The following is a 114606-nucleotide window of genomic DNA, read 5'->3' on the forward strand; positions in this document are numbered from 1 at the left end:
GGGGTCGGTGTCACCGATGTAGGGCGTGGCATTCGGCCCCGCAATATGGCAGTCGGCCGCCTCAGAACCCGTCGCAGTTTTCGGCGATCGCCGCTTGTGAGCTGGCGGTGATGCGGTTGTCGGTGACCGCGAAAGTCTCATGCATCAGCATGTCGTTGCCGGGGAAGTCGTAGCAGGCGATGACCGTGGTGACGCCGGCCTCGCTCTTCTCGATCCGGTGGCGGATCGCAGCACCCGCGACCGCGCCCCTCCATTCGTCGATCGAGGCGATGAATTCCTGCTTGTTCTGGACGATGCCGAGGTCGTCGAGCTTGATGCGAACGTCGTCGGCGAGCAGGTCGGAGAGTTCGGTGCGGTCGGCGACCAGTAGGGCTGAATACCAGCGGCTGATGATGGCGCGGTCATCGGCGCGGGCGGCCATGATGGCGATCAGCAGCGCGACGGCCGTGAAAACGACCGACCGGACGTTTACCACCTGCCGCGCCTTCTCGTTCATTCCAGCACCGGCCGTTCGAAATCGCCGGTGTCCTTGTTCATCAGCCAGAGTTCGCCGGTCGAAATGTCGAACCAGGCGCCATGCAGCGACAGCCGCCCCTTGCCCTCCAGGATCGAGACGCAAGGAAAGGTCCTGAGATTGGCGATGGAATAGCGGATCGAGATTCGCTCGAGTGCGGTCTGGCGCTCCGTTGTCGTCATGAAGGTGCTGGACGAGACGGTCTCGGCGGCGGGCGCGATCAGGCTCATCCATTTGCCGATGAAGTCGCCGGGCGACAGCGGCGCAGAGTTGGGATCGAGCGCGGCACGGATGCCGCCGCAGCGACCGTGACCCATGACGACGATGTTCTTGACCTTGAGGCTTTGCACCGCGAATTCAAGCGCGGCCGAGGTCGAGTGGAACTCGCCATCCGGCTCATAGGGCGGCACGAGATTGCCGACATTGCGCAGCACGAAAAGCTCGCCGGGTCCGGCGTCGAAGATCGCTTCGGGGGCCGAGCGGGAGTCGCAACAGGCGACGATCATGGTCTCGGGAGCCTGCCCTTCCCGGGCGAGCTCGCGGTAACGGCCGCTCTCGGTGAGATAACGGCCGTTCATGAAATTGCGGTAGCCGGCGAGAAGGTGATCGGGAAGATGCGGCATGGGCGGCTAAGGCCTTTCCAGTTGGAGGCGGAAGCTCGTTGCGGTCGAGAAAGGCTCTAACGGTAAAAGCCTGTTGCGAGCAATGCAGAATTGTGAAGGCTAGTCATAAATGCCATGCGTCAAAGCGGGGCGTCAGCTGATACTGTCATGCCCAGATGGCGACCTGTATGCCAAAACCGTCAACGAGCGGCGGGTTGGGAAACGGCCTGGCCTTGCCGTTGGCGATGCGGCCGGCGATCAGCATCATCGCGGCGGCATCGAGAAAATCGTCGGCGGCCGCGCCGCGCGGCGGCACCTGGTCGAGAAAGGCCATGTCATAGCCGTGCCGGCACAGCAGCGCCTTGCGTTCGGCCATGCCGGCGGGATTGATGCTGCCCTTGATCTTCTTCGGCAGCCGCATCGCCTGGTCGTCGTTCAGGCGGCAGAAGGCGACTTCCGGATGCGATTCGAAGACGCGGCCGCGCAGATCGGGCCGCGCGACCAGCAAGGCGTCGATCTCGCGGATCTTCGAGAAGATGCCAAAGGCCTGGATCGAAACGCCGCGCGGCGGATCGGATGTGGTCCTGGCCACCTCGCTTGCCCTGATATGCGCGGCGTACCAGGCTTCGAGCGTGGTGAAATCGTTGGTGTCCGCATAAAGCGCCGATCGGGACGGGATTGAAAAGACGCTGGACTGGCGTGGCCCGAGCAGCGGCCGCACCAGCGCTTCCGGTCCGCGCCCGCCCTTGGCCGAAACCTCTGGCAGGCCGATCGGCATGTCGATGGCGACGACGGCGTTGTCGGGATTGGCCGCGAGCAGCGCCGCGAAGCTGGCGAAGACCTCGAGGGAAGGCGCCGCGCCCGGCGCGCACCGCACGGCGATCCAGCCGGCCTTGCAGCCGTCTACGCCGACCAGAACGGCCTCGGTCGAGATCACGCCAGGCGGTCCCGCCCCGGATGCGTGAGGTGGCGCAGCTGCACCATGGCCATCGGATGCGACAGGCTCTGCGCGTCGGTTTCGAGCTGCAATTCGTCGCCGCCGCGCTTGGCGGTGCGCGCGAGTATCTCGTAGACCGCCGCCGTGGTCGACTGCAGGGCCTTGATCGCCGGTTGGCCGGAGAGGATGCGGGCGAGGTAGACGGCCGCCGTCAGGTCGCCCAGACCGTTCGGCGGCTTGTCGATCAAGCGGTGCTCGGCAAGCAGCGCCTGGGTGCCGTCGAGCAGAAGATTGCCGGTGCTACCGGTCATCATCGACGGCGCCGAGGTGACTAGCATGGTCGACGGCCCGGCATGGAGTGCGGCCGAGATCACCGATTTGAGGTCGGGAAGCGGCGCGCCGGCCATCCATTCCAGCTCGTAGCGGTTGGGGGTGGCGATGTCGGCGATCGGCATCAGCCGGTCGCGCATGGCGGCCGCGGTTGGTTCGGGCACATAGAGGCCGCCCGAATCGCCCATCACCGGATCGCAGATATAGACCGCGTCAGGCGTCCTGGCCTTGACGGCGGCGACCAGCGAGGCGACGGCCTCGGCCTGGCCCGCCTCGCCGAGATAGCCTGACAGCACGGCGCCAACCTCGCCCAGCCATGGCGCCCGCTCGAGGTCGGCCATCAGCGCCTTGAACTGGTCGAGCGGCGGCACGATGCGTGTCGCCCGCCCGTGGCCGGGATGCCAGGGCAGGATGACCGTCGGCACCGCCCAGACCGGAAACCCCAGCGTCTCCAAGGCAAAGACAGCGGCGCGGTTGCCGACCGAACCACGGGCGACATGGCTCGAAATGACGATGACCGCGCGCGGCGCGTCGGGTTTTTCGGCGCTCATTGTTTTTTGATTCCTAGCTGCCCCGGATGAGGAAAAGCACGAGCCAGACCATCAGGCCCAGCGCCAGAAGCAGGCCGAGTATCCTGCCAATGCGCGTACCCCAGACCTCGACCGGGTCCGCGCGGTCGGCGTCGGCGGCGGCGACGTGGTCGCGCACGCCTTTCGCGGTCCGCGCCACCAGCGAGGTGCCGGACGGATCGGTCTCCTGCGCGACGCGCTCGAGGATACGGCGCGATTCGTTGTCGCTGTCCTGTCGTCCGGCCATGATGGTGTCCTGCCTTCCGCCGACCTTATCGTGATCGCCTCGCCAATTACAGCGTCTTGTCAATTACAGGATATTGCCAGTTATTACAGGGTCTTGCTGCCGATGGTAACGTGCCGATAACCCGTTCGCGCCGAGGTCGTTTTCTTGCGCGCTGATTGTGGTAATGCTTCGCATGCAACTTCTGTCGAGGGACCGATCATGCTTGCCCAGCGCCTTGCCTCACCATCCATGTTCCGCACGCTTCCCGCTTTCCTGATGATGGCTTTCGTGCTGCCGCTGCTTGCCGGCTGCGGCTACAACACCATCCCGACGGCGGAGGAAAACGCCAGGGCGGCATGGAGCGAGGTGCTGAACCAGTACCAGCGCCGCGCCGATCTCATCCCCAACCTGGTCGAGACGGTCAAGGGCTACGCCTCGCATGAGAAGGAAACGCTCGACGCGGTGGTCGAGGCGCGCGCCAAGGCGACGCAGATCACGGTGACGCCGGAAACGCTCAAGGATCCCGAAGCGCTCAAGAAGTTCCAGGATGCCCAGGCCGGGCTGACCAGCGCCCTGTCGCGGCTGATCGCGGTGTCGGAAGCCTATCCGGATCTCAAGGCCAACCAGAACTTCCTGGCGCTGCAGGCGCAGCTCGAAGGCACGGAAAACCGCATCGCGGTGTCGCGCCGCGACTATATCCAGGCGGTCAGGGACTACAATCTGACGCTGAGGACCTTCCCGTCGGTGCTGTGGGCGACCTTCTGGTTCCGCGGCAACGAGCCGTTCGCCAATTTCACGGTGGACGAAGACAAGATGCAGGTGCCGAAGGTGGATTTCGGCACGAAACAGGGCGGGTGATAGGCGACTGTCATCGGAATAAATCTCGCGAAATGACGGACTGCTGGCGTGCAAACACCCCCCTCTGTCCTGCCGGACATCTCCCCCTCAAGGGGGGAGATTGGCGGTTTCGAGCGCATCGCTCATCCTTCTGCGTCGGTTATTGGCGAAGACCCATGTGACGTCCAATCTCCGCCCTTGAGGGGGAGATGTCCGGCAGGACAGAGGGGGGCGCCTCGCGCTTACCTCACCCTTCTTTGTCTTCTTGCCAGCTTCTTTCTCCCCATCACCGCCTTCGCCGCCGAACTGCCTGCCCTTACCGGCCGGGTGGTCGACAATGCCGGCATCATCGATGCCGCGACCAAGGCGGCGCTGACGCAGAAGCTCGCCGACTTCGAGACCAAGGGCTCCGACCAGATCGTCGTCGCCACCATCCCCAGCCTCGGCGGCGAGGAGATCGAACCCTACGCCAACCGGCTGTTTCGCTTCTGGAAGCTCGGCCAGGCAAAGGAAAACAACGGCGTGCTTTTGCTGGTCGCGCCGAACGACCGCAAGATGCGCATCGAGGTCGGCTACGGGCTGGAAGGCACGCTAACCGACCTGCACACCAAGCTGATCATCGAAAACGACATGGTGCCGGCCTTCCGCGCCGGAGATNGAAGGCACGCTAACCGACCTGCACACCAAGCTGATCATCGAAAACGACATGGTGCCGGCCTTCCGCGCCGGAGATTTTTCCGGCGGCATAGCCAAGGCCGTCGACGACATGGTCATGGTGCTCGAAGGCAATCCGGAGGAGCTGGAAGCGCGGGGAAAACGCAACCAGCAGGCGCCGTTCAATTCCGACGACCTGTTCTTCGCCATTTTCATCAGCATCTGGGCAATCATCTTCTTCGGCAGCATCGCGGCCTCGATCCTGCCGCCGATCTTCGGCCAGAAGCTCGGACCCGGACGCTATCGCTGGCTCGGCATGACCTTCGAGCCCGGCCGGCGATCCTCGAGCGGCGGCTGGTCCTCGGGTAGTTCCGGCGGTGGCTGGTCTTCGGGTGGCGGTGGCTTTTCCGGCGGCGGCGGTTCGTCCGGCGGCGGCGGCTCATCTGGCAGCTGGTGAGGCCATGCCAAGGCCCGCCCTCGCTCTTTCGATATCCGGTCATTTCGCCGAGGGGTTGCGCCTTGCCCTAATGTCCATGGTGGCGCTGCTGTTTGCCTTGCTCAGCGCCTTCGCCGCCGAACTGCCTGCTCTGACCGGGCGGGTCGTCGACAATGCCGGCATCATCGATGCCGGCACCAAGGCGGCGCTAACGCAGAAGCTTGCCGACTTCGAGACCAAGGGCTCCGACCAGATCGTCGTCGCCACGATCCCCAGCCTCGGCGGCGAGGAGATCGAACCCTATGCCAACCGGCTGTTCCGCTTCTGGAAGCTCGGCCAGGCAAAGGAAAACAATGGCGTGCTTTTGCTGGTCGCGCCGAACGACCGCAAGATGCGCATCGAGGTCGGCTACGGGCTAGAAGGCACGCTAACCGACCTGCACACCAAGCTGATCATCGAAAACGACATGGTGCCGGCCTTCCGCGCCGGAGANAGAAGGCACGCTAACCGACCTGCACACCAAGCTGATCATCGAAAACGACATGGTGCCGGCCTTCCGCGCCGGAGATTTTTCCGGCGGCATCAGCAAGGCCGTCGACGACATGGTCATGGTGCTCGAAGGCAATCCGGAGGAACTGGAAGCGCGGGGAAAACGCAATCCCGCCGACAGCGGCACATCCATCGACCCGATTGCCGCGGTGTTCCTGATCCTATGGGCGACGATGTTCTTCGGTGGCCTGGCGATGGCATTCCTGCCGCCGATGTTCGGCACGAAACTGTCGCCGGGCGTGTATAGATGGCTGGGCATGACGTTTCGTTATGGCCGGGGCCCGAGCGGATCCTCGGGCACCAGCGGCTGGACAACGGGCTCGTCGGGTGGCGGCTGGTCGTCGGGAAGCTCCGGCGGCGGCTGGTCCTCGGGATCGAGCAGCGGCGGCGGCGGATTTTCGGGCGGCGGCGGCTCGTCCGGCGGTGGCGGTTCTTCAGGAAGCTGGTGAGACAATGGCAACACAACCGATCAACCCGCAGGATCATGAGCGCATCGCCGATGCGATCCGCGCCGCGGAAACCAGGACCGACGGCGAGATCTACTGTGTCGTGGCGCATGCCAGCGACGGCTATTTCGCCCCCGCCGCCTTAATGGCGACGCTGTGCATGCTGGTCGTCAGCCTCGCCGTCGCCTATGGGCTGGAAGCCTGGTGGCTCACCATCCGGCTGCCGCATTTCGTCCTCGCCCAGCTTTTGGCGCTGGCCTGCGTGCTGGCCCTGCTGTGGGCGCTGCCCGGCCTGCGCATCCACATGGTGCCACGGCGGCTTTGCTATCAGGCGGCACACGCCAATGCGATCAAGCAGTTCCTCGCCCGCAACGTCCACCGCACCGCGGCGCGCACCGGCGTGCTGGTCTTCGTCTCGATCGCCGAGCGCTATGCCGAGGTGGTCGCGGATTCGGGCATCGACGCCAAGGTCGGCCAGCATGTCTGGGACGGCGTGGTGCGCGACTTGACCGCGCATGCCGGCAACGACCGGCTTGCCGACGGTTTCGTCAAGGCGATCGAGCAGGTGGGCGCGGTGCTGGCCGAGCATTTCCCTGTCACGTCCGGCGACACCAACGAGCTTGACGACCATTTGGTCGAAATCTAAGCGCCTGCCGTCGAGATTGCTTTGCCGGTCCGGCCTGTTTCCGGACCGGTTTTGCGCAATGTCACCTATGCCATGATCGTCTGTGAGAAAGCGGTTGGCGGGCTGCCCGGACTCTTGCAATCGGCCGATGCGGGTTTATGGTTAACAAATCATGAATACGCTGACGATCGACATCCGGAAGGCAGAGCCGCGCGACGCTGGCGCTATCGCCGAGGTGCATCTGGAAGCCTGGCGCGGCGCCTATTCCGGCATCATTCCGCACCGCACGCTGACATCGATGATCAATCGCCGTGGCGCCGACTGGTGGGCGAATGCGATTCGCCGCGCCGCGACCGTCCTGGTGGTCGAGATCGGCGGCACGATCGCCGGCTACGCGACCATCGGCAAGAACCGGGCCCGGGAACTCAAGCAGCAGGGCGAGATCTACGAACTCTATTTGCGCCCGGAATATCAGGGCATCGGCCTCGGGCGGCGGCTGTTTTCAGCCGCCAAGGCGCGGCTTGCCGACCATGGCCTGAAAGGCATGGTGGTGTGGGCGCTGGAAGACAACCAGAACGCGCTCGCCTTCTACGCCGGCGCCGGCGGCCGCGACATCGCCGAGGGCGTCGAAATATTCGAGCAGAAGGCGCTGAAGAAGGTCGCTTTCGTCTGGGAATGACCGCCGAGGGCTGATCGCTGAAAGCAAAGCCGGCTCGCGGGATAATCCAACGCGAAATCACGGCGCTGAAACATCTTGTTCCGATGATTGAACGTGCCGGATGCCATCGCGTCTCGCCCGACGTCGGTCAGCACCATTCGCCGCATTGCGCCATTCTGCGCCGCCCGCTATCTCCTCCCCATCGAGAGAGGGACAAAAGCCATGCGCATTGAAGCCATAGCCAGCGGAAAGAACCCGCCTGAGGACGTCAACGTCATCATCGAGGTGCCGATCGGCGGCGAGCCGATCAAGTACGAGATGGACAAGGAAGCCGGCACCTTGTTCGTCGACCGCTTCCTGCACACCTCGATGCGCTACCCCGGCAATTACGGCTTCGTGCCGCACACGCTGTCGGGCGATGGCGATCCGATCGACGTGCTGGTCTGCAACACGCGCGCGCTGGTGCCGGGCTGCGTCATCAATGTCAGGCCGATCGGCGTGCTGATCATGGAAGACAATGCCGGTCAGGACGAAAAGATCATCGCCGTGCCGTCGCCCAAGCTGACGCTGCGCTACGAGAACGTCACCGAGTATACGCAGTTGCCCGACATCACCCGCCAGCAGGTGCAGCACTTCTTCGAGCACTACAAGGATCTCGAACCCGGCAAATGGGTCAAGATCGAAGGCTGGCACGATTCCAAATACGCCAAGAAGATGATCATGGACGCGATCGAACGGGCGAAGAAGAGCAAGTAGCGCTTCGGATCAGTTGTCGACCCGGCCGAAGGCCGGCACGTTGCCGATGACGGTGTGCCGGTCCTTGCCGCAGGCGAAGGTTCGCGCCTTCTCGTCGGCGAGTTTGCGCGCCTGGTCGTTGGCTTGCGGGTTGCCGGTGGCCAGTACCAGGCCGACGGTGCAGCCGGCGCGGGCATCCATCTGGCCGACCTTGGCGACGAGCAACACTTCGGTCGACTTGTTCTCATCCTCGCCATTGCTGATCGTGCGGCGGTGGATGACCGCGAAGGGTACGGCTTTGTCGCCATTGGTCTCGACGCGCCATTCGACCTTGGCCCCGGACGAATTGAAGGCGGAAAAACTCTCCCAGGCGGATGTCATGTCGCCGCCGGGCGGAAAACCATAAAACAGCGATTCGCGGGCATCGTCATAGGCGATCAGCACGGGATAGCCGCGGTAGCCCGAACAGGCGAGGTCGGCCCAGTCGCCGTCGCCTTGTTCGGCCTGAGCGTAGGTCACGCAGTCCTTCTTCCAGTCGAGATCGGTATAGGCGCTCGATATGTCACCGGCATGGGCTGCCTGAGAGAGGCCGGCGAGGGCAAGCGGGATCAGCAGGCTGCGCATGACGGATATCTCCGTTGGAGCTCGCCACAACGTATCGCCAATCGCTATTTCTTCAAGCTGGCTTCAATCAGCAGGTCGGCATTGCGGGCGACCGACTGCGCCGGCCCACCGAGCCCGAACAACTGGCCGCTGATATAGGCGCCCTCGAGCAGCAGCAGCAGCCCGTCGCCCAGCGTGTCGGCATCGCCAGCGCCCATCGCGGCGGCCATGGCGCGCAGCCGGCGGCGCAGTTCCTGCTTGTTGTCTTCGCTCACCATTCGGGCCGGATGGCCGTGCTCGGGGTATTCGACCGCTGCGTTGGTCATGCCGCAGCCGCGATAATCGGGTTTTTGCGTGCGCTTTCCGACGCGGGTCAGGAAAGCCTTGATCTGCGCGCGCGGATCGCCGGGATGGGCGTCGACAGCCTCGTCGAAGCGCTCCCAGAATTCGAGGTCGTATTGCCGCAGATACGAGGCGGCCAATTCGTCCTTGGAAGGGAAGCTGCGATAGAGGCTGGGCTTGGTGACGCCGGCGCGCTTGACGATCTCGTCGACCCCGATCGCCCGTATGCCGCGCCGGTAGAACAGGTCGTAGGCGACGTCGAGGATTTTTTTGGCGGCCTTCGGCGGTGCCGATGCATGACCATCGTTGATGGTCAGTTCAATATTTTTGTCGGTTGGCATCATGGGACTCGGTTGACAATGTTACCGATCGGTACGTATACATGCTCCCATCCTGCAACGTACCGGTCAGTAACATGATAACTCAATCCCGCCCGTTTGGCCAGCGCTACGCCTTCGTCGTGGTCGGCGTCATCTTCCTCTGCCTGCTGATCGCGGCCGGCCTGCGTTCGGCTCCCGCCGTCATGATGCTGCCGCTCGAAAACAGCTTCGGCTGGCGGCGCGACGTCATCTCGCTGGCCGCCGGTGTCGGCATCCTGCTCTATGGCCTGACCGGTCCGTTCGCCGCCGCGCTGATGGAGCGGATCGGACTGCGCCGCACGCTGATCGCCTCGCTGGTGATCATGTCGGGCTCGACCGCGCTCAGCCTTCTGATGACCGAGCCCTGGCATCTCTTCATCACCTGGGGCGTGTTCTCCGGCATCGGCTCCGGCGCCGTCGCCAGCGTGCTCGGCGCCACCATCGTCAACCGCTGGTTCAAGACCAATCGCGGACTGGTCATGGGCTTGATGTCGGCCTCCAGCGCGACTGGCCTTCTGGTGTTCCTGCCGCTGCTTGCCTCGCTTGCGCAAACGGGCGGCTGGAAGCCGGTCGCCATCGCGGTCGCGGTCGCCACGGCCTGCCTGCTGCCGCTGGTCTGGCTGCTGGTGCCGGAGCGTCCGGCCTCGATCGGCATGGTGCGTTATGGCGCCGAGGCCGGTGACGTGCCGCCGACATCGCCGGCATCGCAAGGCAATTTCCTGGCGCATACGCTCAACACGCTGCGCCGCGCCGCCGGCACGCGGGTGTTCTGGTATCTGTTCGCCACCTTCTTCGTCTGTGGCTTCACCACCAACGGGCTGGTCGGCACGCACCTGATCGCGTTCTGCGGCGACATGGGCATCGGCGAGGTGCAGGCGGCCGGCCTGCTGTCGATGATGGGCATTTTCGACCTGATCGGCACGACGCTGTCCGGCTGGCTCACCGACCGTTTCGACCCGCGCAAGCTGCTTGGCGTCTACTATGCCATCCGTGGTCTGTCGCTGATCTACCTGCCTTATTCCGGCTTCTCGGCGACCAGCCTGATCATCTTCGCGGTGCTCTATGGCCTCGACTGGATCGCCACCGTGCCGCCGACGCTCAGGCTCGCCAACGAGGCCTTCGGCGACCGCAGCGGACCGATCGTGTTCGGCTGGATCGTCGCCGGACACCAGGTGGGGGCCGCCACGGCGGCCGCCTTCGGCGGCACCATGCGCGAGCTGCAGGGCAATTACGAACTGGCCTTCCTAATCGCCGGAATGACGGCTATCGCCGCCGCCTGCATCTCGCTGCTGATCAACACCAGCCGGCCGGCCTTCGACCCGGAACCGCAAGCGGCATAGGCGCGGCCCTCCCTTCTCCCCTTTTGAGCCCGTAGTGTTACTGGGCGCGTGAGAGGAGACAGAAAGGGCCGCCCTGTTCATTGTTATCAAACGTTCATGATTTCGAGATGCGCCTGAAACATTGAGGCTGGAGCTTGGTGGCAACGTTCAACGCCATCCAGGAGACAGCCATGAACAAGCTCTCGATGACTCGCCGCGCTTTTGTCACCTCCGCCAGCGCCGTTGGTCTGGTCGGCGTTTCCAGCCTGGCGCTGCCGTATTTTTCTCGCGCCAACCAACGCCCGGCCTTCACCCATGGCGTCCAGTCGGGGGATGTCGACGCCACCAGCGGCATGGTGTGGACGCGCACGGATCGCCCGTCGCGTGTCATGTTCGAAGTGTCGTCGACCGAGAATTTCGCCAACGCGATCCGGCTGGCGCCGCTCGATACGTCGCCGGCCAGCGATTATACGGTCAGACGCCTGCTCACCGATCTCGCTTCCGATCAGGACATCTTCTACCGCATGACGGCAGCCGACCTCGCTGACATCAACGCCGTCTCCGAGCCGATCGTCGGCCGCTTCCGCACCGCGCCGGCCTCGAAGCGCGACATCAAGTTCGCTTGGTCGGGCGACACCGCCGGCCAGGGCTGGGGCATCGACGAGACCGGCATGAAGACCTACGCCACGATCGGCAAGCACACGCCCGATTTCTTCCTGCATTCGGGCGACACCATCTATGCCGACGGCGCGATGAAGGACGAGGTCGACCTGCCCGGCGGCGGCAAGTGGAAGAACGTCGTGCTAGTCGATGGCAAGCGCAAGGTCGCCGAGACGCTGGACGAATACCGCGACCAGTGGAAATACAACATGATGGACAGACACGTCCTGGGTCTCAGCGCCATCTGCCCGACCTTCTATCAGTGGGACGACCACGAGGTGCTGAACAACTGGTCGGATTCGAAAAATCTGAGCGCCGACAATCGCTACACGGAAAAATCCATCCATGTGCTGGCGGCCCGCGCGGCCCGCGCCTTCCATGAGATGACGACGATCCGTTACGAGCCGTCGGAGCCCGGCCGCGTCTACCGCAAGATAGCCTACGGGCCGCTGCTCGACGTGTTCTTCCTCGACATGCGCTCCTATCGCGGCCCCAACGGTCCGGACATGCAGGATGAGATGACGCCGCAATCGCGCATGCTGGGCGAACAGCAGACGAAATGGCTGAAGCGGGAGCTAGCCAACTCCAAGGCGACATGGAAGATCATCGCCGCAGACATGCCGCTCGGCCTCGTCGTCTGGGACGATGGCGTCAAAAAGGCAGGCGCGGAGGCTGTCAGCAATGGTGACAACGGCCTGCCAAAGGGACGTGAGCTGGAGATCGCCGACCTGCTGCGCTACATCAAGAATGCTGGCATCAGCAACACCGTCTGGCTCACTGCCGACGTGCACTACACAGCCGCGCATTACTACAATCCCGAGAAGGCTCAGTTCCAGGACTTCAGTCCGTTCTGGGAATTCGTTTCCGGCCCCATCCATGCCGGAACGTTCGGCCCGAACGATTTCGACATGACCTTCGGTCCGGAGCTGAAGTTCATCAAGGCGCCGACAGCCGAGCAGGGGCAGAACCTGCCGCCGTCAGCCGGCCTGCAATTCTTTGGCCTTGTCGACATTTCCGGCGCCACCGAGCAGATGACCGTGCGGCTGATGGATCGCGACGACAACGAACTCTACAAGATCACGCTCGACCCGGTACGGTCGGCGTAAAGACCTGAAGGTCGTCAGTCCGGGTAGCAGACCATTGGAATGTTCGGCCAGACGGCGCTGTCGCAGTTGGCTGCGTCCTGGCGCTGCTTGAAGGCGGCGCTGACCGGGCCAGTCACAATCGGATCGACGCCGTCGGGGGCGTCGGCGAAAGCCTGTTGGGCCGAAGGCGCATCGATCGGCAGGGACGACCGTGCTTCCTTCAGCGTCGCGGCCGACTGCGCGGCGTTGGCCGCCAGCAGAACGGCAAAGGCCGCGGAGGCGATTAGTGGCCAAAATCGGTTGAGTTTATCGGTCATGACGTTCGAACTGCCCGGGCCCTGAATGGTTCCCGCCTTGGTTAACAAAATCATTTCACACGCAGATGCTTAAGATTTGATGAGTATTTGGTGTTGCGCTTCCCCTTTCGCAACTGCGAAAAACCCTGTATGAGCCGCGCAACCGAAAGAGGCAGCGCCTTTGGCCTGCTGCCTGCAACGCTTCCGAGATCAGAACATGAAACTCCGTAATATCGCGATCATCGCGCACGTCGACCATGGAAAGACCACCCTGGTCGACCAGCTTTTGAAGCAGTCCGGCTCGTTCCGCGACAACCAGCGCGTAGCCGAACGCGCCATGGATTCCAACGACCTCGAAAAGGAACGCGGCATCACCATCCTGGCCAAGGCGACCTCGGTCGACTGGAAGGATACGCGCATCAACATCGTCGACACGCCCGGACACGCCGATTTCGGCGGTGAGGTCGAGCGCATCCTGTCGATGGTGGATTCGGCCATCGTGCTGGTCGACGCCGCCGAGGGCCCGATGCCGCAGACCAAGTTCGTGGTCGGCAAGGCGCTCAAGGTCGGCTTGAAGCCGATCGTCGTCATCAACAAGATCGACCGGCCGGACGCCCGCCATGTCGAGGTCGTCAACGAGGTGTTCGACCTGTTCGCGGCCCTCGACGCCACCGACGAGCAGCTCGACTTCCCGATCCTCTATGGTTCGGGCCGCGACGGCTGGGTCTCGGAAAATCCGGAAGGCCCCAAGGACCAGCAGCTTGCGCCGCTGTTCGATCTCGTGATCAAGCATGTGCCGGCGCCGACCGTTCATCCCGGCCCGTTCCGCATGATCGGCACCATCCTGGAAGCCAATCCGTTCCTCGGCCGCATCATCACCGGCCGCATCGAGAGCGGCACGCTGAAGTCGAACCAGGCGGTCAAGGTGCTGCACAATGACGGCACGCAGATCGAAACCGGCCGCATCTCCAAGATTCTCGCCTTCCGTGGCCTCGAGCGCCAGCCGATCGAAGAAGCGCAAGCGGGCGACATCGTCGCCATCGCCGGCCTATCCAAGGGCACCGTCGCCGACACGTTCTGCGACCTGGCGGTGACCGAGGCGCTGCATGCGCAGCCGATCGATCCGCCGACCGTGACCATGTCCTTCCTGGTCAACGACAGCCCGCTCGCCGGCACAGAAGGCGACAAGGTGACCAGCCGCGTCATCCGCGACCGCCTGCTGCGCGAGGCCGAAGGCAATGTCGCGCTGAAGATCGAGGAATCGCCCGACAAGGATTCGTTCTTCGTCTCCGGCCGCGGCGAATTGCAGCTCGCCGTGCTGATCGAGACGATGCGCCGCGAAGGCTTTGAAATCGCCGTGTCGCGTCCGCGCGTCGTCATGCAGAAGGGCGAGAACGGCGAATTGCTGGAGCCGGTCGAGGAAGTCGTCATCGACGTCGACGAGGAACATGCCGGCGTCGTGGTGCAGAAGATGTCGGAGCGCAAGGCCGAAATGGTCGAGCTGCGTCCGTCCGGCGGCAACCGCCAGCGCATCGTCTTCCACGCGCCGACGCGCGGCCTGATCGGCTACCAGTCGGAACTGTTGACCGATACGCGCGGCACCGCCGTGATGAACCGCCTGTTCCATGCCTATGAGCCCTACAAGGGCGAACTGCCGGGCCGCACCAACGGCGTGCTGATCTCCAACGAGCAGGGCGAGTCCGTGGCCTACGCCATGTGGAACCTGGAAGACCGCGGCCCGATGGTCATTGATCCGGGCGTCAAGGTCTATCAGGGCATGATCATCGGCATCCACTCCAGGGACAACGACCTCGAAGTCAACGTGCTGAAGGGCAAGAAGCTGACCAACATCCGCGCCGCCGGCAAGGACGAGGCGGTCAAGCTCACCCCGCCGATCCGCATGACGCTGGAACGCGCGCTGGCCTGGATCCAGGACGACGAGCTGGTCGAAGTGACGCCGAAGACCATTCGCCTGCGCAAGCTCTATCTCGACCCGAACGAGCGCAAGCGCTTCGAGAAGTCGGCCAAGGCGGTCGGCGCGGCGTAATCTTCTGATTCCTTGTATAAAAAGGGGCGGAGCACCGCGTGCTCCGCCCCTTTTTCATTCAACCGCCGGCTGCCGAGATGATGGCTTCGCAGTCGGGTTCACTCTCCAGATCGATCAGCACGATCGTCCCCTCGCGAGCCCCTCTGCGCAGAGCTTTGGCCCCGTCCGGTCCTATGGCCAGCAATCGCCTCTCTTGCAAGGCCTGAAGCCGCGACCGCGAGATGCCGAGTTCGTTGGCAAGCAGGCGGTCGAGGCGGAGCGATATCGGCATTTCCAGCCCAAGCCTGAGTTCCAGCGCTGTCGCGCTCTCGCTTGTCTCCCCAACCAGATGCCTTTGCACGGCGACATCGGGAAACTCCTCGACACGTCCTACCTGATTGCGAAGCGCGGAGACGTCGAAGGCATGGCGCCGGGCCAGCCCCGGATCATTGCTTTCGAGCGCCTGGAGCAGCGCCGGTTCGATGTCGCGGCGGTTGCAGCGCTCAAAAATGCCGAAATTCCAGGAATTGTCGCAATCGACGCAGCGATAGATCAGCCACACGTCGATGCGCTTGCCGTTGGCGTTGACGCGGAACTTTTCGCTGCAGCGATACGCCTTCACGCCGCCGCAGCGATTACAGTTGACCAGGGGTCGAGGAGCGATTGCGGGCGCGATCGCCCAGTCGATACGCACAATGCCGGACATGCCGATAAGCCCTTCCCGTCGGGAAGTTCATCAGGTCGGCAATCTCGAGATGCCCATGCGGGCGCGGCGTGGCGATAGGTTGCGGAGATCGTGAAGTCAGGTGTCGCTGGCGGAAAGCGCGACAGCGGTTCAGCAGTGCCAAACCGGTCTCGAACCGCCGCCAGAGGAACACATGAAAATGAAACCAGGCACCACGAATGCGGCGCCATGCAGGTGTGTCGGGGGAGTTGACGAGACCGGCGGTTACGTAGGCAAAGTGAAGCTCAAAAATTGTTTCGCGGCGGTTCTTCTAGCCGCGGGACGCGGAGCCGGCAAGGGATCGCGAGCACGGAGGCCTGGGCTGCCGACCAAAGCGATTACCTTGTCTTTGCCAATGCTGCTGTTGCTGGTTAGTGTGGCAGTCAAACCTCAGTCCAGATCCTTGCTATGCATCTCACCTCGCTGCTCATTTTCGCCGCCGCCCTGTTTGTCGCTGCCGGCTCACCGGGCCCCTCGATCGCGGCTCTGGTCGCGCGGGTCATCTCGAAGGGCTTTCGTGACGTGTTCCCGTTCCTGCTCGCCATGTGGATCGGCGAGGGCATCTGGCTATCGCTGGCGGTGTTCGGGCTGGCCGTCGTGGCGCAGACCTTCCATTTCGCCTTCGTCGTGGTGAAGTGGGTCGGCGTAGCCTATCTCGCGTACCTCGCCTGGAAAATGTGGACCGCACCTGTCGACGCCAAGGAAGGCGAGATGCCGCGCGAGGATTCTCCGGTGAAGCTGTTCTTCGCCGGCATGGCGGTGACGCTCGGCAACCCCAAGATCATGATGTTCTACCTGGCGCTGCTGCCGACCATCATCGACCTGGCCTCGGTCAGCATCGTCGGCTGGGTCGAGCTGACGGCGACCATGGCCGTGGTGCTCATTGCCATCGATCTCGCCTGGGTGCTCGCCGCCTCGCAGGCGCGCAAGCTGCTGAAGAGCAAGCGCGCCATGAAGATCGCCAACCGCATCAGCGCCACGACGATGGCCGGCGCCGCCGCGGCCATCGCGGCGCGGTCCTGAACCGGCGCGTCAACCCATAATATTGAGGATCGGCGCGATCTCGACGTTGCAGTTCGGCTCCATCAGGATCGGACAATCCTTGGCTTTGCTGGTGGCGTCGTCGATGTCTTTCGCCTCGATGATCGAATAGCCGCCGGTCGGGTTGCTGCCGCCATTGTTCTCGACCTTGCCGCCGGGCAGGACGGTTTTCGACATGCCAACCGGATTGCCACGGTCGACCACAGCCGAGCCAAGTTTTCCGAACCAGCCCGTCCAGCTGTCCGTCAACGCCTTTAGATCGGCCTCGGTCGCCGGCATCTTGCCGGAACCGTGATAGACGTAGAGAAATTTCGCCATGTTCTCCTCCCTTCATCAGCGGCATCGAACCGGCATGCGGTCACGCCGCGCGCCGATCATCGGACCAAACGGGCAAACAATCAACGAAGATGAGGGATAGCTGATATAAGGCGGGCAGGATTCCGGCCGCCGCGCCTCACCTTGCCATGGCGTGGTATTCGTCGTTCGGCCGCATGTCGATCGCAGCCGCCACGCGGTTCGACATGTTGAAGAAGGCAGCGGTCGAGGCGATGTCCCATATGTCGCGATCGGTGAAGCCGGCGTCGCGCAGCGCTGCCCGATCAGCCTCGACGATCTTTGCCGGCTGTTCGGTCAGCTTGACGGCGAATTCGAGCATTGCGGTCTGCCTGGGCGAAAGATCGGCGGCGCGGAAATTCATCACCATCATCTCGCCGAGCGCCGGGTCGCCGGACAGCTGGCGCACCGCCGCGCCATGCGCGGTCAGGCAATAATAGCAATGGTTGATGGAGGAGACGGCGACCGCGATCATCTCGCGCTCCAGCTTCGACAGGCCTGACTCACCCAGCATCAGATCGTTGTACATGTCGGTGAAGGCGCGCAGTTTCTTGTCGTCGAAAGCGTAGGCCTTGAGCACGTTGGGAACGAGGCCGAGCTTCTCCTCGCATTTGGCGAAATAGGCTTTTGTCGGCTCGCTCAACTCTTCGGGAGCCAGATCAAGCGCCGAAATTTTGCCGTTCATTGCTCATCTCTCCACCCTGGATGATGGCTTGCCGCCGAATTCCGACAATTGGAATTCCGATAATTCTTGGCAAGCCGTCAAACCTTTGTCGCCAAACAGCGGTCATCTGCTACCATAGTCTCAAAAGCATGCGACGGGAGGCAAGAAGCACCATGGCCAGCGTGAAAACCGCAGCTAAGTTGAAAAAGAAGGCAACAGCGGCGGCGAAAACGGAGGAAAGGCCAGCCAGGCTTGCCGATTACCTGCTTGCCCGCGCGCCGGCCGAAGACATCGCCGCCTATGAAGTGGCCGACCTCGAACGCGCCGCCGACCTCGCCGGTCAGGCGGTCGCCGGCCACAAGAAGGGTGAATGCGTCGTCGCCGTCGAAGCCGATTCGGGTGTGTTCCGCGAAGGCCGGCCGGTCACGGTGATCACCGTCGTCAACGACAACATGCCGTTCCTGTTCGATTCCATCCTCGGCGAGATCACGGAAACCGCCGGCGAGCCGAGCCTGGTCACCCACCCGGTCATCACGGTTCGCCACGGCAAGGGCGGAGTGGAAGAGATCCTCGGCGACGGCAATTTCGCCAAGGACGACGGCAGCCACGATCGGCTGAGCGTCATCCACGTTCATATTCCACGGGTGACGGTCGAAGCTGCGGCCGGCTTGACCGAGCGGCTGCGCAAGATGCTCGGCCAGGTTCACGCCGCCGTCCACGACTGGAAGCCAATGCTGGCCCGGCTCGACCAGGCGATCTCGGAGTTCCGCTATTCGGCGGTGCCGCTCGACAAGAAGAGCGTTGCCGAGGCGATCGCTTTCCTGGAGTGGCTGCGCGACGACAATTTCACCTTCCTCGGCATGCGCGAATTCAAATACACCGGCGGCGAGGAAAGCGGCACGCTGGAGCGCGCCGACAAGGCCGGCCTCGGCATCCTGACGGATCCCGACGTGCTGGTGCTCAGGCGCGGCACCGAAGCGGTGACGACGACACCGGAAATCCGCGCCTTCCTGCACGGGCCGGAGCCGCTGATCGTCACCAAAGCCAATGCCAAGTCGTTGGTGCACCGCCGCATCTATCTCGATTACATCGGCATCAAGACCTACACCGCCCAGGGCGCGTTGGCGGGCGAACTGCGCATCGTCGGCCTGTTCACCTCGACCGCCTACACGCGCTCGGTGATGAAGATTCCCTATCTCAGGTCCAAGGCCGAAACCATCATCGCCAAGTCCGGCTTCGACCGCCACGATCATTCCGGCAAGGCACTCATCAACGTGCTGGAGAGCTATCCGCGCGACGAACTGTTCCAGGTGCCGGTGCCGATCCTGAGAAAGCACGCCGCGGCCATTCTCGGCCTGGTCGAGCGGCCGCGGGTGCGGGCGCTGGTGCGTGCCGACCAGTTCGACCGCTTCGTCTCGATCCTCGTCTTTGTGCCGCGCGACCGCTACGACAGTGTCGTGCGCGAGAAGATCGGCGCCTATCTGAAAACCGTTTTCGAGGGCCGGCTGTCGGCCTATTACCCGGCCTTCCCGGAAGGCGGGCTAGCGCGCGTGCATTTCATCATCGGCCGCTCCGGCGGCAAGACGCCGAAAGTCGAGCAGGCGACGATCGAGGCGGCGATCCGAGACATCGTGCGGACCTGGGAGGATGCCCTTTCCGACGCGGCGGATGCCCATGGCGGGGACCAGGCGCTGAAGACAATCGCCGCGAGGCTGCCGGAGAGCTATCGCGAATCGTTCAGCGCGGCGGAGGCATTGGTCGATGCCGGGCGCATCGCCAAGATCGGCGCCGACAATCCGATCGCCATCGACTACTACCGCCATGCCGAGCAGAAGCCGCATCAGGCGGCGCTGAAGATTTTTCACCATGCCAGCCCGGTGGCGCTGTCGCGGCGGGTTCCGCTGCTGGAAAACATCGGCTTTCGCGTCATCAGCGAGCGCACCTTCGAGGTTGGTGACGAGCAGTCCGGCCGGGTCTTCATCCACGACATGGAGTTGGAGAACAGCTATGGCAAGCCGATCGACCTCGGCAATGGCGGCGCGTTGTTCGAGGACGCGTTCCTGTCGGTGTGGCGCGGCGATGTCGACAATGACGGTTATAACGGCCTTGCCCAGACCGCCGGCCTGTGGTCCGGCGAAATCACGATCCTGCGCGCCTATGGCCGCTATCTGCAGCAGGTCGGCATTCCGCAAAGCCAGGACTTCATCGCCGCGGCACTGAACCGCTATCCCGACATCGCGCGCGGCTTGCATGCGCTGTTCATCGCCCGGCTTGGCCCGACCGCCCAGGGCGAAGGCATGGTGGCGGCCAAGCATCTCAAGGCCAAGATCAAAGATGCGCTCGAAGATGTGCCCAACATCGATGACGACACCATCATTCGCCGCTACCTCAATCTGATCGAGGCCTCGCTGCGCACCAATCATTTCGTTGCCGATACGAAAGAGAAAGGCCGGTCGCTGGCGATCAAGCTCGACTCGCAGGCGGTCGAGGGGCTGCCGGCGCCACGGCCGTGGCGGGAGATCTTCGTCTACGGTTCCGAGGTCGAGGGCCTGCATCTGCGCTTCGGCCCGGTGGCGCGCGGCGGCCTGCGCTGGTCTGACCGCGCCCAGGACTACCGCACCGAGGTGCTCGGCCTGGTCAAGGCGCAGCAGGTCAAGAACGCCGTCATCGTGCCGGTCGGCGCCAAGGGTGGTTTCTATCCCAAAAAACTGCCGATGAGCGCCGGGCGTGACGCGATCTTCGAGGCCGGCACGTCGGCCTACAAGAATTTCGTCTCCAGCCTTTTGTCGATCACCGACAATATCGGGCTGGACGGCGTCATTCCGCCGGCCGGCGTCGTCAGGCGCGATCAGGACGATCCGTACTTCGTCGTCGCCGCCGACAAAGGCACGGCGACCTTCTCCGACACCGCCAACGCGATCTCCGAGAAACACGGCTTCTGGCTCGACGACGCCTTCGCCAGCGGCGGCTCGGCCGGCTATGACCACAAGAAGATGGGCATCACCGCCAAAGGCGCCTGGGAAGCGGTCAAGCGACATTTCCGCGAGATCAACCGCGATATCCAGACGTCGCCCTTCACGGTTGTCGGTGTCGGCGACATGTCGGGCGACGTGTTCGGCAACGGCATGCTGCTATCGCCGAAGACAAGGCTGATCGCCGCCTTCGACCATCGCGACATCTTCATCGATCCGGACCCGGACATGGCGGCCTCGATGGCCGAGCGCGAGCGCATGTTCGCTCTCGCCCGCTCATCCTGGCAGGACTACGACAAGAGCAAGCTTTCGGAAGGCGGCATCATCGTCTCGCGCAACCAGAAGTCGATCACCTTGCCGGCGGCCTCGGCGGCGGCGATCGGCTTGGCCAAGACGACCGCCACGCCGGTCGAGATCATGACCGCCATCCTCAAGGCGCCGGTCGATCTCCTGTGGTTCGGCGGCATCGGCACCTATCTGCGGGCATCGACCGAAACCAACGCCGAGGTCGGCGACCGTGCCAACGATGCCGTCCGCATCACGGCACTTGACGTTCGTGCCAAGGTGATCGGCGAGGGCGCCAATCTCGGCGTCACGCAGCGGGCGCGCATCGAGTTCGGCATGAATGGCGGCCGCTGCAATTCCGACGCCATCGACAATTCGGGCGGCGTCAACTGCTCCGACGTCGAGGTCAACATCAAGATCGCCTTGGCGTCGGCCATGCGCAAGGGATCGCTGACGCGTCCGGCGCGCAACAAGCTGCTGGCCGAGATGACCGGCGAGGTCGGCTCTCTGGTGCTGTCGAACAACTACCAGCAGACCCTGGCGCTTTCGATCGCGCGCAAGCGCGGGCTCGCCGACATCGCGCATCAGGCGCGGTTCATGACCGCGCTCGAGGCGCGCGGCCTGCTCGACCGTGCCGTCGAGACGCTGCCGTCGCCGGCGGCCCTTGCCGAGCGCGAGGCGCGCGGCGAGCCGCTGACCCGGGCGGAACTCGGCGTGCTGCTCGCCTACGCCAAGATCGTGCTGTTTTCCGACATCGTCGCCAGCGACGTGCCTGATGATGCGCATTTCGACCGCGACCTGATGGGCTATTTCCCGGACCGGATGGGCAAGAAATACGCCGCCGAGATCCACGGCCATAGGCTGCGCCGCGAGATCATTGCCCGTGTCGTCGCCAACGACCTGGTCAATCGCGGCGGCCCGTCCTTCGTCAACCGGCTACAGGAAGCGACGGGCCGCGCCGCCGCCGACGTGGTGCGCACCTTCGCGGTGGTGCGCGACGGCTTTGCGCTGCCGGCGCTCTATCGCGAGATCGACGCGCTCGACAGCCAGATCGACGGCCAGGTGCAACTCGATCTCTACCAGATGGTTAGCCGGCTGATCTATGTGACCAGCGGCTGGTATCTGAAGAACGATGCCGGCACGGCGCCGCTCGGTCAGCGCATCGCCGAGCTGCAGGACGCGCGCAAGGCGCTGGAGCCGAAACTCGTTTCGCTGCTGCCGGCCTTTTCACGCGAGCGGATCGAGGAGAAGCGGCACGGGCTGTTCAAGGCCGGCGCGCCGGAACGATTGGCCGGGCAGTTGGCGCTAAGCGAGGTGGCGGAACTCATCCCCGACATCGCCCTGACGGCGCGCACCGCTGGTGCCGACATCGTCGCCGCTGCCAAGGCGTTCTTCGCCGTCAGCGACGCCTTCCGCATCCCGCGCGTCGAGGACGCCGCACGCTCGATCACACCTTCGGACTATTATGACCAACTCGCTCTGTCCCGTGCCACCGACACGATCGGCGCGTCGCGTCGCGGCATCGCGGTGGCGGCGCTCACCGGCCATGCCGATACGGCGGACCCGGTGGTGGCCTGGCTGGAAGCCGGCGGCGAGCGGGTGGCGCGCATCCGCGAGCGGTTGCAGGCGCTCACCGAAGGCGGCGACATCACCGTGTCGCGGCTGTCGGTGGCGTCAGGCCTGATGAGCGATCTGACAGGGATGTGAGGCCGATAGCGTGCATAGCAGATTGGCGCATGCATTGTTATGCCGCGCTGGTCGACCCCCACTCCGTCTCGGCTTCGCCGAGCCACCTCTCCCCCGACCGACGGGCAGAGGAAAGGCGCCAAGCTCTTTGCCGTCAACGCGCGTCCAGCAACGCTCCTTTCCTTTTCCTCCGGAGGGGGGAAAGGTGGCGCTGCGAAGCAGCGACGGATTGGGGGAACCACGTGGCAATCGAGCCTCGGCCGATCAGTCACGCTAATCACACAAGATGTGCGCATAGCGCAGCTTTCGTGGGGGTACGGAACCCAGGAGCAATGAACGGCAGCTGGACGCTTGTCATTTGCGCGGTCATGAAAAACATGCAGACATGGCGCCCGACACGGGCGCGGCCGGGGGAATCATCATGGCGGTAGAAACAGTGCAGCGTGCGTCGGGACGCGGCATCTGGGGATGGATGTTCTTCGACTGGGCGGCGCAGCCGTTCTTCACGGTCGTCACCACCTTCATCTTCGGCCCCTATTTCGTTTCGCGCATGGCTGGTGATCCCAATATCGGCCAGGCCGTCTGGGGCTACGGCATCGCCGCCGCCGGGCTGGTCATCGCGGTGCTGTCGCCGATCCTCGGCTCGATCGCCGACCAGACCGGGCCGCGCAAGCCGTGGATCGCCTTTTTCGCCGCGATCAAGATCACCAGCCTCATCCTGCTGTGGTTCGCGGCGCCCGGCTCGAACCTGTTCCTGGTCGTGGCGCTGTTCTCGCTGGCTTCCGTGGCTGCCGAGTTCTCGACCGTATTCAACGATTCCATGATGCCGCGGCTGGTGCCGAAGAGCGAGATCGGCCGCATCTCCAACATCGCCTGGGGCCTCGGCTATCTCGGCGGCATGATCGCGCTGATCTTCGTCGTCACCTGCCTGGCCGGTTCGCCGGAGACCGGCAAGACGATCATCGGCATCGACCCGCTGTTCGGGCTCGACCCGAAGCTCGGCGAAGACGCCAGGGCCACCGGGCCGCTATCGGCCGGCTGGTATTTCCTGTTCATCCTGCCGATGTTTTTCTTCACGCCGGACGCCATCAAGGGCATTCCGATCGGGCCAGCGGTGCGTGAAGGCCTGTCGGAGCTGAAATCGACCCTGGCCGAGGTGCGCAAGCGCGGCGGCATCTTCCGCTTCCTCGTCGCCCGCATGATCTATCAGGACGGCGTCAACGCCCTGCTGGCGCTCGGCGGCACGTTCGCGGCAGGCATGTTCCACTGGTCGATCACCGAGATCGGCATGTTCGGCATCATCCTCAACGTGGTCGCCATCTTCGGCTGCTGGGTCGCCGCACGGCTGGACACCGCGCTCGGCTCAAAGGCCGTGGTGATGATCGCGTTGGTCATGCTGTCGGTCGCCACCATCGGTGTCGTCTCGACCGGTCCGGGCTTCACGCTGCTCGGCCTGATCCAGCTGCCGACCACCGATTCCGGCGGGCTGTTCGGCACGGCGGCGGAGAAGGCCTACATCCTGTACGGCCTGCTCATCGGACTGGCTTTCGGGCCGGTGCAGGCGTCGTCGCGTTCCTATATGGCGCGCAGCGTCACGGCCGCCGAATCCGGCCGCTATTTCGGCATCTACGCGCTGGCCGGCCGCGCGACCAGTTTCCTGGCGCCGTTCCTGGTGGCGACGATCACCGCGGTGAGCGACTCGGCCCGGCTCGGCATGGCGGTGATCATCCTGTTCCTGGCTATAGGCATGGCGATCCTGCTCAGGACGCCTTATCCGGCGGATCGGCCGGTGGAATAGCGCCTCTTCCTTCTCCCCTTGCGGGAGAAGGTGGCCTCGCGTAGCGAGGTCGGATGAGGGGTGCGCCAGGGAACGCCAACGCCTCACTCCGCTGGAACACCCCTCAACCGTCTCGGCGCTGTCGCGCCGATCCACCGCCCTGGGGCGAGCCACGGGTCTCGCCCCGTCCTTCGGACCCCACAGGGGGAGAAGGAAAAAGGTGCTTCAATGCCTGAAGTGCCTGACGCCCGTGAACACCATGGCGATGCCATGCTTATCGGCGGCGGCGATGACATCTTCGTCGCGCATCGAGCCGCCGGGCTGGATCACCGCGGTGGCGCCGGCTTCGATGGCCGACAGCAAACCGTCGGCGAAGGGGAAGAAGGCGTCGGAGGCGACGACCGAGCCCTTGGTCAGTGGCTCCGCCATGCCGGCCGCTTCGGCCGCGTCGAGCGCCTTGCGGGCGGCGATGCGTGAGGAATCGACGCGACTCATCTGGCCGGCGCCGATGCCGACGGTGGCGCCGTCCTTGGCGTAGACGATAGCGTTCGACTTGACGTGCTTGGCGACGCGGAAGGCGAATTTGAGGTCGGCCATCTCGGCCGGCGTCGGCGCGCGCTTGGTCACCACCTTGAGCTCCAGCTCGTCGACCACGGCATTGTCGCGGCCCTGGACCAGCATGCCGCCGGCGACGGACTTGACCGTCGTGCCGGGCGAGCGCGGGTCGGGCAGGCCGCCGGTGACCAGCAGGCGCAGGTTCTTCTTCGCGGCGACGATCGCCGCCGCCTCGTCGGTCGCGTCGGGCGCAATGATCACCTCGGTGAAGGTTTTCACGATCTCTTCCGCCGCCTCGGCGTCGAGGGTGCGGTTGAGAGCGACGATGCCGCCGAAGGCCGAGACCGGGTCGCAGGCCAGCGCCTTGGCGTAGGCGGCTTTCAGCGAGGCGCCCTCGGCGACGCCGCACGGGTTGGCATGCTTGATGATCGCCACGGCGGCGGAGCGGCCGGGATCGAATTCGCCGGCCAGTTCGAAGGCGGCGTCGGTGTCGTTGATGTTGTTGTAGGACAGCTGCTTGCCCTGCAGCTGGCGCGCCGTGGCGACGCCCGGCCGCTTGTCGCCATTGACGTAGAAGCCGGCGCCCTGGTGCGGGTTTTCGCCATAGCGCATCACCTCGGTCAACCTGCCGCCGAAGGCGCGCCAGGTCGGATGCTCGATGTCGAGCGCTTCGGCGAACCAGCCGGAGATCGCCGCGTCATAGCTGGCGGTGCGGGCAAAGGCCTTGGCGGCCAGCTTCTTGCGGAAGTCCAGCGACAGCGAGCCGATGTTCATCTCCAGCGCGTTCAGCACCGAGGCGTAGTCGCCAGGATCGGTGACGATGGCGACGTAGGCATGGTTCTTGGCCGAGGCGCGAATCATCGCCGGGCCGCCGATGTCGATGTTCTCGACGATCGCTGCATAGTCGGCGCCGGAGCGGCGCACCTCCTCGAACGGATAGAGATTGGAGACGACGAGATCGATCGGCTCGATGCCGTATTTGTGCATCGCCGCCGAATGTTCGGGGTCGTCGCGCACGCCAAGCAGCGCGCCATGCACCGATGGATGCAGCGTCTTGACACGGCCATCCATGATCTCGGGAAAGCCGGTGAGCTCGGAAACGTCGCGCACCGTCATGCCGGCCTCGGCGATCGCCTTGGCGGTGCCGCCGGTCGAAACCAGTTCGACGCCGGCCGAAGCCAATCCCCTGGCGAAGTCGATCAGGCCGGTCTTGTCGAAAACGGAGAGCAGAGCACGGCGGACGGGAACGAGGTCCGGTGCGGGAATGTTCTTGGCGGCGACGGCCATGGGCTGGCGGCCTTTCACGGCTGGAGGGGCAAGCCCGCGCCCTAGCACATGATTTCAGGAAATCAAACCGGCGGTCGGGTTTTGACGCAATTCACAAGGGAAAGCGCTGCGCGCTTTTCCCGGAAAAACCGCTTCACACTTTCCTGGAATTGCTTCAGTTGTTTTCCGGGTAGCCGGCGATGCTGGTGCGCGTCAGCTGCCAATGGACTTCGGCCACATCGGACGCCTTGAACGCAAGCACGATCTGGCGGTTGCGGCGCGGGCCGCCAAGACCGGCGAAATAGATCGATTCCTCGACCTCCGGCACCACTTCGCTCGAGGTGAACACCCAGGTGTCGGCCTGATCGGCGGTCAGCACCAGGCGGTCATGCTCGTCCTGCAAAAGGTTGATGTCTGGATGGATATGGAAGCGCACGGTGACGAAGTCGCGGCCGTTGTTGCGGATCTCGGCATTGCCGGGCCGCTGGAANGATGGATATGGAAGCGCACGGTGACGAAGTCGCGGCCGTTGTTGCGGATCTCGGCATTGCCGGGCCGCTGGAACCGGTCCCTGCCGGCGAGCACATTGCCGTTCGAGGACAGTTTCAGGTCGCGCTCATGCAGGAAGCCGAAGCGCTGGAGATAGCCGTCATGACGGGCGATGAAGCCGTGAACGCCCTTCTGGTCGGTGCGCTTGCACTGGACATGCTGCGGGCCGCCAATCAAGGGCGAACCCAGCTGATCGTTGACCCGCAGCGAGTGGGTGAACCGCGCCGAAGAGGTGTCGTTGATGGTGGCGGTCGAGTGCGCGGCGGTGGCGCGGGCCAGCGGCCGGAACTCGGCGGCGCCATAGGTGTCGATGCCGGCGTTGACGATGTAGTGCTGGCGGCCCGACGACAGTTCGAAGGCGAGACAGCCGGCGTGGGCCGCGTTGGACACGTCGACCGGCGGCGGCAGGCCGGTATCGGCAATGACGGTGGTGCCGCCCATCGACAGCCGCTCATAGCCCGAATGCGGCGCGTGCAGCAGCGGAGCTCCGGCGGTGTCGTCGTGGCGCAGGATGGTGGCGATACGGTCGTGGATCGTGGCGCCCATGCCGTTGAAGCGGGCCAGGCTGCCATCCTGGTGGCGGAAGAAGCGCAGCGCCGGCAGCATGCGGTCGATCGCGCCGATCAGCGCTTGCGGCGGCGCCTCCGCCTGGTTGGCGTAGGTCTGGCGCAGTGGCAAAAGGTCGGCGAGGATTTCCAGCACCGTCATCGGATTGCGCGAGATATGGCCGCCGTCGGCGAGGATCTGGCGGTTGAGTTCCTCGGCCAGGTTGCGGGTGGCGCCGCGCAGCGCCGAAGCCGGCGCCGGCAGGGAAAGCGCCGCGAAGGCCAGCGCGATGCGGGCCCGCAGCCGGTCCTTGCCGTCAGGCATTTCGCGGGCCATCGACCTCAGGTAGCGGATCTGGACGGCCAGCGATTTCAGGAAGGCGCGATAGAACGGAAACTCCGCGCCTTGCAGCACCACGGAAGAATGCTGCAGCCAGGCGATGATGCGCTTGGCCGTGATGCCAGGCTCCCAGGCGATGCCGGAAATATGGCTGCCATGCATGGTGATCCAGTCGGAAACCAGAGCGCGGGCATTGGCGGCGGCAAGCTCGGTGCCGGCTGCGCGCATGTGGCGAAGCCAGCGAAAGCCATGCAGCGTCTTTTGCCAGCCGTGATTTGGAACATTGATCTGGAAGGGTGACTTGCCGCCGGTCTCGACCAGATGCCCCGACAAGGGATAGCGGCCGTAATAGATCTCGAGCGCGATCTGCGGGTCGGCGAGGCGCAAGTCCGGCGGCGCGATAAGCACGCGTTCGGGCGTGCGCCCGGAATAGCGCCAGCGATAGACTGGCCCGGCGCGCAAGCGCCGGCGCGTCTTGCGCCAGAACTCCTTCGCGACAAGCGTCCAAAGACGCGTCGTGTTGCTGGCAACCAGTGCCAAAAGCCCTCCTGGACGTCCTCTACCCCGGTGCAAGTTTATATGATTCAAGAACTTATGCGAAGGCCGATTTCGCCTGATCGAGCCACTTCACGCGGCCGTGGCCGGTCGTCCCTAAAAAAGTCACGTCTTTTCCGGGTCATACACCTGGTTCATGCCGCGACTTAGGTCCTCTTGTGGCGTGGCGATCGGCACAAGGCATAGTGCCGGCTGGTCATGAGCGAAAGAGTCCCGGTCGGTTTTCCACCTATGGGAAGAGTTGAGATACCAAGCTATTGTTCTGCCAAGGTCGAAGCCATCCAGGTGATTGAAATGTCGATATCAGCCGGCGAACAGCCATTGCGGGGCGCCCCGCCGGTTGCCTTGACAGCCAACGGCAAGGTGCTGTCGACGATGCCGAACAGGCTGGGCTACCTTTCGCCGACGGACCCTTCCATTGGCGTCGAGGCCATTCGCCGCCTTTTTGGAACGCAAGGCTATGTCTGGCTGAAAGGGCTCTTGCCGCGCGGTGAGGTGATCGAGTTTCGCGGCTGGGTGCTTTCCCATCTTGCCGATAGCGGACTTTTGAAGCCGGCGACCAACCCTTCGCTCGGTATCGCTTCCGACAGTGCTATCGATCACCAGCTCGCCAATCGTCGCTTGATGTCGGTGGTCCGTTCGACGGCCTATGAGGGCTTTTGCGCGCAGCCGCGCCTATCGCGCCTGATGGACGCTTTCACGGGCGGGTTATCCTACCTGCACAAGCGAAAGATCATGCGCTTCACCTTGCCTGGCACCGCCACCGCGACGCCTGCGCATTACGATCTCGTCTACCTGCGCGGCGGCACAAGCCGCGTGGTGACGGCCTGGATACCGATCGGCGATGCCTCGATCGACATGGGAGGTCTCATCTACCTGGAGGGATCGCATGCCATTGGCACTACCCTGGAGGCACAATTCGCCAGGGACAATGCCGATCTCGGTCCCGAGGAACGCATCAGCGCCTACAACCGCAATATGACAGAGGGTGGCTGGGTGTCGAAGGACCTGCCTCACATGGCGGAACAGTTCGATACTAGGTGGCTGATGGCGGATTTCGAGGCGGGCGACATCGTCCTTCACTCGCCCTACATGATCCATGCCTCCACCACCAACCAGAGTAAAAACGGACTGATCCGACTGTCGACGGATATCCGCTACCAGAATGTCGACGACGAAATCGATGCTCGTTGGGGCAACCACTGGAGCCTGGACGACATGCTCTAACTCTTTGTTTTGACGCAATTCCGGACGGAAAACCGTTCACACTTTTCCTGGAATTGCTCTAAAGAGCTCGGCGCATGCGCGCGGCGAAGAAGCCGTCCAGACCCGAGCGCTCCGGCGCTCCGAGGTCGAGGTCAGCGGGCGTGGTGCGCAGCGTGCCTTGCGCCGTCAGGAACGAATCGATGCCGGCGATCTCGCCCTGATGCAGGGGATCGTCGGTGACCGCCGGCGTTGCCTTGAGGAACGCGCGATGGAGATCCTCGCCTTCGATCGGGTCGAGCGAACAATTGGAAAAGACGATCCGGCCGCCTGGCCTGACCAGGGTGACGGCGCGGGCCAGCAGCCTGTTCTGCAGATCGGCGAGTTTTTCGACATCGGCCGCCGTCTTGGTCCAGGGCACGTCGGGATGCCGGCGCACCGTGCCGGTCGACGAGCAGGGCGCATCGAGGAGCACGGCGTCGAACAGTTCCGCCGGCTCGTATTTGATGAGGTCGGCCTGGACGATGTCCGCTGCAAGGCCGAGGCGGTCGAGATTCTGCGCCAGCCGGGCCAGCCGGTTCTTCGAGCTGTCGACGGCGGTAACCCTGGCTCCGGCCAGGATCAGCTGTGCGGTCTTGCCGCCGGGCGCCGCGCAGAGATCGGCGACGCGCAGTCCCCGGATATCGCCGAACAGCCGGGCGGGAAAGCTGGCCGCCGCATCCTGCACCCACCAGGCGCCCTCCGCGAAACCGGGCAGTTCGATAACGGGGCCGGCAAGATTTTCCACTCGAACCGTCCCGGTCGGCAGCACGATGCCGCCGAGCTTTTCGGCCCAGAGTTCGGGATCGGCCTTGACCGTGAAGTCGACCGGCGCTTCATGCCGGTGGGCCGCGAGAATTTGCTTCGTCTTGTCGGCGCCATAGGCGGCCTTTAGCCGGTCGGAGAACCATTTTGGCGCTTCGTCGGTGGTGGCAAGGGCAGCTGGCAGTTCCGTGTCCTTGGCTCGCGCCAGGGTGCGCAGCACGCCGTTGACCAGGCCGGAGAAGCGCTGCGTGCGCGGGTCGGATTTGGCGTGGGTCACCGCCAGGTCGACAGCGGCGCTGTCGGGAATATCGAGGAACAGGATCTGCGCGGCCGCCACATGCAGGATGTGGGACAAAGCGGTGGCGTTGGGCGGCAGCGGCTTTTCCAGGCGCCGCGCCAGCAACCCCGTAATGGTCATGCGATAGCGCAGCGCAGTGACCAGGATGGCGCGCACCAGGCCACGGTCGCGCGGATCGAGCGCCTTGTATTGCGGATGGCCGTTCTCGTGGTCGGTCAGGCCGTCGAGCGGCGTCCTGGCATCCATGACAGCGGCAAGCAAGCGCGCCGCCGCCTTGCGGGCGGCGAGACCAGCGACGAATTCGCCTCCGTCCTTGTGCTCCTGATCGCCTGAAACCGTGCGTCGAGGTCCTCTGTCCGCCACGCTCACGACCACCGGCCTTTGGGCCCGGTCGGGTTGCGACCCCATGGATTGGAGTTCGGCTTGGCGGGTTCGGCGGACTGTTCCGGTGCGGCCGGCTTGCCCCACGGCCCGGCCGATTGGACCTCGTCGGCCCGCGGCGGCACGGGCGCCCTGCGTTCCGCCGTCCGGGGGGCACTGTCGCCCATCTGCCGCGCCATTTCCTGCAGCGCAGCGATGCGGTTCTCGGTGGCCGGGTGGGTGGAGAACAGACTGTCCATGCGCTCGCCGTGTAGGGGATTGATGATGAAGAGATGCGCCATCGCCGGATTGCGCTCGGCATCGGGGTTGGGAATGCGTTCGGCGCCACGGGCGATCTTGTCAAGCGCCGATGCCAGCCACAGCGGGTGTCCACAGATTTCGGCGCCGCGCCGGTCGGCCTCGTATTCGCGGGTGCGGCTGACCGCCATCTGCACGATCATCGCGGCGAAGGGCGCCACGATCATCGCGGCCAGCACGCCGACAAAGCCGAACGGGTTGTTGTCGCGGTTGCCGCCGAGGAAGAAGGCGAAGTTGCCAAGCATCGAGATGGCGCCGGCAAAGGTAGCGACGATGGTCATGGTCAGCGTGTCGCGATGCTGGACGTGGGCGAGCTCGTGCGCCATGACGGCCGCGACTTCCTCATGGGTCAGCCGCTGCAGCAAGCCGGTGGAGGCGGCAACCGCGGCGTTCTGCGGATTGCGGCCGGTGGCGAAGGCGTTCGGCTGGGGACGTCGATCAGATAGGTCTTGGGCATCGGCAGGCCGGCCTGCTTGGCCAGCGCCTGGACGATGGCGTAATATTCCGGCGCGTTCTTCTCGTCGACCTCGACGGCGCGGTTCATCGACAGCACCATCTTGTCGGCGTTCCAGTAGCTGAACAGATTGGCGCCGGCGGCGATCACCAGCGCGATCATCATGCCGCCCGACCCGCCGATCAGGAAGCCGACGCCCATGAACAGCGCCGTCATCGCGGCAAGAAGCATGGCGGTGCGAATGGTGTTCATCGGCTGCTCCTGTCCAGATCGCGAAAGGGGGTCGATAGTCCTGAGCTCATCGCTATTATGATGGGAAACGCCTGTCCCTGTTTCAATCCGCTGGAAATATCGCATGAACGACGAACCCAGTAAAACGCCGGCCGAAACCGATGACGACACGCCGTCAAAAGCACTGACGCCAGCCGCCCGCCGTGCCCTGGCGGAAGCCGAGGCACGACGCGCTGAGTATCGCGAGAAGGAGGCCGCCCTGCCGAAGGAAATCGGTGGCCGTGGCGGCAAGGAACCCGGCCGCTACGGCGACTGGGAAGTCAAAGGCCTGACCAGCGATTTTTAGGGTGTGTGTTGAAATTCAGGTGAGACTGGCCACCCTTTTCGACTCGGCCTGACCTGAATCCCGACACACCCGATAACGCCACACCTAGGCGGCGCTGCGTTGCGCCTCAAGCGCCAGCCAGCCGCGCTCGTCGACGGTGATGCCGACCGCATCGTAGCCGGCGATCGCGGCATGCTGCGTCGCCATCGGATGCTGGTGCGTGGCGTTGATCACCATGACCGCGGCTTCCGCTGCCTCGGCCGCCGCGATGCCGGCAGGGGCATCCTCGAACACCAGGCAGTCGCTCGCGTCGAAGCCTAGCCGTCTTGCGCCGAGCTGGAAGCAGTCGGGCGCCGGCTTGCCTCGGGATACGTCTTCCGCCGCGACGAGAACGGCGGGAACTGGAATGCCGGCAACCTTCATGCGTGCAAGCGCCAACGAGCGTGGCGCGGAGGTCACGATCGCCCAGCTCTCGGGAGGCAGCGCCTCGAGAAACGCCACGGCGCCGGAGATCGGCATAATGCCATCGAGATCGTCGGCCTCGGCTTTCAGCAACAGGTCGGCCTCATGCGCCGGATCGACGCCTGGGAGGGCAAGGCCGGTGATGGTCTCGATCGCCCGCACACCGTGGATCGTCGGCAGGAAGGCGGCGACGTCGAGGCCGTGACGACGTGCCCAATCGCTCCACACCCGCTCCGCCGAGGCGATGGAATTGATCAGCGTGCCGTCCATATCGAAGAGGAAGGCGGCGAATTTTCTGCCTGCAAACATGATTTTCCTTGAAGTCCGGGGAGCGTGTCGAGGGAGGGAGCAACCGTAACGTCAAGGCACTGACATGGGAAGGCGCGAGGGTGTCTTTTCGGACGCTCCAGGGAACCACGGCTCCCCTCCGGCGTTTCAACGACACTGCTTTCCATGACGATTGAAGGGGGGACGTGTGATGCTGATCCGGCTCGGCTATGAAATCGCCATTGAATGCGCCGAGGCCACTCCGGTGATTTCGCTGCTCGAGATCCACAAGGACAGGCAGGCCGACATCAAACGGCAGACGCGTGTGCTGACATCGCCTTCCGTGCCGACCAGGCTCTACCATGACATGCACGGCAATGCCTGCCGCCGCTTCACCGCGCCTGCCGGGGGCTTTCGCATCCTTTACGACGCGGTGGTCGAGGACAGCGGCGAACCGGATGAGGTCAACACGCTGGCCAGGGAGCTACCGGTGTCCGAACTGCCCGACGAGGTGCTCGGTTATCTCCTCGGCAGCCGCTACTGCGAGACCGATCATCTCAGCAATCTTGCCTGGCAGCTGTTCGGTCATCTTCCATCCGGCTGGGCGCGGGTGCAGGCGATCGTCGACTATGTCCACAACCGCCTGTCGTTCGGCTACGGCTATGCGCGTTCGACCCGCACGGCGGCGCAAGCGCATGAGGAACGGGTGGGCGTCTGCCGCGACTTCGCCCATCTGGCGATCACGCTCTGCCGCTGCATGAATATCCCGGCGCGTTATGTGAACGGCTATCTCGGCGACATCGGCGTGCCGACCGATCCGGCGCCGATGGATTTCTCGGCCTGGATGGAAGTGTTCCTGGACGGCAAATGGTACACGTTCGACCCGCGCCACAACCGGCCCAGGATCGGCCGCGTCGTCATCGCGCGCGGCCGAGACGCCACCGACGTGCCGCTGCTGCACAGCTTCGGCCCGCACCGGCTCAGCCTGTTCAAGGTTTGGACCTATGAACAGGAAGGCAGGCTGTTCAATCCGCCCTACCACGGCATCGACAAGACGGTCAGCGCACGGATGCTGGCCTAGCCTCTCACCATTTCGGTTTGCAGTTGGGGACAACTGGTCCGCTTGGGCACACAAGCGCTGTGCCGCAACAGGACGTCGCCAGACGATCGCCCGCAACATCGAAACCCTGGCGCTGACGAAGTAGGCTCGCCCCAAAAAGGAAAAGGCCGCCGCTTCTTGCGAAGCCGGCGGCCTTCCGTGTTTCCGTCCATGGCGCGGCCTGTGGCGGCGACCCGAGGGTCACCCTCCGCGCATCTCGCGCCTTAACGGGAAGACTGCTTCCCGAAAGTGCAATCCTGCGAGGCCACGTTCTGGAAAACGAAATCACTCGACATCGGATCACCTCCTTTCGATTTGTTGAACACATGGACATGATGGGGTGCGTTGCAGCAAATGACAAGATGCCATGCTGAAAAAGGCACCCTGCCGGAACTGCGGCGGGCATTTCATTGCGCTTGCGATCCGCGCGCCAAATGGACAAGATCGCGTCATCGAGCCGCAGGGAGGGAGCATGGACGCTACCGAGAAAGCCGCGCGCGTCGTTCGAACGGTGATCGAAACGCTGAAGCCCGGTTTTGCCGTCAGGCTGTGGACCGGCGAGCGGATCGGCCCCGCCGGCGGGCCAGTGCTCACCGTCAACGACCAGGACATCGTCTGGCAGGTTGTGAGGCGACCGTCTTTGTCGACGCTGATCGAGATGTGGATTTCCAAGACCATAGACATCGAAGACGGGACGCTGTTCGATTTCTATGCCCTGCCGTCGCAAGGCAAGCTGCGGACCAAGCTCAAGTCGCTGCCGAAGCTGGCGATCCTGCGCGACCTGCCTTCCGTGCTTTTGTCACGCAAGCAGATGAGCGCGCGGACCGATCTGTCCGGGCGCAATCCCTATGTCAGCGGTTCGAGCAAGGAAGCGATCCAGCATCACTACGACATTTCGAATGCCTTCTACCGGCTCTTCCTCGACGAGCGCATGGTCTACAGCTGCGGTTACTTCAAGGATTTCGCCAACGGCATCGACCAGGCGCAGGCCGACAAACTCGACCACATCTGCCGAAAACTCCGGCTGAAACCGGGCGAAAAGCTGCTCGACATCGGCTGTGGCTGGGGCGCCATGCTGATCCATGCCGCGAAGAATTACGGCGTCGTCGGTCACGGCGTCTCGCTGTCGCAGGCCCAGACCGATCTTGCCCGCGAGCGCATCCGCGCCGAGGGGCTGGAGGACCGCATCACCATCGAGATCAAATCCTATGCCGAGCTCACCGGCTCTTTCGACAAGATATCGTCGATCGGCATGTTCGAGCATCTGGGTATCGCCAACCACGCCGCCTACTTTTCCACCGTCCACCGGCTGCTGAAGCCGGGCGGCATCTATCTGCATCACGCCATCACCAGGCGCAGCAAGGGCGACATGAAGAAGACCCTGCGCAAGGGACCGGAATACAAGGCATTGCTCAAATATATCTTCCCCGGCGGTGAACTCGACACGATCGGCATGACAACCGGCAATCTGGAGGCGCACGGTTTTCTCGTCTACGATGTCGAGAATTTGCGCGAGCATTATGCCCGCACCTGCAGGCTGTGGGCCGAGCGGCTGCAGGATCGCTTCGATGAGGCAATCGCCGAGGTCGGCGAGGCCAAGGCGCGGCTGTGGCTGCTTTATCTGACCGGGTGTTCGATCACCTTCGAGCGCGCCTCGGCGCAGATTTTCCAGACCGTCGTCACCAAGCGCGCACGGGGGCCCAGCGGCCTGCCGCCGACGCGGGCGGATCTTTATCCGTAGTTATACGAACCGCATCGTGTCGCCGACAGCGACACGTGCCGGCCTGTCGACCGTGCAATACACCCCGAGGTTATGGGCGTTGTGGCGGACCAGGTTGCGCAGGATGCCGGGATCGTTGTCGAAGCCGTCCTGGGCGATGATGGTGAAGCCGCAGCGGCGGCATGGTTCGGAGATGGTCAGCAGGAGATCGCCGATCGCCAGCTTGCGGCCGATCCATTCCGTCTCCGGAAAAGAGCCTTCGATCGCCGCCATGTCGACTACGATGTTGGGGCGGAAGCGGCGCGGGTCGGCGGCGCCTTCCGGATGCAATGCCTTCAGGCGCGCCAGCGAAGCCGTGGTCAAGAGATGAATGGGCGCCTTGCGGTAGCGTTCCGCCGTCATTGGGCCGGAATAGCCAGGCGCATTCTCCTGGCTGAACGGCCGGAGCGAGGCTTCGAAGCCGAGATAGGCCGACACCGCGCGGTCGCTCTCGACGCCGGGAGCAGACAGCCATTCGCCGTCGGGGACGGCGACCTCAAGCTGGCGAGCGGGGTTCAACCGGGTGCGGATCAACGGCACCTTGTGCCATTTCTCGGCCCGGTCCGGCCGGGCGATCTCGTTGTCGGATGCATCGACCAGGCCGAAGATGCGGTCGCCCTCGATGCTTTCGAGTGCAACGGAGATCGCCTCCAGGCGTTCGCCGGCGAGCGAGCTCGCCGGATAGCGCCAGAGTTCGCTGACAGTGCCGAGCAAGGCCGCGTCCCGCATCACCCCTTCTTGTTCTGCCGGTTTGCGACCAGGTCGTCGACCACGGCTGGATCGGCGAGCGTCGAGGTGTCGCCAAGGGCGGCAAAATCGTCCTCGGCGATCTTGCGCAGGATGCGGCGCATGATCTTGCCGGAACGCGTCTTGGGCAGGCCGGGCGCGAACTGGATCTTGTCGGGCGAGGCGATGGCGCCGATCTCCTTGCGGACATGGGCGACAAGCTCCTTGCGCAGCTCTTCGGTCGGTTCGGCACCCTTCATCAAGGTGACGTAGCTGTAGATGCCCTGACCCTTGATGTCGTGCGGGTAGCCGACGACGGCGGCCTCGGAGACCTTCTCATGGCTGACCAGTGCCGATTCGACTTCGGCCGTGCCCATGCGATGGCCGGAGACGTTGATGACGTCGTCGACACGGCCGGTGATCCAGTAGTAGCCGTCAGCGTCGCGGCGGCAGCCGTCGCCGGTGAAGTACTTGCCCTTGTAGGTGGAAAAATAGGTCTGCACGAAACGGTCGTGATCGCCATAGACGGTGCGCATCTGGCCCGGCCAGGAATCGGTGATGCAGAGGTTGCCGTCGGCCGCCCCTTCCAGCACCTTGCCTTCGCCGTCGACCAATTGCGGCTCGATGCCGAAGAAAGGCCGCGTCGCCGAACCCGCCTTGAGGTCGGTCGCACCTGGCAGCGGCGTGATCAGGATACCGCCGGTCTCGGTCTGCCACCAGGTGTCGACGATCGGCACCTTGCCGTTGCCGACGACGTTGAAATACCACTCCCAGGCTTCCGGGTTGATCGGCTCGCCGACCGAGCCCAGCACGCGCAGCGACTTGCGCGAGGTCTTCTTCACAGGGTCATTGCCCGCGCCCATCAGCGCGCGCAGCGCCGTCGGCGCGGTGTAGAAGATGTTGACCTTGTGCTTGTCGATGACTTCCCAGAAGCGCGACTGCGATGGGTAATTCGGCACGCCCTCGAACATCAGCGTGGTGGCGCCGTTGGCGAGCGGGCCATAGACGATGTAGCTGTGGCCGGTCACCCAGCCGACATCGGCGGTGCACCAGTAGATGTCGCCGTCATGGTAGTCGAAGACATATTGGTGCGTCATCGAGACATAGACGAGGTAGCCGGCGGTGGTGTGCAGCACACCCTTCGGCTTGCCGGTCGAGCCCGAGGTGTAGAGGATGAACAGCGGATCCTCGGCCTTCATCTTCTCCGGCTTGCACTCGGCCTTCACCGTCGCGACCTCGTCGTGGTACCAGACGTCGCGGCCCGGAGCCCAGCCGATCTTGCCGCCGGTGCGGCGCACGATGACGACGTTCTTGACCATCACATGCTGTCTGGCGGCGATGTCGATCGCCTTGTCGGTATTGTCCTTCAGCGGGATCGGCTTGCCGCCGCGCAAGCCCTCATCTGCGGTGATGACGAAGGTCGATTCGCAATCGACAATGCGGCCGGCCAGCGCATCCGGCGAAAAGCCGCCGAAGACGATCGAATGGATGGCGCCGATACGGGTGCAGGCCAGCATCGCATAGGCGGCCTCCGGGATCATCGGCATGTAGATGGTGACGCGGTCGCCCTTCTTGACGCCGTGCTTCTTCATCACATTGGCGAGCCGGCAGACATGCTCGTAAAGCTCGTTGTAGGTGATCTTCTTGTCGTCGTAGGGATTGTCGCCTTCCCAGATGATGGCGGTCTGGTTGCCGCGCTTCTTGAGGTGGCGGTCGATGCAATTGTAGGAAACGTTGGTCAGCCCGTCCTCGAACCACTTGATCGAGACCTTGCCGTCGAAGGAGGTGTTCTTGACCTTGCTGTAGGGCTTGAACCAGTCGACGCGCTTGCCGTGCTTGCCCCAGAATTTGTCCGGGTTCTTGATGCTGTCGGCATACCATTTCAGGTAGGTATCGTTGTCGATCAGCGCATTCTTCTTCCACGCCGGCTGGATGCGATGGACATGAACCTCGGACATTCCTGACTTTCCTCCCGAACCATCGCCGGCTTGAAATGCCGGCGGGATCGCGGCGACACGACCGCGAATTCGGCGGCATTATTACCAGTTCCGCCGTTACGGCAATATTAGACGTTGGATTCGCGCGGCGGGATGCCGCAGGCGGGCTTTGGAGGGCTGTCAGCACTCAGCCCAGCGCGCTGCTAACTGCATGTTTTCGCGTGCTAAAGCCGGTTTCGATGAAGAAAAAATCAATAGACGGTTAATCAACGGCGCGCACAATCGGCCTTGGGAGGAGAGGAGAATCAACAAGGGACCGCCCAGGGGGACCGCAATGCGCGATCATGCCGAAATGGACCTGATGCTCAAAGGCTATGGCCTGACCACGGCCAAGATTCTGTACCACTTTCCCGATCACCCGCATCTGCTGCAGAGCTTTATCTGGCAGGACTACGACATCGCGCCGAAGTTTCCGGTGCTGATCAAATTCATCGAGTTCTGGAAAGCCAAGCTCGACGGGCCGCTGCACTCGATCAGCTACACGCACCAGAAACTGATCGCGCCGAACGAGTGGCGCAAGGTGGATGGCGAGTTCGTGCTGCACTGAGGCGAGTTGGTTTGTTGAGGTTGGGGCTCTACGGCGCCCCCCTCTGTCCTGCCGGACATCTCCCCCTCAAGGGGGGAGATTGGATGTCGTGACGACTTTCGCCAGTATCGAGAGGGGGGGCGCTGTCCCGCGAGTCTCTCGTTAATTGCGGGGGGTTCAGACCGCCGGCGGGTTGAGCCGGGCGAATCCCTCCTGGCGTCGATAGGGGAAGTACGGGTAGGGTGCGGTGACTTCGCTGGCGGCGTCGAGCTTTTTCATCTGCTCCGGTGTCAGCGTCCAGCCGACGGCGCCGAGGTTCTGGCGCAGCTGCTCCTCGTTGCGGGCGCCGATGATGACCGATGACACGGTCGGGCGCTGCAGCAGCCAGTTGATGGCGATCTGCGGCACGGTCTTGCCGGTTTCCTGCGCCACCGCATCAAGCGCATCCATCACCCGATAGAGATGCTCGTCCTCGACCGGCGGACCGAAGCTCGCGGTGTCGTGCAGCCGGCTCGTTTCCGGCAGAGGCTGGCCACGGCGGATCTTGCCGGTCAGGCGGCCCCAGCCAAGCGGGCTCCACACCAGCGCGCCGACGCCCTGGTCGAGGCCGAGCGGCATCAGTTCCCATTCATAGTCGCGACCAACCAGCGAATAGTAGACTTGGTGCGCGACATAACGCGGGTAGCCATGCTTATCCGCTTCCCCCAGCGACTTCATCACTTGCCAGCCGGAGAAGTTGGAGACCCCGACATAGCGCAGCTTGCCGGCGCGCACGAGCGCGTCCAGCGTCGACAAAACCTCGTCGATCGGCGTGCCGGCGTCGAAGGCGTGCAGCTGCAGCAGGTCGATGTAATCGGTGCCGAGACGGTTCAGCGCGGCGTCCACAGCCTTGATCAGCCGCGAACGCGACGAGCCGTAGTCGGCCGGTCCGTCGCCCATCGGCAGCGAGGTCTTGGTCGAGATCAGCACGGCGTCGCGGCGGCCTTTTATGGCTTCGCCGAGCACCTCTTCCGAGGCGCCGTTCGAATAGACGTCGGCGGTGTCGAACAGATTGACGCCGGCCTCGAGGCAAATGTCGACCAGCCGGCGCGCTTCCCTGGCGTCGCTGTTGCCCCAGGCGCCGAACAGCGGGCCAGAGCCGCCAAAGGTTCCCGCGCCGAATGAAAGTGCGGGCACTTTCAGGCCCGATGCGCCGAGAGGTCGATAGTCCATTTTTCTACTCCTGATGATATCGAAAACGGATTGCGGGCGAACCTTACGGGCGAATGCTGACGGGCGTGCCGAGCGAGGCGCTGCGGTCGAGGCGCAGCGCCAGCCCGGCGACGCCGAGGGCCGCGACCGGCAGCAGGGCGGCGACCCAGGTGAGCGCGCCAAGGCCGAGGCCGTGGGCAATGACCGCGCCGCCAAGCCACGCACCGCCGGCATTGCCGAGGTTGAAGGCGGCGATGTTGAAGGACGAGGCAAGGCTCTGGCCCGCGCCTTGGGCCTTTTCCAGCACCCACATCTGCAGCGGCGCGACGGTGGCGAAGGCGGCGGCACCGAGCAGACCGACATAGATCACGGCCATCACCTGGCTGTGGATGGCGAAGCTCATGGTTACGAGCACCAAAGCGAGCGCGACGAGGCTGCCGAGCACGGACGGCACCAGCCAGCGGTCGGCGACCTTGCCGCCGGCGAGATTGCCGGCGATGAGACCGCCGCCGAAGACGAGCAGGATCGGCGATACCGCCGCTTCCTTGAAGCCCGAGAGCTCGGTCAACAGCGGGGCGATGTAGGTGAAGACGGCGAAGACGCCGGCATAGCCAAGCACGGTGGTGGCAAGGCCAAGCAGGACGGGCGTGCGGCGCAGCACGGCGAGATCGGCGCGCAGGTCGCTCTTCTCGGGTGCTGTCCGGCTGCGCGGCACCAGGGCCAGGATGACGGCGAAGGCCGCCAGGCCGACCGCGGTTACCGCCCAGAAGGTCGCGCGCCAGCCGAAAGCCTGGCCGAGCCAGGTGCCGAAGGGCACGCCGAGGATGTTGGCGATGGTCAAGCCGGTGAACATCAAGGCGATCGCCGAAGCCTTCCTGTTGGGTGCGACAAGGCCGGTGGCGACCACCGAGCCGACGCCGAAGAAAGTGCCGTGGGCAAAGGCGGTGATGACGCGGGCGCCCATCAGCGTCCAGTAGTCGGGCGCCAGCGCACAGGCGAGATTGCCAAGCGTGAAGATCGCCATCAGCGCCAGCAGCACGGTCTTGCGCGGCCAATTGCCGGTGGCGATGGTGAGCAGCGGGGCGCCGATGACGACGCCCAGCGCATAGCCCGAAATGAGCTGGCCGGCGGCCGAGATCGAGACGCCAAGGTCTTTGCTGACATCGAGCAGCAGACCCATGATGACGAATTCGGTGACGCCGATGCCGAAGGCACCGGCGGCGAGGGCGTAGAGAGCAAGAGGCATGGTGGTTCCCACTTCGGCGATGACGAGCGCCTTGTCCAAACCCGCGCCCGGCCCGGAAGATCGTGTTGCCGTGCATTGTGAACCAGACTTGCTCCAGGCATATTTTCTGTGAAATAGATTCACAGATGGCCAGATCCGACATCAACCGTTCCGGCGAGATCGAAGTCTTCGTGCGCGTCGTCGAGGCGGGCAGCTTTTCGGCCGCGGCGCGCGCCTTGCGCATGACGCCATCGGCGGTCAGCAAGCTGATCGCCCGGCTGGAAGCCAGGCTCGGCGCCCGGCTGGTCAGCCGCTCGACGCGCAAGCTGCAGCTGACGCCGGAAGGCAGCGCGTTCTACGAGAGCGGCCTGCGCATCCTGGCCGACATGGCGGCGGCCGAGCGCGAGGCGGCGGCGGGTGCTGCGCCGCGCGGGCGGCTGCGGGTCAACACCTACGTGCCCTTCGGCGTGCACCGGCTGATTCCGCTTTTGCCGCGCTTCCTCGAACGCTACCCCGAAATATCGGTCGACCTGGTGCTGACCGACAGCGTCATCGATCTGATGGCGGAGCGTGCCGATGTCGCCATCCGGGCCGGGCAGCTCGGCGAGTCACGGCTGGTGGCACGCAAGCTAGGCCAAAGCCCGATGGTGGTGGTTGCCGCCCCGTCCTATCTTGGAGCGCGTGGGACACCGCGCCTGCCTGCCGAACTTGACCGTCACAATTGCCTTGCCTTCGGCTTCGCCCGGTACAGCGACGGTTGGCCGTTCACCGACGGTACGTCCTTCACGGTTCCGGCCAGCGGCAATGCGATGGTCAGCGACGGCGAAGCGATGCGGCTGATGACGATTGCGGGTGCGGGCATTGCCCGGCTGGCGCGCTGGCATGTCGAGCCCGATATTGTCGCCGGCCGGCTGATGCCGCTGCTGGAAGACTTCAACCCTGGCGATGTCGAACCGACACATGCCGTCTATGTCGGCCACGGCAAGCACCTGCCGGCCAGAGTGCGGGCTTTTCTCGATTTTCTGGTCGAGACCGTGCGGATGGCCTGAAGTGATACCCGGGAGCCGTCCGACTCCCGGGATAGCCTTCGTCGGCCGCGTTATGCTTTGGGCGTGAACGGCTCCGGTCGGCGGCCGGCCGCCTGGCGTTCGACCATCCAGCCGGGATATTCCGCCGGCAGCGCGCTGACCTCGTCGAGACGGGCGAGATCATCGGTGTCGAGCTTCACTTCAGTCGCCGCAAGGTTCTGTTCGAGCTGTTCCATGCGGCTGGCGCCGATGATGACGCTCATCACGAAAGGCTTGGCCAGGACATAGCCGAGCGCCACTGTGGCAACGCTGACATCATGCTTCCTGGCGACCTCGCGCATGACGGCGACAGCCGCCCAGGCGCGGTCCTCGTTGACCGGCGGGAAGTTGAAGGACGCGCGGCGGCCCTCGCCATTGCCGGGCGCGCCGGGGCCGTATTTGCCGGACAGCAGGCCACCGGCCATGGGCGACCACACCATCAGGCCGAGCTTCTCCTCGTTGATGAGCGGCACGATCTCGCGTTCGAGGTCGCGGCCGGCGATCGAATAATAGGACTGGATGGTCTCGAAGCCGGCAAAACCCTTGGCGTCGGCGATGCCGAGCGCCTTGGCGATGCGCCAGGCCTGCCAGTTGGAAACGCCGACATAGCGGACCTTGCCGCTGGCAACCAGATCATCGAGCGCCCGCAGCGTCTCGTCGATCGGCGTCACCGTGTCGGTCCCGTGCAGCTGATAGAGATCGATGTGGTCGAGCTGCAGCCGTTCGAGGCTAGCATCGACCGAATCCATGATGTGGCCGCGCGAGGAGCCGCGCTGGTTCGGCCCGTCGCCCATCGCGCCATGCACCTTGGTGGCGATCACCACGCTCGATCTGGCAACGCCGAGATCCCTCAGCGATTGGCCGAGCAGCCGTTCGGACTGGCCGAAGGAGTAGACATCGGCCGTGTCGAAGAAATTGACGCCGGCGGCAATCGAGCGGCCGACGATCTCGTTGACGCCCTTCTGGTCGAGGCTGGCGATCAGGCCCCATTGGGCGTTTTCGCCGGCGGCGCCGAAGGTCATGGTGCCGAGGCAAAGTTCGGAGACGAACATCCCCGTATTTCCAAGCTGATTGTAACGCATGGCGAAGGCTCCAGGAGAATTGTGATGACACTAATCAAATAGGAACGGTACGTTTCGTTTCCACGGCTGGCGTAACGACCGCTTGAGATTGGCCCAATGCGCGTGAGCGTAGATGGAACGCTTCGAAAAGCAGACGAACGAGCTTAGACGTTCCAGGGATCGAGCACCGTCACGCCTGTATCATCGAAGTCGGCGGTGTTGCGCGTCACCAGAATAAGATCATGGACAAGGGCGGTTGCCGCGATGAGGGTATCGGCGCTGCCTCTTGTGCGGCGGGCCGTGATACGGCCCCAAGCCAACGCGACATCTTCGGTAACGGCAAGAATACGGTCGGCATTGTCCCGCCGAAGCTCTCGCAGCCACAGATCGAGGCGTGTTGCCCTTTCGGGTTCGGCCTTGCGCAGCTTGGTGATCCCACGCTCGATCTCTCCAAGCGTAATGACGCTGAGATTGACCGATGCCGGGTCCACCGATGCCAGCCAGTCAGTCGGCTTGGGCAATCGCCTCTGCACATCCGAAACGATGTCCGTGTCGAGCAGATACATCAGAGATCGACATCCCGGATCATCGTCTTCGGGCGGCGGTTGACCTCTTCGGCGAAATCATCGTCCCAGACAGGACCTGTCAAAAGGTACTCGGCCAGCGATTTTTTCCTTCCAGCGAGACGGTCGTAGTCCTCGGCGGAGAGCACCACCGCGGCACGCTCGCCGCGCAACGTCACCGTCTGCGGTCCCTCGCTTCGCGCACGCTGAACCACCTTGGAAAAATTGTTCTTCGCGTCCTGAAGGTGCCAGTTCATGAAATGCTCCTAGCTAGCTTGGCTAGCATTTGCATGGTGAGGCAGCAGGAAATGTGCTGGTGCCGGGCGGGACTAACGACTGCCGAAGATCGCCGAACCGACCCGGACGCTGGTGGCGCCGAAAGCGATCGCCGTCNGTCTCGTAGTCGCCGGACATGCCCATCGAGAGTTTGGCGACGCCGGCTTCCTTGCCGAGCTTTTCCAGCAGCGCGAAGTGCGGACCGGGATTCTCGTCGGCCGGCGGGATGCACATCAGGCCTTCGATGGCGAGCCCGTGGACGTCGCGGCAGCGCGCGACGAAGGCCACCGCCTCACGCGGTTCGATGCCGGCCTTCTGCGGTTCCGAACCGGTGTTGACCTGGACGTAGAGCTTTGGCGCGTGGCCTTGCCGGGCGATCTCCCTGGCGAGTTCGGCGGCGATCTTTTCGCGGTCGACCGTCTCGATGACGTCGAACAGCGCGACGGCCTCCCTGGCCTTGTTCGATTGCAGCGGGCCGATCAGGTGCAGCTCGATGTCCGGGAAAGCTCCTTTCAGCGCCGGCCACTTGCCTTGCGCCTCCTGCACGCGATTCTCACCGAAGACGCGCTGGCCGGCCTCGATGACCGGGCTGATGTCGGCGGCCTCGAAGGTCTTTGAGACGGCGACCAGCGTCACCGTCCCGGCTTCGCGGCCAGCCTCGCGCTCGGCCCCGGCGATCTTCGCCTTGACCGCAAAAAACTGCTGAACGGCGTCGCCCATATGCAAATCCTGCTGTTTTGACCCGCGTTTTTGGCCGACGCGGTGCCCATATGGTTGACGGGTTTGCCAAACCATGGTGAACACCCGGACCACATTCCCTGAACTGCCGAGCGTCTCGCCCGCAGTCCGTGCATGCTTTTAAGTGAAAAACGTCCCATGGCAACCGAACGATACAATCCGCGCGCGTCAGAACCCAAATGGCAGAAGGCCTGGGCTGCCAAGAAGCTTTTCGAAGCGCACAATGACGACCCGCGCCCGAAATACTACGTGCTGGAGATGTTCCCCTATCCGTCGGGGCGCATCCATATCGGCCACACCCGCAACTACACGATGGGCGACGTGGTGGCGCGCTACAAGCGGGCCAAGGGCTTCAACGTGCTGCATCCGATGGGCTGGGACGCCTTCGGCATGCCGGCCGAGAACGCGGCGATGCAGAACAAGGTCCATCCCAAGGAATGGACCTACCAGAACATCGCCACCATGCGCGAGCAGCTCAAGGTCATGGGCCTGTCGCTGGACTGGGCGCGCGAATTCGCGACCTGCGACGTGGATTATTATCACCGCCAGCAGATGCTGTTCCTCGACTTCGTCGAGAAGGGCCTGGTGACGCGCAAATCCTCCAAGGTCAACTGGGATCCGGAGGACATGACCGTGCTTGCCAACGAGCAGGTTATCGACGGGCGCGGCTGGCGCTCGGGCGCGCTGGTCGAACAGCGCGAGCTGACGCAATGGTTCTTCAAGATCACCGACTTCGCCCAGGACCTGCTGGATTCGCTGGACGGCCTCGACGAGTGGCCCGAAAAAGTGAAGCTGATGCAGCAGAACTGGATCGGCCGCTCGGAAGGCCTGCTGATCCGCTGGCCTTTGGCCTCCGACATTGCCGGCGAACACGAGCTGGAAGTCTACACGACGCGGCCCGACACCATCTTCGGCGCCTCCTTCATGGCCATCGCCGCCGATCATCCGCTGGCCAAAAAGGCGGCCGAGACCAATCCGGCGCTGGCGAAGTTTATCGACGAGGTCCGCCATATGGGCACGTCGGTGGCGGCGCTGGAGACGGCCGAGAAAAAGGGTTTCGACACCGGCATCCGCGTCGTCCACCCGTTCGACGACAGCTGGACGCTGCCTGTCTACGTGGCCAATTTCGTGCTGATGGAATACGGCACCGGCGCCATCTTCGGTTGCCCGGCGCACGACCAGCGTGACCTCGACTTCGCCAACAAATATGGCCTGCCGGTGGTGCCGGTGGTGATGCCGGAAGGCGAGAATCAGGCGACCTTCCAGATCGTCGACGTGGCCTATGGCGACGATGGCGCGATGATCAATTCGCGCTTCCTCGACGGGATGAAGCCGGACCAGGCTTTCGACGAGGTGGCGAAGCTCCTGGAGCAGAAGACGATCGGCAACCGGCCAATGGCCGAACGCAAGGTGAATTTCCGCCTGCGCGACTGGGGCATTTCGCGTCAGCGCTACTGGGGCTGCCCTATCCCGATGATCCATTGCGAGGATTGCGGCGTGGTGCCGGTGCCGAAGGCGGACCTGCCGGTCAAGCTGCCCGACGATGTCGATTTCGACCGGCCGGGCAACCCGCTCGACCGTCATCCGACCTGGCGGCATGTGAAGTGCCCGCGATGCGGCAAGGACGCGCGCCGCGAAACCGACACGATGGACACGTTCGTCGATTCGTCGTGGTATTTCGCCCGCTTCACCGCGCCCTGGGCGCACGAGCCGACCGATCCCAAGGCGGCGAACGAATGGCTGCCGGTCGACCAGTATATCGGTGGCATCGAGCACGCGATCCTGCACCTGCTCTATTCGCGTTTCTTCACCCGCGCCATGCGCGAGACCGGCCATGTCGATCTGGCCGAGCCGTTCAAGGGTCTGTTCACGCAAGGCATGGTGGTGCACGAAACCTATCGCGTCGGGTCGGCATCGAACGGTCGCTGGCTGGCGCCAACCGAGGTGCGGCTGGAGGAAGCCGACGGCAAGCGCCGCGCCATCGAGATCGTCACCGGTGAGGACGCGACGATCGGCCCGCTCGAAAAGATGTCGAAGTCGAAGAAGAACACGGTCAGTCCGGAGGACATCACCGACGGCTACGGCGCCGATACGGCGCGCTGGTTCATGCTGTCGGATTCACCGCCCGAGCGCGATGTCGAATGGACCGACGATGGCGCCGCCGGCGCGCATCGCTTCATGCAGCGCATCTGGCGGCTGGTATCGACGGCAGCCGAGACGCTGGCTGGCGTCAAGCCGGCGACCGCCGACAATGGTGAGGCCGGAGCGGTTTCCAAGGCCGCGCACAAGATACTCAAGGCGGTCGGCGAGGACATCGAGAAGCTCGCCTTCAACCGCGCCATTGCCCGCATCTATGAACTGGCCAACGTGCTGACCGCGCCGCTCAACGACGTGGCGGAAGGCAAGGCCGATCCGGCGATGCAAGGCGCCTGCCGCCAGGCGGTGGAGATCCTGGTGCACCTGATCGCGCCTGTGATGCCGCATTTGTCCGAGGAGTGCTGGGAGGCGCTGGGCGGCACCGATCTGGTTGCCGAACGGCCGTGGCCGGTCTTCGATCCGGCGCTGGTCGTCGACAATGAGGTCACCTATCCGGTGCAGGTCAACGGCAAGAAACGTGGGGATTTGACAATTGCCCGCGACGCGGACCAAGGTGCGGTCGAAAAAGCTGTGCTCGCTCTCGACTTCGTGCAGAAAGCGCTCGAAGGTAAGGCCCCGCGCAAGGTGATCATCGTGCCGCAGAGGATCGTCAATGTCGTTGCCTGACCTTGAGTTGCCTGACCTGGAAAAGACGGAGCTGAGCCGCTTGCTGCGGCGCCTCGCGCTTGCCGGCCTTGTCGGCTCGCTGGCACTGGTTTCGGCCTGTCAGGTGCGGCCGCTCTATTCGACCGCGCCGCTGACCACGGGCTCAAGCGCAAACGCCGAACTGGCGTCGATCGCCGTCAAGCCGGTCAACTCACGTTATGCCCAGCAGGTGCGCAACAATCTGATCTTCGGATTTGGGCGCGGCGCCGGCGAACCGGCCTCGCCGCTTTATTCGCTTGGTCTCAGCGTGACCGAAGCCGTCGATTCGGCCGCGCTGGTGCAGGTCCAGACCGATCAGGACGAGCCGACTGCCGGTTCGGTGACGCTGACCGCCAGCTACACGCTGACCGATGCGAAAACCGGCGCCGTCATCGCGGTCGGCAAGCGGGCGATCACCTCATCCTTCGATAGGCCCCGGCAGGAATTTGCCTCGTATCGGGCGCAGATCGACGCCGAGAATCGCGCCGCGCGCGAGCTGGCCGAAGCCCTGCAATTGTCCATCGCCCAGGATCTGGTCAGGCACGGCAAGACGGCTGGCTAACGCCGTTTTCGTTTCACACAAAAGCCGAGCCAAGGACGGGCAAAACGCACCGGCCTTCGGGCTGCCAGCGGCATCTGAATTCTGGTCTTCGACTCGCCTCACGACTGCCAGGGCCGATCTCTATTTTCAGCTTTTCTATCGCTCCGGCGCTGCCGACGGGAAGCAACTGTTAACCACTCGCTCCCTATTGCTCAGCAGACGTTTCAGAGTGAGTCTTGAGCATGGAATCCAGGCGTTTTCTCCGGGTCAATTCATTGAAGGCAGCTTCGCCCGATGACCCCGGGATAAAGCGTTTCAACCCCATGAGCGACAAGGCGGACGGCCAGCAGCCCCGCGCGGCCGGAGCCGGCAATTCCGGTGATTTCGTCGATCTTGGCGGCAACGAAAGCCCAGCCTGGCAAGACTATTTCTTCCTGGCGCCCAATGTGCGGTTTACCCGCACGCCGGACTATGAAGCCAAGACGCGCCATCCGCAGCGCGACCAGATTGCCGCCGAGCAAAGCGAACCGTCGGTCCCACCGGCGCAGCAAGCAAGCGCACGGCCCGCCGCGGCCGCGCCATCCCATGCAGCCTCATCTTCACCATTGCTGAAAAGCCGGAACCCCGTCTTGGACGCTGTCCGCTCGACTGCCGGCAACCGGGACGCGGTACAGCAGAGGCAGGTGGGTTCGGCCCCGACATCCGTTACGCCAAGGCATACCGGCGAACCTGCGGGGTCAAGGATGACCGCAACGTCACGCGTATCGGCTCCGGTCCAGGGAACGGCGGCGCCGGGCAAGGTGACAAACCGCGAAAGAGTGCGCTGGCCCTATCTGTCGGATCACGCCTTTTTCGAGGTCATGGCGCCCTATATGGTCGAAGCTCCGCCGGTGCCGCAAGCCGTTCCTGCGCGGCGCCCGGCCGGGCCGGTGGTCGCCAAACCGGCCGACAGGCACGCCGCGCCCACGGCGGATCCCACCTCGCTGTTCCGCGTCATCGAATGCCTTCCGGGCCTGCAAGCTCCGCCTGCACTGCCGGACGTCCGTCCGGCCAATTCGAACGAGGCCGAGGTCCAGCCGGTGGCGAGCAGCGCGCCGCGACAGGCCCGGCCCGCGATCGCAACTTCCGCCGTCGCGCGCAAAGCCGTTCCGGTCCAGGTCGCGCAAAGCCTGGAGGAGACCGTGCAGGCTCCGGCCGGGCGCGCCTCTTCGCCGCTGCCCAAGGTCGGCAAGATCGTGCCGTCCACGACCGGCGAGGCATACGAAGTTCCCTCCGAAGAGTTGCTGCAGCAGCCACCGGAAGGGCAAGGCTTCTACATGTCGCAAGAGCGGCTCGAGCAGAATGCCGATCTCCTGGAAAGCGTGCTGGAGGATTTCGGCGTGCGCGGCGAGATCATCCACGTTCGTCCCGGCCCGGTCGTCACCCTCTATGAGTTCGAGCCGGCGCCGGGCGTCAAATCGTCTCGCGTCATCGGTCTCGCCGACGATATCGCCCGTTCCATGTCGGCGATTTCGGCGCGCGTCGCGGTGGTGCCCGGCCGCAACGTCATCGGCATCGAGCTTCCGAACGAGACCCGCGAGACCGTCTATTTCCGCGAGCTGATCGAATCGCAGGGTTTCCGCAAGACTGGCTGCAAGCTGGCGCTTTGCCTCGGCAAGACGATCGGCGGCGAGCCCGTCATCGCCGAACTGGCGAAGATGCCGCATCTGCTCGTCGCCGGCACCACCGGCTCCGGCAAGTCGGTCGCCATCAACACCATGATCCTGTCGCTGCTCTATCGGCTGAAGCCGGAAGAATGCCGGCTGATCATGGTCGATCCCAAGATGCTCGAACTCTCCGTCTATGACGGCATCCCGCATCTTCTGACCCCGGTCGTCACCGATCCCAAGAAGGCCGTCACCGCGCTCAAATGGGCGGTGCGCGAGATGGAGGACCGTTACCGCAAGATGGCGCGGCTCGGCGTGCGCAACATCGACGGCTATAATGAACGCGCCGCCCAGGCCCGCGACAAGGGCGAGACGGTCGTCATGACCGTTCAGGCTGGTTTCGAAAAGGGCACCGGCGAGCCGCTCTTCGAACAGCAGGAAATCGACCTCGCGCCGATGCCTTATATCGTGGTCATCGTCGACGAGATGGCCGACCTGATGATGGTCGCCGGCAAGGAGATCGAAGGCGCGATCCAGCGCCTGGCACAGATGGCGCGCGCGGCCGGCATCCATCTGATCATGGCAACGCAACGCCCCTCGGTCGATGTCATCACCGGCACGATCAAGGCCAACTTCCCGACCCGGATTTCCTTCCAGGTCACGTCCAAGATCGACAGCCGCACCATCCTGGGCGAGCAGGGCGCCGAGCAGCTGCTTGGCCAGGGCGACATGCTGCACATGATGGGCGGCGGGCGCATTTCGCGCGTGCACGGCCCCTTTGTCTCCGACGCGGAGGTCGAGCACGTCGTGGCGCATCTGAAGGCGCAGGGCCGCCCCGAATATCTGGAAACGGTGACGGCCGACGAGGATGAAGACGAAGACGAAGGCGACCAGGGAGCCGTCTTCGACAAGGGATCCGTTGCGGCCGAGGATGGCGATTCCAGTTATGACGAGGCGGTCAAGGTGGTGTTGCGCGACAAGAAATGTTCGACGTCCTACATCCAGCGTCGCCTCGGCATCGGCTACAACCGCGCCGCTTCCCTGGTCGAGCGCATGGAGAAGGAAGGGCTGGTCGGCGCGCCCAACCATGTCGGCAAGCGCGAGATCATGACGGGCCGGCGCCCGCCGGTTGCCGCGCCCGACGAAGAGGGCGCGGATTGACCGGCAGGTCGACGAAGGGTCAATAAAAAAGGCCGGTTGCCCGGCCTTTTTGGTATCGGATATCGGATCGCTCAGCCGATCTTCTGGCCGGTCTTGGCCCAGTCGGCGAGGAAGGCGGCGAGGCCTTTGTCGGTCAGCGGATGGTTGACCAGCGCCTTCAGCGTGGCTGGCGGCGCGGTGACGACATCGGCCCCAATCAGGGCCGCCTGCTTGACGTGGTTCACCGTGCGCACCGAAGCGGTCAGGATCTCGGTCTGGAAATCGTAATTGTCGTAGATCTGACGGATCTCCTGGATCACCTCCATGCCGTCCGAGCCGGTGTCGTCGATGCGGCCGACGAAGGGCGAGATGAAGGAAGCGCCGGCCTTGGCGGCGAGCAGCGCCTGGTTGGCCGAGAAGCACAGCGTGACGTTGACCATGCGGTTCATTTCGGTGCGGATCGTCTTGCAGGCCTTCAGCCCATCGAGCGTCAACGGCACCTTGATGGTGACATTCGGCGCGATTTTGGCCAGCACCTCGGCCTCGGCCATCATGTTCTTGTACTCGGTGGCCACGACTTCGGCCGAAACGGGCCCTTCGACGATGTCGCAGATCTGCTTGGTGACCTCGGAGATCTTGCCGCCCGATTTCAGGATCAGCGAGGGATTGGTGGTGACGCCGTCGAGCAGCCCCAGATCGATCAGCTCGCGGATTTCCTTGATGTCGGCGGTGTCGGCAAAAAATTTCATGGCGGTCTCCTGAAGATTTCGGCGTGCTTGGGAAGGCACGTTCAGCGTTGCCCTTTGATCTAGACCAAAGTCGGGGCAAGGTCACGCCTCATGATCGAAGATTCGCCCTTTGTCGCAGCCGCGCCGGTGCTGGTGCCGATGCCTGCAGAACGCCCCTACACCTATGCCGTGCCCGCAGGCATGCGCGTCGTGCCGGGCTCGATCGTGCGCGTGCCGCTCGGGCCGCGCCAGGTCGCCGGCATCGTCTGGGATGGCGTGGTCGAGAATATCGACGCGAAAAAGCTGCGCCCCATCGAACAGGTCTTCGATTGCCCGCCGATCGACCGTTCGATGCGCCGCTTCGTCGACTGGGTGGCGCAGTACACGCTGTCGGCGCCGGGCATGGTGGCGCGCATGCTGCTCCGAGCGCCGGAGGCTTTCGACCCGGAACCGTGGAGCGAGGGGCTGCAGCGCACGCTTCTCGCGCCCGACCGGATGACGAGTGCCAGGGAGCGGGTGTTGGAGGTGGCCGAAGGCGGCCTTGCCTGGACACGCTCCGGCCTTGCCCATGCCGCCGGCGTGTCGTCGACGGTGATCGAGGAACTGAAGGCGCAAGGCGTGTTCGAGACGGTGATGATCCCGCCACGCCCGGTGGTGGCCGCGCCTGATTCCCTGTATGCCGTACCGGAGCTGATGCCGGACCAGAATGACGCGGCATCGATGCTGCGCGCCAATGTCGCGGCAGGCACCTTCAACGTCGCGCTGCTCGACGGCGTCACCGGGTCGGGCAAGACGGAGGTTTATTTCGAGGCGGTGGCGGCCGCCCTCGACCAGGGCAAGCAGGTGCTGATCCTGCTGCCGGAAATCGCGCTGACCCACGCTTTCCTCGAACGCTTCCAGCAGCGCTTCGGCGCCAAGCCCGGCGAATGGCATTCGGACCTGCCGCCAAGGATGCGCGAAAAGGTCTGGCGGCAAGTGGCTGAGGGCACTGTGCGCGTCGTCGCCGGCGCGCGCTCGGCGCTGTTCCTGCCGTTCAAGGAGCTCGGCCTGATCGTCGTCGACGAAGAGCACGACCCCGCCTACAAGCAGGAAGACCGCGTTTTCTATAACGCCCGCGACATGGCGGTGGTGCGCGGCCACATCGGGAGTTTCCCAGTCGTGCTGGCGTCGGCGACGCCATCGGTCGAGAGCCGGGTCAATGCGAGCCAAGGGAAATACACCAGGGCCATTCTCTCGGCTCGTTTCGCCGAGGCGGCGCTGCCGCAGCTGAAGTCGATCGACATGCGGCGCGCGCCGCCGGCGCGTGGCGGCTTCCTGTCGCCGGTGCTGCTCGACCATATGCGCCAGACGCTGGAGAGGAAGGAGCAATCGCTCTTGTTCCTCAACCGGCGCGGCTATGCGCCGCTGACGCTGTGCCGCGTCTGCGGCCATCGCTTCGGCTGCCCGGTCTGCTCGGCCTGGCTGGTCGAGCACCGCTTTCGCGGCCAGCTGGTCTGCCACCATTGCGGGCACAATGAGCGCCGCCCGGAAGCCTGCCCGGAATGCGGCACGCTCGACCATCTGGTCGCCTGCGGGCCGGGAGTGGAGCGCATCGCCGAGGAGGTCGTCGCGCATTTCCCCGATGCGCGCACCATCGTTTTGTCATCGGATCTGATGGGCGGCGTGCGGCGGCTGCGGCTGGAACTGGAGGCGATCGCCGATGGCGAGGCCGACATCGTCATCGGTACGCAGTTGGTCGCCAAGGGCCACAATTTCCCCAACATGACGCTGGTCGGCGTTGTCGATGCGGACCTTGGCCTTGCCAATGGCGATCCGCGCGCAGCGGAGCGGACGTTCCAATTGCTCAGCCAGGTGACCGGCCGCGCCGGCCGCACCGGCAAGAAGAGCCTTGGCCTGCTGCAGACCTTCCAGCCCGACCATCCGGTGATGCGGGCAATCGTCTCTGGCGATGCCGAGGCGTTTTACGAGCGCGAGATCGCCGAGCGCGAGCGCGCGGCGCTGCCGCCCTTCGGCCGGCTCGCCGGCGTCATCGTCAGCGCGGTGACGCGGGCGGAGGCCGAGGGCCATGCCCGCGGCCTGCGCCGCGCCGCGCCGGAGTCCAATGATCTGTTCGTGCTCGGCCCGGCCGAGGCGCCACTGTCCCTGCTCGGCGGCCGCCATCGTTTCCGCCTGCTGATCCAGGGCGAACGGCGCGCCGACATGCAAGGTTTTATCAGGGCCATGCTGGCCAACGGGCCGAAACAGCGCGGCTCGGTGCGGGTGCAGGTCGATATCGACCCGCAGAGCTTTTTGTAAGGTCGCGCTTTCAGCGGTAGGCTGTCTCCAGCGAAAAAATGGAAGATCACATGAAAACCCTTGGCCTGCTCGGCGGCATGAGCTGGGAATCGACTGCTATCTACTATCGGCTGCTCAACGAGATCGTGCGCGAGCGTCTTGGCGGGCTGCATTCGGCCAAACTGCTGCTCTGGTCGTTCGACTTCGCCGAGATCGCCGAGCGGCAGCATCATGGCGACTGGGAGGGCGCCGGCGTGCTTCTCGTCGAGTCGGCGCGCAAGCTGGAGGCAGGCGGCGCGGAAGGGCTGCTCCTGTGCACCAACACCATGCACAAACTGGCCGACCAGGTGCAGGCCTCGGTGTCGATCCCGTTGATCCACATCGCCGACGCCACCGCGGTGGCGATCAAGCGCGCCGGCATGCAGCGCCCGGCGCTGCTGGCGACGCGCTTCACCATGGAGCAGGATTTCTACAAGGGCCGGCTCGCCGACAAATACGGCCTGCAACCGACAGTGCCCGACGCCGCCGGGCGCGACATGGTCCATCGCGTCATTTATGAAGAACTCTGCCAGGGCATTGTCAGCGAGACCTCGAAGGCGGCCTATGTCGCCGAGGCCGAACGCCTGCGCCGCGAAGAGGCCGCCGACAGCCTCATCATGGGCTGCACCGAGATCACCATGCTGATCGGCAAGGGGGATTTCGACATTCCGGTGTTCGACACGACACGCATCCATGCCGAGGCGGCGGTCGAGTTCGCGCTCGGTTGATGGCCTTCTTCTAAAGTTCGGGGAGCCATCTGGCGTGGGGTTTTTCCTCCGCTAGAATGCGCGGGAATTTCAAAACCGGCATTTCGAGGGGACAAGATGGATTTTGCGCTTCCATGGCCGACGAGCCAGGGCGAATGGCTGGCCTGGTCGAGCGCCGTCGTCACCGTGCTGCTCGGCCTTCTGTTTTTCTTGGCGCCGGGCGTGGCCTTCCGTGTCCTGCGCCTGCAGGTCAAACCGGAGAAGGCAGCGGCGATCGCCGAGGGGCGGGGCAGGATGTCTGGCTTCTATCTCGGCGTTGGCCTGTGCTGCATCCTCCTGGCGCAGCCGCTGGTTTACATGGCGCTCGGCTTCTCCTGGCTGTTCACCGCCTTCGGCCGCCTGCTGTCGATGATGTCGGATGGCGCCAACACGCCTTTCAATTGGGTTTCCATTGTGGTGGAATTGGCCTTGGCGGCATTGCCGCTCGCCTTTGCCTTCGGCTTTGTGCCCTGAATCCTTAGCTATTCCGGGGCGCGAGGCGGGACTCTTTCGCCAGATGCGACAATAGTGCCTGAAAACCATGCGGAACGACGCATTGCGGTCTTAAAATGCCTGTGCTAGACGGCAATCGACTTTCGGCCGGGGATAGCGGAAGCCGCGCCTCCGTGCTTGAAAAAATGCAGTAAGGTCAAAGATTTAGCCAGAGTTTTTGCTCGCGCCAACAATCTGCGGCCTGTCAGACAAGAGAAAAGACGGTCCGTGGCTCAATCGTCATCGCCAATCTCAGGTGTCGCAGAACGCTACGCGGGTTCGCTGTTCGAACTCGCGCTGCAGGCAAATTCCGTGACCAAGGTCGAAGCCGACCTCAACAGTTTCGAGGCGATGCTCGCGGGCAGCGCCGACCTGACCCGGCTGATCAACAGCCCGGTGTTCTCCAGCGAGGACCAGGCCAAGGCCATAGCGGCAATCGCCGACAAGGCCGGGATTACCGGCCTCACCGGCAATTTCCTGCGCGTCGTGGCCCGCAACCGGCGCCTGTTCGCCGTCCCCGGCATGATCAGGGCATTCCGCCAGATCGCCGCCGAACATCGTGGCGAGACCGCCGCCGAAGTGACGTCGGCTCATGAGCTGACCGCGGCCCAGCAGGCTGAACTCAAGGCGGCGCTGAAGAGCGTTGCCGGCAAGGACGTGGCCATTTCCGTCACCGTCGATCCGTCGCTGCTCGGCGGGCTGGTGGTCAAGATGGGCTCGCGCCAGATCGATACGTCGCTCAAAACCAAACTCAATTCGCTCAAGCTTGCACTGAAAGAGGTCGGCTGATGGACATCCGCGCCGCGGAAATTTCCGCAATTCTGAAAGACCAGATCAAGAATTTCGGCAAGGAGGCCGAGGTCTCCGAAGTTGGACAGGTGCTGTCCGTCGGTGACGGTATCGCCCGCGTCTATGGCCTCGACAATGTCCAGGCCGGCGAAATGGTCGAGTTCCCCGGCGGCATCCGCGGCATGGCGCTCAACCTCGAAGCCGACAATGTCGGCGTCGTCATCTTCGGCGCCGACCGCGACATCAAGGAAGGCGACACCGTCAAGCGCACCGGCGCCATCGTCGACGTTCCGGTGGGTCCTGGCCTGCTCGGCCGCGTCGTCGACGCGCTCGGCAACCCGATCGACGGCAAGGGTCCGATCAAGGCGGTCGAACGCAAGCGCGTCGACGTCAAGGCGCCTGGCATCATTCCGCGCAAGTCGGTGCATGAGCCGATGTCGACCGGCCTCAAGGCCATCGATGCGCTGATCCCGGTTGGTCGCGGCCAGCGCGAGCTGGTCATCGGCGACCGTCAGACCGGCAAGACCGCCATCATCCTCGACACCATGCTCAACCAGAAGTCGGTGCACGACAACGGCCCCGAGAAGGAAAAGCTCTACTGCGTCTACGTTGCCGTCGGCCAGAAGCGCTCGACTGTGGCGCAGTTCGTCAAGGTGCTGGAAGAGCGCGGCGCGCTCGAATACTCGATCATCGTCGCCGCCACCGCTTCCGATCCGGCACCGATGCAGTTCCTGGCGCCGTTCGCCGGCTGCACCATGGGCGAATATTTCCGCGACAACGGCATGCATGCGCTGATCAGCTACGACGATCTGTCGAAGCAGGCCGTCGCCTACCGCCAGATGTCGCTGCTGCTGCGCCGCCCGCCGGGCCGCGAAGCCTATCCGGGCGACGTCTTCTACCTGCACTCGCGCCTGCTCGAGCGCGCCGCGAAGCTCAATGACGATCTGGGCAATGGCTCGCTGACCGCCCTGCCGGTCATCGAAACGCAGGCCAACGACGTGTCGGCGTATATCCCGACCAACGTGATCTCGATCACCGACGGCCAGATCTTCCTTGAAACCAACCTGTTCTTCCAGGGTATCCGTCCGGCCGTCAACGTCGGCCTGTCGGTGTCGCGCGTCGGTTCGTCGGCACAGATCAAGGCGATGAAGCAGGTTGCCGGCTCGATCAAGGGCGAGCTCGCCCAGTACCGCGAAATGGCGGCCTTCGCGCAGTTCGGCTCCGATCTCGACGCCGCCACGCAGCGCCTGCTCAACCGCGGATCGCGCCTGACCGAACTCCTGAAGCAGCCGCAGTTCTCGCCGCTGAAGACGGAAGAGCAGGTCGCGGTGATCTTCGCCGGCGTCAACGGCTATCTCGACAAGCTGCCGGTCAACCAGGTCGGCAAGTTCGAGCATGGCCTGCTCAGCCACATGCGTGCGGCGGGCAAGGACGTTCTCGACGCCATCCGCAAGGAAAAGGCACTGTCGGACGATCTGCGCGCCAAGCTGAAGGCCGAGATCGACGCTTTCGCCAAGATCTTCGCCTGAGCGAAGCGACAAGACGGGATCAGGTTTGAAGCATGCCTTCATTAAAAGACCTTCGTAACCGTATCGCCTCGGTCAAGGCGACGCAGAAGATCACCAAGGCGATGCAGATGGTCGCCGCGGCGAAGCTGCGCCGTGCGCAAGAGGCCGCGGAAGCGGCGCGCCCCTATTCGGAGCGCATGGGTTCCGTGCTGGCCAACATCACCCAGGCGATCGGCGGCGGCGGCGATGCTCCGGCGCTGATGACCGGTACCGGCAAGGACGACGTGCACCTGCTCGTCCTCTGCACCGCGGAGCGCGGCCTGTGCGGCGGCTTCAACTCGCAGATCGCCCGTCATGCCCGCGACCACATCCGCAGGCTTTTGGCCGACGGCAAGCAGGTCAAGATCATCTGCGTCGGCAAGAAGGGTTTCGATATCCTGCGCCGCGACTATGCCTCCATGATCCTCGAGCGCATCGATCTGCGCGAGGTCAAGACGCTCGGCTTCGTCAATGCCGACGCGATCGCCAAGAAGGTCATCCACCTCTTCGACGAGGGCGGCTTCGATATCTGCACGCTGTTCTATTCGCAGTTCAAGTCGGTGATCAGCCAGATTCCGACCGCGCAGCAGATCATCCCGGCAGGCGTCGCTTCGGCTCCGGCCGAGGCAAATGATGGTGGCAATGCCGTCTATGAATATGAGCCGGAGCCGGGCGAAATCCTTTCCGACCTCATCCCGCGCAACATTTCCGTGCAGGTTTTCCGGGCGCTGCTAGAAAACGCGGCCGGCGAGATGGGTGCCAAGATGAGCGCCATGGACAATGCGACGCGCAACGCCGGCGACATGATCAACAAGCTGTCGATCACCTACAACCGTCAGCGGCAGGCGCAGATCACCAAGGAACTGATCGAAATCATTTCGGGCGCCGAGGCGCTCTAGGCGCGGTCCGGGGCCATTTGGCCCGCGACCGGACCGCGTGAGAAACAAAGGACGAAAAAGGGTAAAGACGATGGCGAAAGCAGCGACCCCCCAGAAGGCAACACCCAAGACGGCAGCCGCGAAGGCCGCAGTCCCCGCGAAGGCTGCAAAGGCTCCGGCGGCAGCCGCGAAGGCGGCTCCGGCCAAGGCCGCTTCGGCCAAGACACCGGCAGTGGCGAGCAAGGCAACCGGCGTTGTCGGCCAGGTCCGCCAGGTCATCGGCGCTGTCGTCGACGTCCAGTTCGGCGAACATTTGCCGGCGATCCTGAACGCGCTCGAGACCACCAATGTCGGCAACCGCCTGGTGCTCGAAGTTGCCCAGCATCTCGGTGAAAACACCGTGCGCTGCATCGCCATGGACTCCACCGAAGGCTTGGTGCGTGGCCAGGAAGTGCGCGACACCGGCGCGCCGATCACCGTGCCGGTCGGCCCGGGCATGCTCGGCCGCATCATCAACGTCATCGGCGAGCCGGTCGACGAAGCGGGCCCGGTCGACGCGATCGAGATGCGCTCCATCCACCAGCCGGCTCCGACCTATGTCGAGCAGTCGACGGAAGCCCAGATCCTGATCACCGGCATCAAGGTGCTCGACCTCCTGGCGCCCTACGCCAAGGGCGGCAAGATCGGCCTGTTCGGCGGCGCCGGCGTCGGCAAGACCGTGCTGATCCAGGAACTGATCAACAACATCGCCAAGGCGCATGGCGGCTATTCGGTGTTCGCCGGCGTCGGCGAGCGCACCCGCGAGGGCAACGATCTCTATCACGAGTTCATCGAATCCGGCGTCAACAAGAAGGGCGGCGGCGAAGGCTCCAAGGCGGCACTCGTCTATGGCCAGATGAACGAGCCGCCGGGCGCGCGCGCCCGCGTCGGCCTGACCGGCCTGACGGTCGCCGAATATTTCCGCGATCAAGGCCAGGACGTGCTGTTCTTCGTCGACAACATCTTCCGCTTCACGCAGGCAGGTTCGGAAGTGTCGGCTCTGCTCGGCCGCATTCCGTCGGCGGTGGGCTATCAGCCGACGCTCGCCACCGACATGGGCGCGCTGCAGGAGCGCATCACCACCACCACCAAGGGCTCGATCACCTCGGTGCAGGCGATCTACGTGCCCGCCGACGACTTGACCGATCCGGCGCCGGCGACCTCGTTCGCCCACCTTGACGCGACGACGACGCTGAACCGCGCCATCGCCGAGAAGGGCATCTACCCGGCGGTCGATCCGCTGGATTCGACCTCGCGCATGCTCGACCCGATGGTTGTCGGCGAAGAGCATTACGGTGTCGCCCGGCAGGTGCAGTCGATCCTCCAGCGCTACAAGTCGCTGCAGGACATCATCGCCATCCTGGGCATGGACGAGCTGTCGGAAGAGGACAAGCAGACCGTGGCCCGCGCCCGCAAGATCGAGCGCTTCCTGTCGCAGCCGTTCTTCGTCGCCGAAGTGTTCACCGGCGCGCCGGGCAAGCTGGTCGACCTCGCCGACACCATCAAGGGCTTCAAGGGCCTCTGCAACGGCGACTACGATCACCTTCCGGAAGCCGCCTTCTACATGGTCGGCGGCATCGAGGAAGCGGTCGAGAAGGCACAGCGCCTCGCGGCTGAAGCGGCCTGATGACAGATAACGGACCCGAATACGCTCAAGGCGATCGGGTCCGGCTACTTCGGCTCAGCGATGAGTTCCTTTCGGATATGCCCGAGGATGACGTCGCAGAGCTAAACGCTCTCATCGGTCGAGAGTGGACTGTGGAGGAATGGCACGAAAAACTCGGTCAGTTGGAGATCACCAGCTCTCTGAGTGAAACGACAACCATACATTTTGTGTGGGTGCCGCCAGAATGGGTTGAACGGATACGATAATGGCTGAAGCTTTCAAATTCGAACTGGTTTCGCCGGAACGCCTGCTCGTTTCCGAGCAAGTCGAATCCGTCGTCATTCCGGGCGCCGAAGGCGAGATGACGGTGATGGCGCATCACGCGCCGGTCATGACCACAATCAAGCCGGGTGTCGTCACGGTGAAGACCGCTTCGGGCAGCGAAGAGCGCTATGTCGTGTTCGGCGGCTTTGCCGACATCGTTCCGGCCGGCTGCACGCTGCTGGCGGAATCGGCTGTCGCGGTCAAGGATGTCGACCGCGCCGATCTCGCGCGCCGCATCCAGGAAGCCAAGGAAGATGCCGCGGACGCCAAGGACGACCAGGCGCGCAGCAAGGCCGAACAGTTCCTCAGCCAGCTCACCACGCTGGAAGGCGCCATCCTGCCGGCCTGAAATCCACACCAAACTGACTGACTGAAAAGCGGGCTTGTCCCGCTTTTTCTTATATTCCCAAGGCAGCGAAGGCCAGGGTCGGACCGTCCCGCCGCAGGTGGACGAGATGCACGGCCACCAGTTCAATCAGCGTCTGGCGTTCGGCGTGATCCCCAGCGAAGCCAGCCAGGTCGAACACCGCCGTCACGGTTTCGTTCGCCGGCAGTTGCTGGCTCAAAAGGGCTGTCAGCGACGCATCGAGCGGATCGGTGAAATGGCCTTCCGGCAAGGTCTTACCCCGCGCCGCGCAGGCGGCGATCCAGGCGGCAACCACCAGCGTGAGATGCACAAATTCAGTGCCGGCTTCCATGCACTCCACGGCCGAAGCAACAATACGCTGCGGCAGTTTCTGGCTGCCGTCATTGGCGATTTGCGCCGTGCGGTGGGCGAGCGCGGTGTTGGAAAAACGCTCGGTGAGCTCAGCCGTGTAGGCTGATGTGTCGAGCCCGGCATCGTCGGGCAGGGTCGGGATGGCCTCGGCCCACAGCGCGTCGACGAATCGCCGGATCGCCGGATCGGCAAAGGCGCGGTCGACGGTGGCATGGCCGCTGAGCAGGCCGAGATAGGCGATGCCCGAATGCGCGCCGTTGAGCAGCCTGAGCTTCATGTCCTCGAAGGGGGCGACATCCCCGACCATGGTGACGCCGAACTTTTCCCAGGCGGGGCGTCCCGCCGGAAAATTGTCTTCGATGACCCATTGGCGGAAGGGCTCGGTCATGACCGGCCAGGCGTCCTCGACGCCGAGCTCGACGGCGATCCGCGCCCGGTCGGCGTCGGTGGTCGCCGGTACGATGCGGTCGACCATGCTGGAGGGAAACGCGACCTCGTCGGCGATATGGCCGGCGAGTCTGGTGTCGTTGCTCGCGCCCAGGCTGGCATCGCGCAATTCCGCGAATTCGACCAGCAGGCGATGCAGCGTTGCGCCGTTGGCCGGCAGGTTGTCGCAGCACAGCACGGTGAAGGGCGGTGTGCCGGCGGCACGCCGCCGGGTGAGCGCCTCGGTCAGAAAACCATGCGCCGTCCTTGGTCTTTGCGGATTTGCCAGATCGTGGACGATGTCGGGATGGGCGGCGTCCAGTCCGCCGCCCGCTGCCCTCAGATACGCCTTTTCAGTGATGGTCAGCGTCACGATGCGGGTGCGCGGATCGGACAGCGCGGCCAGCACCGCACCGGGGTCTTCCGGCGCCACCAGCATCGAGCCGATCGAGCCGATGACGCGGAGCTCCTCCTCGCCGCTGCTGCGGATCGCCAGCGTGTAGAGCCCGTCCTGCGGCGCCAACGCATCGCGCGTGTCGGGGCTGCGCAAGGAAACGCCGATGATACTCCAGTCCGTCTCGCCCGCCGTCAGGCAGTCGTCGACATAGACTGCCTGATGGGCGCGATGGAAGGCGCCGACACCGAGANTCCGTCTCGCCCGCCGTCAGGCAGTCGTCGACATAGACTGCCTGATGGGCGCGATGGAAGGCGCCGACACCGAGATGCACGATGCCCGGGGTGACGCGGCTGCGATCATAAGAGGGGGGCGCGACCGAGGCCGGCAGCGCTTGTACCGTTGTGGCGGAGAGGCGTTTGTTCGTCGTGGCGCGGCTGGTCTGGTCGGATGGCATGGATGGCCTCGGCATGGGGTCGGCGAGCGGCGTAACACCCGATCTCTTGCCACACAATGGCTTCAAAAGTCATCATACAACAATCCAATTTTTGTATGTTGACATTATTTCTTGCCAACCGTACCGATAGCAGCCTTGGGAGGATCATCGTGGCACTGACCAATGCGGATTTGCTGTTTCCCGCCGAGGCGCATCCGCGCTCGATCGCCCGCGATCTCTATGCCGGGATCAAGGACCTGCCGCTGGTCAGCCCGCACGGCCACACCGATCCGCGCTGGTATGCGCTGAACGAGCCGTTCCCCGATCCGGCGCAACTGCTCATCGTGCCCGACCACTACATCTTCCGCATGCTGTTCAGCCAGGGCGTGCGGCTGGAGGACCTCGGCGTGCCGACCCTCGACGGCGGGCCGGTGGAGACCGACGGCAGGACGATCTGGCGGCGCTTTGCCGAGCACTATCATCTGTTTCGCGGAACGCCGACCCGGCTGTGGTTCGACCATGTGCTGGCGCATCTGTTCGGCATCGAAGAGCCATTGAGCGCGGAGACGGCCGACCGCCATTACGACACCATCGCGACCGTGCTGCAGTGGGAGAATTTCCGCCCGCGCGCTTTGTTCGAGCGCTTCAACATCGAGGTCATCGCGACGACCGAAGGCGCGCTCGACGATCTCAAATGGCACCAGATGATCCGCGACAGCGGCTGGGAGGGCCGTGTCGTCACCGCCTACCGGCCGGATGCGGTCGTCGATCCCGATTTCGAGGGGTTCTCGGCCAATCTCGACCGGCTCGGCGAGATCACCGGTTGCGACACCGGAACATGGGCCGGCTATCTCGACGCCCATCGCCAGCGGCGCGCCTTCTTCAAAAGCTTTGGCGCGACCTCGTCCGATCATGGCCATCCGACGGCCGACACCGCAAATCTTTCCGACGCGGCGGCGCAGGAGCTGTTCAGCCGCATCCGCCGCGGCTCCGACGACGAGCGCGAGCGAAAACTGTTCCGTGCCCAGATGCTGACCGAGATGGCCAAGATGAGCCGGGACGACGGGCTGGTGATGCAGATCCATCCCGGCTCCTGGCGCAATCACTCGCCCGATGTTTTCCGGAAATTCGGCCGCGACAAGGGCTTCGATATCCCGACCCGGACCGACTACGTGACGGCGCTGAAGCCGCTGCTCGACTGCGTCGGACTGGAGCGCGACCTGACAATCATCCTCTTCACGCTCGACGAGACCAGCTACGCGCGCGAACTGGCGCCGCTTGCCGGCGTCTACCCGGCGCTGAAGCTCGGGCCGGCCTGGTGGTTCCACGACAGCCCGGAAGGCATGCGCCGCTTCCGCGAGATGACGACGGAGACGGCCGGCTTCTACAACACCGTCGGTTTCAACGACGACACCCGTGCCTTTCCATCTATACCCGCCCGCCACGATTTGGCGCGTCGGGTCGACTGCGCGTTCCTGGCGCGCCTCGTCGCCGAGCACCGGCTGCGCGAGGACGAGGCGCATGAGCTGGCCAAGGAGCTTACCTACACGCTTGCCAAGAAGGCGTACCGGCTCTGAGCCGGGCGCCTTGATTTTAAAGGGAGGAAGTCATGTTGCATTTTTCGAAATTAACAGCGGTCACATTCGCCTTCGGCTCGCTGCTGATAGGCATCGCCAACGCCGAAACCGTGCTGCGCTCGGCCGACACGCACCCCGACGGCTATCCGACCGTCGAGGCGGTGAAATACATGGGCGAGCTGATCAAGCAGCGCACCGACGGCCGCTATTCGGTCGAGGTGTATCATTCGGCGCAGCTCGGCGAGGAGAAGGACACGATCGAGCAGACGCAGACCGGCGTCATCGACCTCAACCGCGTCTCGATGGGACCGTTCAACGGCATCGTGCCGGAGACGGCGGTGCCGTCGCTGCCTTACATCTTCCGCTCGGTCGACCACATGCGCCATGTCATGGACGGGCCGATCGGCGACGAGATCCTCAAGGCGTTCGAGGCGCATGACCTCGTCGGCCTGGCCTTCTACGATTCCGGCGCGCGGTCCTTCTACAACACCAAGAAGGACATCGCCTCGATGGCCGACATGAAGGGCATGAAGTTCCGCGTCATCCAGTCGGACGTGTTCGTCGACATGGTCAATGCGCTGGGCGCCAACGCCACGCCGATGGCTTATGGCGAGGTCTATTCGGCCTTGCAGACAGGCGTCATCGACGGCGCCGAGAACAACTGGCCGAGCTTCGAATCCGCCAAGCACTACGAGGTCGCCAAGCACTATACGATGGACCAGCACCAGATCGTCCCGGAAGTGCTCGTCATGGCCAAGGCAAGTTGGGACAAGCTATCGCCGGAGGACCAGGCGATCGTGCGCCAGGCAGCCAAGGACAGCGTCGTCAAGATGCGCGAACTGTGGGACGCGCAGGAAAAGAAGTCGCGTGACATCGTCGAAGCCGCCGGCGTCAAGGTCAGCGAGATCGACAAGCAGCCGCTGATCGACGCGATGAAGCCGGTCTATGACAAGTATCTGTCAACGCCGGCGCTGAAGGACCTCGCCGCCCGCATCCAGGCGACGAAATAATGGAAGCCGGCGGACCGGGCGCGGCGCGGACTTCCGCGCCGCCGTCGAGGGAGGGTGGCTTGAAGGCGTTCTGGCTGGGCACCGAACGGCTGTTGGCACAGCTGTCGAGGCTCGCACTCTGGGTCAGCGGCGCCGGACTGACCCTGATGACGGTGATCATCTTCTGGCAGGTCTTCTCGCGCTATGTCCTGAACAGTTCGCCAAGCTGGACCGAATCCTCAGCGGTGCTGTTGATGGGCTGGTTCATCTTCCTCGGCGCCGCTGTCGGCGTTCGCGAGCGCACGCATCTAGGCTTCGACGTGCTGCTCTATTTCCTGCCACCTTCGGCCAAGGCGGTGCTGCGCAGCATTTCGGACGTCGTCGTGCTCGCATTCGGCTTCGGCATGATCGTCTATGGTGTCCAGCTCGCCAGGCTGACCTGGAACACGGTCATGCCGTCGCTCGATCTCCCGGGTGGCGTCAGCTTCCTGCCGGTCGTCCTGGGCGGCGCACTTGTCTGCCTGTTCTCCCTGGAGCGGCTGGCCGGGCGCTTTGCCGGCCTGCCCGTCGATGCCGACCAATACGCCACAGGCGAGGAGGATCTCTAGATGGCCCTGACGGTCCTGTTCGGCACTTTCGTCTTTCTGCTCGTCATCGGCACGCCGATCGCGTTCTGCCTCGGTGTCGCCAGTTTCGCCACCGTGCTGGTGCTGGGCCTGCCGCCGCTGGTGGTGTTCCAGCGCCTCAATTCCGGTGTCAGCGTGTTTTCGCTGATGGCGATCCCGTTCTTCATCTTCGCCGGCGACCTGATGGTGCGTGGCGGCATCGCCGCCAGGCTCGTGGCGTTGGCCGGCTCGCTCGTCGGTCATTTGCGTGGCGGCCTGGGCCAGGTCAACATCGCGGCGTCGACCATGTTCGGCGGCATTTCCGGCTCGGCGGTGGCCGATGCATCGGCGGTCGGCGGGCTGATGATCCCGCAGATGAAGGCGCGCGGCTACGGCATCGACTATGCCGTCAACATCACCTCGGTCGGCGCCATCATCGCGCTGCTGATTCCGCCCTCGCACAACATGATCATCTATTCGATTTCGGCTGGGGGCCGGATCTCGATCGCCGACCTGTTCACCGCAGGCGTCATACCTGGCCTGCTGCTGGCACTGTCGCTGATGGTCACCGCCTATTGGGTCGCGAGCCGCCGCGGCTACCCGACCGAGCCGTTCGCCGGCTTCGGCCGAGCCCTGCAATTGCTCGTCGCCGCCATTCCCGGCCTCGTCCTGATCGGCATCATCTTCGGCGGCGTGCGCTCCGGCATCTTCACCGCCACGGAAAGTTCCTGCATCGCCATCGTCTACGCCTTCCTGGTGACGCTCATCATCTACCGCTCGATGAGCTGGAACGACTTCGTCGCCGCAACCAGCGCCGCAGTGCGCACCACGGCGATGGTGCTGATGATCATCGGCTGCGCCGCGGCCTTCGGCTGGCTGCTCGCCTATCTCAGGGTGCCGGCGGCGCTGGTCGCCTTCCTTCAGTCGGTGTCCGATAACAAGCTGGTCATCCTGCTGTTGATCAATGTGGTACTCCTGATCCTCGGCACGTTCATGGACATGTCGCCGCTGATCATCATCACCACGCCGATCTTCCTGCCGGTTGTCATGGCCTATGGCGTCGACCCCGTGCATTTCGGCGTCATCCTGATCCTCAATCTCGGCATTGGCCTGTGCACGCCACCGGTCGGCGCGGTGCTGTTCGTCAGTTGCGCCATCGGGCGTATCCCGATCTGGACGGCGATGCGCTCGATCTGGCCCTTCTACGGGGCAGCCTTCGCCGTGTTGATGCTGGTCACCTACATTCCGGAAATCTCATTGTGGCTGCCCAGTCTTTTCCACTAGGGGGGGCCTTTTCCACTAGGGGGGCCTTTTCCACTAAGGGCCTTTTCCACCACCGGGTCCGTTCCATTAGGAGGTCACGTGTCCGATACCGTCGCCGACCTCAGGGTCGAAAGAAAACCAAAACTGTCGGAGACCGTCATCGCGGCGATCCGCAGGCAGTTGCAGGCGGGGGAAATCCTGCCCGGCCACAAATTGCCGACCGAAGGGCAGCTGACCGAGACTTTCGGCGTCAGCCGCACGGTCATCCGCGAGGCCCTGGCCAAGCTTGCCGCCGACGGCCTCGTCGAGCCGCGCCAGGGCGCCGGCGTCTTCGTCACCGAGCACATCTCGACGATGTTCGGGGCGCTGGCCGCCGACATGGGAGCCAAGGATTCGATCGCCCTCAACGTGCTCGAAGTGCGCCTGGCGATCGAGATCGAATCGGCTGGGCTCGCCGCCATCCGCCGCAACGCCGCACAGGAAGCGGCGATCCAGGAGGCCTTCTTCGAGTTCGAGCGGCTGCTGCTCGCCAGCGAGCCGACCGGGCCGGCCGACCTTGCCTTCCACCGCGCCATCGCCAGCGCCACCAACAATCCGTTCTATGTCGAGATGCTCGACGTGCTCGGCCGGCGCGCCATTCCGTGCGACGTGACCTCGCCCTGGTCGACCGAACTGGCGCAGTCCGACTCTTACCAGCGCGGGCTGCAGCGCGAGCATCTGGTTATCCTGAACGCAATCACCTCAGGCGACGCCGAAGCCGCGCGCGAGGCGATGCGCAAGCACCTCACCGCCAGCCAGCAGCGCTACCGCGAGCGCCTGCACGCCAGGCAGGCTTTTTATGCCGATACGGTCAGGGCCGCCGGCGAATAACCCATTGCAAGTCAGGACAGTCATGAGCCAGAGCCATACCGATTTCACCTCGCGCTTTGCCATCGATCCGGCCGCCGCCGCGGCGATGGGAACCGATGAGCTGCGCCACAATTTCCATATCGAAAACCTGTTCCGGCCTGGCCGGGTCAGCCTGACCTACACCCATTACGACCGCATGATCGTCGGCGGCGCCGTGCCGGCCGGAGCGCCGCTGCCGTTGGACGCGATCAAGCCGACTGGGACGAAAAACTTTCTCGACCGCCGCGAGCTGATCGTCGTCAACATCGGCGGCGCCGGCAGCGTGAAAGCAGGCGGCCAATCCTTCGAATTGCAAACGCGCGACATGCTTTATCTCGGCATGGGCAGTAGCGATGTGTCGTTCGCCTCCGCCGACAAGGATGCGCCGGCGAAATTCTATCTGCTCAGCGCGCCGGCGCACCAGGCCCATCCCAGCCGGCTGATCCGCCTAGATGACGCCAAGCGCCTCGATCTCGGCAGCAAGGAGGCCTGCAACGAGCGCTCGATCTTCCAGTTCATCCATGCCGAGGGAACAAAGACCTGCCAGCTCGTCGTCGGCATGACGCAGCTTGCGCCGGGCTCGATCTGGAACACCATGCCGTGCCATGTGCATGACCGGCGCATGGAGGCGTATCTCTATTTTGATCTGCCGGAGACGGCGCGGGTCTTCCACTTCATGGGCGAGCCGGACGAAACGCGCCACATCGTGATGCGCAACGAGGAGGCGGTGCTGTCGCCAGGCTGGTCGATCCACTCGGGCGCCGGAACCTCCAACTACGCCTTCATCTGGGCGATGGCCGGCGACAATGTCGACTATACCGACGTCGACCCGGTGGCGATGGACGATTTGCGGTGAGCGATCTTTCCGCTTTCAGCTTGGCCGGCAAGCGTATCCTGGTCACCGGCGCCAACACCGGGATCGGCCAGGGCATCGCCATCTCGATTGCCCGTGCCGGCGGCGCGGTGGTCGGCGTCGGCCGCTCGTCGATGGACGATACGGCAGGCAGGATCGCCGCCCTGGGCGGACAATTCGAGGCGGTGAAGGCGGATCTCGCCGACACGGCGGATGCCGGCCCGATGCTGGATCGGGTGTGGGAAGAAAACGGGCCGCTCGACGGACTGGTCAACAATGCCGGCATCATCCGGCGCGCCGACGCCATCGATCTGAGCGAAAGCGATTGGGACGACGTCATGGACGTCAATTTGAAGACCGCCTTCCTGCTTTGCCAGTCCTTTGCCCGGCGTGTCCTTGCCAACGGGCGCCGGGGCAGGATCGTCAACATCGCCTCGGTGCTGAGTTTCCAGGGCGGCATCCGCGTCGCGTCCTACACGGCCTCGAAGCATGGCGTGCTCGGCATCACCCGGCTGCTTGCCTGCGAATGGGCATCGAAGGGCATCAACGTCAACGCCATCGCGCCGGGCTATATCGAGACCAACAACACGCAAGCGCTGCGCGCCGACGCCGACCGCAGCGCGGCCATACTGAGGCGCATCCCGGCCGGCCGCTGGGGCGAACCGGGAGACATCGGCGACGCCGCCGTCTTCCTGCTGGCACCGGCATCGAACTACATGCACGGCGCCGTGGTGCCGGTGGATGGCGGTTGGCTGGCGCGATAGCCAAGGAGACAACGATGACCAAGCCGAAGATTTTCGCCTATGCCGGCGAAGCTGCGTGGACGCCGACGCCGGACGGCAACAGGCGGCGCGTTCTGCTCCATACCGACGAGCTGATGCTGGTTGAGTTCGGCTTCGACAAAGGCGGCATCGGCACCCTGCATTCGCACCCCCATGTCCAGGCAAGCTATGTCGCCGAGGGTCGTTTCGAGGTGACGATCGATGGCCGTACCGAGATCGTCGAGACTGGCGGCAGTTTCATCGTGCCATCCGGTCTGGTGCACGGCGTCAAGGCACTGGAAGCAGGGCGGCTGGTCGACAGCTTCACGCCGCACAGGGCCGATTTCCTCGCCTGATCGAGCGGAATCAATACGTGCCAAAGGCGCCCGCGCCGCTTTGCTCCAGCCCATCTCGCAAAGGAAAAGCCCGCACCCCTACGGAGAGGCGCGGGCCCGCCATCGATGGAGGTGGCCAGTGAATCATCACTTCTTACTCGGATCTTCCGCCGGGTTGACGTAGGTGATTGCGAAGGGCCCCTCGCCATGAACCTGGATAATCGTATCGCTCGTCGTCCAAGCGAAGTGGTTCATTCCAGCCGGGGCAACGCCGAAACCGCCAGCCGTCAGTTCGATGCCCTTCGCCTCATCGAGCTTGTCACCCATTCCGATATGAAAGTTGCCGGAAATCACCGTCACGTATTCCGAGGTAGGGTGGTTGTGCGCGGGAATTTTGTAGCCTGCGGGCATCTTCAGCCGCAGCACATAGATGCCGTCCTTTGACGGATCGCCGGCAACAACCGCGAACTGTGCGCCAGCTGGAAGGACGGCAGGAGCAGGACCCCATTTGATGCCGTCGGCATTCATTGGCATATCATCAGCAAGCAGGGGCGCTGTTCCAGCCAGCAGAAGTGCAAGTGTGCAGGCTAATTTCAACATCCTGGTGTCTCCATTGGTTTGCAGAAAAGTCTTTTTGCCAAGCTGGAGGTTGATAAGATCGCGCATCGGGTGATGCGGGATTAATCTGTCGAGCTGCAGCGTTCTGGAGGTGTAGCCGCCAGACTTCAGGTTCAGCAATGACTGCAACATCGGATTTACATACAGGGACGCCGGACCATGGGCCGGATTTGCTGTCGGAAATGCTGAAAGCCGTAAGGCTGACCGGCTCCGTCTTTCTGAACGCCTGCTTCAGCGCGCCGTTCGGCGTCGTGGCCCCGAAATACTATGACCCGGTCAGCCCCATGGCCTGCCTGCGCCACATAAGCATTTTCCATTTCATCGTAGCGGGCAACTGCACTTTCGAGGCCGCAAATGGCGAGCGGCGAGAAGTCACTGCTGGCGATCTGCTGTTCCTGCCATTCGCTGGCCATCACAGGTTTTGGAAGGGTGAGCCGCTGGTGATGGCTGCGGCCGGAGAAATTGTGCAGCCCAGTCGGATCGAGGGAATGTGGACCGTCAACTACGGCGGCGGCGGTGACGAATTGCGCATGATCTGCGGCTTCCTCGAGTCTTCGGAATTCCTGTTCGCGCCGGTGTTCCGCACACTTCCGGCGCTCATCGTAGAGAAGGTGTCGGAGAACAAGGTAGGCACCCTGATCGCTTCGACGGTGCGGGAAATCGATTTGCATGTCGAGGCGGCGGCGCCGGGTTCACAGGCGATGCTTGGAAGGCTCATGGAGCTTCTGTTCGTCGAACTGCTGAGGCGCCATGTTGCCCGGCTTCCACCCGGCTCAAAGGGTTGGTTCGCCGCGCTGAACGATCCGATTGTCGGGAGGACGTTGCAGCTTCTCCACGCCGATCCAGCGCGCCATTGGACCGTCGGTCAGATTGCCGGCAAGGTTGGCTCATCGCGCACGATCGTTGCGGAGCGGTTCAACGCGCTGCTCGGCCGCCCGCCGATCGAATACCTGACGGGTTGGAGGATTCAACTGGCTGGCGAGCGCCTGCGTTTCGGCCATGAAAGTCTCGCAAGTATCGCCGCCGGCGTGGGGTATCAATCCGAGGCTGCATTCAGTCGCGCCTTCAAACGCGTCACCGGCATCACACCAGGAAAATGGCGAGAACGGACCGGCCGCCGTGCGGGCCTTGCCTTAGAATCCGCTTCGCCTTAGGCCGCTTCGAGGCGATCATCGATGGCAGGACAGAAATCCTCGAGCCGCCAGCGGCGGAAGCGGGCCGGCTTGGCGACGGTTTTTCAAAAATGAAAACCCGCGCCCCAAGGAGCGCGGGTTTGTTGCCTGGGCGCTCGTGGCGCCGCGGTACTCAAAACATTCACCGCAGGATTGGAAACCTGCCGAATGATGGTGAATATAAACTTAATGCGCGGAGATCACGGCGTTTGATCAGGTGATCCGCTGAAGCAGGCCGAAAAGCCGTTCGAACGTCTTGCCGTAGGGCGGGCGCAGCAGGGCGCCCGCGCTCAGGCGTGACTGCAGGAAGACCGGTTTCTCCTTGCTGAAGGTGCGGAAACCCCATTGCCCGTGATAAGCACCCATGCCGCTGGCGCCGACACCGCCGAAGGGCTGGTTCTCCTGCACCAGATGCAGCATGCAGTCGTTGATGGTGACACCGCCGGCGACGGTTTCGTGCAGGATGCGCTGGCGGTTGCCGCTGTCGCGCCCGAACCAGTAGAGCGCCAACGGGCGGTCGGCCCGGTTCACATGGTCGATCGCCTCGTCGATGGTGGCGTATTCGACGATCGGCAGCACCGGCCCGAAAATCTCCTCGCGCATCAGCCGCAGGTCCGGGCTGGCATTGCAGACCAGTGTCGGCAGGAGCTTGCGGCTGGTGGTGCCGAGATCTTCGCCGGCCGGGTTGATTTCCGTGACATCGGCGCCGGCTTCGCGGGCCTCGGCGATCATGTCGCGCAGGCGCTGGTAATGCCGGTCGCTGATGATGGCGGTGTAGTCGGGATTGTCGCGCAGGGAGGGGTAGAGCCGCGCGATCGCCGTTGCGAGCTTGGCGGCGACCGTGCCTGCCTGTCCCCTGGGCACCAGCAGATAGTCCGGCGCGATGCAGGTCTGTCCGGCATTCAACAGCTTGCCGTAGGCGATGCTGGACGCCGCCGCGTCGAAGTCGCAGGACGGATCGAAGATGGCCGGCGACTTGCCGCCGAGTTCGAGCGTGACCGGTGTCAGGTTGGCGGCGGCCGCGATCGCCACTTGGCGGCCGACCGCGGTCGAGCCGGTGAACAGCAGATGATCGAACGGCATCGACACGAATGCCCTCCCCATCTCGGCATCGCCAGTGATGACGCTGAGCTCATCCGGGGCGAAATGCTCGCCGGCGAGTTTGGCGAGCAGCTCCGAGAAAGCAGGCGTCAGTTCGGACGGCTTGACGAGCACGCGGTTGCCGGCGGCAAGGGCTGCCGTCACTGGCGCGACGGCAAGTTGAAAAGGATAATTCCAGGGCGAGACGATGCCGACGACACCGAGCGGCTGCGCGACGAGGCGGTTCTTGCCCGGCAGGAACGGCAAGGTGGTGGCGACACGGCGCTCCCGCATCCAGCCTTTCAGGTGGGACAGGGCGTGGCGGATACCGGCACGCACGACAAACAGTTCGGCAAGGCGCGTCTCGTGCGTCGAGCGGCCGCCAAAATCGATGTCGATCGCCGCGCAGATGTCGGCTTCATGCCGCTCGGTCAGCGCCAGCAGGCGTTTCAGGCGGTCCTTGCGGACGTCGATGTCGGGAAAGGGCTGCTTCTCGAAGGCGGCACGCTGCAGCTGGAACCGCTCGCCGAGGATGTCCTGTCTCACCTGCAGCATCGTGCCCTCCCTGGCTCGCCTGACCAAGCTTACATCCTAGCGCGTGAAGGAATCCAGCGGGGTGCAGGTGTCGCAGGGGAAGGTGTTCGTGACCGATCGTTGCCGGGGACAACCCTGAAGCTCTTGCGTGCAGAGACAATCTAATGCATCCTATGCGAGAACAAGCGGGGTTACCATGAGCTGCAGATGAGTCGTTTGGACGACGCCTCAGTCGATATGCTGCATGGGCGCGCAACGGACAAAGATTGCGGACAGACCAGGGGGGCGGATATGAACGCAAAACATCACATGCTGGCGGTGGCCGTCATTTTCTTTGTGACGGGTGCGATCGGGACTATATCCTCAATCGCTCTGCTGATGTTTGGCCAGTCACCGAATATCGTCAGCGCCATCTCGAGTGTCGCCTATGTCATCGGCGCGTACTACTTCCTGAAGGGATCGCGACCCGCGAAAATTTTCCTTGCAGCGATGGCTGGCCTCGCGACCCTGCTCGAGGGAGTGCTTGGAATAGCTGTCGTCGCATATGGCCAAATGGCGTTCGGGCTGCTTATTCTGCTGCTGGCGGCACTCACCGCTTATTGCTTCTGCATGCTGCAGTTCTCGAAAGCCCTCAATGCCGAGTTCGATCGCCGATCCGAGGCTTATCGGCTGAAGAAGGAAAAGGCGGCTCGGCGCTTCTATGAAGAACTGGAGCAAGGCGGCAGCCGGGAATGATGCCAGCGGCTGCGGGCGGCCTGCAACTATCGTCGCAAGGCAATCGCCATTGCGGGCCTATGTGAGCGCGCGTTGCATGATGATGGTGCGCTCTTCGCCGTGGTAGCTGTCGCGCACGGCCCTGAAGCCTAGCCTGACGTAAGGCTTCGGCTGTAAGGGATGACGAGACAGTCAGCAGCTTCATCCCGCCTTTTCGCGCGGCCAGTTCGCTCTCGGCCATCAGTCGCCTGCCAACGCCTTGTCCCTGGACATCGGGAGCGACGAACACAGTTCTGATCACCTCTCCGTCGAGGCTGGCGGTTCCGACGATGCGGCCGGCGATCGTGGCGACAAAGACGTCACGCTTGCCCATCAATTCCAGCACGGCGGACGGACTGAAGCTCGGCTGCACTCGCGCGATGATCTCAGGCGAATCCCTGGCATTGCTCTCCCGCAAAGGGCGCAAGATCACCGCGCTGATGTCGGCGGCATCGCTTTCCCGGGCAACGCGAACCTTGCACGTCATGACGGCTTATGGCGGCTCTCCACGGACTGTCTCCGTCACTTGTGAACAAGGCTAGGTCGGCTTCTCAGCCATGCGGTCTCGCGTGTTCCTGCGAAGAGGCGTTGTGGTTGCCTGACGGCTGCGCTACTCCAGGGCATCGAAAGGAGAGCATTTTGACCGGTTTCCCCATCCTCTCCAATCTCCGAAAAATCGCTTCCGATCCGGTGTCCGCCTGATGCCGGCACAGGCTGCGAGCATGCGGGCCGAGGATCCCAAGCGGCGTGTCCTGAAGGACGTGTTCGGCTTCGACGATTTCCGGCCCGGCCAGGCCGATGTCATGGACGCGCTGCTCGGCGGGCGCCATGTGCTGGCCGTGATGCCGACGGGGGCGGGCAAGTCGCTTTGCTACCAGGTGCCGGCGCTGGTCCTGGGCGGGCTCACCATCGTCGTTTCGCCGTTGGTGGCGCTGATGCAGGATCAGGTCGCCGCCTTGCGGCTGGCAGGCGTCGCCGCCGACACGATCAATTCCTCGCTCGACCGCGATGCCAATGTCGCGGCCTGGCGCCGCGTGGCTTCGGGCCAGACGCGGCTGCTCTACCTGGCGCCGGAGCGGCTGATGACCGAGCGCATGCTCGAGGCGCTCTCGCGGCTCGATGTCAGCCTGATCGCGATCGACGAGGCGCATTGCATTTCGCAATGGGGCCCGGCGTTCCGGCGCGAATATGAGGATTTGTCGCGGCTGCGCGGCATTTTTGCGAAAGTGCCGATCATCGCCGTGACGGCGACCGCGGATGAGAGCACGCGCACCGACATCGCCGTCCGGCTGTTCGCCGAGCGTGTCGAAACGCTGGTACTGGGTTTCGACCGGCCCAACATCAAGCTCGCCATCGCGGCCAAGCAGGACAGCAAGCGCCAGCTGCTCAACTTCATCGAGCGGCATCCCGGCCGCAGCGGCATCGTCTATTGCCTGTCGCGCAAGAAGACGGAGGAAATGGCGGCTTTCCTGGAGAAGAACGGCGTCACCGCGCTCGCCTATCATGCCGGCATGAGCAAGGATGCGCGCGAAGCGAACCAAAACGCCTTCATGACGCTCTCGGGTGTCGTCATGGTGGCGACCATCGCCTTCGGCATGGGCATCGACAAGCCCGATGTCGCCTATGTCTTCCACACCGATATGCCGGGCAGCCTCGAAGCCTATTATCAGGAGATCGGCCGCGCCGGCCGCGACGGGCGGGAGGCCGAGGCGCATATGCTGTTCGGCCTTGGCGACATCCGCATGCGCCGGCTGTTCATCGACGACGAGGATGCGTCGCCCGAGCACAAGAGGCGCTCGCATCGCCGGCTCGACACGCTGATCGGCTATTGCGAGACGGCGCAATGCCGCCGCCAGGTGCTGCTCGGCTATTTCGGCGAGGAAGCCCAGCCTTGCGGCAATTGCGACAATTGCCTCGACCAGGTGCCGCGCGCCGATGGCGCCGCCGAGGCGCGCATCATCCTGGCCGCGGTCGCGCAGAGCGGCGAACGCTTCGGCGCCGCCCATGTCATCGACATCCTGACCGGACATGAAACCGAGAAGGTGCTGGCCAGGGGTCATGAGAGGCTTGCCAGTTTCGGCAGCGGTGTGGCGCACAAGAAGGATTTCTGGATGTCGCTGATCCGCCAGCTTGTCGCTGGCGGTTTCCTGGAACCGGACCCGAGCGGCCATGGCGGCCTCGCCATCGCCGAGAAGGGTCATGCGCTCGGCCGGGGCGAGGTGGCGTTCCACTACCGCGTCGAGGTGCGCGTCCGAGCCTTGCGCAAGATGCGAGCGGCCGAGGGTTCGGGAGCCGAAGGCGTCGATGCTTCATTGCTTGCCACGCTCAAATCCGTGCGGCTGCGGTTGGCGAAGGAACGCCAGGTGCCGGCCTATGTGGTGTTTTCCGATCGCACGCTGATCGACATGGCCGAACGCTGCCCGCGCGATCTCGACGCCTTCGCCGAAGTGAATGGCGTGGGGGCGGCGAAGCTCAAGGAGTTCGGCCAGGCTTTTCTCGCGGCAATCGCGGCGCACCAGTCCGATGGGTCGGCCTGAGGACCTTACCGTGCCGGCATTACATCTATACCGACAGGCCGCCATCGCCGTGAGTCTAGCAAATCGATCACGCCGAACTGGAAGGTCTGACAACCCCGGCGATGCGGATAGCGACTGCATCAAGTCCGCCCTCGTAAATTCTCGTTAGGACGTGTTCGGCAGCTTCGGCCCTTTGGGCAGTGCATCCGAGAAGGTCGCCACCGCCTAACCGTGCCGCCCGATCGGCGGCGCAATCCCAACCCTCCACGAACCGTCGCATTCAATGTGACAGTAGAATCTGTGCTGGCGATTTTCCATGCAAGCTAAACCCCCAGCTTGGCCTTTAGGCCCTAATCCATGAAGGTCGTTAATGGGGCGGTGGCCGGCAATGCGTCGCAGACAGCCGGCGGACTGGAGAAAGGCGGCCGGTGCCAAGGGGTGGGAGCCATGGGGTTTTGGCGCCGGCCAAGCGGACAATCAGATCCGCCGCGCCTGCAGACATGACGGATTCAAAGGGCGAGCGTTGTGGCGTGATCACGGACTGCTCGCTGGCAGAGCCAGGACCAACAAAAGCAGGACGGCGGTCGAGAGGGCAAGCGGCGGTGTCGATGGTTATCGCTGGCAGCCACAATATTCACTTGCGCTAATATAAAAGTGACGTAACGTCATGCCCCAGCATCTTGAGGATGCGCAACCATGGGGAAGTACGATGCGAGTGGCTATATTTTGCGTGGCGATTGTAATCGCTGCGACTGGTGTCGCTGCGGCCAAGGAGAAAAAGATGGTGGTCAGTGACGCCGCGGCCCTGTGCTCTGCCAAGCATTCGGCCAAGAAGCCGGTGCCGGAGCTGGACTGCAGTTTGACTGGTACGGCCAAATTGCCGGATGGAGCAACGCCGGAAAAACCGCGCCTCGGATACGAGACCAATCCTTGGATTGTCGTCGGATTTTAGTGCGGGATTGATCGAGCGACGGCAGCAAATCCGCGTCAGTGACAAGCGCCACGCCATTTTGCGTGATCGCCAGGCAAGCGGCGACTGTGTGAAATCGGTTACGGAAGACCGGTACCGGGCACTCTACACAGCCGCATGGAGAACATGCCGCTCGTGACGGTCGCCTTCGTATCAGTGCTCGGCATGGCGGTTCCAGGGCCGGATGTCGTGCTGGCCATCACCAACGGCTCACGTTACGGCGTCAGGAACGCCTTCATTGCCATGGCCGGCGTGGTGCTTTCCGACTTCGTCCTCATCTGCATGGTTGGGCTCGGCTTCGGCGCGCTTCTGCTGGCCTCGGAACTCTATCTCTCCGCGCTCAGGATGGTTGGCGCCGGCTATCTGCTTTTCGTCGCGGTCCGCACGCTCCGCCTCTCCGGCGCGTCCCGACCTGCAATCGATCCCGCCATTCTCCAAAAGACCAAGTCGACCAAGGCCCTCATTCTGCGTTGCTTCGTGGTGGCGGTCACGAACCCCGAGGCCTGGCTGTTTTTCCCCGCCATCCTGCCACCCTTTGTCGACACCAATGAGCCGATTGCGATGCAATATGCCGTTCTGGCCATCATCATCGCAGTGGCGGATGTATTGGTGCTGATGCTCTACGCAACCCTTGGCTCGCGGGCGGTCAAGCTCCTGGCCGGCCCCAACGCCGTGTGGATCGATCGATTCTATGGTCTTGCCCTGCTCGTTCTTTCGAGCGTTCTCATCCTGCAGGCCCTGGGCCATCTTTGAGGTGGCTCCGAGGCGACGCTGTGGCAATGGCGGCCGAGAACGATGAACGGAGAACAATAGCTACGCTATCCCTCTCCATAGCCTTCCCTAGCTGTCGAGACCCCAAAGATCCGGGTTCCGTTTGAAATACTCAGTCAGCATTTCGGTGAGCACCCGCACTTTCCGCGTGGGATGCTGACCCGGCGGGCGGACGACATACGCCGCCCCCGGAGGTACCGGATAGCGCTTCATGATCGGGACCAGCGCGCCCGAGGCCACATAGTCATATGTGATGCAATCGGGAAGCCAGGCGATGCCGAGACCTGCCGCCGCCGCCACGGCAAGCGCGGTGGCGCTGTCGGCCTTGAACCTGCCCTGCGGCTGAACCGTGACAATCCTGCCGCCATCCATGAACTGCCAGCCTTCCGTTCCCTGCATCAGGGCCTGATGGGCGATGAGTTCATCCGGGGTCTCGGGTGATCCGTGTAGCTCGATATAATCCGGGCTTGCGACAAGCTTTCCATGGATCGGCCCGACGCGTTTCGCGATCAGGTTGGAATCCTGAAGATAGGCGCTGCGGATCGCACAATCGAAACCCTCCGCGATGAGATCGACGAAGCGATCGCTGTAGGAAGTATGGATGTGAAGTCTTGGATGCAGGCGCGCCATTTCCGCAAGCACGGGGGCGAAGTGAGTCGCCCCGAAAGTAAGCGGCATTGCGACCCTCAAACGACCGCGCAGCTCGCCTGTGGGGAGGATCGTTTCCCTGGCGGTATCGATCTCGGCGCTGGCTCGGGCCGCATGGTCCCTGAACGTGATTCCCGCTTCCGTGAGTGCCGCGCCGCGGGTTGTTCGTGCAAGGAGCTGGACGCCAAGCTCGGCTTCGATCCTGAAGAGCCGCCGGCTGACGATTGACTTGGAGACGCCGAGCCGGCGTGCGGCGGCCGATACGCCCCCTGCATCGGCCACTGCGACGAATGTCTGCAGGTCTTCGATGTCCATCCAGCGTTCCTCATTTCGCGACACAGCTTGCCTGAATGTGACACTACCGCATCACCAAGAGGAACAGCAAATTGCGGCCAGGCAACGTCGCCCGCCGGCGCATGTCTCCCGTGAACCTATTGCCGTCCATGGCGGCAGAGAAAGGAAGTCTTGATGAACCATCGTAACGGCCTCGATTCGCTTCTTCGCCCCGAAGACTCGGTCCTCGTTCTGATCGATCACCAGCCTTATCAGCTCGCAAACCTGAACAGCCACGATCCGCACATGGTGGTGAACAACACGACCGCGCTGGCGAAGCTGGCAAAAGCCTTCAATGTTCCGACCATTCTCACCAGCGTGATCGCGGCGCGCGGTGGACTGCTCTTCAAGCAGGTCACCGACGTATTTCCGGACCAGGAAGTCATCGATCGCACCTGGGTGAACACCTGGCAGGACGAGAATGTGGTGAACGTCGTCAAGGCGACCGGCCGCAAGCAGCTGATCATCGCCGGCCTGTGGACCGAGGTCTGCGTCGCAATGCCTGTGATCCAGGCAGCCGGCGAAGGCTGGGACGTGACCGTGATCACCGACGCGTCGGGCGGGATCTCGAAGGAGTCTCACGAAGTCGCCATCCAGCGAATGATCGCGGCCGGCGCGAACGTGATGACCGTGATGGCGCTCGCTGGCGAATGTCAACGCGATTGGGCGCGCACCGAGCATGTCGAGGAGCTGGCCGAGATTCTCATCCAGCACTTCGGCGGCAGCGGCATCGCGTATCTTTGGGAGCAGCAGCTTCTCAACACGCCAGTAGCCGGCTGATCCCGGCCGGCATGGCGGTGAGGGCCGGAATCGATCCGTTGCCGACCCTCGCCTCCCTCACCTCCCAGGGAAGCCTTCTGCCGAAACAAATCCACTCATGTGCGGCGATTGCGTGTGATCCCACCCGCCGCCTTTGAATAACTCGCGGAGTTCCTCGATGCCTCCCGCCTTCACCCTTGGCCTGGATCATGCTCTGGTGTCGACTCCACGCTGATGTAGCTCTCGCGGAGACCCCGCGAATCGTTGAAACTGATGTCCTCCGGCATCCGGTCTGAGCGGCAATGAGCGAATATCAATACTACGAGTTCCAGGCGATCGATCAACCGCTCAGCGTCGCGGATCGCGCGGCCCTGCGGGATCTGTCGACACGGGCGCGGATCACGGCCACCAGCTTCATCAATTTCTATGAATGGGGTGACTTCAAGGGCGATCCGGACGAGCTCATGGAGCGCTGTTTCGATCTTCATCTTTACCTGGCGAACTGGGGCTCACGCCGCTTGATGATGAAGCTGCCGGCCCGGCTGGTCGACCGGAAGCGTCTCTGCGCCTTTTTCGAGGGGACCGACGGCGTCTCGCTCAGGATGGTCGGCGAGAACGTCATTTTGAGTATCTCCCGCGACGAATTGGAGCTCGAGGATTGGGGCGACGACGAGCGTTGGCTAACAGCCATGGGACCGCTTCGGGCGGACCTGCTCTCAGGCGACCTCCGGCTTTTCTATCTGCTTTGGCTGATGGCTGCCGAAATGGAGGCGATCGAGCCCAATGAGCCGGAACCGATGTCGGGCATCGGACCGTTGACAGATGCGCTCGAAGCGTTTGCCCGGTTCTTCGGCATCGACTACGATCTTGTCCAGGCAGCGACGGAGCGAAGTGCTGCCGCTGATCGGGACGGCGCTTCGCCAGATATGGTTCAACGGACAATCACCGCGATGACCGATGCCGAGAAAACCGGCCTGCTGGTGAGAGTTTTCGATGGCGAGCCGCATGCGTCGGCGGAACTGCGAGCCATGGTCCGGGCGCGCTTGCAGCCCCCGGCCGCGGTCGCCGTTCCACGCACAATGGCCGAATTGCAAGCCAGGGCACGTGAAATCCGTCTTGCCCGTGAGCACCGCGAGGCAGAATTGGCGGAGATGCAGCGGCGACTTCAGGCGGAAGCGGCCGAGAAGGCTCGCCAAGTTCGGCTTGAAGGCATTCTCCGCCGAGGGGAAGAAAACGTATGGAGGGATGTCGAGGATGAAATCGGGCGTCGCAACCCCGCCGGCTATGACAAGGCGGTGGCTCTTCTTTCGGATCTTCTGGTGCTTGCAGAAAAACAGGGTGCGACAGAGGAATTTCATCTCCGGCTTCAATCGATCCGGGAACGCCACGCTGGCAAGGGCCGCTTCATCGAACGTCTGGGGATCGCCGCCCTCCTACGCTGAAGCTTCGGAGGGCATCCCGCTTCGCGCGACCGGCGCACCAAATCTTGCGAAGCTCGAAGAGCGAAGCAGGATGGCGGAGAGGGAGGGATTCGAACCCCCGATGGGCTTGCACCCATGCCGCATTTCGAGTGCGGTGCATTCGACCACTCTGCCACCTCTCCGCGGTCATGGTCGGCCGTTGCCGGCGCGGCGCACTAGATAACGGCTGAACGGGCAGGTTACAAGGCCAAATCCGTCGGGAAATTCAGCTTGCCGTCCGGGTCCGGCCGGGATCGAGATCATCCGTCCCCGGCAGCCGATGCCAGCCGGTTCGTCGGGGCCAGGGAATCGGGCCGTTTGCCTTGACTCGCGCTCAACCTTCGGTTAGGGACAGCGCGCAATCGGCGTGGAGGGTTCTTCCGCGCCGCTTGTTTTTTGAACCCGCAGACTGACAAAAAGACGGCCGAACCGCCAGAGGCGGTTCATCAAGGCCGACCGAACAGCGAAAGGCAAAAAATGTTCGCAGTCATCAAAACGGGCGGCAAGCAGTATCGCGTCGCCGCCAACGATCTCCTGAAGATCGAAAAAGTCGAAGCCAATGTCGGCGATATCGTCGAGATCGGCCACGTGCTCGCGCATGGCGAGGGCGAAAACGTCACGTTCGGCGCGCCGTTCGTCGATGGCGCTCTGGTCACCGCCGAAGTCGTCGAGCAGGGCAAGAACCGCACGGTCATCGCTTTCAAGAAGCGCCGCCGTCAGAATTCGCGCCGCAAGATCGGCCATCGCCAGCTTTTGACCACCGTGCGGATCTCCGAGATCCTGCTGGGTGGCGCAAAGCCGACGAAGACGGCAGCGGTGAAGGCGCCGAAGAAGGAAGCCAAGGCCGAACTGGCCTCCGAGGCAAAGGCCGAGGCCGCGCCGAAGGAAGCCAAGGCCAAGAGGGAAGCTGCTCCGAAGGACGACGCAAACGCCGAGCCCGCCGCCGCGCCGCTGTTCAAGGCGCCGAAGGGCGAGCCGGACGATTTGACCGTGATCAAGGGCATCGGCCCGGTCGCCGCCAAGGATCTCGCCGAGCAGGGCATCATCACCTTCGCGCAGCTCGCCAAGCTGACCGAAAAGGATGTCGCCAAGATCGACGAGCACATGCCGTTCAGCGCTGACCAGATCAAGGACTGGCGCGAACAGGCCAAGGAATTGGCGAAGAAGTGATTTTTCCGGCGACTGGGTCGCCGGATCGGACTTGAAACGGAACGCGAACGCGTTCATAAGGCCTTTTAGGCGCCTTGCGGCGCAACGGAGTTAGTTAGATGGCACACAAGAAAGCTGGCGGCTCGTCGCGCAACGGTCGCGACTCGCATTCCAAGCGTCTGGGCGTGAAGAAGTTCGGCGGCGAAGCCGTCATCCCGGGCAACATCATCATTCGTCAACGCGGCACGACCTGGCACCCCGGCGTCAATGTCGGCATGGGCACGGATCATACGCTTTTTGCGCTCGAATCCGGCGCCGTGATGTTCAACAAGAAAGCCAACGGCCGAACCTACGTATCGGTCAATCCGATTACCAAAGCCGCGGAGTAGCCGGTTCCGCACTAGAACACCGGCGCCCATCTCGGGAACCGGTGTCTGGCAAAACCAGGAAAAGGATCAGGGGAGATGGGTTTCCATCTCCCCTTTTTCTTGTGCCTGGAGGACTTCTAATGGTTGCCGAAGCGGAAGACACCGACGACGAAAGTTACGCGATAGACTGTTCGGTGCTGGTCACCGAGCGGCTGGTGATGCGGGCGCCCTGCGAAAGCGATGTCGCGCAACTGGTGGAACTTGCCGACAACCGCCATGTCGCCGAAATGCTGGCGCGCATGCCGCACCCCTATGGCGAGACCGAGGCACGCGCCTTCCTCGCCATGACCAAGTCGCGTCGCGCAGGCATCGTCTATGCCCTGACGCTGGCCGGCACCGACACCTTCGTCGGCTGCGCGGGCTTGAACACCACCGATCGCGGGCTGGAGCTCGGCTACTGGATCGGCGAGCCCTGCTGGAAGAGGGGCTATGCGACGGAAGCCGCCCACGCGCTGGTCGATCTCGCCTTCCAGAAGACCTCGATCCAGGTGCTGCATGCCTCGACACGGGTCATCAATCCGGCCTCGCGCAGGGTCATCCACAAATGCGGTTTCCAGTATGCCGGCCAGGGAATGTTGAACTCGATCGTCGCCGGCCAGGTGCCGGTCGAGCGCTATCGGCTGGATCGCAAGACCTGGATCAGCCTGCGGAACTGGGTGCACTTCTAGATGGGACGATATTCAGGTGAGGCCGGCCTGCAAACGATGGTTTTCTGCGCTTCCGGTGCTCACGGACTTCATGTCCGCTCCGCTCCGGTTCTCGGAAACCATCGTTTTCGACTCGGCCTGACCTGAATCTCGCCCCATCTCGGCGCGTGCCGCAAACCAAAGGTTTTGAACGAAGCCTAAGTCAGCCCAGTTCGGCCCAGACGGGCAAATGGTCCGAGCCGACCGCTTGGCGGTCGACCCACAGGCGCTTCAGGGATCGGGCAAGCGAGGCGCTGGTGAAGACGTAATCGATGCGCTTGTGGCGGCTGGCATCCTCGGGCCGTTTGGGATCGACCCAGGTGGCGAGATCGGCCACATCGAGGCGTACGGCGGCATCGACGGCAAAGTCGGCGGTCAGCGGCATGCCGAATTCATGGTCCGGGCGGCCGGCGAGTTCGACATATTCGGGCGAGCCGGCCAGCATGTTGAAATCGCCCATGCCGACAAAGGCTTCCGGATGCGGCAGTTCCGGCAGGCCGATCTCGGCGACGCCGGACAATGCGCCGCCTTCGAGCGCGTAGTTCAACAGGCGCTGGCGCAGGAACTGGATCTGGCTGGCGCGTTCGACCGGGCTGCGGTGATCGAGATGGATGGAATAGAAGCGGATGAAACCGAGCGGCGTCTCGATCAGCGCTTCCAGCGCGCCGCGCTGGAAGTTCATCATCTCGAAGCTGCGGCTGCGCGGCAGAAGCAGGTTGCGCGACAGATGAACGGGCGTCTTCGACAGCATCATGTTGCCAAGCTGGAAGGTCGTGGTGATGGCGCGTCCATCCTCGACGCGCGAACCGATATTGGCCTCGAAATTGCTGCCATAGACGGCAAAGTAGTCGGGCAGCGCCTCGCCGATCTCGGCGACCATGTCGCGGCCGCCGTTCCTCGGATTGTTGCGGGTGACCTCCTGCAGCGCGATGACGTCGGCGTCGCGCACGGTGTCGGCGATGCGCCCGACATCGTAGCGCCCATCAAGACCGATGCCGTACTGGATGTTGTAAGTTACCAGCTTCATGCCAACATCTTTCCGGCCAACCCCGCGCGGCCATTGTCACAAAACGGCCTCGCCCTTGGCCGCGCCTTGGTTTAGAGCAAGGCCTAAGGTTTAGAGCAATGCCGCAAGGCCAATAAAGAAACTGCGATCCATGAAATTTCTCGATCAAGCCAAGGTCTATGTCCGCTCCGGTGACGGGGGCGCCGGTTCGGTGTCGTTCCGGCGCGAAAAATTCATCGAATTCGGTGGGCCGGACGGCGGCGATGGCGGTCGCGGCGGCGATGTCTGGCTGGAAGCGGTCGACGGGCTGAACACGCTGATCGACTATCGTTACCAGCAGCACTTCAAGGCCAAGACCGGGGTCCATGGCATGGGCCGCAACATGACGGGGGCCAAGGGCGCCGACGTCACGCTCAAGGTGCCGGCCGGAACGCAGGTGTTCGAGGAGGACAATGAGACGCTGATCTGCGACCTGACCGTCGTCGGCCAGCGCTTCCTGCTCGCCAAGGGCGGCAATGGCGGCTTCGGCAACCAGCATTTCAAAACCTCCACCAACCAGGCGCCGCGCCGCGCCAATCCCGGCCTGCCGGGCGAAGAGCTCAACATCTGGCTGCGGCTGAAGCTGATCGCCGATGCCGGCCTTGTCGGGCTGCCCAATGCGGGCAAGTCGACATTTCTGGCCGCCGTCACCGCGGCCAAGCCGAAGATCGCCGACTATCCATTCACGACGCTGCATCCCGGCCTCGGCGTCGCCCGCATCGACGCGCGCGAATTCGTCATCGCCGATATTCCCGGTCTCATCGAAGGCGCGCATGAAGGCGTCGGCATCGGCGACCGCTTCCTTGGCCATGTCGAGCGCACGCGCGTGCTGCTGCACCTGGTCTCGGCGCAGGAAGAAAATCCGGGCAAGGCCTACAAGACCGTGCGCGCCGAACTCGATGCCTATGGCCATGGCCTGATCGAGAAGGCCGAGATCCTGGCTCTTTCGCAGGTCGATACGCTTGATGCCGATGAGCGCAAGAAGAAGGTCGCTTCGCTGAAGCGCGCCGCCGGCCGCGCGCCGATGCTGTTGTCCGCCGTCACCGGCGAAGGCGTCGAGGCGGTGCAGCGCGCCCTGATGACGGTGATTGCCGAAGCTCGCGCGCAAGCTCTTCCCGTGGTCGAGACGCGCTGGGAAAAGTAAGGCATGCAGTCGCTCAGGAAATACCGGCGCATCACCGTCAAGATCGGCTCGGCGCTGCTCGTCGACCGCGCGGCGGGCCTGAAGCGCGACTGGCTGGCCTCGCTCGCCGACGATATCGCGGTGCTGGCCAATGGCGGTGCGGAAATCCTCGTCGTGTCGTCGGGCGCCATCGCGCTTGGCCGCACCATTCTTGGCCTCGGCAAGCGTGCGCTGAAGCTGGAGGAAAGCCAGGCGGCGGCCGCCGTCGGACAGATCGCGCTCGCCGGCGCCTGGTCGGATGCGCTCGGCAAGGGCGCCCTGAAGTCAGGCCAGATTCTCTTGACCCTTGGCGACACAGAGGAACGCCGCCGCTATCTCAACGCCCGGGCGACGATCTCGACATTGCTCAAGATGAAGGCGGTGCCGGTCATCAACGAGAATGACACGGTCGCCACCTCCGAAATCCGCTATGGCGACAATGACCGTTTGGCGGCGCGCGTCGCCACGATGATGGGCGCCGACCTCCTGGTGCTGCTCTCCGACATTGACGGGCTCTACACCGCGCCGCCGGCGCGCGACCCGCAAGCCAAGTTCATCCCCGTGGTCGACCGCATCACATCCGATATCGAAGCCATGGCGGGAGCCGCCGCCTCCGAACTGTCGCGCGGCGGCATGCGCACGAAGCTCGATGCCGGCAAGATCGCCACGGCCGCCGGCACGGCGATGATCATCACATCGGGGACGCGGCTGTCGCCGCTGATGGCGATCGAGCGTGGCGAACGCGCCACTTTCTTCCGGCCGCGCGCCAATCCGGTCAAGGGCTACAAGACGTGGATCGCCGGCCAGCTCGAGCCGGCCGGCCGGCTGACGGTCGATGCCGGCGCCATCGGCGCGCTACTGTCCGGCAAATCGCTGCTGCCGGCCGGCGTCAAGCTGGTCAGCGGCAATTTCTCGCGGGGCGACACGGTGGCGATCCTGTCGCCCGAGGGCCGCGAGATCGCGCGCGGACTGGTTGCCTACGATGCCGCCGATGCCGTAAGGATCGCTGGCCTGAAGACAGCCGAGATCGAAACCATTCTCGGCTACGAAGCGCGTTCGGCGATGATCCACCGTGACGATTTGGTGGTCAATCACGCCGGAGGCGACATAAGCGGAGGATGAGCCATGCTGAAACTGCATGAAAAATCCGGGGACGACACCGTGGCGCTGATGGCCGATATCGGCCGCCGTTCCCGCGCCGCCGCCCGACCGCTGGCCATCGCCACCACCGCCGCCAAGAATGCCGCCCTCCTCGCAATGGCCAAGGCGATCGTCGCCCGCGAGCAGGAGATTCTCGACGCCAACGCCATCGATGTCTCGAATGGCCATGAGTCCGGGCTTTCCGCTTCCTTCATGGATCGGCTGAAGCTCGATCCGGTGCGTATCCGTGCCATGGCCGAAGGGATTCGCGAGATAGCCGAACTCAAGGATCCCGTCGGCGACGTCATCGCCGCCTGGGAGCGGCCGAACGGCCTGCAGATCGAGCGCGTGCGTACGCCGCTCGGCGTCGTCGGCGTCATCTACGAGAGCCGCCCGAACGTGACGGCGGATGCCGGCGCGCTCTGCCTCAAGGCCGGCAATCCGGTGATCCTGCGCGGCGGCTCGGATTCGCTCAATTCGTCTTCCGCGATCCACGCCTGCCTTGTCGAAGGCCTGAAGGAGGCCGGCCTGCCGGAAGATGCCATCCAGCTGGTGCCGACCACCGACCGCGCCGCTGTCGGCGAGATGCTGAAGGGGCTTGGCGGCACGCTCGACGTCATCATCCCGCGCGGCGGCAAAAGCCTTGTCGGGCGGGTGCAGAGCGAGGCGCGTGTGCCGGTCTTTGCCCATCTCGAAGGCATCTGCCACCTCTACATCGACCGATCGGCCGATCTCGACATGGCGGTGAAGATCGCCGTCAACGCCAAGATGCGGCGCACCGGCGTCTGCGGGGCCGCCGAGACATTGCTGGTCGACCGTGCCGTGGCGTCGACGCATCTGGTGCCGATCCTCGACGCGCTGCGCGCCGCCGGCTGCGAGATCCATGCCGATGGCGAAGTGCTGAAGCTGTTTTTCGACGCCAAGCCGGCTGCTGATGCCGACTGGGTGACGGAATATCTCGACGCCATTATCGCGGTGAAGCTGGTCGACGGCGTCAGCGGTGCGATCGACCATATCGAGACCTTCTCCTCGCATCACACGGAGGCGATCGTCGCCGAGGACGCGAAAGCGGTGGAGCGGTTCTTCAACGAGATCGATTCGGCGATCCTGCTGCACAATGCCTCGACGCAGTTCGCCGATGGCGNTGGCGGCGAGTTCGGCATGGGCGCCGAGATCGGCATCGCCACCGGCAAGATGCATGCGCGCGGACCGGTCGGCGTCGAACAGCTGACATCGTTCAAATACCGCGTGCGCGGGTCGGGACAGGTGAGGCCGTGACGTTTTTTGCTGCTAGAGCGTGAAGCGTTGCGCCCAGGCACCCCCCTCTGTCCTGCCGGACATCTCCCCCGCAAGGGGGGAGATTGGCTGGCATTTCGGGTTTCGCCAATCTTCAACGCTGCAAGATTTACCTCTTCGCCGAAATTGCTGATCTCCCCCCTTGCGGGGGAGATGCCCGGCAGGGCAGAGTGGGGTGCTTAGCGCGATGCTATCTCCTTCCCCACCCCCAGCACCCTCCGCCTACCTCAAAATGCCGCATGCCGAAAAAGGCCTGGCCGTCGGTCTGTTCGGCGGCTCGTTCAATCCGCCGCATGCCGGCCATGCGCTGGTCGCCGAGATCGCGCTGAGGCGCCTGGCGCTCGACCAGCTGTGGTGGATGGTGACGCCGGGCAATCCGCTGAAGAACACGCGCGAACTGGCGCCGCTGATCGAGCGGCTGCAATTGTCGGAGCGGATCGCCAAGAACCCGAAGATCAAGGTCACCGCCTTCGAGGCGGCGCATCATGTGCGCTACACCGCCGACACGCTGGCGCTGGTCAAGGCGCGCAATCCCGGCGTCGATTTCGTCTGGATCATGGGCGCCGACAGTTTGCGCGATTTCCATCACTGGCAGCGCTGGCGCGAGATCGTGCTGACCTTCCCGATCGCGGTCATCGACCGACCGGGGGCGACGCTGTCGTTCCTGTCGTCGGTCGTCGCCAAGACCTTCGACTATGCCCGCGTCGACGAAGGCGATGCGCCGCGGCTTGCGCGCATGAAAGCGCCGGCCTGGACCTTCATCCACGGCCCGCGCTCGTCGCTGTCGTCGAGCGCGATCCGCCGGATGGCAAAGGGATAGGGGTGCCACGGGGTTCCTCCCTTCTCCCGCAAGGGGAGAAGGGAAGACCGCCGATGTCGCTTTTGCAGGGGCTTTTCGCCGTGGAGTGGGCGATCTTGTCTGAACATGACCACTCTCGTGAAGCACCAACCCGCAGTCGATCCGGAGCAGGGCAGCGCGCCGACGCCGCTGATCGCGATCGCCAGCGTCATCGTTTCGATGGCGCTGATTGCCATCGGCAACGGGCTGATGTTCGCTTACATACCGGTCCGGCTCGGTGCCGAAGGTTTCGACCCGACCTGGGCCGGGCTGATCGTCACCGGCCTGTCGGCCGGCGGTCTCGCCGGCTGCATCCTGACCGGGCCGCTGGTGCGCAGGGTCGGCCATGCCCGTGCCTTCATGGTGCTGTCGGCGCTGATCGCGCTGTCCAACGCCGCCATCGGCGCCGGACCCCATCCGCTGCCGTGGATCGGGGCACGCGCCCTCTACGGCTTTGCCATTTGCGGCCTGTTCATCGTTGCGCAGAGCTGGCTCAACGATGCCATCGCCAATGCGATACGCGGCCGGGTGATGGCCTTCTTCTACGTCGCCTATGTCGCCGGGCTCGGTGTCGGCTATGCGGCGCTGGCTTTCATCGACATCAGAGCCGCGGATGCGCCCTTGATCGGCATCGCCTTCACCGCCCTGTCGATCCTGCCGGTCGGCATGACGCGGCTGGCGCAGCCGCCGGCGCCCCAGGCAGCCTCGGTGGCGCTGCGCCGGGCCTGGCGGATTTCACCCGTCGGCGTTGCCGGCATGCTGGCGGTCGGCGGCCTGTCGATGTCGATTTCCGGCTTCGCGCCGATCCATGCCACAGCCAAGGGCTACAGCCAGGCCGATGTGGCGCTTTTGCTTTCGGTGATGCCGCTTGGCACGCTGATCCTGCAGCTTCCGCTTGGCTGGATCTCCGACCGTACCGACCGCCGCTATGTGCTGATCGGGGCGTCGGCGCTGGCCGCGGCGGCGGGCATGCTTGCGCTCGGTTTCGACGGCGGTGCGCTGGCGGCGCTGCTGGTTATATATGTCTTGTGGGACGGCGCCTCCGAATCGATCTATTCGCTGGCCAGCGCGCACGCCGCCGACCGTGCCGGCAAGGACGACATGGTGGCATTGTCCAGCTCGCTCCTGTTTGCGTGGTCGCTGTCGGGCTTCATCGTGCCGGGCATCGTCACGGCGCTGTCGGCCGTCTTCGGCACACAGGCCTTCATCTATGTGGCAATCGTCATTGCCTGCGCCTTCTGCCTGTTCGTGCTGCTGCGCGTGTTCACGACGCGGCCTGTGCCGGCCACCGAGACCGGCAGCTTCGCGCCGATGACGGCGCAAGCGCCGCTGCCGGTCGAACTTGCCTATGCGCCGGACGAACAGGACCGACCTCGAAGCAATTGATTATTGCCGGCGGGCTTCCGGCGCCGGTGCTTCCGGTGCCGGCAGCGGGATCGATATGCCTTCCTGGTCGAACTCCTGCTTGGCGCGCTTGGTGAGATCGGCCTGGGTGGCGAAGAAGTCCGCTGACGATGTCCAGTAGCGCAAGGTGATCGAGACGGTGCTGTCGCCCAATGCCGCAACGAAGGCGATCGGTGCCGGCTGGCGCTTCACGCGACGCTCAGCGGCAGCGATCGCCAGCAATGCCTTCTGGGCCCGATCGATATCGTTCCACGAGCCGATGCTGAGCGTGATGTCGGCACGCCGGACACCGTTGCGGGTGAAATTGCGCACCGGCTGGTTCCACAGCGTGGAGTTGGGCGCCAGGATATAAACGCCGTCGGCGGTCCTGAGTTTTGTCGCAAAGAGGCCGATTTCCTCGATCGAACCCGCAATGGAGCCAACCTCGACGGATTCGCCGATGCGGAACGGCCGCAGCGCCAGAAGCATGATGCCGGCGGCGATGTTCTGCAGCGTGCCTTGCAGCGCCAGGCCTATGGCCAGGCCAATGGCGCCGAGCGCGGCGATGATCGACGCGGTCTGAACGCCGAACTGGCCGAGCACCATGATGACGACGAGGACCAGTATGGCGTAGCGGACGATCTTGGAAAGGAAATGCCGCAGCGTCTGGTCAAAGCCGTGAATATGGCCGAGGCCGGCAAAGATCGAGCGCTCGCCGAGGCCGGCGATGATGTAGCCGACAACCAGAAGGATGACCGCGCCGATGGCGGAGAAGGAATAGGAGACGATCAGCGTACTGAGTTGCGCAAGGCCGGCCTGGACGGTGAGCAGAGTGTCGTGGGGGTCGATCGGCATGGCAGGGTTCCGGTTGGTCGATGAGCCGATAACCGATGCGGGAAGGCTGGGTTCCGACCTTTTTGCCTCTCGCATGGAACAACCGCGCAGCCGGCGAGTTCGCGTGAATTGGAGCTCCGTCTTGAAACTGCAACGGAACTCTGCCTATCTAAGTGGTGTCATCCGCTTTTGGGGTGATTTGGTTGTTCTTGCTGCGAAAGGAAATACACTGAGAACAGCACTGCGGAAGAGGGCCGATATCGTGCCTTCGCCGGCCGGGATCAGCGTAGACGACGCCGTGTCCCGTGCCATCAAGACAGTCCTTGCCAGTCTGGAAGACTCCAAGGCCGAAAACATTGTCTCAATCGACATTCAGGGGAAATCGAGCCTCGGCGACTACATGGTCGTCGCGTCTGGCCGATCGCACCGTCATGTCTCGGCTGTCGCCGATCATCTCCTCAAGGCGCTCAAGGATGCCGGCCTCGGCACCGCGCGCGTCGAGGGGTTGTCCGGCGCCGACTGGGTCCTGATCGATTCGGGCGATATCATCGTCCATGTCTTCCGTCCCGAAGTCCGCGAATTCTACAATCTCGAAAAGATGTGGCAGGCGCCGGATCTCGAGGAAGAGACCCTTCACTAAGCTGCCCTGTGTCGTCGCCCAGAACCGGATTTCCTTTGGGTGACATGCATTGGCGGCTTATAGAGGCGGGATGAAGATTTCAGTTCATGCCGTGGGCCGAATGAAAGCCGGCCCCGAGCGGGAGTTGGCCGAGCGCTATTTCGAGCGCTTCGCCAAGAGCGGCCCTGCCGTGGGGCTCGAATTCGCCGGCGTCACCGAGATCGCCGAGGGCCGTGCGCAGGGCGCCACCGAGCGCCAGCGCGACGAAGCTTCCCGGCTGCAGGCGCAACTGCAGCCGGGCACGGCGCTGGTCCTGCTCGACGAGCGCGGCAAGAGCCTTTCCTCGCAGGATTTCGCCAATCGCATCGGCCAGTTGCGCGATGGCGGGCGCAAGGCGCTGGTGCTCGCCATAGGCGGCGCCGATGGTCACGACGCGTCGCTGCGCGAGCAGGCTGAGCTGGTGCTGTCGTTCGGCGCGCTCACCTGGCCGCATCAGCTGGTGCGGGTGATGCTGGGGGAACAGCTCTACCGTGTGGCGACGATCCTGTCGGGCCACCCCTATCACAGATCCTGAAAGCCGCCGCTCCACACCGAATTCCGCCCCAATGCCGCGCAAGATCCCGATGAAGGAACCGCTTTCCTTGTGCATGTCGTTGTTCCAAAAGCACCGCGCAACTTTGGGCGACACGCGTTAACATGGTTGATGGTTCGTTAACGAAGCCGCAGATAGAGTCGATCGCGAATGTCTGAAGGCTGGAAATCGACACTGAGTCTATCAACAGGGGGCTCCTCAACACGCAGCCCTTGGCGCGTGCGCTGCGGCATCGCGGCGGCGGCGATTCTTCTGTCGCTCCATGCGGCGCCGGCCGAGAACACGCTCGACATGGCTCCCGATCCGGACCAGAGCCGCGCCGAATACGAACAGGTTTCCAAGGAAATAACGCTGTCGTCGGAACGGCTGGCCAAGCTTGCCGCCGACATCGCCGCGGTCAAGAAGGACCACGCCTCGATCACCGCCGCGTTGATCCAGTCGGCGATGACCGAGCAGAAGCTCGGCCAGGACATCGAGGATATCGGCGCCAAGCTGGAGGGGCTGAAGAGCCAGCAGCAGAAGATCCGCGCCTCGCTCATGGCACGACGCGATGTGCTGGCCGAAGTGCTGGGTGCCTTGCAGCGCATGGGCCTGAACCCGCCGCCGGCGATCCTGGTCAAGCCGGAGGACGCGCTGTCGTCGGTGCGCAGCGCCATCCTGCTCGGCGCCGTGGTGCCGGAATTGCGCCAGCAGACCGATGCACTGCTGGCCGACCTCAGGGAACAAACCCGGGTGACGGCCTCGATCGAGGCCGAACGGGCGCGGCTGACGGAGGCGGTCGGCGAACAGGCGGCGGAAAAGAAGCGGCTCGGCATGCTGCTCGAGGCCAAGCAGAAGCTCGAGGCCGACACAAAGGCGCAGATGGCGGCCGAGCAGCAGAAATCCGAGGCGCTGGCAGCCAGGGCCAGCAGCCTGAAGGATCTGATCGCGTCGCTCGAAGCGCAGGCCGAGAAGACCCGCAAGGCCGCGGATGCCGCAAAGGCGGCCACGCCGGGCGCCGATCAGACGGGCGGCGACAAGACGGCGTCGCTGCCGGTCCCCGAAGCCAATCAACTCACCGCGACTGCCCCCTTTTCAGCACTGCAAGGGCAGATCGCGCTGCCGGTCACCGGCCGAATCAAGCGCCGGTTCGGCGCCGATGACGGTAGCGGCGCCTTGATGCTTGGCGACATGCTTGCGACACAATCGGGAGCCATCGTCACCGCTCCGGCGGATGGGAATGTGCTTTATGCGGGGCCGTTTCGCTCCTACGGTCAACTCTTGATCCTCAATGCCGGCGACGGTTATCATGTCGTTCTGGCGGGGATGAGCAGAATCAGCGTCGTGACTGGCCAGTCGGTGCTCGCAGGAGAGCCGGTCGGCGCGATGGGAGAAGCCCGGGTAGCGAGTACCTCGGTTTCGAAGAATGGAAATGCCACGCCGGAACTCTATGTCGAGTTCCGTAAGGATGGAAAACCCGTCGATCCGGCCCCATGGTGGGCGGACCGTTTTTCTGGAAGGACGTGAAATGATGCGGAAACTGTCGCTTCTGTTTGCCGGTGCGCTGATGGGCGCGTCCGCCATGAGCCTTGTTTACGGCGCTCCTGGCTCGTCGGCGAACGCTGCGGGGTCGGAGACCTACAAGCAACTGGCGATCTTCGGCGACATCTTCGAGCGGGTGCGGGCACAGTACGTCACGCCGCCCGACGACAAGTCGCTGGTCGAGAACGCCATAAACGGCATGCTTTCCTCGCTCGACCCGCACTCCTCCTACATGAACGCCGAACAGGCGCAGGACATGCGCGTGCAGACCAAGGGTGAGTTCGGCGGCCTCGGCATCGAGGTCACCATGGAGAACGACCTGGTCAAGGTGATCACGCCGATCGACGACACGCCGGCCGCCAAGGCTGGCGTGCTGGCCGGCGACTATATCGCCAAGATCGACGGCGAAGAGGTTCGTGGCCTGACCCTCAACGACGCGGTCGACAAGATGCGCGGCCTGGTCAACACGCCGATCAAGCTCACCATCCTGCGCCAGGGCGCCGACAAGCCGATCGAGCTTACGGTGGTGCGCGACATCATCAAGGTCAAGGCGGTCAAGTTCCGGGTCGAGAACGACATCGGCTACATGAAGATCACCTCCTTCACCGAAAAGACCTATGACGACCTCGAGAACGCGATCGACACCATCAAGAAGCAGGTGCCGGACGATAAGCTCAAGGGCTATGTGCTCGACCTACGCCTCAATCCGGGCGGCCTGCTCGACCAGGCGGTGAGCGTGTCCGACGCCTTCCTCAAGCGCGGCGAGATCGTCTCGACGCGCGGACGCGATCCGAAGGACGTCACCCGCTTCGACGCCAAGCCGAAGCAGACCGACGACATCAACGGCAAGCCGATGATCGTGCTCGTCAATGGCGGCTCGGCCAGCGCTTCCGAAATCGTCGCCGGCGCGCTGCAGGACCTGCGCCGCGTCACGGTGGTGGGCACGCAGTCCTTCGGCAAGGGTTCGGTGCAGACCATCATTCCGCTCGGCGAGAATGGGGCGCTCAGGCTGACGACGGCGCTTTATTACACGCCGTCGGGCAAGTCGATCCAGGGCAAGGGCATCACGCCCGACATCAAGGTCGACCAGCCGTTGCCGCCGGAACTGCAGGGCAGGGACCTGACGCGCGGCGAGTCCGATCTCAAGGGCCACATCAAGGGCGCGGACGAGAGCAAGACCGGTTCGGGCTCGGCCGCCTATGTGCCGCCGGATCCGAAGGACGACCTGCAGCTCATCTTTGCAGAGCAGCTGCTGCGCGGCCAGAAGACCGATCCGGCCTTCCCGCCCAATCCGGAAAAGGCCGTGCTCAACCAGTAGTGGTTTGGCCGGCCAGGTCTGGCCGCCTGACCCAAGCAATGCGATGCTGCCGGGACCCTTGGGTTCCGGCAGTTTGATTCGGGGGCAAGATGGGGCCTCCAGATGCGGCGCCAAGGGGTGCGCCAGGATTGATGAATTCGCGCAGGTCTTCTCGAAGGACTACCCTTCGGAACGATGCGCCCCGGGGACAGGGCTTGGCTGATATCGGCAAGGACATCGAACGCCCGCTTGGACAGACTGTCCGGGCGCCGCGCGCCGCCGGCAAGATCAGCGCGGGCGTGGTCGCCGCAGCCATTGTCGTGCTGGGCGTGGTCGGCGTTTCCGGTGCGATCGCGCTCAGGGAAAAGCCGTTTCGCAAGCCGCAGGAGGTTGCCGTCTCGACGCCGAAGGTGACGGCGGCTGCCGAACCCGCCGCCGCACCTCCAGCCTTGGCGCCGGCCGCCGTCCCGAAGGCGCAGACGCCAGCCAAGACAGGCGGCCCGCAGATCATCCATGTGCAGACGGAAGAGGGCGACGGCCCGCCCAAGGCGGGGATCGTCATCCGCGATCCGTCGAGCATCGGGCAGAATCTGAAGATCGCACATCTTCCCGACAAGGCGCTGATCGAAGCCAGCGATAGCGGGCCCTTGCCGATGCGCGCCGCCGATGGAAGGCGGCCATTCGACGTCTATGCGCGGCCCTGGTCCGGCGCGCGCGGGGCACGGGTGGCGATCGTCATCGGCGGGCTCGCGGTTTCACAGACCGGCACCCAGGCGGCGATCGCCAAGCTGCCGCCGGAGGTGACGCTGGGCTTTGCCCCGCAGGGCAACAGCATCGGCCGCTGGATGCAGGCCGCCAGGCAGGGCGGCCACGAGATCGTCATGCAGGTGCCGCTCGAACCGTTCGACTATCCCAGCGTCAATCCGGGCCGCAACACGCTGACCGTGGCGGCAAGTGCCGACGAGAACCTGAAAAGCCTGCACTGGGCGCTGTCGCGGACCACGAACTACACCGGCGTCATGAACTATATGGGCGCCCGCTTCTCGGCCGACGCGACGGCGATGGGACCGTTTATGGCTGAGCTCGGCAAGCGCGGCCTCGCCTATGTCGACGACGGCTCGTCGGCGCGCAGCCTCGCACCGGACCTGGCGCTGAAGGACGGCGTGCCCTTCGTTGCCGGCGACATGGCGATCGATGCCGTGCAGGATCGCGGCGAAATCCTGAAGAAGCTCGACAGCCTGGAAGCGACAGCGCGGGCCAAGGGCTTTGCCGTCGGCATCGGCTCGGCCTTCGACCTGACGGTCGACACGGTGTCGTCCTGGGTGGCCGAAGCCAAGAAGCGCGGCATCGAGATCGTGCCGATTTCAGCGGTGGCCATTGATCCGCAAAAAGGCTGACGATCCGCTGATCGCAACGAACCCACTGGAACGACCGGAGAGAGCGTCGGATGGCCAAAAAGATCGACCGCGAAACGCTGCCTTATCGCCCGTGTGTCGGGCTGATGATCCTCAACGCCGAGGGCCTGGTCTGGGTCGGGCACCGCATTGCCGAACCCGACAGCGAATTTGCCGGCACCACGCAGCTCTGGCAGATGCCGCAAGGCGGCATCGACAAGGGCGAGGAGCCGCTGGAAGCGGCGGAGCGGGAGCTGTATGAGGAGACCGGCATGCGCAGCGTCTCGCTCATTGCCGAGGCGCCGGACTGGATCAACTATGATCTGCCGGACCATCTCGTCGGCATTGCCTTCAAGGGACGGTATCGCGGCCAGACGCAGAAATGGTTCGCCTTCCGCTTCCATGGCGATACCAGCGAAATCCAGATCAATCCGCCGCCGGGAGGCCACACCGCCGAATTCGACGAATGGGCATGGCGGCCGATGCAGGATCTGCCCGACCTGATCGTGCCGTTCAAGCGCCATGTCTATGAGGATGTGGTGGCGGCGTTCCGGCACCTGGTGGCATAGGAGGACGAGACGCAGCTGCGGTTGCCGCGCGGGTCCTGCGGTCCTATTGATGTATGTCCGCCACGAGAAGGGTCGCCATGAACGACGCCTCCAGAAGGTCGTTGCCCGGGGATACCGCTGCCGTAAGCGAAGCGGCGGCGGGAGCCATTCTCACCATCGATCTCGGCGCGATCCGTGAAAACTATCGGCGGCTGAAAGCGCAACTGGGCGGCGTGCGTTGCGCCGGCGTGGTCAAGGCGGACGGCTACGGTCTCGGTGCGGCGCAGGTGGCATCGGCGCTGATGAAGGATGGCTGCGACACCTTCTTCGTCGCGCTACTGGCCGAAGGTCTCGTCCTGCGCAAGGCGATTGGCGCCGGGCCGGACATCTACGTGCTGAACGGGCTGCCGCCGGGCTCGGAGCCGGAAGCCGTGGCCGCCGGCCTGTGCGCGGTCATCAACAGCGGCGCGCAGTTGACGGCCTGGCGCGCGGCGGCGCATGGCGCCGGCCGCCGGCTTCCGGCCGCCATCCAGGTCGACAGCGGCATGTCGCGGCTTGGCATGGCGCCTGCCGAGGTCGAGGCGGTGGTAAAGGATACCGGCGCGTTCGCGGGCATCGACGTCAGATACGTGATCAGCCATCTGGCCTGCGCCGACGAGCCGCGCCATCCGGCCAACGAGCAGCAGCGGCTGGCGTTTGAACGGCTGCGTTCCCTGCTGCCGGAGGCGCCTGCCTCGCTCGCCAATTCCTCCGGCATTTTCCTTGGGCCGCGCTACCACTACGATCTCGCCCGGCCGGGGGCGGCACTCTACGGCATCAACCCGACGCCTGGCGCGCCCAACCCGATGCTGCCCGTGGTGGGGCTGCGAGCCAAGGTTGCGCAGACGCGCGGCATCGAAAAGGGCACCGGCGTCGGCTACGGCCACAGCTACCACGCCGAAGGTCCGCGCAGCCTGGCGACGATCTCGTTCGGCTATGCCGATGGCTGGTTGCGCCGCTCGGCCTCGGCGGCCTGGTTCGAAGGGGTGCGTCTGCCTTTCCTCGGGCGTGTGTCGATGGATTCGATCATACTCGACATTTCGGCCTTGCCGCCCGGCAAACTGCGCGAGGGCGACCTGGTCGAGTTGCTGGGTCCTTCGCAAAGCGTCGACGATGCCGCCGGCCATGCCGGCACCATCGGATATGAAATCCTGGCCAGCCTAGGCACGCGCTTTCACCGCCGATACGTCGATAGCTAGCCCCTCGAGACTAGCCTCTTGGCGGGCGCGGCAAAATCCGGCAGACAGGGAATGGCATGCCCGGTGTTAGTGGCGGCGTGGAGCGTGATGCAATGAAAATCATGGTGCTGGGCGGTGGCGTCATCGGCGTGACCACGGCGTATTACCTCGCCGAGGCTGGCCACGAGGTGACGGTGGTCGATCGCCAGAAAGGCCCGGCGCTGGAAACCAGCTTCGCCAATGCCGGCGAGATTTCGCCCGGCTATGCCTCGCCCTGGGCCGGGCCCGGCATTCCGCTCAAGGCGATCAAATGGCTGCTGATGAAGCATGGCCCGCTGGTCGTGCGGCCGGCCTTCGACCCGCATATGTGGACCTGGCTGGTCAAGATGCTGCGGAACTGCACGGCCGAGCGCTACGCGATCAACAAGTCGCGCATGGTGCCGCTGGCCGAGTACAGCCGCGACACGCTGAAGGCGCTGCGCGAAGCGACCGGCATCACCTATGACGAGCGGACCCAGGGCACGCTGCAGCTGTTCCGCACCCAAAAGCAGCTCGACGGCACATCAGGCGATGTCGAGGTGCTGAAGAAATACGGCGTGCCCTACGAAATCCTCGACCAAGACGGCTGCATCGCGGCCGAGCCGGGCTTGGCCAGCGTGCGCGAGAAGTTCGTCGGCGGCCTCAGGCTGCCGCATGACGAGACCGGTGACTGCAAGATGTTCACCGACAAATTGGCCGAGCTCTGCGTGGCGCGGGGCGTGAAGTTCGAATACGACATGACGATCTGGCGCGTCCTCCGCAGCCGCAACCGCGTTGCCAATCTCAGCACCAGCAAGGGTTTCAAGGCGGCCGACGCCTATGTCATGGCGATGGGCAGCTATTCGGCGGGGTTCATGCGCCGGATGAAGCGGCCGATCCCGGTCTATCCCGTCAAAGGCTATTCGATCACCGTGCCGATCAAGGATGCCGCACTGGCGCCGGTATCGACCGTCATGGACGAGACCTACAAGGTGGCGATCACGCGGCTCGGCGACCGCATCCGCGTCGGCGGCACGGCCGAGATTTCCGGCTTCGACCTGAGGCTGCACGAATCGCGGCGGCGCACGCTCGAACACTCGGTCGGCGATCTCTTTCCCGGTGCCGGCGCCATGCGCGAGGCGACGTTCTGGTGCGGGCTGCGGCCAATGACGCCGGACGGGCCGCCGCTGATCGGCCGCACCGAGCTGTCCAACCTTTATCTCAACACCGGCCACGGCACGCTCGGCTGGACCATGGCCTGCGGTTCGGCCAAGGTGCTGGCCGACATCATCTCGAGCCGGGTGCCTGATATCGATGTCCGCGCCCTGGCGCAGGAGCGCTATCTCAAATAGCGGCCGCCAATTCAGAACGCCTGCCTGACCCATACGTCGTCGAACAGCAGCCGGTAGGCCCACGGGATCGTCACATTGGCGGCGACCGGGTTGGAATGGGCGAGGTAATCATCATAGACCGGCTTCATCCTGACGTAGAAGGCGGGGTCGAGCACCACCATGCCGTTCTCCGAGTCATGGAAGAAGCTGCGGTTGTTGAGGTTGACCGAGGAGATGGCCACCAGCCTCTCGTCGATCATCATGATCTTGGAGTGCAGCACCACATCGGGCGCCTTGAATTCGCGGATGTTGATGCGGTCGCCATATTCTTCGACGAACAGCTTGTTGAGCGCGGTGAGGAACTTGCCGCCGATATCGCCCTTGAGATCGATGCGGCCGACGATATCGATCTTGACCCCGCGCGCCAGCGCCCGGTCGAAGGCTCGCGCGAGGCTCGGCGTCAGGTTGAGGTAGGGATTGACGATCTGGATATGATGCTGGCGGCATCGACCAGTTCGACGAAATAATCCTCCAGCGCATGGCTGTCCTCATAGGGCACCGAAATGAAATGCCGGGCATTGCCTGAGAGGCGGCCACCCTTGGAACGGACCGGGATAGAGAAGGGGCGCGCCAGGTTGGTGTCGGCGTCGCGCAACCATATCGTCGACAGATGCGTGGCGAGTGTGTCGACAATTGTCGGGTCGGCGAACTCGATGTCGAAGTCGCTCCAATTCGAGTAGTAGTTCAGCGAAAACCCGTCGGTCTTGCCGTATTGCTCGAGGTCCGGATGGCGCGACAGATCGATCGGCTGGTGGAACAGGAAACCGTCATGGATGTTGCGGCCGCCGATGATGACGCGCGAACGCGCGGGATCGAGCGCCAGCGCCGCCAGCATCTTGACGTGATGGACCTTGTGCAATTGTGAAATCTGCTCGTCGATCGGTGCGCCATGGTCCGCCTGCCAGCGATATTCCTGCAACTCGACATTGGGGAACTCGGCCGCCAGCCGGTGCAGCATGGCGTCGTCCTTCTCGCGTTCCAGCACATCGGTGACCATGATGCGCACCTTGGTGCCAAGCGCTGCATGGTGGCGGATCAGCCTTTCGATGATGCGGCCGGAAAAATCCGCCTTGAACTCGAGCGATGAGAGATAGATCAGCTTCAGCCTTGGCGCCCTGGAGAAATCGAGCGGCAGTTCCGGGTCACCCTTGTCGATGGCCGCGTCCGACAGCGGCGTGCCCATCAGCGCCTCGACCTTGGCGTTGAAGCCGTCACGCGATTTGCGCAGCAGGCGCGGGTGGCCGATCGGCACGGCGCAGGTCTGCGACAGCCAGCGGCTGGCGTAGAAGACGCGCTCAAGCGCGTCTAGGCTGGCATCGTCGGGAACGGGGCAGCGCTGGTAGCGGCTGTCGAAGGCGGCAAGCCCTGGATCGGCGGCCTCTTCGCGCCGCATGGCGAGCGGTGCGCCTGCCCGAGCAAGGCTGGAGCGAATCGTCGCGTTGCAGCCGTTCAGGCTGTCACTTGGAAACAGGCTGGCCGTGTCGTCCGCGCCGGACAGACGAAAGCGGAATGCGGCGCCCGCGGCGATGGTGCGTGAGCCGCCGCCGGCACGAATGACCAGCGCGCCGTCGCAAGACCCTTCGATGTCGGCGGGCTGCTTGCCGGCCTGGCGCACGACGATCTCGACGCTGCGTGCCTGCAGGCCGGAGAAATCGAAAATCTTGGGCGCCGAGGGTCGTGCCGCAGCGTCGATGTAGAGCGTCTGCCGCGACACCCGCCAGCGTCCGTCGAAACGGCCCTCGCCGACGTCGCCGCCGGACGGCGGCAGACGCGGCTTGGCCACGGGTCCGGCCAGTTGCTGCAGCGTCGTGTAGGTCGCCTGGAAGTCGCGGTTCTGGACGTCGCGGCGGTTTCGCCCGAACGGTCCGGTGCCGTTGGCGCGATCCATGGCGCCGAGCTGGTTGTGGGCAAGCAGCTCCAGGAACCTTCTTTCATAGTCGCTGGTGCCGGCGTCTCCGAAGAATTGCGCCGCGGCGACCTGAGGCCCGGGCGTGCCGACCGACAGCGCGGGGCGGGTGCAGGCTGCCTGTCCCGGCAGGAACTCGCAGGCGTTCCGGCCTGGGCCCGCACAGCCGGCAAGGGCAGTGAGCGCCAGCCCGAACACGGCCAGGATGATCGATGCACGGCCGTTCAATCCGTTGCTCCGGCCTTCAGGGCACTCAACTGCGCCGGGTCTCGCGGTGGCATGAAGCCTTGCGGAAAAACCGTGCAGATCGGAATGGCAAAGGTGGCGATCAGCAATTCCGCTTCGCTGCGCATCTTGCGGGGCGCCGTCTTGTCATCGCGGATCGCCCTGGCCGAAGCGACAAGAGCGCCATCGCAGTCGCAATGGTTGTGACGGGCGATGTAGCAGGCGTCATGGGCCTGGCAAACCGCGTCGAGGCGGTCGACCGGCCGGGCCGAGAGATCCCCGGTGCGGGTGCCTGGGCCGCAGTAATTGCCGATGACGAAGGGCGAGGGGCGCGCCATGGCGTAACGGATGGGCTTGGGCAATTCGGCCTCCGGTACTTTTGTCCATGGGTTGGCGCAGGCCGAGACGAAAAGCAGCGGCAGGATGGCAAGAACGGCTCGCATTTTTTCCGCGCCAGCTTTCTGACGATTTCCCCACCCGGCGGCCCCGCTCATAGCCGGTGGCCGCATGCCTGATGCCACACTGGCTGGTTTTGTGGCAAGCGCAAGGCGGCGCCGACAGCCTCGGTCATGTATTGCAATGCTTGATCTGCCTGATAATACTCACTCGGGCACCCGGAGTGTAAGCACCAGTGATGCAGCGTTGCCTTATCGTTACGTTTGTTGGATTTCTGTCTGGCGTCGCGGGGGCGAATGCCGCCGACAATACCGTCCATGACCGAAATAACTGGATCTCGCTGACCTTTCCCGAAGAATGGACCAGTGAGCCGCCTTCTGGCGAAGCGATGTTGCTGGCTGTTGATTCCACAGAAAATGAGGGCCTTTCCTGCATGGTGTCGGGCTCGCTTTACAATCCAACCGGTTCGCCGCCCGATCCGCGCAAGTTCATCGAGGACTGGCCGATGGGCATTTGGCAGAGGATGATGGGCGAACCGTTCAACACAGCCGATTTCAGCAATGACAAGCTGGCAAGGTTTCCGGACGGCTATCCTGTGCGCCTTGCCGATCTGGACTTCACGGTTAGGAACGAGAATAACATTCTGCACGGCCATTCCAGGTTTGCGTTTTCAGTTCGGGGTGCGCGCTATGGTTATGTCAACTGTTCGTTGATGGCCGAGAGCGCCGAGGAGGTGGCGCAGCGATGGGCACCGTTGGCGGACGAGGTTGAGCGCGTGGTGAATTCCTTCGTTCTCTACCCGCCTTGAATGGCGCATTGCCTTCGCCGGTTGGTGAAATCAGGTGAAAAGGCCCCGCTCCCGCTCCACCGCCTTGGTGATGAAGCTGGCGACGATCTGAATGCGGCGCAGCGGCCTGACCGATTCGTGATAGACCAGCCAGTAGGCGCGGCGGATGGGTGCCACCACATCGACGGCCATCAGTTCCGGCATCGAGCGGGCGACAAAGGTGTGCAGGATGCCGATGCCGGCGCCAGACCTTACGGCTTCGGCCTGGCCGAGTGCGGAGGAAATGGCGAAGCTGGTGCGCCAGTCCGCGCTGAACTCGGCGGCATAATCAAGCGAGGGGCTGACGATGAGATCGGGTACATAGCCGATCAAGGTGTGCTGGCCGAGTTCGGCGGCTGTCTTGGGCAGACCATTGGCATCGGCATAGGCACGCGACGCAAACAGGCCGAGCGAATAATCGACCAGCTTTCCTGCCACCAACCGACCTTCGGTCGGCCGCTCGACGGTGATGGCGATGTCGGCTTCGCGCCGGGAGAGCGAGAAGGAGCGCGGCACCGGCACGAGCTGGATCGTCAATTCGCGGTGCAGCGCGGTCAGTTCGCCGAGGCGCTTGGCCAGGAAGGCGACGCCAAACCCGTCGGGAGCACCGATGCGGACCGTGCCGGAGACGTCGTCGCCTTCGCCCGATATGGTCGAGCGCGCGGCGATCATGTCGCCCTCCATGCGCTCGGCAATGTCGAGAAAACGCTCGCCCGCGGGCGTCAGCTCGCTGCCGGTGGTCAGCCGGCGAAAGAGTTTCGTGCGCAGCGCCTCCTCGAGGGCCGCGATGCGGCGCGAGACGGTGGCGTGGTTGAGTTCCAGCCGTTTGGCGGCGCCGAGGATCTGCCCAGCGCGGGCCACGGCGAGGAAGATACGGACGTCATCCCAGTTCATGAGAGTGGTCCGAATGACAATGGTCAGCGTAGCGTTCTGTGGCGCCCCCCTCTGTCCTGCCGGACATCTCCCCCTCTAGAGGGGAGATTGGCAGCGTCGCCGACAGTCCCTCCTTGACAGCCCCCATGATTGGCGAAGGCGAATATGACAGCGCAATCTCCCCCCTAGAGGGGGAGATGTCCGGCAGGACAGAGGGGGGCGCTAAGGAACTCAACGTTGATCATTCCTGGTGTAAGACGCCCCATCATTTGCGAGAATTGATGCTCTCCCGTCAACCGTTATCTATTTTTCGCACAACGGTTGCGTTCTCGCTCGCGTTGCCATTCGCCGGCCGAAGGCGGACAATGCTCCATCACAAACAAAGGGAGAGACATCATGATCGAATACGGTCACTTCATTGGCGGTAAGCATGTCGCCGGCACCAGCGGCCGCAAGCAGGACGTCATGCAGCCGATGGACGGCACCGTGCGCGGTACGGTGGCGCTGGCTTCGCAGGCGGAATTGCGCGCGGCGGTCGAGAACGCCAAGGCCGCACAGCCGAAATGGGCCGCCACCAATCCGCAGCGCCGCGTGCGCGTGCTTATGAAATTCCTCGAACTGGTCGCCCGCGACTATGACGAGCTGGCCGACATCCTGGCGCGCGAGCATGGCAAGACCATCGCCGACGCCAAGGGCGACATCCAGCGCGGCCTCGAAGTGGTCGAGGTCTGCATCGGTGCTCCGCACATGATGAAGGGCGAGTTCACCGACGGCGCCGGCCCCGGCATCGACGTCTATTCGATGCGCCAGCCGCTCGGTGTCGTCGCCGGCATCACGCCGTTCAACTTCCCGGCGATGATCCCGCTATGGAAGATCGCCCCGGCGATCGCCTGCGGCAACGCTTTCATCCTGAAGCCTTCCGAGCGTGACCCGGGCGTGCCGATCCGCATCGCCGAGCTGTTCCTCGAGGCCGGCCTGCCGGCGGGCATCCTCAACGTCGTCAATGGCGACAAGGAAGTCGTCGACGCCATCCTCGACGATCCCGACATCAAGGCCATCGGCTTTGTCGGCTCGACGCCGATCGCGCATTACATCTATTCGCGCGGCACTGCCGCCGGCAAGCGCGTGCAGTGCTTCGGCGGCGCCAAGAACCACATGATCATCATGCCCGACGCCGACATGGACCAGACCGTCGATGCGCTGATCGGCGCCGGCTACGGCTCGGCGGGCGAGCGCTGCATGGCGATCTCGGTTGCTGTCCCGGTCGGCAACGACACCGCCAACCGGCTGATGGAAAAGCTCGTTCCGCGCGTCGAGAGCCTGAAGGTCGGCCCATCGACGGATTCGGCCGCCGATTTCGGCCCGCTGGTGACGCGCCAGGCGCTGGAGCGGGTGAAAGGCTATGTCGACACCGGCGTCAAGGAAGGCGCCAAGCTGGTCGTCGACGGCCGCGGCTTCTCGATGCAGGGCTATGAGAACGGCTACTACATGGGCGGCTGCCTGTTCGACAATGTCACGGCCGACATGAGTATCTACAAGGAAGAGATTTTCGGGCCGGTGCTCTCGGTGGTGCGCGCGCCGACCTATGAGAGCGCGATCAAGCTCGCCAACGACCATGAGATGGGCAATGGCGTCGCCATCTTCACCCGTGACGGCGACGCCGCGCGCGACTTCGCTAGCCGTGTCCAGGTCGGCATGGTCGGCGTCAACGTGCCGATCCCGGTGCCGATCGCTTACTACACGTTCGGCGGCTGGAAGGCGTCGTCCTTCGGCGATCTCAACCAGCACGGTCCGGACGCTTTCCGCTTCTACACCAAGACCAAGACGGTGACCTCGCGCTGGCCGTCCGGCATCAAGGACGGCGCCGAGTTCGTCATCCCGACGATGAACTAGCCGGACGCTTTGCTGCTTGCGCGTCCTCGCCTTCGGCTGCGGGCGCGCGGGCGGCGTCTCTTCATTGCTTTGAAGGCTGACATCAAAGGCTCGGGCTCAGAACCCGAGCCTTTTTGCTGTCCGGTCGCGGTCGGTATCCACGTGAACGCTAATGTGATGGAACCTGGGGCGCGTTGCCGTCTTAGGTTGCAGTCCTGCCGCCTGGAGGCCTGGAGGCGCGGCAGATCAACCAACGGCGCTGGCGACAGCTTCGGGGGCAATCGTTTGGCGCAGGGAGGTGTCAGATGGCACGTCTTATGGCAACGATATCTCTGGCGGCGGCTTCCGCGTTTTTCGCCGCCCAGGCATCGGCAGCACCGCAATGCGCGGCGCGTACGGACATGGTCAAGGCGCTCGGTGAGAAGTTCCACGAAAGCCAGGCGGCGCACGGCCTGGTCAACCCGAGCGTGATACTCGAGATCTTCGTGTCCGACCAGGGCACCTGGACCATCCTGGCCACCGACATCCATGGCCAGAGCTGCGTCATCACGGCGGGCGAAGGTTGGGACGGTGCCGTGATGGCGGGGATGCCCGGCGCCTGAATTGACAAGCAGGCTCAGCGCGTCGCTGCCGCCTCGGCATGGCCGCGCAGCAGCGCCATCAGCCGCTTGGCGTCCTTGGCCGCGGCCTCTTCGTCTCCGTCAAGGATAGAGCGGATCAGGGCAACGTGGTGCTCGGCCGATTCGGCGAGGCCGGTGTCGGCCTTGTAGCGGAACCAGAAGCGGCGGCTGTGGGTCTGCAAAGGGGCGGCCAGCCGCGCGGCAAAGGGGTTGTCGGCGGCCATCGCCAGCGCTTCGTCGAGCGCCTTATCGGCCTGGATGAAGGCGAGCACGTTGCCTGAGATGACCGCCTTCTGCATGGCAAGGGCTGCCTCGTGAAACAGATCGGCGGCCTCGCGGGTGACGAAGCGTGCGGCCGAGCGGGCCAGCACCACCTCGACGCCGCGCCGGGCGTCAAGCACGCGCAGCCAGTCGCCGGGGTGCAGCGGCGCGATCGCGATGCCGGCACGCGGACGCACGTCGAGCAGCCCTTCCCAGGCCAGCCGCTGGATCGCCTCGCGCACCGGGGTGCGGCCGAGCGCCAGCCTATCGATCAGCGCGCCCTCCGTGACGAAGCTCGCCGGCGCCAGTTCGAGCGTGACGATCATGTGCTCGAGCACGCGATAGGCCCGGATCGCGGCCGGCTCCGACAAAGCGCTTGCTTCCTTGGATATCAAAGGCTGTCTCCTGATATATCCAGAATATATCATAACGGATTCCGTGTTGACAGCGGGTTTCTTAACAGATATACGACTGATATATCAGATGGAGCAATGATCATGTGGACCGGAGTTTTCCCCGCCGTCACGACCAAATTCACCGCCGACGATCGTCTCGACCATGCCGAGATGGAGCGTTGCTTTGCCCTGCAGATGGAGGCCGGCTGCGACGGCATCATCGTTTGCGGCTCGCTCGGCGAAGGACCGATGCTGTCGCATGACGAGAAGATCGAGGTGCTGAAGACCGCCCAGAAAGTCGCAGGCGACAAGCCCGTGCTGCTGACGGTCAACGAAGCCGGCACCCGCGAGGCTGCCAGCATCGCAAAGCGCGCCGCCAAGGAAGGCGCCAACGGCCTGATGGTGGTGCCGAGCCCGATCTACCACACCAATGCGGAAGAGACGGTGGCGGCCCTTCGCGCGGTCGCACAGGCCGGCGACCTGCCNCGATCTACCACACCAATGCGGAAGAGACGGTGGCGGCCCTTCGCGCGGTCGCACAGGCCGGCGACCTGCCGGTGATGATCTACTCCAACCGCCTGGCCTATCGCGTCGACGTCACCGTCGACCAGATGGAGGAGCTGGCGTCGGACAAGCGCTTCGTCGCCGTCAAGGAATCCTCCGACGACATCCGCCGCTCGACCGAGATCATCAATCGCCTGGGCACCCGCTACGACCTGTTCACCGGCGTCGACAATCTGGCCTTCGAGGCGCTGTCGGTCGGTGCCATCGGCTGGGTGGCCGGCCTGGTCACCGCCTTCCCGCGCGAGACCGTCGCCATCTACCAGCTGATGAAGCAGGGCCGCCGCGAGGAGGCGCTTTCGATCTACCGCTGGTTCCGGCCGCTGCTCGACCTCGACGTCTCGACCTATCTGGTGCAGAACATCAAGCTTGCCGAAGTGTTCGCCATCCAAACCAATGATCGCGTGCGCATGCCGCGCCAGCCGCTGTGGGGCGAGCGCCGCAAGGCGGTCGAAAAGATCATCAAGGACGCGCTTGCGGTGCGGCCGACGCTGCCGCAGTTCTAGGCGGGATATGTCGCCGCTGGCTGTAAGGGGCGGGATTGGCACATGCACCACGGCACGCAGCCATGAATAGCGATGCTGCAATCAACATCGCCATCGTCGGCGGTGGCATCATCGGCATTTGCGTGGCTGCCTCGCTCGCCGAGGCCGGGCGCGACGTCACGGTCTTCGACCGTACCGGCATCTGCGAGGAGACGAGTTCCGGAAATGCCGCCGCCTTCGCCTTCTCCGACGTGCTGCCGCTGGCCCACAAGGGCATGATCCGGCAATTGCCGAAATGGCTGGCCGACCCGCTCGGGCCACTCAGCATCCCGCCGGCCTACCTGCCGAAGCTCCTGCCTTGGCTGATCCGTTTCTGGCGGGCCGGCGCGCCGGAGAAATACGAGGCGAGCCTCGCCACCCAGGCCGGCATGATGAAGCTCGCCGAAGCGGAGTGGATGGGGTTGCTCGGCCGCTCCGGCACGCGATCGATGCTGCGCGAGGACGGCTCGCTGGAACTTTACGAAAGCGAAGCCGAGTTTCAGGCCGGGTTGTCCGGCTGGGTCGCGCGCGAACGTTTTGGCATCGGCTTCCGCCATGTCGAGGGCGAGGACCTTGCGACGCTGCAGCCGGGCCTGTCGGCACGCTTCGTCAAGGGCACGTTCGTGCCGGGCTGGAAGACGGTCGCCGACCCAAAGCTGCTCGGCAAGGCAGTGTGGGCCTATGCGCAGTCCAAGGGCGCGCGTTTTCAAATGGCTCGGATCGACCGTGTCGCGGCGGACCAGGATGGTGCGACGCTGACGCTGGCCGATGGATCCACAAGGCGCGCCAGGCAGCTCGTCATCGCCGCCGGCGCCTGGTCGCACCTTCTGGCCAGACAGCTCGGCGACCGCATTCCGCTGGAAACCGAGCGCGGCTACAACACGACCTTGCCGACGAGCGCCTTCGACGTGAAGCGGATGCTGATCTTCTCCGGCCATGGCTTCGTCATCACGCCGCTGGAAACAGGCTTGCGCGTCGGCGGTGCGGTCGAACTCGGCGGTATCGAACGGGCGCCCAATTATGCCAGATCGAAGGCGCTGCTGCGGAAGGCGCAGAAATTCCTGCCGGGGCTCGATCCCTCGGGCGGGCGCGAATGGATGGGATTCCGGCCCTCGCTGCCGGATTCGGTGCCGGTCATCGGCAAGGCGCAAGGAAGCCGGCCGGTGGTCTATGCCTTCGGCCACGGCCATCTCGGCCTGACCCAGGCGGCCGCCACCGGGCGGTTGATCCGGGGGCTCGTCCTGGGGCAGACTCCACCTGTCGATCTGGCCCCCTTCAGTCCACAACGGTTTTGATTTTTCGGGTTTAGATTTTCGAGGAACGACATGGCCAAGAAATCCTTCTTCTGCATCGACGGCCACACTTGCGGCAATCCGGTGCGGCTGGTCGCCGGCGGCGGGCCATTGCTGCAGGGTTCGACGATGATGGAACGGCGCGCGCATTTCCTCGCCGAGTATGACTGGATCCGCACCGGATTGATGTTCGAGCCGCGCGGTCACGACGTGATGTCCGGCTCGATCCTCTACCCGCCCACGCGCGAGGATTGCGACATCGCCATCCTGTTCATCGAAACCTCCGGCTGCCTGCCGATGTGCGGCCACGGCACCATCGGCACGGTGACGATGGCGATCGAGCACGAGCTGATCAAGCCGAAGACGCCAGGCGTGCTGAGGCTAGACACGCCGGCCGGCCTGGTCATCGCCGAATACAAACAGGTCGGCGAATATGTCGAGGAGGTGCGCATCACCAACGTGCCGTCCTTCCTCCATGCCGAAGGTTTGACGGTCGAGTGTCCCGGGCTTGGCGAGATCACCGTCGATGTCGCCTATGGCGGCAATTTCTACGCCATCGTCGAGCCGCAGGCGAACTACCGCGACATGGCCGACTATTCCGCCGGCGACTTCATCGCCTGGAGCCCGGTGGTGCGGCAGCGGCTCAACGAGAAATACACTTTCGTGCATCCGGAGAACCCAGGCATCAACCGGCTGTCGCACATGCTGTGGACCGGCAGCCCAACGGTCGCGGGAGCCGACGCCCGCAACGCCGTCTTCTACGGCGACAAGGCGATCGACCGCTCACCCTGCGGCACAGGCACCTCGGCACGCATGGCGCAGCTTCACGCCAAGGGCAAGCTCAAGGCCGGCGACAGCTTCGTTCATGAATCGATCATTGGCTCGCTGTTCAAGGGCAAGGTCGAAAAGGAGGTCACGGTCGCGGGAAAGCCGGCGATCATTCCCTCGATCGGCGGCTGGGCGCGCACGACCGGATTGAACACGATCTTCATCGATGACCGCGATCCGTTCGCGCATGGGTTCATCGTCAAATAGTCGATTCATCACGTTAGGGAAGGCGCGCAAACGCAAAAGGGAATTCTGTCAGGAACGCAACGATTCTTCTCATCACCTAATTTTGACGGCGATTTCTTCGAAGCGGGGCGCATGATGAGGTCGAATCGTCAAAGACATTGCGTTATGCCAATGGTAGGGTCCGCGATAGTCCAGGGGTCGGGAGCGAAAAAACGGGCAATCGGACGGCGTGCCGCCAAAACACGCATCACGATTGAAAAATCACGTTGCAATCCGGCCTCGAAACTTTACGACTAGGGGAAATACGAAAAGGAATGCGTCTGCATGGGCGACATTCCAGGGGAGCCATGTACACATGCAGTATTTTGTCCAGCAGCTTATCAACGGGCTGACGCTGGGATCGATCTATGGGCTGATCGCGATCGGCTATACGATGGTCTACGGCATCATCGGCATGATCAACTTCGCCCATGGCGATATCTTCATGGTGGGCGCCTTCGCGGCGCTGATCGTGTTCCTCATCCTCGGCGCGCTGTTCTACTCGGTGCCCGTGGTCATCGCACTGCTGGTCATGATGATCGTGGCGATGCTGCTCACCAGCCTCTACAACTGGACGATCGAGAAAGTCGCCTACAGGCCGCTGCGCGGCTCGTTCCGCCTGGCGCCGCTGATCACCGCTATCGGCATGTCGATCGCACTGTCGAACTTCGTCCAGGTGACCCAAGGACCGCGCAACAAGCCGATCCCGCCGATGGTCTCCGAGGTCTACAACATCAACGGTGTCAGCGTATCGCTGAAGCAGATCATCATCGTCATCGTCACCGCGCTGCTGCTGGCGCTGTTCTGGTATCTGGTCAACAAGACCTCGCTTGGCCGCGCCCAGCGCGCCTGCGAACAGGACCGCAAGATGGCGGCGCTGCTTGGCATCGATGTCGACCGCACCATCTCGATCACCTTCATCATGGGCGCCGCCCTCGCCGCCGTCGCCGGCACGCTGTTCCTGATGTACTACGGGGTCGTTGCCTTCTCCGACGGCTTCACGCCTGGTGTGAAAGCCTTCACGGCCGCAGTGCTCGGCGGCATCGGCTCGCTGCCGGGCGCCGTACTCGGCGGGCTGCTGATCGGCTTCATCGAAAGCATGTGGTCGGCGTATTTCTCGATCGACTATAAGGACGTCGCGGCGTTCTCGATCCTGGCGATCGTGCTGATCTTCCTGCCTTCCGGCATTCTGGGCCGGCCAGAAGTCGAAAAGGTCTGAGATCATGGCCGTCACCGTATCTCCCGAGCGCGACACCGTCGCCACCCCTGTCCAACGCGCCCTCAAGGAAGCGTTCTATGCCGGCGCCATCTCGTTTGGCCTGTTCGTGCTGTTCATCGGGCTGAAGACCGGCCAGAACATGTCCAATGAACTGGTCGTGACGACGCGTTGGGGCCTGCTCGCCGCCGTGGTCATCGCCACGGCCGTCGGACGCTTCCTCTATGTCGCCTACGGCCAGCCGTTCATGGCCAGCCAGAAGATAACCAATGTTGCCACCGGCCTGTTGCCGGCCAGCGTGGCGTCACGGTTCTTCCAACTGCCGTGGTTTATCGCGGCCGTTGTCGCGGCGGTGCTGCTGTTTGCATTGAACAGTTCTCTCGCCGGATGGGTGGGAGCAGAACCGGCTGGCTATCTGCAATTCCTGCGCGCCGTGGCGGTCATCTACGTGCTGGCTTGCGTGATCTACTATTTCCGCGCCTTCATCCACGCCAACTTCACCAAATTGGGCATCACGGCGTTGGTGCTGTACCCGATCCTGGTGATCGCGGTGCTGTCGCTGAACGCCTGGTCGATTGTCGGCGGGATGCAGGGTTCGCTGAAATGGGTCGATAATTTCGGCATCCAGATCCTGATCTATGTGATGCTGGCATGGGGCCTGAACATCGTCGTCGGCCTCGCTGGCCTGCTCGACCTCGGCTACGTCGCCTTCTATGCACTTGGCGCCTATGCGTATGCACTTCTCGCCACGCATTTCGGCCTGTCTTTCTGGATCCTGTTGCCGGCCGCGGGCGCCATGGCGGCGCTGTGGGGCGTGCTGCTCGGCTTCCCGGTGCTGCGCCTGCGCGGCGACTATCTGGCAATCGTCACGCTGGCTTTCGGCGAGATCATTCGCCTGGTGCTGATCAACTGGCGTGAGGTCACCAACGGTTCAGCGGGCATTTCGGGCATTCCCAAGGTCAGCTTCTTCGGCCTGATGTCGTTCAACGTGTCAGACCCGAACTACATTGCCAAGGTGCTAGGCATCGCCCAATCGGGCGCCTACTACAAGATCTTCCTCTACTACCTGATCCTCGGCCTTTGCCTGCTCACCGCCTTCGTCACCATCAGGCTGCGCCGTCTGCCGGTCGGCCGTGCATGGGAAGCCTTGCGCGAGGACGAGATCGCCTGCCGCTCGCTCGGCATCAACACCACCACCACCAAACTGACCGCCTTTGCAACCGGTGCCATGTTCGGTGGCTTCGCCGGCTCTTTCTTCGCCGCGCGGCAAGGCTTCGTCAGCCCGGAATCCTTCGTCTTCCTGGAATCGGCCATCATCCTGGCCATCGTCGTGCTCGGCGGCATGGGATCGCTGGTCGGCATCGCGGTTGCCGCGATGGTGATGATCGGCGGCACCGAGGCGCTGCGCGAACTCGACTTCCTCAAGCAGATCTTCGGGCCGGACTTCACGCCCGAACTCTACCGCATGCTTTTGTTCGGCATGGCCATGGTCATCGTCATGCTGTGGAAGCCGCGTGGCTTCGTCGGCAGTCGCGAACCGACGGCTTTCCTGAAAGAGCGAAGGGCGGTCTCCGGGTCCTTTACCAAGGAAGGACACGGCTGATGAATGCGAACCCGATCGAGAAGACCAACACCGGCATGAACGACGCTATCCTGCAGGTCGAACACCTGTCGATGAAGTTCGGCGGCCTGGTCGCCATCGGCGACCTGTCCTTCACCGCCAGGCGCGGCGAGATCACGGCGCTGATCGGTCCCAACGGCGCCGGCAAGACCACCGTGTTCAACTGCATCACCGGCTTCTACAAGCCGTCGGAAGGCATGATCACGCTCAACCGGGCCGACGGCTCGAGCTACCTGCTGGAGCGGCTGCCCAACCACGAGATCCCGGCGCGCGCCAAGGTGGCGCGCACCTTTCAGAACATCCGCCTGTTCTCTGGTATGACGCTGCTGGAGAACCTTTTGGTTGCCCAGCACAACAAGCTGATGAAGGCATCCGGTTATACGGTGCTTGGCCTGTTCGGCTTCAGCGGTTATCGCAAGGCCTCGGCCGAATCGGTGGAGCTCGCCAAGCACTGGCTGGAGAAGGCGGACCTCGTCGACCGTGCCGACGATCCGGCCGGCGATCTGCCCTATGGCGCGCAGCGGCGGCTCGAGATCGCGCGTGCCATGTGCACCGGGCCGGAGCTTCTGTGCCTCGACGAGCCGGCAGCCGGTCTCAACCCGAAGGAATCGCTGGCGCTCAATGCGCTGCTGATGGACATCAAGAATACATCGGGCACCTCGATCCTGCTGATCGAGCACGACATGTCGGTGGTCATGAAGATTTCCGACCACGTCGTGGTGCTGGAGTATGGCCGCAAAATCTCCGACGGCAACCCGCAGTCGGTGCGAACCGATCCACGCGTCATCGCTGCCTATCTCGGCGTCGACGACGAGGAGGTCGAGACGGTGCTGACCGAAGTCGGCGACGAGGACGTCATCGAACAGCTCGACACCGGTCCGGATTCCGCGCATGGGCCGGGCACGTCATCGTCGTATCTCGCCGGGCC

99 protein-coding genes, 1 tRNA gene and 7 pseudogenes (1 of these 107 running past the window's edge) are annotated in these 114606 nt (G+C 64.0%); 69 read left to right on the forward strand and 38 right to left on the reverse strand.

Annotated elements, in window-relative coordinates; all coding sequences use genetic code 11:
• Window positions 1-61: 61 nt before the first annotated feature.
• The 5 genes from X743_RS154185 to X743_RS154165 all read right to left on the reverse strand — a co-directional run bounded on the left by X743_RS154185 (window position 62) and on the right by X743_RS154165 (window position 3199).
• Window positions 62-496, reverse strand: coding sequence for a hypothetical protein (locus X743_RS154185; RefSeq protein WP_023766001.1), 435 nt, complete (start codon window positions 494-496; stop codon window positions 62-64).
• On the reverse strand, window positions 493-1137 hold the full coding sequence (locus tag X743_RS154180) for a carbonic anhydrase (protein WP_023766002.1): 645 nt from the start codon (window positions 1135-1137) through the stop codon (window positions 493-495). The genes X743_RS154185 and X743_RS154180 overlap by 4 nt, the downstream gene beginning before the upstream one ends.
• Before the next feature lie 145 nt (window positions 1138-1282).
• Window positions 1283-2053 (reverse strand): DUF429 domain-containing protein, encoded by a 771-nt coding sequence (locus tag X743_RS154175; protein ID WP_023766003.1) that lies wholly within the window; start codon window positions 2051-2053, stop codon window positions 1283-1285.
• Window positions 2050-2934: a pyridoxal kinase PdxY gene (pdxY, locus tag X743_RS154170; protein WP_023766004.1), complete on the reverse strand. Its 885-nt coding sequence runs from the start codon at window positions 2932-2934 to the stop codon at window positions 2050-2052. The genes X743_RS154175 and pdxY overlap by 4 nt, the downstream gene beginning before the upstream one ends.
• A gap of 13 nt (window positions 2935-2947) precedes the next feature.
• A complete protein-coding gene (locus X743_RS154165) occupies window positions 2948-3199 on the reverse strand; it encodes a hypothetical protein (RefSeq protein ID WP_013892381.1) in 252 nt (83 codons plus the stop codon).
• Window positions 3200-3397: 198 nt separating this feature from the next.
• Between X743_RS154165 and X743_RS154160 the strand changes: the two genes are divergently transcribed.
• The 6 genes and pseudogenes from X743_RS154160 (at window position 3398) to ppa (ending at window position 8139) form a co-directional block, all read left to right on the forward strand.
• The gene (locus X743_RS154160; RefSeq protein ID WP_023766005.1) at window positions 3398-4036 is read left to right on the forward strand and encodes a LemA family protein; all 639 of its coding nucleotides are present in this window, start codon (window positions 3398-3400) and stop codon (window positions 4034-4036) included.
• Window positions 4037-4300: 264 nt separating this feature from the next.
• Window positions 4301-5126, forward strand: a pseudogene (locus X743_RS1000000173300) (YgcG family protein).
• A 70-nt stretch (window positions 5127-5196) separates the two neighbouring features.
• Window positions 5197-6103, forward strand: a pseudogene (locus X743_RS01000000168960) (YgcG family protein).
• A 4-nt stretch (window positions 6104-6107) separates the two neighbouring features.
• On the forward strand, window positions 6108-6746 hold the full coding sequence (locus tag X743_RS154155) for a TPM domain-containing protein (RefSeq protein ID WP_023766006.1): 639 nt from the start codon (window positions 6108-6110) through the stop codon (window positions 6744-6746).
• Window positions 6747-6897: 151 nt separating this feature from the next.
• Window positions 6898-7404: a GNAT family N-acetyltransferase gene (locus tag X743_RS154150; protein WP_023766007.1), complete on the forward strand. Its 507-nt coding sequence runs from the start codon at window positions 6898-6900 to the stop codon at window positions 7402-7404.
• 201 nt (window positions 7405-7605) lie between these two features.
• Window positions 7606-8139, forward strand: a complete 534-nt coding sequence (ppa, locus tag X743_RS154145) for an inorganic diphosphatase (RefSeq protein WP_023766008.1) — start codon at window positions 7606-7608, stop codon at window positions 8137-8139.
• Between the two features lie 9 nt (window positions 8140-8148).
• Here the strand turns inward: ppa and X743_RS154140 are convergent, their stop codons facing one another.
• Both X743_RS154140 and X743_RS154135 read right to left on the reverse strand, forming a co-directional pair.
• Window positions 8149-8742: a hypothetical protein gene (locus X743_RS154140; protein ID WP_023766009.1), complete on the reverse strand. Its 594-nt coding sequence runs from the start codon at window positions 8740-8742 to the stop codon at window positions 8149-8151.
• Window positions 8743-8786: 44 nt separating this feature from the next.
• Window positions 8787-9404: a TetR/AcrR family transcriptional regulator gene (locus tag X743_RS154135; RefSeq protein ID WP_023766010.1), complete on the reverse strand. Its 618-nt coding sequence runs from the start codon at window positions 9402-9404 to the stop codon at window positions 8787-8789.
• A 74-nt stretch (window positions 9405-9478) separates the two neighbouring features.
• Here X743_RS154135 and X743_RS154130 point away from each other — a divergent pair, with 74 nt between their 5' ends.
• Complete coding sequence (locus X743_RS154130; protein WP_031257759.1) at window positions 9479-10762, forward strand: MFS transporter; 1284 nt, start codon at window positions 9479-9481, stop codon at window positions 10760-10762.
• A gap of 170 nt (window positions 10763-10932) precedes the next feature.
• Window positions 10933-12507, forward strand: a complete 1575-nt coding sequence (locus tag X743_RS154125) for an alkaline phosphatase (protein ID WP_023766012.1) — start codon at window positions 10933-10935, stop codon at window positions 12505-12507.
• Between the two features lie 14 nt (window positions 12508-12521).
• On the opposite strand, the gene X743_RS154120 is transcribed toward X743_RS154125, so the two are convergent.
• Complete coding sequence (locus X743_RS154120) at window positions 12522-12803, reverse strand: hypothetical protein (protein ID WP_245264223.1); 282 nt, start codon at window positions 12801-12803, stop codon at window positions 12522-12524.
• Between the two features lie 196 nt (window positions 12804-12999).
• On the opposite strand from X743_RS154120, the gene typA reads away from it, so the two are divergent.
• Window positions 13000-14829, forward strand: coding sequence for a translational GTPase TypA (typA, locus tag X743_RS154115; protein WP_023766014.1), 1830 nt, complete (start codon window positions 13000-13002; stop codon window positions 14827-14829).
• Window positions 14830-14887: 58 nt separating this feature from the next.
• On the opposite strand, the gene X743_RS154110 is transcribed toward typA, so the two are convergent.
• Entirely contained in the window at window positions 14888-15514 is a 627-nt protein-coding gene (locus X743_RS154110) for a DUF1062 domain-containing protein (RefSeq protein WP_023766015.1), read from the reverse strand.
• A gap of 426 nt (window positions 15515-15940) precedes the next feature.
• On the opposite strand from X743_RS154110, the gene X743_RS154105 reads away from it, so the two are divergent.
• Window positions 15941-16555 carry a LysE family translocator gene (locus X743_RS154105; protein ID WP_023766016.1) on the forward strand — a complete coding sequence of 205 codons (615 nt, stop codon included), beginning with the start codon at window positions 15941-15943 and terminating at the stop codon, window positions 16553-16555.
• Between the two features lie 9 nt (window positions 16556-16564).
• Here X743_RS154105 and X743_RS154100 read toward each other — a convergent pair whose 3' ends face one another.
• Together X743_RS154100 and X743_RS154095 are read right to left on the reverse strand one after the other, a co-directional pair.
• Window positions 16565-16891 (reverse strand): hypothetical protein, encoded by a 327-nt coding sequence (locus X743_RS154100; RefSeq protein WP_023766017.1) that lies wholly within the window; start codon window positions 16889-16891, stop codon window positions 16565-16567.
• Between the two features lie 136 nt (window positions 16892-17027).
• Window positions 17028-17591: a peroxidase-related enzyme gene (locus X743_RS154095; protein WP_023766018.1), complete on the reverse strand. Its 564-nt coding sequence runs from the start codon at window positions 17589-17591 to the stop codon at window positions 17028-17030.
• A 152-nt stretch (window positions 17592-17743) separates the two neighbouring features.
• Here X743_RS154095 and X743_RS154090 point away from each other — a divergent pair, with 152 nt between their 5' ends.
• The gene (locus X743_RS154090) at window positions 17744-22534 is read left to right on the forward strand and encodes an NAD-glutamate dehydrogenase (protein ID WP_023766019.1); all 4791 of its coding nucleotides are present in this window, start codon (window positions 17744-17746) and stop codon (window positions 22532-22534) included.
• Window positions 22535-22934: 400 nt separating this feature from the next.
• Window positions 22935-24311: an MFS transporter gene (locus X743_RS154085; RefSeq protein ID WP_023766020.1), complete on the forward strand. Its 1377-nt coding sequence runs from the start codon at window positions 22935-22937 to the stop codon at window positions 24309-24311.
• A 204-nt stretch (window positions 24312-24515) separates the two neighbouring features.
• Here X743_RS154085 and purH read toward each other — a convergent pair whose 3' ends face one another.
• Window positions 24516-26132, reverse strand: coding sequence for a bifunctional phosphoribosylaminoimidazolecarboxamide formyltransferase/IMP cyclohydrolase (purH, locus tag X743_RS154080; RefSeq protein WP_023766021.1), 1617 nt, complete (start codon window positions 26130-26132; stop codon window positions 24516-24518).
• A 154-nt stretch (window positions 26133-26286) separates the two neighbouring features.
• Window positions 26287-28085, reverse strand: a pseudogene (locus tag X743_RS01000000168965) (heparinase II/III family protein).
• 309 nt (window positions 28086-28394) lie between these two features.
• Here X743_RS01000000168965 and X743_RS154075 point away from each other — a divergent pair.
• Window positions 28395-29327, forward strand: a complete 933-nt coding sequence (locus X743_RS154075) for a phytanoyl-CoA dioxygenase family protein (protein WP_023766022.1) — start codon at window positions 28395-28397, stop codon at window positions 29325-29327.
• 58 nt (window positions 29328-29385) lie between these two features.
• Here the strand turns inward: X743_RS154075 and X743_RS154070 are convergent, their stop codons facing one another.
• Complete coding sequence (locus X743_RS154070) at window positions 29386-30780, reverse strand: RsmB/NOP family class I SAM-dependent RNA methyltransferase (protein ID WP_023766023.1); 1395 nt, start codon at window positions 30778-30780, stop codon at window positions 29386-29388.
• Window positions 30771-31789 (reverse strand): annotated as a pseudogene (gene htpX / locus X743_RS01000000168970) (zinc metalloprotease HtpX). Before htpX ends, X743_RS154070 begins: the two are co-directional and overlap by 10 nt.
• Window positions 31790-31892: 103 nt before the next feature.
• Here htpX and X743_RS154065 point away from each other — a divergent pair.
• On the forward strand, window positions 31893-32114 hold the full coding sequence (locus tag X743_RS154065) for a DUF1674 domain-containing protein (RefSeq protein ID WP_023766024.1): 222 nt from the start codon (window positions 31893-31895) through the stop codon (window positions 32112-32114).
• Between the two features lie 84 nt (window positions 32115-32198).
• Here X743_RS154065 and X743_RS154060 read toward each other — a convergent pair whose 3' ends face one another.
• Entirely contained in the window at window positions 32199-32864 is a 666-nt protein-coding gene (locus tag X743_RS154060) for an HAD-IA family hydrolase (protein ID WP_023766025.1), read from the reverse strand.
• A 169-nt stretch (window positions 32865-33033) separates the two neighbouring features.
• Here X743_RS154060 and X743_RS154055 point away from each other — a divergent pair, with 169 nt between their 5' ends.
• Complete coding sequence (locus X743_RS154055; protein WP_023766026.1) at window positions 33034-33903, forward strand: transglutaminase family protein; 870 nt, start codon at window positions 33034-33036, stop codon at window positions 33901-33903.
• A gap of 490 nt (window positions 33904-34393) precedes the next feature.
• Entirely contained in the window at window positions 34394-35662 is a 1269-nt protein-coding gene (locus X743_RS154050) for a cyclopropane-fatty-acyl-phospholipid synthase family protein (RefSeq protein ID WP_023766027.1), read from the forward strand.
• Here X743_RS154050 and X743_RS154045 read toward each other — a convergent pair whose 3' ends face one another.
• Window positions 35663-36409 carry an MOSC domain-containing protein gene (locus X743_RS154045; protein WP_023766028.1) on the reverse strand — a complete coding sequence of 249 codons (747 nt, stop codon included), beginning with the start codon at window positions 36407-36409 and terminating at the stop codon, window positions 35663-35665.
• Complete coding sequence (gene acs, locus X743_RS154040) at window positions 36409-38364, reverse strand: acetate--CoA ligase (RefSeq protein WP_023766029.1); 1956 nt, start codon at window positions 38362-38364, stop codon at window positions 36409-36411. The genes X743_RS154045 and acs overlap by 1 nt, the downstream gene beginning before the upstream one ends.
• Window positions 38365-38677: 313 nt before the next feature.
• Here acs and X743_RS154035 point away from each other — a divergent pair, with 313 nt between their 5' ends.
• On the forward strand, window positions 38678-38950 hold the full coding sequence (locus X743_RS154035; RefSeq protein WP_013892414.1) for an usg protein: 273 nt from the start codon (window positions 38678-38680) through the stop codon (window positions 38948-38950).
• 156 nt (window positions 38951-39106) lie between these two features.
• On the opposite strand, the gene X743_RS154030 is transcribed toward X743_RS154035, so the two are convergent.
• Both X743_RS154030 and X743_RS154025 read right to left on the reverse strand, forming a co-directional pair.
• Complete coding sequence (locus X743_RS154030) at window positions 39107-40141, reverse strand: aldo/keto reductase (protein WP_023766030.1); 1035 nt, start codon at window positions 40139-40141, stop codon at window positions 39107-39109.
• 43 nt (window positions 40142-40184) lie between these two features.
• The gene (locus X743_RS154025; protein ID WP_023766031.1) at window positions 40185-41366 is read right to left on the reverse strand and encodes an MFS transporter; all 1182 of its coding nucleotides are present in this window, start codon (window positions 41364-41366) and stop codon (window positions 40185-40187) included.
• A 125-nt stretch (window positions 41367-41491) separates the two neighbouring features.
• Here X743_RS154025 and X743_RS154020 point away from each other — a divergent pair, with 125 nt between their 5' ends.
• On the forward strand, window positions 41492-42394 hold the full coding sequence (locus X743_RS154020) for a LysR family transcriptional regulator (RefSeq protein ID WP_023766032.1): 903 nt from the start codon (window positions 41492-41494) through the stop codon (window positions 42392-42394).
• Window positions 42395-42444: 50 nt separating this feature from the next.
• Here X743_RS154020 and X743_RS154015 read toward each other — a convergent pair whose 3' ends face one another.
• From X743_RS154015 to X743_RS01000000168975, 4 genes and pseudogenes are all read right to left on the reverse strand, one after another.
• On the reverse strand, window positions 42445-43494 hold the full coding sequence (locus tag X743_RS154015) for an aldo/keto reductase (RefSeq protein WP_023766033.1): 1050 nt from the start codon (window positions 43492-43494) through the stop codon (window positions 42445-42447).
• A gap of 143 nt (window positions 43495-43637) precedes the next feature.
• Window positions 43638-44039 carry a type II toxin-antitoxin system VapC family toxin gene (locus X743_RS154010; RefSeq protein ID WP_023766034.1) on the reverse strand — a complete coding sequence of 134 codons (402 nt, stop codon included), beginning with the start codon at window positions 44037-44039 and terminating at the stop codon, window positions 43638-43640.
• The gene (locus X743_RS154005) at window positions 44039-44293 is read right to left on the reverse strand and encodes a type II toxin-antitoxin system Phd/YefM family antitoxin (protein WP_023766035.1); all 255 of its coding nucleotides are present in this window, start codon (window positions 44291-44293) and stop codon (window positions 44039-44041) included. Before X743_RS154005 ends, X743_RS154010 begins: the two co-directional genes overlap by 1 nt.
• A 72-nt stretch (window positions 44294-44365) precedes the next feature.
• Window positions 44366-45032: pseudogene (locus X743_RS01000000168975) on the reverse strand (YggS family pyridoxal phosphate-dependent enzyme).
• A gap of 156 nt (window positions 45033-45188) precedes the next feature.
• On the opposite strand from X743_RS01000000168975, the gene leuS reads away from it, so the two are divergent.
• The 3 genes from leuS (at window position 45189) to X743_RS153990 (ending at window position 51179) form a co-directional block, all read left to right on the forward strand.
• The gene (gene leuS / locus X743_RS154000; RefSeq protein WP_023766036.1) at window positions 45189-47813 is read left to right on the forward strand and encodes a leucine--tRNA ligase; all 2625 of its coding nucleotides are present in this window, start codon (window positions 45189-45191) and stop codon (window positions 47811-47813) included.
• On the forward strand, window positions 47800-48393 hold the full coding sequence (gene lptE / locus X743_RS153995; protein ID WP_023766037.1) for an LPS assembly lipoprotein LptE: 594 nt from the start codon (window positions 47800-47802) through the stop codon (window positions 48391-48393). Before leuS ends, lptE begins: the two co-directional genes overlap by 14 nt.
• A gap of 221 nt (window positions 48394-48614) precedes the next feature.
• Complete coding sequence (locus X743_RS153990) at window positions 48615-51179, forward strand: DNA translocase FtsK (RefSeq protein WP_023766038.1); 2565 nt, start codon at window positions 48615-48617, stop codon at window positions 51177-51179.
• Window positions 51180-51250: 71 nt separating this feature from the next.
• On the opposite strand, the gene fsa is transcribed toward X743_RS153990, so the two are convergent.
• Window positions 51251-51907: a fructose-6-phosphate aldolase gene (fsa, locus tag X743_RS153985; protein ID WP_023766039.1), complete on the reverse strand. Its 657-nt coding sequence runs from the start codon at window positions 51905-51907 to the stop codon at window positions 51251-51253.
• 90 nt (window positions 51908-51997) lie between these two features.
• Here fsa and X743_RS153980 point away from each other — a divergent pair, with 90 nt between their 5' ends.
• The 8 genes from X743_RS153980 (at window position 51998) to X743_RS153940 (ending at window position 60969) form a co-directional block, all read left to right on the forward strand.
• Window positions 51998-54181, forward strand: coding sequence for a primosomal protein N' (locus tag X743_RS153980; RefSeq protein ID WP_023766040.1), 2184 nt, complete (start codon window positions 51998-52000; stop codon window positions 54179-54181).
• A gap of 50 nt (window positions 54182-54231) precedes the next feature.
• Window positions 54232-54927 carry an aspartate/glutamate racemase family protein gene (locus tag X743_RS153975; RefSeq protein ID WP_023766041.1) on the forward strand — a complete coding sequence of 232 codons (696 nt, stop codon included), beginning with the start codon at window positions 54232-54234 and terminating at the stop codon, window positions 54925-54927.
• Between the two features lie 96 nt (window positions 54928-55023).
• Window positions 55024-55419 carry a DUF4345 family protein gene (locus X743_RS153970; RefSeq protein WP_013892428.1) on the forward strand — a complete coding sequence of 132 codons (396 nt, stop codon included), beginning with the start codon at window positions 55024-55026 and terminating at the stop codon, window positions 55417-55419.
• A 246-nt stretch (window positions 55420-55665) separates the two neighbouring features.
• On the forward strand, window positions 55666-56226 hold the full coding sequence (locus tag X743_RS153965) for a F0F1 ATP synthase subunit delta (protein ID WP_023766042.1): 561 nt from the start codon (window positions 55666-55668) through the stop codon (window positions 56224-56226).
• Entirely contained in the window at window positions 56226-57755 is a 1530-nt protein-coding gene (atpA, locus tag X743_RS153960) for a F0F1 ATP synthase subunit alpha (RefSeq protein ID WP_023766043.1), read from the forward strand. The genes X743_RS153965 and atpA overlap by 1 nt, the downstream gene beginning before the upstream one ends.
• Before the next feature lie 32 nt (window positions 57756-57787).
• The gene (locus X743_RS153955) at window positions 57788-58672 is read left to right on the forward strand and encodes a F0F1 ATP synthase subunit gamma (protein WP_023766044.1); all 885 of its coding nucleotides are present in this window, start codon (window positions 57788-57790) and stop codon (window positions 58670-58672) included.
• A 70-nt stretch (window positions 58673-58742) separates the two neighbouring features.
• Window positions 58743-60317: a F0F1 ATP synthase subunit beta gene (atpD, locus tag X743_RS153950; protein WP_023766045.1), complete on the forward strand. Its 1575-nt coding sequence runs from the start codon at window positions 58743-58745 to the stop codon at window positions 60315-60317.
• A gap of 244 nt (window positions 60318-60561) precedes the next feature.
• Window positions 60562-60969: a F0F1 ATP synthase subunit epsilon gene (locus tag X743_RS153940; RefSeq protein WP_023766047.1), complete on the forward strand. Its 408-nt coding sequence runs from the start codon at window positions 60562-60564 to the stop codon at window positions 60967-60969.
• A gap of 49 nt (window positions 60970-61018) precedes the next feature.
• Here the strand turns inward: X743_RS153940 and X743_RS16405 are convergent.
• A pseudogene (locus X743_RS16405) lies at window positions 61019-62615 on the reverse strand (mannitol dehydrogenase family protein).
• Between the two features lie 146 nt (window positions 62616-62761).
• Here X743_RS16405 and uxaC point away from each other — a divergent pair.
• From uxaC to X743_RS153900, 8 genes are all read left to right on the forward strand, one after another.
• Window positions 62762-64171: a glucuronate isomerase gene (gene uxaC / locus X743_RS153935; protein WP_023766049.1), complete on the forward strand. Its 1410-nt coding sequence runs from the start codon at window positions 62762-62764 to the stop codon at window positions 64169-64171.
• Window positions 64172-64203: 32 nt separating this feature from the next.
• Window positions 64204-65181, forward strand: a complete 978-nt coding sequence (locus tag X743_RS153930) for a TRAP transporter substrate-binding protein (protein ID WP_013892436.1) — start codon at window positions 64204-64206, stop codon at window positions 65179-65181.
• The gene (locus X743_RS153925) at window positions 65181-65768 is read left to right on the forward strand and encodes a TRAP transporter small permease (RefSeq protein ID WP_198023953.1); all 588 of its coding nucleotides are present in this window, start codon (window positions 65181-65183) and stop codon (window positions 65766-65768) included. The genes X743_RS153930 and X743_RS153925 overlap by 1 nt, the downstream gene beginning before the upstream one ends.
• The gene (locus X743_RS153920; protein WP_023766051.1) at window positions 65769-67049 is read left to right on the forward strand and encodes a TRAP transporter large permease; all 1281 of its coding nucleotides are present in this window, start codon (window positions 65769-65771) and stop codon (window positions 67047-67049) included. It abuts the gene before it with no gap.
• A 78-nt stretch (window positions 67050-67127) separates the two neighbouring features.
• The gene (locus tag X743_RS153915; protein ID WP_013892439.1) at window positions 67128-67898 is read left to right on the forward strand and encodes a FadR/GntR family transcriptional regulator; all 771 of its coding nucleotides are present in this window, start codon (window positions 67128-67130) and stop codon (window positions 67896-67898) included.
• 22 nt (window positions 67899-67920) lie between these two features.
• Window positions 67921-68772: a 5-dehydro-4-deoxy-D-glucuronate isomerase gene (kduI, locus tag X743_RS153910; RefSeq protein WP_023766052.1), complete on the forward strand. Its 852-nt coding sequence runs from the start codon at window positions 67921-67923 to the stop codon at window positions 68770-68772.
• Window positions 68769-69533: a 2-dehydro-3-deoxy-D-gluconate 5-dehydrogenase KduD gene (kduD, locus tag X743_RS153905; RefSeq protein WP_023766053.1), complete on the forward strand. Its 765-nt coding sequence runs from the start codon at window positions 68769-68771 to the stop codon at window positions 69531-69533. The genes kduI and kduD overlap by 4 nt, the downstream gene beginning before the upstream one ends.
• A 14-nt stretch (window positions 69534-69547) precedes the next feature.
• Window positions 69548-69886 carry a cupin domain-containing protein gene (locus X743_RS153900; RefSeq protein WP_023766054.1) on the forward strand — a complete coding sequence of 113 codons (339 nt, stop codon included), beginning with the start codon at window positions 69548-69550 and terminating at the stop codon, window positions 69884-69886.
• Between the two features lie 126 nt (window positions 69887-70012).
• Here the strand turns inward: X743_RS153900 and X743_RS153895 are convergent, their stop codons facing one another.
• On the reverse strand, window positions 70013-70615 hold the full coding sequence (locus X743_RS153895) for a cupin domain-containing protein (RefSeq protein WP_245264224.1): 603 nt from the start codon (window positions 70613-70615) through the stop codon (window positions 70013-70015).
• Between X743_RS153895 and X743_RS153890 the strand changes: the two genes are divergently transcribed.
• Entirely contained in the window at window positions 70603-71637 is a 1035-nt protein-coding gene (locus X743_RS153890) for an AraC family transcriptional regulator (protein ID WP_084555509.1), read from the forward strand. The two genes, X743_RS153895 and X743_RS153890, sit on opposite strands and share 13 nt — an antisense overlap.
• Window positions 71638-71868: 231 nt before the next feature.
• Here the strand turns inward: X743_RS153890 and X743_RS153885 are convergent, their stop codons facing one another.
• Window positions 71869-73290, reverse strand: coding sequence for a coniferyl aldehyde dehydrogenase (locus tag X743_RS153885; RefSeq protein ID WP_023766057.1), 1422 nt, complete (start codon window positions 73288-73290; stop codon window positions 71869-71871).
• Window positions 73291-73476: 186 nt separating this feature from the next.
• Here X743_RS153885 and X743_RS153880 point away from each other — a divergent pair, with 186 nt between their 5' ends.
• A complete protein-coding gene (locus tag X743_RS153880; RefSeq protein ID WP_156934426.1) occupies window positions 73477-74004 on the forward strand; it encodes a hypothetical protein in 528 nt (175 codons plus the stop codon).
• Here X743_RS153880 and X743_RS1000000173305 read toward each other — a convergent pair.
• A complete protein-coding gene (locus X743_RS1000000173305; protein ID WP_348625899.1) occupies window positions 73901-74509 on the reverse strand; it encodes a GNAT family N-acetyltransferase in 609 nt (202 codons plus the stop codon). The genes X743_RS153880 and X743_RS1000000173305 overlap by 104 nt on opposite strands.
• Window positions 74510-74723: 214 nt before the next feature.
• Here X743_RS1000000173305 and recQ point away from each other — a divergent pair, with 214 nt between their 5' ends.
• From recQ to X743_RS153865, 3 genes are all read left to right on the forward strand, one after another.
• Entirely contained in the window at window positions 74724-76559 is a 1836-nt protein-coding gene (gene recQ, locus X743_RS153870; protein WP_023766060.1) for a DNA helicase RecQ, read from the forward strand.
• A gap of 760 nt (window positions 76560-77319) precedes the next feature.
• On the forward strand, window positions 77320-77490 hold the full coding sequence (locus tag X743_RS0136030; protein WP_198028437.1) for a hypothetical protein: 171 nt from the start codon (window positions 77320-77322) through the stop codon (window positions 77488-77490).
• A 144-nt stretch (window positions 77491-77634) separates the two neighbouring features.
• Complete coding sequence (locus X743_RS153865) at window positions 77635-78261, forward strand: LysE family translocator (protein ID WP_198028438.1); 627 nt, start codon at window positions 77635-77637, stop codon at window positions 78259-78261.
• An 87-nt stretch (window positions 78262-78348) separates the two neighbouring features.
• On the opposite strand, the gene X743_RS153860 is transcribed toward X743_RS153865, so the two are convergent.
• Window positions 78349-79242, reverse strand: coding sequence for a LysR family transcriptional regulator (locus tag X743_RS153860; protein ID WP_023766063.1), 894 nt, complete (start codon window positions 79240-79242; stop codon window positions 78349-78351).
• A gap of 153 nt (window positions 79243-79395) precedes the next feature.
• On the opposite strand from X743_RS153860, the gene X743_RS153855 reads away from it, so the two are divergent.
• Together X743_RS153855 and X743_RS153850 are read left to right on the forward strand one after the other, a co-directional pair.
• Window positions 79396-80040: a hydrolase gene (locus X743_RS153855; RefSeq protein WP_023766064.1), complete on the forward strand. Its 645-nt coding sequence runs from the start codon at window positions 79396-79398 to the stop codon at window positions 80038-80040.
• A gap of 281 nt (window positions 80041-80321) precedes the next feature.
• On the forward strand, window positions 80322-81461 hold the full coding sequence (locus X743_RS153850; RefSeq protein WP_023766065.1) for a hypothetical protein: 1140 nt from the start codon (window positions 80322-80324) through the stop codon (window positions 81459-81461).
• A gap of 71 nt (window positions 81462-81532) precedes the next feature.
• Here X743_RS153850 and X743_RS153845 read toward each other — a convergent pair.
• A tRNA-Ser gene (locus X743_RS153845) sits at window positions 81533-81622 on the reverse strand.
• Window positions 81623-81956: 334 nt separating this feature from the next.
• On the opposite strand from X743_RS153845, the gene X743_RS153840 reads away from it, so the two are divergent.
• The 3 genes from X743_RS153840 (at window position 81957) to X743_RS153830 (ending at window position 83724) form a co-directional block, all read left to right on the forward strand.
• Window positions 81957-82649 carry a 50S ribosomal protein L21 gene (locus X743_RS153840; protein ID WP_023766066.1) on the forward strand — a complete coding sequence of 231 codons (693 nt, stop codon included), beginning with the start codon at window positions 81957-81959 and terminating at the stop codon, window positions 82647-82649.
• Between the two features lie 98 nt (window positions 82650-82747).
• A complete protein-coding gene (gene rpmA, locus X743_RS153835) occupies window positions 82748-83017 on the forward strand; it encodes a 50S ribosomal protein L27 (protein WP_013892455.1) in 270 nt (89 codons plus the stop codon).
• Between the two features lie 119 nt (window positions 83018-83136).
• Window positions 83137-83724 carry a GNAT family protein gene (locus X743_RS153830; protein WP_023766067.1) on the forward strand — a complete coding sequence of 196 codons (588 nt, stop codon included), beginning with the start codon at window positions 83137-83139 and terminating at the stop codon, window positions 83722-83724.
• A gap of 181 nt (window positions 83725-83905) precedes the next feature.
• On the opposite strand, the gene X743_RS153825 is transcribed toward X743_RS153830, so the two are convergent.
• Window positions 83906-84769: an endonuclease/exonuclease/phosphatase family protein gene (locus tag X743_RS153825; RefSeq protein WP_023766068.1), complete on the reverse strand. Its 864-nt coding sequence runs from the start codon at window positions 84767-84769 to the stop codon at window positions 83906-83908.
• Between the two features lie 130 nt (window positions 84770-84899).
• Here X743_RS153825 and obgE point away from each other — a divergent pair, with 130 nt between their 5' ends.
• The 5 genes from obgE (at window position 84900) to X743_RS153800 (ending at window position 90609) form a co-directional block, all read left to right on the forward strand.
• A complete protein-coding gene (gene obgE, locus X743_RS153820) occupies window positions 84900-85931 on the forward strand; it encodes a GTPase ObgE (RefSeq protein ID WP_023766069.1) in 1032 nt (343 codons plus the stop codon).
• 3 nt (window positions 85932-85934) lie between these two features.
• The gene (proB, locus tag X743_RS153815; RefSeq protein ID WP_023766070.1) at window positions 85935-87071 is read left to right on the forward strand and encodes a glutamate 5-kinase; all 1137 of its coding nucleotides are present in this window, start codon (window positions 85935-85937) and stop codon (window positions 87069-87071) included.
• A 3-nt stretch (window positions 87072-87074) separates the two neighbouring features.
• Window positions 87075-88367, forward strand: a complete 1293-nt coding sequence (locus X743_RS153810; protein ID WP_023766071.1) for a glutamate-5-semialdehyde dehydrogenase — start codon at window positions 87075-87077, stop codon at window positions 88365-88367.
• A 250-nt stretch (window positions 88368-88617) separates the two neighbouring features.
• The gene (locus X743_RS153805; protein WP_031257765.1) at window positions 88618-89205 is read left to right on the forward strand and encodes a nicotinate-nucleotide adenylyltransferase; all 588 of its coding nucleotides are present in this window, start codon (window positions 88618-88620) and stop codon (window positions 89203-89205) included.
• Between the two features lie 105 nt (window positions 89206-89310).
• On the forward strand, window positions 89311-90609 hold the full coding sequence (locus X743_RS153800; protein WP_023766073.1) for an MFS transporter: 1299 nt from the start codon (window positions 89311-89313) through the stop codon (window positions 90607-90609).
• Here X743_RS153800 and X743_RS153795 read toward each other — a convergent pair whose 3' ends face one another.
• Window positions 90610-91461, reverse strand: coding sequence for a mechanosensitive ion channel domain-containing protein (locus X743_RS153795; protein WP_023766074.1), 852 nt, complete (start codon window positions 91459-91461; stop codon window positions 90610-90612).
• Window positions 91462-91702: 241 nt separating this feature from the next.
• On the opposite strand from X743_RS153795, the gene rsfS reads away from it, so the two are divergent.
• From rsfS to X743_RS153755, 8 genes are all read left to right on the forward strand, one after another.
• The gene (gene rsfS, locus X743_RS153790) at window positions 91703-92080 is read left to right on the forward strand and encodes a ribosome silencing factor (protein ID WP_023766075.1); all 378 of its coding nucleotides are present in this window, start codon (window positions 91703-91705) and stop codon (window positions 92078-92080) included.
• Window positions 92081-92150: 70 nt separating this feature from the next.
• Entirely contained in the window at window positions 92151-92633 is a 483-nt protein-coding gene (gene rlmH, locus X743_RS153785) for a 23S rRNA (pseudouridine(1915)-N(3))-methyltransferase RlmH (RefSeq protein ID WP_023766076.1), read from the forward strand.
• A 168-nt stretch (window positions 92634-92801) separates the two neighbouring features.
• Window positions 92802-94157, forward strand: a complete 1356-nt coding sequence (locus X743_RS153780; protein WP_023766078.1) for a murein hydrolase activator EnvC — start codon at window positions 92802-92804, stop codon at window positions 94155-94157.
• Between the two features lies 1 nt (window position 94158).
• Complete coding sequence (locus X743_RS153775; protein ID WP_010912108.1) at window positions 94159-95490, forward strand: S41 family peptidase; 1332 nt, start codon at window positions 94159-94161, stop codon at window positions 95488-95490.
• Between the two features lie 194 nt (window positions 95491-95684).
• The gene (locus X743_RS153770) at window positions 95685-96866 is read left to right on the forward strand and encodes a divergent polysaccharide deacetylase family protein (RefSeq protein WP_023766079.1); all 1182 of its coding nucleotides are present in this window, start codon (window positions 95685-95687) and stop codon (window positions 96864-96866) included.
• Window positions 96867-96916: 50 nt separating this feature from the next.
• On the forward strand, window positions 96917-97432 hold the full coding sequence (locus tag X743_RS153765) for an RNA pyrophosphohydrolase (protein WP_023766080.1): 516 nt from the start codon (window positions 96917-96919) through the stop codon (window positions 97430-97432).
• Window positions 97433-97509: 77 nt separating this feature from the next.
• Window positions 97510-98649 carry an alanine racemase gene (gene alr, locus X743_RS153760; protein WP_023766081.1) on the forward strand — a complete coding sequence of 380 codons (1140 nt, stop codon included), beginning with the start codon at window positions 97510-97512 and terminating at the stop codon, window positions 98647-98649.
• Between the two features lie 92 nt (window positions 98650-98741).
• Window positions 98742-99998 carry a D-amino acid dehydrogenase gene (locus tag X743_RS153755; RefSeq protein WP_023766082.1) on the forward strand — a complete coding sequence of 419 codons (1257 nt, stop codon included), beginning with the start codon at window positions 98742-98744 and terminating at the stop codon, window positions 99996-99998.
• 11 nt (window positions 99999-100009) lie between these two features.
• Here the strand turns inward: X743_RS153755 and X743_RS1000000173310 are convergent, their stop codons facing one another.
• From X743_RS1000000173310 to X743_RS153750, 3 genes are read right to left on the reverse strand one after another with little or no spacing between them, the layout of a single operon-like run.
• Window positions 100010-100468, reverse strand: a complete 459-nt coding sequence (locus X743_RS1000000173310; protein WP_348625900.1) for a phosphatidylserine/phosphatidylglycerophosphate/cardiolipin synthase family protein — start codon at window positions 100466-100468, stop codon at window positions 100010-100012.
• Window positions 100438-102171, reverse strand: coding sequence for a phosphatidylserine/phosphatidylglycerophosphate/cardiolipin synthase family protein (locus X743_RS01000000168980; RefSeq protein WP_245264225.1), 1734 nt, complete (start codon window positions 102169-102171; stop codon window positions 100438-100440). Before X743_RS01000000168980 ends, X743_RS1000000173310 begins: the two co-directional genes overlap by 31 nt.
• On the reverse strand, window positions 102168-102611 hold the full coding sequence (locus X743_RS153750; protein WP_023766083.1) for a hypothetical protein: 444 nt from the start codon (window positions 102609-102611) through the stop codon (window positions 102168-102170). Before X743_RS153750 ends, X743_RS01000000168980 begins: the two co-directional genes overlap by 4 nt.
• A gap of 191 nt (window positions 102612-102802) precedes the next feature.
• Between X743_RS153750 and X743_RS0136040 the strand changes: the two genes are divergently transcribed.
• Window positions 102803-103372 (forward strand): hypothetical protein, encoded by a 570-nt coding sequence (locus X743_RS0136040; protein ID WP_031257766.1) that lies wholly within the window; start codon window positions 102803-102805, stop codon window positions 103370-103372.
• A gap of 30 nt (window positions 103373-103402) precedes the next feature.
• Here the strand turns inward: X743_RS0136040 and X743_RS153745 are convergent, their stop codons facing one another.
• Complete coding sequence (locus tag X743_RS153745; protein ID WP_023766085.1) at window positions 103403-104284, reverse strand: LysR family transcriptional regulator; 882 nt, start codon at window positions 104282-104284, stop codon at window positions 103403-103405.
• Between the two features lie 375 nt (window positions 104285-104659).
• Between X743_RS153745 and X743_RS153740 the strand changes: the two genes are divergently transcribed.
• Both X743_RS153740 and X743_RS153735 read left to right on the forward strand, forming a co-directional pair.
• A complete protein-coding gene (locus X743_RS153740; RefSeq protein WP_023766086.1) occupies window positions 104660-106156 on the forward strand; it encodes a CoA-acylating methylmalonate-semialdehyde dehydrogenase in 1497 nt (498 codons plus the stop codon).
• A 284-nt stretch (window positions 106157-106440) separates the two neighbouring features.
• The gene (locus tag X743_RS153735) at window positions 106441-106737 is read left to right on the forward strand and encodes a hypothetical protein (protein ID WP_023766087.1); all 297 of its coding nucleotides are present in this window, start codon (window positions 106441-106443) and stop codon (window positions 106735-106737) included.
• Between the two features lie 14 nt (window positions 106738-106751).
• On the opposite strand, the gene X743_RS153730 is transcribed toward X743_RS153735, so the two are convergent.
• Entirely contained in the window at window positions 106752-107411 is a 660-nt protein-coding gene (locus X743_RS153730; RefSeq protein WP_023766088.1) for a GntR family transcriptional regulator, read from the reverse strand.
• 102 nt (window positions 107412-107513) lie between these two features.
• Between X743_RS153730 and X743_RS01000000168985 the strand changes: the two are divergent.
• From X743_RS01000000168985 to X743_RS153705, 6 genes and pseudogenes are all read left to right on the forward strand, one after another.
• Window positions 107514-108478 (forward strand): annotated as a pseudogene (locus X743_RS01000000168985) (dihydrodipicolinate synthase family protein).
• A gap of 62 nt (window positions 108479-108540) precedes the next feature.
• Window positions 108541-109791 (forward strand): FAD-binding oxidoreductase, encoded by a 1251-nt coding sequence (locus X743_RS153725; RefSeq protein ID WP_023766089.1) that lies wholly within the window; start codon window positions 108541-108543, stop codon window positions 109789-109791.
• A 30-nt stretch (window positions 109792-109821) separates the two neighbouring features.
• Window positions 109822-110823, forward strand: coding sequence for a 4-hydroxyproline epimerase (locus X743_RS153720; RefSeq protein ID WP_023766090.1), 1002 nt, complete (start codon window positions 109822-109824; stop codon window positions 110821-110823).
• Window positions 110824-111157: 334 nt separating this feature from the next.
• On the forward strand, window positions 111158-112060 hold the full coding sequence (locus tag X743_RS153715; RefSeq protein WP_023766091.1) for a branched-chain amino acid ABC transporter permease: 903 nt from the start codon (window positions 111158-111160) through the stop codon (window positions 112058-112060).
• A gap of 4 nt (window positions 112061-112064) precedes the next feature.
• Window positions 112065-113660 (forward strand): high-affinity branched-chain amino acid ABC transporter permease LivM, encoded by a 1596-nt coding sequence (gene livM / locus X743_RS153710; RefSeq protein WP_023766092.1) that lies wholly within the window; start codon window positions 112065-112067, stop codon window positions 113658-113660.
• Window positions 113660-114606, forward strand: the 5' portion of a protein-coding gene (locus X743_RS153705) for an ATP-binding cassette domain-containing protein (RefSeq protein ID WP_023766093.1). 679 nt of this gene lie beyond the right edge of the window; 947 of the gene's 1626 nt are visible here — the first part of the coding sequence; it begins with the start codon at window positions 113660-113662; its stop codon lies beyond the right edge, outside the window. Before livM ends, X743_RS153705 begins: the two co-directional genes overlap by 1 nt.

It is taken from the genome of Mesorhizobium sp. LNHC232B00 (genome assembly GCF_000502435.1).
GTDB classification, from domain to species: domain Bacteria; phylum Pseudomonadota; class Alphaproteobacteria; order Rhizobiales; family Rhizobiaceae; genus Mesorhizobium; species Mesorhizobium opportunistum.

What these genes read in the sequence shown, in the direction of transcription:
- obgE (WP_023766069.1), top strand. Translation starts at nt 84,900, where the DNA reads ATGAAATTTCTCGATCAAGCCAAGGTCTATGTCCGCTCCGGTGACGGG.
- X743_RS154180 (WP_023766002.1), bottom strand. Translation starts at nt 1,137, where the DNA reads ATGCCGCATCTTCCCGATCACCTTCTCGCCGGCTACCGCAATTTCATG.
- X743_RS1000000173305 (WP_348625899.1), bottom strand. Translation starts at nt 74,509, where the DNA reads ATGACGTGCAAGGTTCGCGTTGCCCGGGAAAGCGATGCCGCCGACATC.
- X743_RS154155 (WP_023766006.1), top strand. Translation starts at nt 6,108, where the DNA reads ATGGCAACACAACCGATCAACCCGCAGGATCATGAGCGCATCGCCGAT.
- purH (WP_023766021.1), bottom strand. Translation starts at nt 26,132, where the DNA reads ATGGCCGTCGCCGCCAAGAACATTCCCGCACCGGACCTCGTTCCCGTC.
- X743_RS153775 (WP_010912108.1), top strand. Translation starts at nt 94,159, where the DNA reads ATGATGCGGAAACTGTCGCTTCTGTTTGCCGGTGCGCTGATGGGCGCG.
- X743_RS153860 (WP_023766063.1), bottom strand. Translation starts at nt 79,242, where the DNA reads ATGGACATCGAAGACCTGCAGACATTCGTCGCAGTGGCCGATGCAGGG.
- atpA (WP_023766043.1), top strand. Translation starts at nt 56,226, where the DNA reads ATGGACATCCGCGCCGCGGAAATTTCCGCAATTCTGAAAGACCAGATC.
- X743_RS154120 (WP_245264223.1), bottom strand. Translation starts at nt 12,803, where the DNA reads ATGACCGATAAACTCAACCGATTTTGGCCACTAATCGCCTCCGCGGCC.
- X743_RS154185 (WP_023766001.1), bottom strand. Translation starts at nt 496, where the DNA reads ATGAACGAGAAGGCGCGGCAGGTGGTAAACGTCCGGTCGGTCGTTTTC.
- X743_RS154165 (WP_013892381.1), bottom strand. Translation starts at nt 3,199, where the DNA reads ATGGCCGGACGACAGGACAGCGACAACGAATCGCGCCGTATCCTCGAG.
- X743_RS154110 (WP_023766015.1), bottom strand. Translation starts at nt 15,514, where the DNA reads ATGTCCGGCATTGTGCGTATCGACTGGGCGATCGCGCCCGCAATCGCT.
- X743_RS153970 (WP_013892428.1), top strand. Translation starts at nt 55,024, where the DNA reads ATGGATTTTGCGCTTCCATGGCCGACGAGCCAGGGCGAATGGCTGGCC.
- X743_RS154025 (WP_023766031.1), bottom strand. Translation starts at nt 41,366, where the DNA reads ATGCCTCTTGCTCTCTACGCCCTCGCCGCCGGTGCCTTCGGCATCGGC.
- X743_RS153925 (WP_198023953.1), top strand. Translation starts at nt 65,181, where the DNA reads ATGGAAGCCGGCGGACCGGGCGCGGCGCGGACTTCCGCGCCGCCGTCG.
- typA (WP_023766014.1), top strand. Translation starts at nt 13,000, where the DNA reads ATGAAACTCCGTAATATCGCGATCATCGCGCACGTCGACCATGGAAAG.
- pdxY (WP_023766004.1), bottom strand. Translation starts at nt 2,934, where the DNA reads ATGAGCGCCGAAAAACCCGACGCGCCGCGCGCGGTCATCGTCATTTCG.
- fsa (WP_023766039.1), bottom strand. Translation starts at nt 51,907, where the DNA reads ATGAAATTTTTTGCCGACACCGCCGACATCAAGGAAATCCGCGAGCTG.
- X743_RS154050 (WP_023766027.1), top strand. Translation starts at nt 34,394, where the DNA reads ATGGACGCTACCGAGAAAGCCGCGCGCGTCGTTCGAACGGTGATCGAA.
- X743_RS153930 (WP_013892436.1), top strand. Translation starts at nt 64,204, where the DNA reads ATGTTGCATTTTTCGAAATTAACAGCGGTCACATTCGCCTTCGGCTCG.
- X743_RS153990 (WP_023766038.1), top strand. Translation starts at nt 48,615, where the DNA reads ATGGAATCCAGGCGTTTTCTCCGGGTCAATTCATTGAAGGCAGCTTCG.
- leuS (WP_023766036.1), top strand. Translation starts at nt 45,189, where the DNA reads ATGGCAACCGAACGATACAATCCGCGCGCGTCAGAACCCAAATGGCAG.
- X743_RS154150 (WP_023766007.1), top strand. Translation starts at nt 6,898, where the DNA reads ATGAATACGCTGACGATCGACATCCGGAAGGCAGAGCCGCGCGACGCT.
- X743_RS154020 (WP_023766032.1), top strand. Translation starts at nt 41,492, where the DNA reads ATGGCCAGATCCGACATCAACCGTTCCGGCGAGATCGAAGTCTTCGTG.
- X743_RS154075 (WP_023766022.1), top strand. Translation starts at nt 28,395, where the DNA reads ATGTCGATATCAGCCGGCGAACAGCCATTGCGGGGCGCCCCGCCGGTT.
- alr (WP_023766081.1), top strand. Translation starts at nt 97,510, where the DNA reads ATGAACGACGCCTCCAGAAGGTCGTTGCCCGGGGATACCGCTGCCGTA.
- X743_RS153745 (WP_023766085.1), bottom strand. Translation starts at nt 104,284, where the DNA reads ATGAACTGGGATGACGTCCGTATCTTCCTCGCCGTGGCCCGCGCTGGG.
- X743_RS153805 (WP_031257765.1), top strand. Translation starts at nt 88,618, where the DNA reads ATGCCGCATGCCGAAAAAGGCCTGGCCGTCGGTCTGTTCGGCGGCTCG.
- X743_RS153900 (WP_023766054.1), top strand. Translation starts at nt 69,548, where the DNA reads ATGACCAAGCCGAAGATTTTCGCCTATGCCGGCGAAGCTGCGTGGACG.
- acs (WP_023766029.1), bottom strand. Translation starts at nt 38,364, where the DNA reads ATGTCCGAGGTTCATGTCCATCGCATCCAGCCGGCGTGGAAGAAGAAT.
- X743_RS153720 (WP_023766090.1), top strand. Translation starts at nt 109,822, where the DNA reads ATGGCCAAGAAATCCTTCTTCTGCATCGACGGCCACACTTGCGGCAAT.
- X743_RS154160 (WP_023766005.1), top strand. Translation starts at nt 3,398, where the DNA reads ATGCTTGCCCAGCGCCTTGCCTCACCATCCATGTTCCGCACGCTTCCC.
- X743_RS153830 (WP_023766067.1), top strand. Translation starts at nt 83,137, where the DNA reads ATGGTTGCCGAAGCGGAAGACACCGACGACGAAAGTTACGCGATAGAC.
- X743_RS154035 (WP_013892414.1), top strand. Translation starts at nt 38,678, where the DNA reads ATGCGCGATCATGCCGAAATGGACCTGATGCTCAAAGGCTATGGCCTG.
- X743_RS153920 (WP_023766051.1), top strand. Translation starts at nt 65,769, where the DNA reads ATGGCCCTGACGGTCCTGTTCGGCACTTTCGTCTTTCTGCTCGTCATC.
- X743_RS153940 (WP_023766047.1), top strand. Translation starts at nt 60,562, where the DNA reads ATGGCTGAAGCTTTCAAATTCGAACTGGTTTCGCCGGAACGCCTGCTC.
- X743_RS154135 (WP_023766010.1), bottom strand. Translation starts at nt 9,404, where the DNA reads ATGCCAACCGACAAAAATATTGAACTGACCATCAACGATGGTCATGCA.
- X743_RS153740 (WP_023766086.1), top strand. Translation starts at nt 104,660, where the DNA reads ATGATCGAATACGGTCACTTCATTGGCGGTAAGCATGTCGCCGGCACC.
- X743_RS153755 (WP_023766082.1), top strand. Translation starts at nt 98,742, where the DNA reads ATGAAAATCATGGTGCTGGGCGGTGGCGTCATCGGCGTGACCACGGCG.
- X743_RS153865 (WP_198028438.1), top strand. Translation starts at nt 77,635, where the DNA reads ATGCCGCTCGTGACGGTCGCCTTCGTATCAGTGCTCGGCATGGCGGTT.
- X743_RS153855 (WP_023766064.1), top strand. Translation starts at nt 79,396, where the DNA reads ATGAACCATCGTAACGGCCTCGATTCGCTTCTTCGCCCCGAAGACTCG.
- X743_RS154095 (WP_023766018.1), bottom strand. Translation starts at nt 17,591, where the DNA reads ATGAACGGCAAAATTTCGGCGCTTGATCTGGCTCCCGAAGAGTTGAGC.
- X743_RS153955 (WP_023766044.1), top strand. Translation starts at nt 57,788, where the DNA reads ATGCCTTCATTAAAAGACCTTCGTAACCGTATCGCCTCGGTCAAGGCG.
- X743_RS153725 (WP_023766089.1), top strand. Translation starts at nt 108,541, where the DNA reads ATGAATAGCGATGCTGCAATCAACATCGCCATCGTCGGCGGTGGCATC.
- X743_RS153885 (WP_023766057.1), bottom strand. Translation starts at nt 73,290, where the DNA reads ATGCTGCAGGTGAGACAGGACATCCTCGGCGAGCGGTTCCAGCTGCAG.
- X743_RS153880 (WP_156934426.1), top strand. Translation starts at nt 73,477, where the DNA reads ATGAGTCGTTTGGACGACGCCTCAGTCGATATGCTGCATGGGCGCGCA.
- X743_RS154045 (WP_023766028.1), bottom strand. Translation starts at nt 36,409, where the DNA reads ATGCGGGACGCGGCCTTGCTCGGCACTGTCAGCGAACTCTGGCGCTAT.
- X743_RS154055 (WP_023766026.1), top strand. Translation starts at nt 33,034, where the DNA reads ATGCTGATCCGGCTCGGCTATGAAATCGCCATTGAATGCGCCGAGGCC.
- X743_RS154060 (WP_023766025.1), bottom strand. Translation starts at nt 32,864, where the DNA reads ATGTTTGCAGGCAGAAAATTCGCCGCCTTCCTCTTCGATATGGACGGC.
- X743_RS153750 (WP_023766083.1), bottom strand. Translation starts at nt 102,611, where the DNA reads ATGCGAGCCGTTCTTGCCATCCTGCCGCTGCTTTTCGTCTCGGCCTGC.
- rlmH (WP_023766076.1), top strand. Translation starts at nt 92,151, where the DNA reads ATGAAGATTTCAGTTCATGCCGTGGGCCGAATGAAAGCCGGCCCCGAG.
- X743_RS154005 (WP_023766035.1), bottom strand. Translation starts at nt 44,293, where the DNA reads ATGAACTGGCACCTTCAGGACGCGAAGAACAATTTTTCCAAGGTGGTT.
- recQ (WP_023766060.1), top strand. Translation starts at nt 74,724, where the DNA reads ATGCCGGCACAGGCTGCGAGCATGCGGGCCGAGGATCCCAAGCGGCGT.
- X743_RS154085 (WP_023766020.1), top strand. Translation starts at nt 22,935, where the DNA reads ATGGCGGTAGAAACAGTGCAGCGTGCGTCGGGACGCGGCATCTGGGGA.
- X743_RS153975 (WP_023766041.1), top strand. Translation starts at nt 54,232, where the DNA reads ATGAAAACCCTTGGCCTGCTCGGCGGCATGAGCTGGGAATCGACTGCT.
- X743_RS153735 (WP_023766087.1), top strand. Translation starts at nt 106,441, where the DNA reads ATGGCACGTCTTATGGCAACGATATCTCTGGCGGCGGCTTCCGCGTTT.
- X743_RS153765 (WP_023766080.1), top strand. Translation starts at nt 96,917, where the DNA reads ATGGCCAAAAAGATCGACCGCGAAACGCTGCCTTATCGCCCGTGTGTC.
- X743_RS153780 (WP_023766078.1), top strand. Translation starts at nt 92,802, where the DNA reads ATGTCTGAAGGCTGGAAATCGACACTGAGTCTATCAACAGGGGGCTCC.
- X743_RS154030 (WP_023766030.1), bottom strand. Translation starts at nt 40,141, where the DNA reads ATGGACTATCGACCTCTCGGCGCATCGGGCCTGAAAGTGCCCGCACTT.
- livM (WP_023766092.1), top strand. Translation starts at nt 112,065, where the DNA reads ATGGCCGTCACCGTATCTCCCGAGCGCGACACCGTCGCCACCCCTGTC.
- lptE (WP_023766037.1), top strand. Translation starts at nt 47,800, where the DNA reads ATGTCGTTGCCTGACCTTGAGTTGCCTGACCTGGAAAAGACGGAGCTG.
- X743_RS154130 (WP_031257759.1), top strand. Translation starts at nt 9,479, where the DNA reads ATGATAACTCAATCCCGCCCGTTTGGCCAGCGCTACGCCTTCGTCGTG.
- X743_RS153825 (WP_023766068.1), bottom strand. Translation starts at nt 84,769, where the DNA reads ATGAAGCTGGTAACTTACAACATCCAGTACGGCATCGGTCTTGATGGG.
- X743_RS154090 (WP_023766019.1), top strand. Translation starts at nt 17,744, where the DNA reads ATGGCCAGCGTGAAAACCGCAGCTAAGTTGAAAAAGAAGGCAACAGCG.
- X743_RS154065 (WP_023766024.1), top strand. Translation starts at nt 31,893, where the DNA reads ATGAACGACGAACCCAGTAAAACGCCGGCCGAAACCGATGACGACACG.
- X743_RS154100 (WP_023766017.1), bottom strand. Translation starts at nt 16,891, where the DNA reads ATGGCGAAATTTCTCTACGTCTATCACGGTTCCGGCAAGATGCCGGCG.
- X743_RS153980 (WP_023766040.1), top strand. Translation starts at nt 51,998, where the DNA reads ATGATCGAAGATTCGCCCTTTGTCGCAGCCGCGCCGGTGCTGGTGCCG.
- X743_RS154010 (WP_023766034.1), bottom strand. Translation starts at nt 44,039, where the DNA reads ATGTATCTGCTCGACACGGACATCGTTTCGGATGTGCAGAGGCGATTG.
- ppa (WP_023766008.1), top strand. Translation starts at nt 7,606, where the DNA reads ATGCGCATTGAAGCCATAGCCAGCGGAAAGAACCCGCCTGAGGACGTC.
- rpmA (WP_013892455.1), top strand. Translation starts at nt 82,748, where the DNA reads ATGGCACACAAGAAAGCTGGCGGCTCGTCGCGCAACGGTCGCGACTCG.
- X743_RS153795 (WP_023766074.1), bottom strand. Translation starts at nt 91,461, where the DNA reads ATGCCGATCGACCCCCACGACACTCTGCTCACCGTCCAGGCCGGCCTT.
- X743_RS0136040 (WP_031257766.1), top strand. Translation starts at nt 102,803, where the DNA reads ATGCAGCGTTGCCTTATCGTTACGTTTGTTGGATTTCTGTCTGGCGTC.
- kduI (WP_023766052.1), top strand. Translation starts at nt 67,921, where the DNA reads ATGAGCCAGAGCCATACCGATTTCACCTCGCGCTTTGCCATCGATCCG.
- X743_RS153890 (WP_084555509.1), top strand. Translation starts at nt 70,603, where the DNA reads ATGACTGCAACATCGGATTTACATACAGGGACGCCGGACCATGGGCCG.
- X743_RS153895 (WP_245264224.1), bottom strand. Translation starts at nt 70,615, where the DNA reads ATGTTGCAGTCATTGCTGAACCTGAAGTCTGGCGGCTACACCTCCAGA.
- X743_RS153800 (WP_023766073.1), top strand. Translation starts at nt 89,311, where the DNA reads ATGACCACTCTCGTGAAGCACCAACCCGCAGTCGATCCGGAGCAGGGC.
- X743_RS153715 (WP_023766091.1), top strand. Translation starts at nt 111,158, where the DNA reads ATGCAGTATTTTGTCCAGCAGCTTATCAACGGGCTGACGCTGGGATCG.
- X743_RS154105 (WP_023766016.1), top strand. Translation starts at nt 15,941, where the DNA reads ATGCATCTCACCTCGCTGCTCATTTTCGCCGCCGCCCTGTTTGTCGCT.
- proB (WP_023766070.1), top strand. Translation starts at nt 85,935, where the DNA reads ATGCAGTCGCTCAGGAAATACCGGCGCATCACCGTCAAGATCGGCTCG.
- X743_RS154140 (WP_023766009.1), bottom strand. Translation starts at nt 8,742, where the DNA reads ATGCGCAGCCTGCTGATCCCGCTTGCCCTCGCCGGCCTCTCTCAGGCA.
- X743_RS153840 (WP_023766066.1), top strand. Translation starts at nt 81,957, where the DNA reads ATGTTCGCAGTCATCAAAACGGGCGGCAAGCAGTATCGCGTCGCCGCC.
- atpD (WP_023766045.1), top strand. Translation starts at nt 58,743, where the DNA reads ATGGCGAAAGCAGCGACCCCCCAGAAGGCAACACCCAAGACGGCAGCC.
- X743_RS0136030 (WP_198028437.1), top strand. Translation starts at nt 77,320, where the DNA reads ATGGTGGTCAGTGACGCCGCGGCCCTGTGCTCTGCCAAGCATTCGGCC.
- X743_RS153850 (WP_023766065.1), top strand. Translation starts at nt 80,322, where the DNA reads ATGAGCGAATATCAATACTACGAGTTCCAGGCGATCGATCAACCGCTC.
- X743_RS154015 (WP_023766033.1), bottom strand. Translation starts at nt 43,494, where the DNA reads ATGCGTTACAATCAGCTTGGAAATACGGGGATGTTCGTCTCCGAACTT.
- X743_RS154125 (WP_023766012.1), top strand. Translation starts at nt 10,933, where the DNA reads ATGAACAAGCTCTCGATGACTCGCCGCGCTTTTGTCACCTCCGCCAGC.